Raw genomic sequence first — 115,343 nt, 5'->3', positions numbered from 1 at the left:
GGATGATGGTTATCAAGAAGATCCAACAGTCAATCGATTAGAGAAGATGGTTGCAGAACTTTTAGGGAAAGAAGACTCTCTCTTCGTATCAAGTGGTACCCAAGGAAATTTAATTTCAATTTTAGTTAACTCTAAGCATGGAGACGAAATAATAGTAGAAAGTAAATCGCATCTTAATTGTTCGGAGAGAGAGGGTGTTGAATCACTAGCAAGGGTTAACGTAGTAGCATTAGCAGGGTGTCGTGGTGCGATTCCATTGCAAATCTTGAAGCAAATTCCACATGAAAAGACCTCCATTATTTCAATTGAGAACACCCATGCTAGATCAGCAGGTTCAGTCGTTTCAACTTCTTATTTAAAAGAATTATATACTTTTGCCCAAAATAAAGGTATTACAGTCCATATGGATGGAGCAAGGCTTTTTAATGCAGCAGTTGCACTTCAGCAAGACATAAAACAGTTTACCCAATATACAGATACCGTATCGATTTGTTTATCAAAAGGATTAGCAACTCCAGCTGGGTCAATTTTGGCTGGGACAGAAGCCTTTATTGAAGAAGCTAGGAAGTGGCGCAGAAATCTTGGAGGCAGAATGAGGCAGATTGGATATTTAGCAGCTACTGGGATATATGCGTTAGAAAATATGGTGAATCGACTAAACAGGGATCACGACTTAGCAAAATTTTTAGGAAGGGAAATCGAAAAGATAAATGGACTTCAACTAGAATACCCAGTTGAAACAAATATTGTATTGGTAAACTGTAAGGCGTTACAATTGGATGATCATACATGTATCCAATTTCTAAAAGATAACGGCATTCTTGTGAAATTAGAAGAGGAATCTGTTATTCGTTTCGTTGTCCATAAGGATATAAAAACAGAAGACATAGAGTACACACTTGAGAGATTGCAAATCATTATTTCATAGAATAATTGTAAATGATTACCTAATTTCTGGTTGTAAATTCAGAATATTATGTTAAGATTGTATAAAATGAACACGCTTACATAAATGTAAGGAGAATCCAACTATGTTGAAAAAAGTTACTCTGCAAACAAAAATTTTAACATTAGTTTTAACATTAATCTTATTTATTACATTATTACTAACAAGTATAAATGCGATTATTGAAATGGAACAAACAGAAGAAAATATAGGAAATCGTGCCTTACATGTTGCAACGGCTGTCTCCTTTATGCCATCTATTAGAGAAGCGTTTGAATTAGAAGATCCGTCAATCTTTATTCAGCCCTTTATGGAGAGTTTAAAAAAAGAAATTGGAGCGGAATTTATCGTTATAGGTAATAAAGATAGCATACGCTACTCTCACCCAGACCCTAATAAAATAGGAAAAAAGATGGTTGGTGGAGATAATGATTTAGCATTAATAAATGGATCTTATTATATGTCAAAAGCCGTTGGTACATTAGGTCCATCGTTACGAGGAAAGGCCCCGATATTTAACGAAAGTGGGGAAATTATAGGAATTGTTTCAGTTGGATTTATGATGGACGATGTAAAAACCATTATATTTAATCGAATTATTAAAATTAGTGGGCTTGCTTTATTTGTCATCTTAATAGGGGCTATAGGTAGTGTTCTATTAGCGAGAAGTATTAGAAAGGATACATTAGGATTAGAGCCACAGCAGATTGCTGCTCTTTATCGAGAACGTAGTGCAGTATTACACTCGATAAGAGATGGGATTGTGGCGATAGATCAGTCAGGACATATTACAACGATGAATGAAAATGCGAAAAAAGTTATTGGTATAGAAGAGGACGTTAGGTATAAGAAAATTGAAGAGATTTTACCCACACTAAAAATGTATGACGTTTTAAAGACTGGAAAAATTGAACGTGACATGGAAATGGTTGTTGGTAATCGAGTCGCTATCGTGAACAAAACTCCGATCATTGAAAATGATACAGTAGTTGGCGTAGTTGCGACATTCAGAGATAAAACAGAAATTCAGGAAATGTTAAATACTTTGTCGGAGGTTAGACAATATTCTGAAGATTTAAGAGCTCAAACTCATGAGTATAAAAATAAGTTGTACGTGTTATCTGGATTGCTGCAGCTTGGTAACTATAAAGAAGCTATTGAGTTAATTCAATTAGAGTCTAGCTTGTATCATGATCAAACTAAAGTATTATTAGAGGATATTCATAATCATACCGTTCAAGCGATTTTGCTAGGGAAAATAGGAAAAGCTTCGGAAAAGAAGGTTACCTTGCATATTGATGAAAATACTTCCATTCAGGAAATTCCGAAGCATATTGATATGGCAAAATTAATTACGATTTTAGGAAACCTATTAGATAACGCAATAGAGGCAGTAGGTGATGTCGAGGAAAAAAAAGTATCCTTTTTTGCGACAGATGAAGGCCATGACATTATTTTTGAAGTCGCTGATAGTGGTCGAGGGATAAAAGAACAGGATTTACCTTATATATTCAAAAGAGGATATTCTACAAAAAAGGAGAAGGAAAGGGGCTATGGTTTATCTCTTGTTAAAGAAGTGGTGGAAGATCTTCGTGGGACTGTTGAAGTGGTAAATCAAAAAGATGGAGGAGCAATCTTTACTGTATATATTCCAAAGAAAATCATGCAGGAGCGTATAGCTTAATTTATCGAAGGGGGATTAGGATGTTAAGGGTAGCGATAGCAGAGGATGATTTTCGAGTCGCAGATATTCATGAAAAGTTTTTGCAGAAAATTAGTAAAGTAAAACTAGTTGGGAAAGTTCAAAATGGGCGTGAAACAATTAAACTTGTAAAAAGTAGACAAATTGATTTAATTTTATTGGATATCTATATGCCTGATATGATGGGAACTGAGCTAATCGATAAAATTAAGAAGTATAACCCATCTGTTGGAATTATTATGATTTCTGCGGCAAATGAAAAGCCGATAATCGAAGCAACTATTCAGCAAGGCGTATTTGATTACATTATTAAACCAGTTAAAATAGAGCGCTTTATAGCTGCAATTGAACGCTTTAAGAATGCAAAAAGCCAATTGGAAGAATCTCAAGTAATCGAACAAACTTTTTTAGATCAGTATTTTGGTTATGTAGATTCAAAACAAAAGCTTGGTCAAAAAGAAACACCAAAAGGAATCGATCCACTGACGTTAGAGAAAGTAAAGATGATTATAAATAAATGCAATAAAGGGATGACTGCAGAAGAAATTGGAGAAAGAATGGGAGCTTCAAGAACTACAGCAAGGCGTTATTTAGAGTATTTAATCTCAATTGAAGAAGGTAAAGCAGAACTTGAATATGGTGATGTAGGAAGACCAGAGAGAAAATACTATTTGTATAAAAACTAATTAATATTGGAACTACGATTATTCTATTTTTAGTGCCTTTCATAATAATGAAAAGGCTTTTTTGTATGTTTGCTATTAAATACTTAGCTAATGTTAAATCATGAATAGTAAAGAGTCATCATATGAAAATGCGTGAACTAAATGAACAAAAAAGACTAAAAAATTTTAATAATCGTTATTTTGTAAACGGTTACAATATTGAATATTTTAATTAGAATGAAAATTAAATCGTTAGTCAAATGACTATTGATAATAGATTTACAAATTATAAGGGGGAAACAGAGAATGAAATGGAAAGGCTTTTTATCAGTTTTTGTATTAATGATGACAATGCTAGTTGTTGCAGCATGTTCGAATGAAACTGGAGGAAGTGGAACATCAGACGACTCGAGTTCATCAGGTTCTGGGGATATTGCTTCTTTTGAGCCAAAAGAAGCAATAGAAATTGTTGCTCCAGCTGGTGCTGGAGGTGGCTGGGATACAACTGCACGTATGGCAGCCCAATGGTTTAATGAAACAGGGATTATTTCCCAAAAAATTGGTGTAGTAAATAGACCTGGTGGTGGTGGAGCAGTTGCGTGGGCAGAGAATCACAAAAGAGAAGGAAGTCCGTACCATTTGTTTGTAGCATCGCCTCCATTATTACTAGTACCTCTAAATGGTCAATCTGATTTTGGTCATGAAGATTTTACACCACTCTCAAACATGATTGCTGATTACGCAGCATTTGCAGTTGCAGCAGACGCTCCTTGGGAAAATTTAAATGAGTTATTTGAAGATATGAAAGCAGATCCTTCTAGTATTACCGTAATTGGCGCATCTTCTCCAGGAAGTATGGATCATATCCAATTCATTAAAATTGCCAAGGCAGCTGGAGTTGATGTAACTAAAGTTAAATATGTTTCTGATCAAGAAGGTGGAGCCTTAACAGCTTTATTAAATGGTAGTGTCGATGTATTCTCAACTGGAGTTGCAGAAACAGTGGAGCAAGTAAAAGCTGGAAACATTAAAGTACTAGGGATTACTTCAGAAGAACGTTTAGAAGGGGAAGTATTAGAAGACTTTGCCACGGCAAAAGAACAAGGAATTGATGAAACATTTATTAACTGGCGTGGTTTCTTTGGTCCCCCAGGAATGGATCAAGCAGCCATTGATTACTATGAAGCCAAATTCAAAGAATTAAGTGATTCTCCAGAGTGGGATGAAGTACGTGCACAATATGGTTGGAATGAGTTGTATATGGGAGCTGATGAATATAAAGAGTTCCTAGACAATGAAAAGGAAGTAATGCAAGAGCTTCTAACTGAATTAGGAATTGGAAACTAATTATTTACAGAGTTGAGGAGTCAATACAGGTATCCATTGACTTCTCCCTCATATGTAAAAGGTTAATAGTTTGATTTATTTTTATGGAGGGGACCTCTATGTTAAAAACGATCAATCAGCGGATTGCTCTTATTTTATTTTTGTTAGCTGCAGGTTATTTAATCGTAAGCTACCAACTTCCATCCTTTCCTTACACACCTGTTGATGCAGATGTAATTCCGAAAGGACTAGGTTGGCTGTTAATTGTGTTATCTGTGGCACTTTATTTTTCTAAAGACTCTGAAACCGAAGAGCAAAAGTCGAGGCGTAATATTCCTAAGAAAGAATTACTCATGATTTCTGCCGTATTTTTAATGGTGTTTGGTTATATTGCTTTATTTGAAATAATGGGCTTTATTGTTATGACGGTTCTATTTATTTACTTTTGTACCTGGTTTTTGGGTTATAAAAAACATGTGATTAATGTTATTGTATCTATTTGTTTTTCATTATTTATGTATGCGATTTTTGTTTATTTATTAGGGATCAAATTACCTCAAGGAATTATACCAATATAAAGGAGGGTAGCATGTATGGGAGCTTTTGAAGGAATTATGACCGGATTTTCAGTAGCTTTTAGTTTAGAAGGGATATTATTTGTATTAATTGGTGTTTTTGTCGGAACATTTATCGGAATGTTACCGGGGTTAGGACCAATTAGTGCAATAGCAGTAATGATTCCACTTACATATGGAATGGAGCCTGCTCCTGCAATAGTCATGATGGCTGGAGTTTATTACGGGGCTGTATTTGGTGGTTCCACATCTTCTATTCTATTAAATGCACCTGGCATCTCTGGAACAGTAGCAACATCATTTGACGGATATCCAATGGCACAACAAGGAAAAGCTGGTAAAGCACTAGCAATAGCTGCGATTGCTTCTTTTACAGGAGGTACAGTAAGTGTCATTTTACTTATGATTATGGCACCTGCATTAGCAAGTGTAGCCATTGCCTTTGGGCCCCCAGCATATTTTGCCCTTATGTTCTTAGGGTTAACAGCTATATCAAGTTTATCTGAAGGTTCGACCATAAAAGCCCTTATTTCAGCATTAGTAGGATTTATGGTGGTAACGATTGGGATTGACCCACAAACAGGTACCCAACGTTTTACGTTTGGAAATATCAATTTATTGGAAGGAATTGATTTTTTAGTTATTGCATTAGGATTATTTGCGGTGGCAGAAGTATGTTCGTTAATCATAAATCGGAATGATAAGTCCTTAGGTAAAACACAAAATATTGGAAGTTTAAGACTAACAAAAAGTGACTTTAAAGAAATGAGGGGCCCACTTGGAAGACATTCCATTTTGGGGTTTATTATTGGAATCTTACCTGGAGCTGGAGCGACAATTTCCTCTTTTATAAGTTATATTGCAGAGAAACGACTTTCAAAAAATCCTGATGAGTTTGGAAAAGGATCGATTAAAGGCCTTACAGCCCCAGAAGCATCCAATAACGCTGCAACAAGTGGTGCTTTTGTGCCGCTGTTAAGTCTTGGTATTCCGGGTTCTGGTACGACAGCAGTTCTATTAGGGGCACTGTTAGTATTAGGAATTCAGCCTGGTCCGTTATTAATGACAGAAAATCCAGAAATTTTCTGGGGAGTTATTGCAAGCATGTATGTAGGGAATATTTTTCTATTAGTCTTAAATTTACCGTTAATCCCTTATATCGCTAAAGTTTTGAAAATACCTCGCCCAATGTTAATTTCATTGGTCCTTATGTTTAGCTTAATTGGGGTTTATTCAATTAGCTTTAACACCTTTGATCTATACTTGTTACTTATCTTTGGTGTTCTTGGCTTTTTGATGCGACTCTTTGCATTTCCTGCTCCACCCTTTATTCTCGCTTTTATTCTAGGGGGGATGATGGAGCAGTACTTTAGACAATCATTAACCATTTCAAATGGGGATTTAATGATTTTTCTAAAAAATCCACTTTCTGTATCATTGCTAATTGTATCTTTATTATCCTTTGCTATACCGATTTTGAGACAAAGAATCAGCCGAAAGAAAGTAAATGCAGACAAATCTACAAGCATGTAAGACGGAGAAGCTCCAACAATATCGTTATTTAAAGGATATTGTTATTGTATTCGGTATTATAGGAGGTTATTTTCTATCTAAAGATGCTTTGTCTCACCTATTTACGAATGACCAATTACTAACATTAGCATTGTTAATCTTTGCCGTTTATTTATGGACACTTGCCCCGATTCCAACGGGAATTTCTAGCTTTTTAGTCATTGGAGGGATGTTGGCATTAGGGTTAGTTTCTACAGTAGAGGAAGCGGTAGTTGGATTTCTTTCATCTGCTCTCTATTTCATTCTCGTACTATCTTTAATCAGTAAAGCATTAGCAAAAGTAGGCATGGATAATGCAGTAGCAAGATTGTTGATTAAGTTGAGCAAGGGTGGTGCTCACTATATCATCATTGGGCTCCCCATTTTTATTGTATTACTTCCTATTTTCTTACCATCTGCTGTTGCTAGATTCCAAATTTTTTTACCTTTAGTTAATAGATTGAATGAGTACTATGGATTCGGAGAGAAGAGTATTTTCAAGAAATATTGTATGTATGTGATTGGAATGCTGAATCAAAATGCAACGATGATAATTTTTACTGGTGGAGGCTTCTCGGTATTAGCGTACCAGCTAATACAGGATTTTAATGTAGCCAATCTTAGTTGGTTAGGCTGGTTTTTACGAATTGGGCCACCTCTATGGTTGGCAATGGTGATTGTTGCAGTATCTGTTTGGTTTTTTTTAAGGATGACAACCCCGAAAGAGGATTGGCTCTTAAAAAAGGATATCAATTTGCAATTGGAAGATGAGAGAAATGAGTCTATACCACCACGCTTTTGGGTTGTGACAGGAACTTTTTTACTCATGATTTTAACATGGATCTTTACGGATCACGATCGGATTCCACTTGTTCTACCGCCAATGTTATTAGTTGTTTTTTATGCACTACCAAAATTGAATTTAATCAATAATGAAACATTACGGAAATATGATTGGGAGAATTTTTTACTACTAGGTTCATCTTTTTCATTGGCGCTATTAATAGAGACGAACGGAACTGCTAAGGTTCTTGCATCACAATTAATGAGATTGATCCCAGGTGATGCGAATGTTCTTTTTAATATTTTTCTGATTGCATTACTGGTATTTTTATTACGATTCTTATTTACTTTGCCATCCTCTGCAATGGTCGTCATTTTTCCCATTGCTGTGTCTTATGCAGAATTAATGGGGGTAGCACCATTAGGATTAGCGTTCTTAGTTGTGATGATTATTGGTGGAATGATGGTGTTACCTATTCATTCACCAACCACTTTCTACGCTTATGAGACAGGAGTTTTCAGCAAAAAAGAGCAATATTCAATCGGAGCTTTATCCAGTATTGTCACATTGATTGTGGCTGTGCTCGCTGCAACATTTTACTGGTAAAACAAGGAGGAATATAATATGGAAAATGTATTGGAAAACAAGACACAAAAAGCAGATGAAGTATTAATCAGAATTGCTGATTATGCCTTGACTGGAGAGATAACAAGTGAGGACGCTATTGAGACAGCGCGCTACGTATTATTAGATACACTAGGTTGTGGATTTCTAGCGTTAAGATATCCTGAATGCACAAAACATTTAGGACCGATTGTTCCTGGGACAGTTGTACCGAATGGAAGTCGAGTTCCAGGTACACAATTTGAATTAGACCCTGTTCAGGCAGCCTTTAACATTGGAACGATTATTCGTTGGCTCGATTACAATGATACATGGTTAGCAGCAGAATGGGGCCATCCATCAGATAATCTTGGTGGTATTTTAGCAACAGCGGATTATTTAAGTAGAAAATATGTAGCCGAAGGAAGAGAGCCTTTAACGATGGATGAAGTGTTAGTAGCCATGGTTAAAGCTCATGAAATCCAAGGGGTGTTAGCTCTAGAAAATAGTCTGAATCGAGAAGGGTTGGACCATGTCTTATATGTCAAAGTAGCTACCACAGCAGTAGTGGCGGCAATGCTAGGAGGCTCAAGAGAGCAAGTGATAAATGCGATTTCTAACGCTTGGATTGATAATTCAAGCCTCCGTACATATCGTCACTTTCCAAATACAGGGTCTCGTAAATCTTGGGCAGCTGGGGATGCAACAAGTAGAGGTGTAAGGTTAGCATTAATGGCTGTTAATGGAGAGATGGGATATAAAACAGCCCTTTCCGCAAAAGACTGGGGTTTCCAAGATGTTCTTTTTGGTGGTAAGGAATTAAAGTTAGCGAGACCGTTTGGTTCCTATGTCATGGAAAACATCCTGTTCAAGATCTCTTATCCAGCAGAATTTCATGCACAAACGGCGGCGGAATGTGCTGTTGAACTGTATCCAGATGTCCATCAACGAATAGATGACATTGATAAAATTATGATTACAACTCATGAGTCAGCGATTCGTATTATTGATAAAAAAGGTCCTCTGCATAACCCCGCAGACCGTGATCATTGTATTCAATATATTACGGCAATTGGCCTTATTTACGGAGATATTACAGCCGATCATTATGAGGATGAGGCTGCATCAGATCCTAGAATCGATGCTCTTCGGGATAAAATGGTAGTAGTGGAAGAAGAGCGTTATACAAAGGAATATTTAGATCCAGAAAAACGCTCTATTGCTAATGCGGTACAGGTATTCTTTAAGGATGGTACAGCAACAGAGCAGATTGCTTATGAGTATCCATTAGGACATCGCTTCCGAAGAGATGAAGGGATTCCGAAATTATTAGAAAAATTCACTTTCAATCTGGAGACTCGTTTTCCGAAACAACAAGCAAAAAGAATTTACACTTTGTGTGAAGATAGCAACAAGTTAAAACAAACAAATGTTCATGACTTTGTTCAGTTAATGATGATCTAATCGAAGGATTGAAGGAGGGATTTGAATGAGTTGGTTAACAGAAAAGCAGTCCTCCCAAGAGGAACTTGCACAACAATTTCGTGAAAAAATGGGGGCACCAACTATTTTAAAAATTCCTGGTGTACACGATGGTATGGCAGCACTAATGGCTAAAAAAGTAGGATTTGATGCTTTATATCTATCAGGAGCAGCGTATACAGCAAGCCGTGGTTTGCCTGATATAGGTATTGTAAGTTCAGATGAAGTGGCAGCTCGTGCAACGGAAATTATTAGGGCGGCGAATTTACCCCTATTGGTTGATATTGATACTGGATTCGGTGGAGTATTAAATGTAGCTCGTACTGCAAAGGAAATGGTGGAAGCTAGGGTAGCGGCCGTACAAATAGAAGATCAAGAACTACCAAAAAAATGTGGTCACTTAAATGGTAAAAAATTAGTTTCAACAGAAGAAATGTCTCAAAAAATTATAACAATAAAGGAAGTTGCTCCATCGTTAGTTATTGTAGCTCGTACAGACGCATACGGTGTAGAAGGATTAGAACAAGCAATTAAGCGAGCAAAGGCATATGAAGAAGCAGGAGCAGATGCTATTTTTCCAGAGGCATTATCGACGGATCTGGAATTTCAACGTTTAAAGGAAGAAATCACGATTCCGTTACTTGCTAACATGACAGAATTCGGAAAAACTCCATATTACTCTGCTGATGAGTTTAACTCATTCGGTTATAGCATGGTTATTTATCCAGTGACTTCTTTACGAGTAGCAGCAAAAGCGTATGAGCGAGTTTTTGAGGAGATTTATCATAAAGGTACCCAAAAAGATCGGCTAGAAGATATGCAAACACGCAAAGATCTTTATGATACGATTGATTATTACAATTATGAAGAACTAGATAAAAAAATTGCGAAAACCGTATTGTGAAATAATGGGACACTCCGTGAAAAGAGTGTCCGCTTTTTTACGATTTGAATAAGTTTTCTAAGTATTGCCGAGCGGATACTTCGTTTTTTAAATTTATTTCAGCACGAATCTTATCATTGTGTTCTTTTTCTCTACCTTTTTCTAATACATGAAGGGCTTTTTTCTGTGGAATGACGATAACCCCATCTGCATCGCCAATGATGTAATCACCAGGGGATATGGTAACTCCTCCACAGGAAATAGGAACATTGATTTCACCATTGCCATTTTTATGACTAGCAGAAACTGTTGTACCTTTACAAAAAACAGGAAAATGTAAATTCTTCATGCCAAGGATATCACGAATAACCCCGTCAACAATTATGCCAGCAAGCCCTATTTTTTGTGCTAGGCCAATCACAAAATCGCCAGCAATCGCTCGGTATGTATCTCCTTTGGCATCAATTACAAGGACATCTCCGGGACGCGCCTCTTTAATGGCCTTTAAGACGATTTCATTGTCACCTACAGGAATTTTTACGGTAAAAGCTTTACCAACCACCTTGTATTCCTCTCTTAATGGTTTAATTTGAGCATCTAGATTATTCATTCCATTCATCGCATCGAAAAAGGCAAGTAGTGGGGAGTTCATTGAACTGTTGTATCAAATTTTTCATTTTGTATCCCTCCAGAGTGAATTTAACGTATGGCTAGGGGAAGACGGTTTAGCAAATAGGATAATTCTAATGTAGTATTTTTTCACACCAATGAAAAATAGAAAAATATTATCGTCAAAGATAGGTAAAAGTTATAGCAGGGGAGTAGGATGATGGAAAATCGAGATTGGATTATTTTACGGGATCTCTACGAAAAGAGAAATATTACAAAAACGGCAGAAAGTTTGTTCATTTCACAACCTGCTCTCACGAATCGACTCCATCATATTGAAAATGAGTTTCAAGTAAAAATTGTGAATAGAGGTCGAAGAGGAGTGCAATTTACTCCAGAAGGAGAATACTTAGCAAAGTATGCAATCGAAATGCTCCATAAATATCAGCAAACAAAAGAAGCTGTACAACATATGAAAAACCAAGTAGCTGGTACATTACGGCTAGGTGTATCTAACTTTTTTACGAAATATCAATTACCATCATTGCTTGAGAAGTTTAGAACGAGGTACCCTGAAATCGAGTATGAGATTGAAACAGGCTGGAGTAAAGATATGTATCAGGCTCTATATAATCAGGCTGTTCATATTGCATTTATACGAGGAGACTATGGTTTTATAGGAGAAAAAGAGCTTCTCTTTGAAGAGGAAATATTTGTAGTCTCCAAGGAGAAAATGGATTTGTCTAAGCTACCAGAAATGCCGAGAATTGACTATGAAACGGACGTATTATTGAAAGAGCAAGTAGATCAATGGTGGAGAGTAAATTATAAAGAGCCTCCAAACCGATTTATGACAGTAAACCAAGTGGATACTTGTAAAGAAATGGTGGTGAGTGGTCTCGGTTATGGTATTTTGCCGAGTATGATGATAGAGGAAGCAAAAGGTTTACATAAAGAGGTTCTCACAGCTGAGGATGGATCTCCAATGGTTCGAAAAACGTGGATGTACTACCATCCACAATCTTTGAAGACTACTGCTGTAAAAGCTTTTGTTGAATTTGTGAAAGAGGAGTATAGGTAAGAGGCTGGGTCAAAAAGTCGGTCTGGTTTGGAGTGTATAAATTTCATTGACTTGAGGATAAAGTGTTCGTATAAACAGTTGGCGTATCGGGTTGAAAAAATAACAGGAAAAATTCCCGTTAATGAGCAAGCATCATGAAAATGAGCCGACATAACAGGAAAAATTCCTGCTATTCCCTCAAAAAATGCCAAAATAAACGATTTTGCCCTCCATAAGCGGAAAATCTTCCGTTATTTCCCCTAAAACGGACTCCATCGAGGAGATAACAGGAAAAATTCCGCTTAAGGGTGAGAGGTGGTTGGAGCAAATAGGATCTTATTAGTAGAAATTTAGATTAACCTCAGTTCTGCCTATCCACCACTCAGTCTCACTTTTCGGGGCATAAAATGAAGGCCCTATTAAAGACAGTATCCGTATGAGGTGGTTGGCTTGGCAGCGAATTTGGACGAAAAAAACATGGACGAATTAAACCTTTCACTTCTGGTTGAGCATGAAATCGGTTGATTGTGCGGTAGCTTGGTTCATACAAAAATAAAGAAAGGTGAATTTGAATACCTTCAAATTCACCTTTCTTATGTCTCAGCCTCTTTTTTAATGCGAAATCTGCGTAACATAACTTTTTATTATGGATAAGTATCCATTTTTACTATTTTTCTTATATCTGGAACTCATTTACGATAAAAGTAAAGTTGCTCAAGGAGGTTTTTTCTATGTCACAATATACAATTCCGTGTGCTGTTTACCGTGGTGGTACAAGTAGAGGACTCTTTTTTCATGAACGGGATTTACCTAGCTCATTTAGAGAGCAAAGTCATATTTTTTTAAATGGGATAGATGCTTATAACCCATCTCAAGTGGATGGTCTGGGAAGTGGTACTTCACATACGAGTAAAGTAGTGGTGATTGGAGCTTCAGATATTGAAGGGGTAGATGTTAATTATACTTTTTATCAAATTGGAATAGGGAAGGAAATTGTAGATGGAAAAGGGACCTGTGGCAATTTAATGGCAGCAGCAGGGGCATTTGCTGTCGATGAAGGGTATGTGGAGATTCCAGAAGATAAAGTGGAGGTAAAAGTGACCATTTACAACACGAATATTAATCGAATTTTAAACATTACAGTACCAATCAAAAAAGAAAAGCAAGGGTATCAGGAAATTATGCAATGCCTGGACTTGTACGAGCGGGGGCAAAATACAAGGTGAGGATTATGAATCCAGGAGGAGGAAAGACGGGGAAAACTCTTCCAATTGGACGCCGTATTGTCATAGAAACAAAACAAAATGCGTATGAATCGACCTTTATTGATGTCGTTAATCCACTAATCTATGTGTCTAGTAAAGATTTAGGACTATTAGGAACAGAATTGAATGAAGAACTAACGGAGCGGAAGGAGCTATTAGAAGAGTTAGAGGAAATTCGTTGCCACGGGGCAGTTGCAGCAGGAATGGTCGGCTCCATAGAAGAGGCGAAAAGTACACAAGCCATACCGAAAATTGCCCTTGTCTCCGAACCACAGGACTATAAAACCTCTATAGGAAAACAAATTAAAAAATACGAGGTGGATGTCGTCGCTAAAATGCTTTCAATGGGAAAATTTCATCGTACGTTTGCAGGAAGTGGTCTATATAACTTAGCAGCGGCTGTAAAAATATCTGACACAGTTCCGAATGTTAACTCCACTGTCAGTCGAGAAAAGAACACGATACGAATCGGCCATCCAGAAGGAATAGTAGAGGTTCAGGTGGCATTATCAGAGGATGGTGAAGAAGTTCAATATGTTGGACTAGAAAGAACAGCTAGAAGGATTATCAAAGGTGACTTGTATGTGCCGACTTTTAAAGGAGGGGAGTAATGTGGAATCAAGCTTTCATACGGAATCTACCTTTAAACTCAATGATAAAATGTACCGATTTTATCGGTTAAAGGCTCTTGAAGAAGCAGGTCTTGGCGAGGTATCTAAATGGCCATTTTCTATAAAAGTACTAATGGAATCAATGGTGAGGCAGTTTGATGGTAAGTATATTGAGCGAAAACATATTGAAAATCTAGCCAAATGGGGTACAAAAGATATCGATGAAACGATTGAAATTCCTTTTAAACCATCCAGAACGGTGTTGCAGGATTTTACTGGGGTACCGGTAGTCGTTGATTTAGCATCATTACGAACGGCGATGGTAGAAATGGGGGGGAATCCAGAAGAAATAAATCCAGAGATTCCAGTAGATTTAGTTATCGATCACGCAGAACAGGTGGAAAAGTTCGGTTCTAAAGAAGCGTTATCATATAATGTAAATCAAGGCTTCCAGACAAACATAGAGCGCTATCGCTTTTTTAAATGGGCAACAGGTGCGTTTAAACGTTTTCGAGCAGTGCCCCCATCAACAGGAATCATCCATCAAGTGAATTTGGAAAATTTAGCGTCTGTCGTTCATGAAGTTCAAGGTGAAGATGGGCAATACGTGGCATATCCGGATACGGTCTTTGGGACAGATTCACACACTCCCATGATCAATGGGCTTGGTGTTGTCGGTTGGGGTGTTGGAGGAATTGAAGCTGAAGCTGCTATGCTGGGGCAACCATCTTATTTACCTATTCCTGAAGTGATTGGTGTCCGATTAAAAGGAGAGCTTTCAGTTGGAACAACAAGTACCGATTTAGCACTTTATATGACGAATTTACTTCGAAAGAAAAAAGTGGTGGGAAAGTTTGTAGAGTTTATGGGTGAGGGGGTTAAAAATCTTTCATTAGCTGATCGAGCAACCGTTTCGAATATGTCTCCAGAGAACGGGGCGACGATCACCCTTTTTCCAATTGATGAGGAGACCATAAGCTATCTTCGATTATCGGGTCGTAGTGAAGAGCATGTTCAATTAGTTGAGGAATACAGCAAAAGAAACGGACTCTTTTATTCTAGTGAAAATGAGGATGCTCATTATACGGAGATGATAGAAGTCGATTTATCTCAGGTTGAAACGAGTTTAGCTGGCCCTAAACGACCACAGGATTTGATTCAATTATCCAAGGTGAAAAGTAATTTCATACATGCGATAACAAATGAAGCAGGCCATCATGGATATGGATTAAGTAGTCATGAAATGAATAAGGAAGTGGAAATCTCCCATCCGAATGGAAAAACATCGACTCTTAAAACAGGATCCATCGTTATAGCTGCCATCACAAGCTGTACTAATACATCCAATCCCACGGTTATGATTGGAGCAGGATTATTAGCAAAAAAAGCAGTTGAGCTGGGATTGAAAGTTCCTTCGTACGTGAAAACGAGCTTAGCCCCAGGTTCTCAGGTTGTCACGAAGTACTTGAAGGATAGTGAATTACTCCCATATTTAGAGAAGCTAGGCTTCTATTTAGTTGGCTATGGCTGTACAACATGCGTGGGAAATTCTGGGCCTTTACCTATCGAAGTTTCCCATGCGATTGAAGAAAATAATTTGATTGTCTCAGGCGTACTGTCGGGCAATCGGAATTTTGAAGGCAGAATCCATCCTTTAGTAAAAGCGAATTATCTAGCTTCTCCCCCCTTAGTGATTGCCTATGCAATAGCTGGAGAGATTACAATAGATATGAAGGAAGAGCCACTTGGAAAAGATCGTAACGGTCGGGATGTGTACTTAAACGATATTTGGCCAACAGATGAGGAAATAAGAGCAGTCATTCGTCATGTAGTTACTCCCTCGTTATTTAAGCAACAAAATGAGCTTCTTTTTCATAGTAATACAAACTGGAATGAATTAAAGACAGTGAACGGATTACTGTATGAATGGAGTGAGCATTCCACCTATTTACAAAATCCCCCTTTCTTTGAAAACATGTCATTGGAGCCTAAAGAGATACAACCACTAAGTCATTTGCGATCTTTAGTAAAGCTAGGTGATTCTATTACAACGGATCATATTTCTCCTGCAGGTGGTGTGATTCCAATAAATAGTGTAGCTGGTCAATATTTAAAGGAAAAGGGAGTGAATTCTCAGGAGTTAAGTTCCTATGGAGCAAGAAGAGGAAATCACCATGTGATGATCAGAGGAGGATTCTCAAATATCCGATTACGGAATCAATTAACTGCGGATAAAGAAGGGAATTGGACTGTGTATTTTCCTACTGGTAAAGAGATGACCATCTATGATGCAGCCATGAAATATAAAGAAGATGGAATAGGTTTAGTCGTAATTGCTGGTGGAGATTATGGAATGGGCTCATCCCGTGACTGGGCTGCCAAAGCAACTCATTTGCTAGGCGTTAAGGCAGTGATGACAGAAGGCTTCGAGCGCATTCATCGTAGTAATCTAGCATTAATGGGTGTGCTTCCATTGCAGTTTAAAAATGGTGAAAATGCTGATATATTAGGGTTAACAGGAAAAGAACAATTCCATATTGCCCTTCATAATAATGTGAAACCAAATCAACTTGTTGAGGTAACAGCTATAACAGAAGATAATAGTAGCTTTAAATTCGAGGTAATTGTTCGTTTTGATAGTGAAGCAGAAATTGAATATTATCGAAACGGTGGAGTTTTACAAACCGTTTTAATGCAGAAGTTGGGGAAGATAAAAACATAAATATTCGATTAGTAAAAGTCAAAAGTTTTTTACGACTGTGATAATTCAATATTTGATAGAAAGTTAGGTAAAAGAAGGTTAATGGAAATGGAATTTACCGAAGAAACACATTCATTGATTCTGAACTTTTACAAAATAAGATGCGATGTTGAAGGAATAACAATAATGTATATTGAAGTATCTACATCTTAGTTAAACTACACTATAAATGCAAAAACGCTTGGATACATATCCAAGCGTTTTTGCATAAAGTGCTAGAATGGTAAATGCTATTTGTGATATTAATTGGTGTTTTCTTCACGATAAGGGAACTATTGAAATGGAGGATAAACCGTTTTTTGTGAAATGATTAAAATTTTTGAAGGGAAATTAGCAGTTGAGGTCGTATTGAGAGATTATTGAATGATTTAAATGGGATAGGGATATACATGAGTCACCTCTTAATATTTGAGGAATGGACTTGAGAAAAAATTGGTCCATGATTATTTTAAAGGAGGATGCAAAATGAAAACAATCAATTTAGCAGTTGTTCCAGGAGATGGTGTTGGGAAGGAGATCATGCCTGAGGCTGTAGAGGTGTTGACAGCTATTGCAGAAGTACACGGGGGTCTTAAATTCAAATATGAATGGTATCCATATAGCTGTGAGTATTACATAGAGCATGGAAAAATGATGGATGATGATGGGTTAGAAAAACTGGGGAACCATGATGCGATCTTTTTAGGCGCAGTAGGGAATCCAAAACTAGTTGCTGATCACGTATCTCTATGGGGATTATTGCTTCCGATTCGTCGTGAATTTGAGCAGGTTATTAATATTCGGCCAGCTAAATTTATTCAAGGGGTAACCTCACCATTAGCGGAACCAAGTGAGTTTGATTTTATTGTCGTTCGGGAAAATAGTGAAGGTGAGTATAGTGAAATTGGTGGTAGGATTCATAAAGGTGAAGATGAAATGGCCATTCAAAATGCAATTTTTACCCGCAAAGGGACGGAAAGAGTGATGGATTATGCATTCCAATATGCGATGCAGAGGAAAAGACATCTTACGAGTGCAACGAAGTCGAATGGTATTTTTCATTCGATGCCATTTTGGGATGAAGTATTCAAATCGATGGCAGAACGCTATCCGGAAGTAGAAACACAATCGATTCATATTGACGCTCTTTCCGCCTTTTTTGTGACAAGACCTCAAACATTTGATGTAGTGGTGGCTAGTAATCTATTTGGCGATATTTTAACCGATTTAGGAGCGGCTGTTATGGGAAGCATCGGCATTGCACCAGCAGCCAACATTAATTTGAATGGTAAATATCCTTCGATGTTTGAACCAGTGCATGGCTCTGCGCCTGATATTTTTGGTAAAGGAATCGCAAACCCAATTGGACAAATCTGGACCGGAAAAATGATGTTGGATCATTTCGGGGAACAAGAGCTAGCAACAAAACTACTTAACATAATTGAAGAAGTTGTAGCGGATGGATATAAAACACCTGATATTGGTGGAACACCAACGACGAAGGAAGTATCGAATGAAATTTTAAAAAGAATTAAGATGCTTTAAGGGTAGGACGGCATCTCATCAAAATGAGAAGGTGACTTAGTTGGGAGTTCCAAAGGTTCACATAAATGAAACAGCAAGGGAAAAGGGAATCGTACGTTTCTTATTTTCGAAAAAAGCAATGGGTTTTCTACTCGCCATATTACTATTTGTTGGCATGTATGTCGGCTTACCTGAAAGCTTTCATCAGTCAGCAAGATTAATGATCGGTATTGTTTCTAGCGCCATTGTATTATGGGCACTGGAACCCATTCCATTAGGGTTAACTTCGATATTGACGATTATTTTTATGCTCATTTTCAATGTTGTTCCAACCGATGTCGTATATAGTGGTTTTGCTTCACCGGCTGTTTTTTTAATCATCGCTGGAATGATGTTAGCTAGGGCTGTTAATGAAACACCGTTAGCGAAAAGGATCACGTATTTTGTTTTGGCAAGATGGGGCGGGAATGCGAAAGGTTTATTAGCTAGTATTCTCGTAATCCCGCAAATTCAAGCTTTTTTTATCCCTGCCGTTGCTGTTCGGACCGCATTGATCTTACCGATTGTTGTAAATGTTCTTGATATGATTAAGGCAAAGCCAGAAAGTGATTTACGGAAAATGATTATGCTTGGAGTCGCTTTTGGCAGCACCGTGAGTGGAACGGCTGTGATGACTGCGGCAATCGGAAATATTCTCGCAGTTGAGCTACTCAATGAATTTACAGGGATTACGATTACTTATTTTCAATGGTTCCTTTATGCATTGCCAATTTGGTTAATCTTAATTCCTGCTGTTTGGATTTTACTTATGAAGCTTTTCCCTTTAAAGAAAGAGGAAGCTGATTTCCCAGAAGTACAGAAACAAATGAAGGAAAGGGCAAAAGATTTTGGCAAGATGGATAGCAGAGAAAAAAGATGCCTCATCATCCTCGTTTTTATTGTTGGATTATGGATGACGGAGCCTTTGCATGGACTTCATCCAAGCATTCCAGCACTGATTGGAGTTGCTCTGATGGCATTGCCGGCAATAGGCTGTGCCTCTTGGAGTAATGTTGTAAAGATTAACTTTGATACAGTGTTAATGTTAGGAGCAACCTTATCGATTGGCTATGCCTTAAATGAATCAGGAGCGACTTTATTACTTGGGGAAAGCTTAAGTGCGGGCTGGATTATTTCGTTGATGGCTAATCCTATCATTGCGGTGATTTTTATCCTTTGTATTACGCAAATTTTTCATTTGGCTATGTCCAATGTGTCAACAGCTGTCGTTGCACTCGTTCCGATTTATATTGGTTTAGCAAATCAAGCGGGGACAGATCCACTAGTGATTGTCTTTAGTGCGGCACTTGCATGTTTGCATGGCTATATTTTAGTTGTAGAAGCAATGCCAAATGTACTTGTCCACAGTACAGGACAAATTAAGCAACAAACCTTTTTATTACCAGGATTCTATATGACGGTCATTATGACAGCAGTGACAGTTATCGTGGCGTTAACCTGGTGGCAATGGCTAGGCCTCTTATAAAATAAAGTTCTAGGGAGAGAAATAAATGGAAATTGTTGAGATAAGAGAAATGGCAGTACCGAGTTTACCTGATGTCCCTGGAGTAGGTTTTGAGGGGAAAGCCGATTTGATTAAATTGCCGCGAACATTAGCAGACTAAATAGTGCCCAGCTGAGGTTTTTCCTTAGCTGGGTTTTCTTATATTATAGCTATTATGAGATAATGTATTTAAAACTTCATGAAAATGTAATAGATCATCCATATCTATAAAGGGTAAAATAAAAAGTGGAATATTTTTAAAATATAAAACGAATGTAGAATTGTTTTCATAAGATTACAACACGGGGAATGAAATATGAATAACATCGCAAACAATACATCAAAAAAATAATAAAACGATATAGTAAGATAACCTTTATGTTCTTAACCATGGTGTTATTATTGAGTTCGTTTTCAAATAATAAAACGTTCGCTGCTGAATTAGTGGAAGAGCCTTCGATTATGAGTGAAGCAGCAATATTAATAGAAGAAAGTAGTGGGAGAGTCTTATTTGGTAAAAATTCAGATGAGATTATGTATCCAGCTAGTTTAACGAAAGTCGCTACTGCGATATATGCAATCGAGCATGGGAACTTGGATGCTATTGTGACAACGAGTGAAAAAGCTAGAAATGTCGATGGAACGAGAGTGTATTTAGAAGTGGGAGAGCAAGTTACACTTAAGAAGCTTATTCAAGGGTTGCTCATTAATTCAGGAAACGATGCTGGAGTAGCAATTGCTGAATATATGCATGGCACGGAGGAAGAATTTGCCCGTAGATTAACGGAGTATTTAAAAGAGATTGGATTGACGGACACAAATTTTATGAACCCTCATGGATTATTTGATCCAGAACATACGACTACGGCGAGAGACCTAGCCCGCCTTACACAATATGCAATGCAAAACGAAGTATTTCGTGAAATTTTTGGTACGACAGAGTTAAAATGGGATGGCGAAGGCTGGGATACAACGATTTATACGCATCATCGCTTAATGCTAGATCCCCCATATGAAGGGATCACAGGTGGGAAAAATGGTTATGTCAATCAATCAGGTCAGACCTTAATTACAACGGCAAAAAGAGGGGACATGTCTGTTATAGCCGTCGTTTTAAAGGGAGCAACACAGAGAGAAATCTATAATGACACAGTGACGTTACTTGATTATGCCTTTGCTCATTTTCATTTTGCATCTATTCCTAAGGGAAAAGAGTTTCCATTGGGTGAGCGGATATTTATCACAAAAGAAAAGCATTTATTTCCAATCTCCGATGGGGAAGAGTTTAAAGAAGAAGTGACTAGCGACGGTCTTTTAAAAATTGAGAACCAGAATGAGGAAGAGATTGCTCGATATCCAATGACTGAATTAGACATCCCTGAAATCCAAACGACAACGGTACAAGAATCTAATCTAGTCGTAAAAAAGGAAGAATCGAATAAATTAAACGCCTTCATGATTATTTCCATCATGATGATTCTTGCTGTCATTGCATTCCTGAAAAACCGGAATCGCAGGCGTCGCCGAATGAGGAAGTTTTGACGACTATTAATTGTTTCATATAGGTGGATTCTTTTAATGAGTACAAGTGAGAATATAAAAGAACGTTATAACCGCATTACAGGGATATATGAAATGATGGATAAAATGATTAAAGAGATGGAGGGTATCTACTCCTGAAGCATAAGGGATGGACTCTGCTAAATTAGCAGAACTTTTTAGTCAAATGGATGAATGGTATCCAACGATTAGTTATATAGAAAAAAGGAGTCAAAGTGGAAAATAATGCTTGGATTTCTTGTATGTTTTAGGTTACTTTTTTTTCTCAAAAAGTATAAAGTGGGAATCATAAAATGGTTAAAATGCAGTAGGGGCTTCCTATTGTCTAGTCAATCTCTCTATCTCTGTTTCTACTTTGAAAACTCTTTTATTTAAAACTTCGATTTTATCATCAACATGGTTTACAATTTTATCTGTGTATAAATCTAAACTTTCAACAAGGTTCTTTTGTAACTTTTCTAGCCCAACTTCTAGTCTGTCCTGTCCTTGTTTCAAATCATTAACGTCCACTTTCAATTCATTAACATCAACCCGTATCTCATTAACGTCTCCTTTCACTTCACTTATGTCTACTCGCATTTCTTTCAGTTCATTTAAAATTTGATTTAAAATTTCTTCCACAGATTTCTCTCCTTTCTTCTTGTTCTTAACAATTATTATACCATCCATTTATTATCTATTAAATAAGGTTGTAAAAAGTTCATATTATAGGAATGGTAGGAGCGTTTGAATGGACAATTATTTTTAATAACGCTTATTTGTTTAGATGAGAAATGTTAAAATAATTCTAAGTTTTAATTGGAGGATTATGGTAATATAGAGGCAGAGCCGTGAAAAAATTCCACTTAAAAAAGGAGGGAATACAATTGGAATTTAAAATTGGAGATGGAGTGACTCTTGCGTTACCCCCATTACATATTACGATTATCGGACTGATTATTCTTTTCTTTTTAATAAGATGGGGAAAGCAATTAGATACAGGGCGTTATAAAGTTTTCTTTTATTTTTTGATTAGTGCTTATGCCGCTCCAATTTATTCTCAGAGTACAAAAAATGGGGAATTTCAACTGTGGATCCCATTGGGATTTTTGGTTGTTTTTTTGTATTTATACCGCAGTAAAAGCTATCACCCATCTAAAATGAAAGCAAGTTTATTAGGACTTTCCATCGCGATCTATCAGATCATTGTCCATTATATTAGTTAGTTTATTAGATCGTTCCTAAATTCTTTTGCTAAAAGAAAGTGAAAAAAACGATTACGATTAAATTATACAACTGAGAGTAGGGAAGAGTGGATTGAGCGTAATCATTTAATGTTCAGGACGTCTTTGATTGGACTGCCTAATTTTAAAATTACCTTTCTTTTAATTTTTGTGTTGAAATAATTAGCTATTATTCTGAACTAGACGATTAATATGAGATGGAAGATAAGAGAATTCCTGACTGAAAACCATTCGTATAACCTTATAAGGGCAATTATTTTAAAATAGGATTCAATCATTCTTCAAAAGAAGGAGATACTACCATTGAAAAAAGTATTTAAAATCCTAATTATTGTATTCATTTTCCTTACCTTGTTCGGTGTATATGCTGTACATAAGGTGAAAACAGTATTTAATGACTTTGCCACCGACTTAGTGAACGAAAGGACATTGAATCCCATTAATATGGAACTACTTAGCGAAAATTTTAAGGGGATGGAGATTAAGTTTGAAAAAGAAGATCGGGCTTCAGTGGAAACGATTAAAACGATTTATCCAAAAGTAAAAGAAGAGTTAGACAAGTTATATGGAAGTAATTCTGATAAATTGACTGTTATTGTGTATACAAATGAAGAGGACATTCAAGATGCTTCAAGTTCTGAGAAATTAAGCGGGTATTACCTTCCGTTTAATGATTCAATGCATCTCATGAGTGAAAAATTATTGCCTGGCTATAAATTTGAGGAGCTATTCGATCATGAGTATGCTCATTATAGAACGGATCGCTTTTTAGAAGAACATGGAATCTCTGTTGAAAGTGTACCCACTTGGTTTAATGAAGGGATTTCTGAACTAATACAATACAGGAATACGGATGTTAATATTGATTTAGTAGAAAAAATCGCTTTTGAAGATCTAATTACAAATACTTCTTTTCATAAAGAAAGAGATGGGCAAGCTGACCCGTATCTCCAAAGTTATTTTGCTGTAAAAGAACTTGTTGATCAATTCGGAATGGCAGTTGTTCCTGAAATTTTAGTAGCTTTAAAGGATATGGATTTAGAGCAAGCTCTTAGTCAAATAGTAGGGATGAATAGCGAAAAATTATTGAGTAGTTATATAGAAAAAAGAGACGTCATTACCGAGTTATTGAATCAAGCTGAGGAGTACCAAGTTAACGAAGATTATATGATGGCTCAGCATATTTATGAAGAGGTACTTCGGCTAGAGCCAAATAATCTTTCTGTCAGTAGAACTATGCCGCATATATTGGTAAAGCAATCTAAACTGTCAGAAACAATGACGATGTTAAAAAGTAAGGAAGAATTAGAAGTGTATGATCTTCAAATGTTGGCTGAAATTTTACTACTAAGTGACCTGAAAGAATCTCTAAAATATACGGAAATGTCCGAAGAAAGGATAAGAAAGAACATTTCAGATAGTACATTTACATCCCCTTTTGGTGATGCGATTCGGCAAAATATTTCTGATCCAGTTAGTGCTTATCTCGAAATAATAAATAAAGACTTAATCATGTACGAAGAAATAGTAGTCCAATTAAAGGTAAAATTAAAGGAAATGTATCCAGACGATCCACGTGTTCAAAATTTGTAAAGTGAAGTTGGTGGTGATTCTATGGAAGTTTGGGATATATATGACAAAGATAGGGACAAAACTGGCAAATCTCACGTACGGGGGAATCCACTAGCAATGGATGAATATCAAATTGTTGGCCATGGGTGTATAGAGAGGAGTTTAAATAACGCTGAGAAGACCGAGGAGAGTAACGATGTTCAGAAATACGAATTATTTAAAAATGGGAAATGAGAAACAAAAGAGGGCCTTTGCGGCAATTGAATCTTTAGGGATTATGAAACAACTATCTGAGTATAATCCTACACTTTGTGGGACGTTGCCCATCGAAATGGATATTGAAGGTTCGGATTTAGATATGATCATGGAAGTATATGATTTAAAACGATTTGAAGAAGAGTTAAATATATTTTATCGTGAGAACGAAAATTATAGAATAAAACAACTTATAATAAGAGAGCAGCCAGTCGTAAAAGCAAATTTTATTTTTGAAGGATTTGAATTTGAACTGTTTGGGCAACCGCGGCCGATAGAAAGCCAGTATGCGTATCTTCATATGTTAATAGAAGATGCCGTTATCAAGGAGTTTCCGGAAGTGAAGGCAAAAGTCATATCCCTTAAGCAACAAGGCTTCAAGACTGAACCAGCTTTCTGCCAAGTGCTAGAATTAGAAGGAAAAGATCCTTATGAGAGTCTTTTAACCTTTGGTAGAAATATGGGGTATATTTAACGTTAAAGATCGGATCCAGTGTGGTATTTTTACACATAGGTCTATCTGAAAACAAGCAATTAACTTTGTAAATTATGTAAAATACATACGAAAACCAATAACGATTAAAAGCACTGAGAGCATTTGAATAACCATCTTATTTGGAATTCGTTGGGACAAACGAACACCAATTTGTGCTCCTATGATTACACCAATACCACCCCATAGGACTGTCAGCCAATCGATATTGCTATAAAATATTTGTGAAATGACTCCAATCGTTGAATAAAGAGAAAGTGAAAAAATAGAAGTGGCTGTTGCATAATGTGCTGTGACTTTAAACAAATAGATGAGAATTGGAACGAGAAGCCAGCCACCACCGATCCCAAGATAGCTAGATAGTACTCCCATGAGGAAACCAAGTGGAAGCAATCCTTTTATTGGTAGATGTGGGTTTTCAATGGACATTTTTCCCGCCGTATTCTGCTCCTTGCTAACAGAAGTAGTGCTTTTCTTTGGAAAGATTTTAAACGGCGAATTTTTCGCAAATAAAAAAATACCGAGTGCAACAAGTACAGTTGCGAAAATAACATAGAAATAACTAGATGAATATAATTGGAGCAACCAAATTCCTAGCATAGAGCCTGGAAATGCACCGATCCCTATGATAATTCCTGTTCGATAATTAATTTTTTGTTGTTTGGCATATCCGAGTACTCCGGATAAGGCGTTAATAAACACAATGACAATCCCTGAGGCAGACGCCACAATAGGGTCCATATGAAATAATAGAAGCAGTGCTGGTACGAATATAAATCCTCCACCTGCACCAACAATGGTTCCATAACCGCCAGCAATCATTCCTACAGAAAGAAGTAGCAATCCAGTTGTTATTTCCATCAGTGACTCCCTTCTATATTGGTATTTTTGGCCTTCAATTTTACCAGTATCTCTTCTGTGACTACTATTGAGTTAAAAGAGCCTTATCTTTAAATTACCAGAAGTAATAAGATCTGCATATTAAGATTATTTTATAGCCTATAAACAAATGGAATACCCGCCATTCAAAACGTGAATATTTTATACAATAAGAGAAGTTGACGACATAAGCAATTGAGTCGTTTCAACAATGTAAGTAAGACTTTCTGTGGAAATAAATGATGAATTTTGAGTAAGTGCACAAAAAATGAATGTAAATAAAAAGGTGGAACTGCAAACATGAATCTTGAGAATTTAAAGATGTTTTGCTGTGTCGTAGAAGAAGGTAGTATCAGTAAAGCAGCAAGAAAAGGTTTTGTAACACAGCCAGCGGTAACACGACAAATTCATCAATTAGAAGAGTTGTATGGGACATTGCTATTTGAAAGAACAGAGGGGAAATTAGTACTGACTGAAGCAGGTAAAGTGCTCTACCCTTTTGCGAAGGAAATGGTTGAATACTTAAAAAGATCACATGAGGCATTACAGGAAATAAAAGGGGAGCGAGAGATTTCACTACATGTAGGTGCTAGTCAGACGATAGGTGAATATCTATTACCGGGTTTACTGGGGAGTTTCGGAAAACGTCATACCGATCTTAAATTTAATTTAACGATTGCTAACACACCAACCATTTTAGAAAAATTAACCAACAATGAAATTGATATTGCTTTGGTAGAAGGTACAGTGAAAAATTCAGATTTTATGATTGAAAAGTTTGCTGAAGATGAATTGATTCTAATCGCTCCTTTTAATCACCACTGGAAAAAGAGAAAAATGATTGATATTGAGGAACTACTCAATGAGAAAATAATTTTGAGAGAAGAAAACTCAGGAACTCGTTTAATCGTAGAAGAGGCCTTAAGAAAAATGGCTATTCTGGATCAAATTGAAGTTTCGATGGAACTCGGCAGTATGCAGTCTATTAAAAGTGCTGTAGAGGCTGAACTAGGGATTAGCATTCTCCCTAAGCTAACAGTATTAAATGAATTAAAATATGGAACGCTGTGCGAAATTAAAATTTCGAACTTCCAAATAAAAAGAGAGTTGTGGTTAGTGCAAAAAGAGCATCGCTTTCAAAAAACAGGGGTAAGATCTTTTATTAATTTTATTCGAATGAATAAGGAAGAACGTGGTTGTTAGCTTGAATATGTTCAATGAAGTAGAGCGATATTCAGAATTTAATGGAACAAAAGATTTACCCTCAGAATTTGCGAAATACAAAGTAAAGTATGAAGAGGCACCTGTTTATTTAGGAGATGTAAAAAAATGAGGGACTAGAAGCGAACTTTGTTCAATCATAATCGAGTGTTGTGAGGAATTAGCAGCAGTAGAGTGTACCCAATCAAGCAATTTGACTAATGTATTGTAAAAAAACGTAAGGAATAAGTTGGAATTTTGTTCACAGAGATTTTATTAAGCTGTAAATGTATCACTAAACGCCATTAACATCCCTTTACTAGAATACAGTTGAATACATATTCTAGATAGGAGATGGGAAAGGTGAACAAAAAATTACTAGTAGGTGCAGGGGTTGCGTTCACGTTATTGTTTAATCCATTTAGCCAAGCGTCAGCGGGAGAACTATCAGTAGGAGAAAGAAAGCAGATGGATAATGTAGCGCACCGTGGTGCTTCCGGTTACGCACCAGAGAACACAATTGCTGCTTTTGATTTAGCGGTTGACATGAAAGCAGATTATATTGAAATCGATGTGCAAAGAAGTAAAGATGGTGAACTCGTATTAATCCATGATACAACAGTGAATCGTACTACAAACGGAACTGGAAATGTCAGGGATTTAACCTTTGAACAGCTCCGTAGCCTTGATGCAGGAAGCTGGTTTGGGGAAGAATTTGCTGGAGAACGACTCCCAACATTTGAAGAAATTCTTGATCGTTACCGCGGAAAAGTAGGAATTTTAATTGAATTAAAGGCACCTGAGCTTTACCCTGGTATTGAAAAACAAGTGGCACAAGCATTAAAAGAGCGTAACATGGATAAACCGAAAAATAATAAAATCATTATCCAATCCTTTAACTTCGAATCTATGAAAATTTCGAATGAGCTGCTACCTCGAGTTCCAATCGGTGTGTTAACATCTAATCGTGCCCATACTACGGCAGAGGCTTTGGAAGAGTTTTCAACGTATGCTGATTGGTTTAATCCGAGCTATGGAATCGTAACGGAAGAGCTAGTGAACCAGGTTCATTCACTTGGGATGAAAATGGGCTCATGGACAGCACGTAGTCAAGAAGCGGTGGATTTCCTTTTTGAAATGGGAGTTGACGCTATTATTACGGACTATCCAGATTATGTAGACCCAAGAAAATAGCTCTTAGTAGAGATTTCTGAAAAACTTAAAAAGCAAGAAGAGAAAAGCGACTGCTATTCTCCTCTTGCTTTTTTGTTGTTTCAATTATGATCTGGATACATTTTTCGGACAGGATTGAGAGAGTAGTAGTGAGTTTTGTCCGAATCCGGTTCATATTCGGACAGGAAAGAGGAGAGAGTAGTAGGGATTGTCCGAATCCGGTTCCTATTCGGACAGGAAAGAGGAGAAAGTAGTAGGGATTGTCCGAATCGCGCACATATTCGGACAGGAAAGAGGAGAGAGTAGTAGGGATTGTCCGAATCCGCTTCCTATTCGGACAGGAAAGAGGAGAAAGTAGTAGGGATTGTCCGAATCGCGCACATATTCGGACAGGAAAGAGGAGAGAGTAGTGAAGTTTGTCCGAATCTGGTTCATATTCGGACAGGAAAGAGGAGAGAGTCCGAATCGCACGCATATTCGGACACCAATGAGGAGTGAGCAGAGACAAGCTGTCCAAATTACGCTACAGTGCAGACAGAGCTTTCTTTTAATTTGCTGTATTCTGGGAAAAGAGCACAGCAATAATATAACGGTCATTTTGACTAGCGCCGCTGTAAAATATATAGTAGAAAATAGGGATTCTAGTAGTGAATTTTCAAAGAAAATGTTAAACGACAAAGGGGTTTGAAACATATTTATGGGAGGGAAAGCATGGAGATTTTTGAAAAATATTTAGCGGGTATCGACCATCCTGAGCAAAGGGAACGGACAGAGGAAATTTTGACATGGATAATGGAAAAATTTCCGAATTTAAAACCTGAATTCAAGTGGAATACGCCGATGTTTTCTGATCATGGTACATACATCATTGGTCTATCAATAGCGAAACATCATCTAAGCATTTCACCAGAAGAAGCGGGTATCGAACAATTTGCAGATGATATTAAACAAGCTGGTTACAGTGCGACAAAAGGCTTGTTTCGAATTCCTTGGAATGAACCAGTCAATTATGATCTATTAGAGAAAATGATTGCGTTTAATATTGAGGATAAAGCTGATTTTACAAAGTTTTGGCGTTAAATAGAAAAAAGAGTGGTGTTTAATTATGACGATTCGTAATCCAAAGGTCGAAGATTTTTTGAATAATGCGACACAGTGGAAAGAAGAATTTGTGAAATTGAGAGAGATGTCCCTTGATAGTGGACTGACAGAGGATTTTAAGTGGATGCATCCTTGTTACACACTAGATGGTAAGAATATTTTTTTATTTCATGGATTTAAGGAGTATTGTGCGATACTTTTTCACAAAGGTGCTCTATTAAAAGATAAGCATGGAATCCTGATCCAACAAACTGAGAATGTGCAGGCTGCACGCCAGCTCCGTTTTACCAATCTACAAGAAATCATTGATTTGGAGCCTGTTATAAAAGAATATATGAAAGAGGCGATTGACGTTGAAAAGGCTGGATTGGAAGTAACCTTAAAAGTGAAAAGCGAATATAGCGTACCAGAAGAATTAGAGAAAAAATTCGCTGAAATGCCTAAATTAAAGGAAGCTTTTGAAGGGTTAACACCTGGAAGGCAAAAAGGATATCTTCACCATTTTGCCCAAGCGAAGCAGTCAAAAACGCGGGAGACAAGAATTGAAAAATCGCTGGAACGTATTCTCATGGGAAAAGGGTTAAAGGATTGTATTTGTGGATTATCTAAAAGAATGCCTAACTGTGACGGCTCTCATAAAAATGCTTAATAAAATACCTTTTGGCCTTGGCTGAAAGGTATTTTTAAAAGGAATTTCAGGAAAAAAACCGAATAGTTATAACATGAATCCATTTAGGGGGAATAAAATGACAGATTCAATTTATGATCAGTTGAATAAATGGGATGTGGATGATGAGTTTTTTCTGCGAATCATTGAAAAAGTAAATCCTGAGACGATCGGAGATCTTGGATGTGGTACGGGGAGGTTAACGATTCCTTTAGGAGAGAAAGGATATAGAATGTCTGGTTATGATCCTGATGGGGGAGCGATTCGGGAAGCAATAAAGAAAGACATCAACGAATTCATTGATTGGCATATTGGAACAGCGAAGGATATGCCAACGGAAGTTTATGATATGGTGATCATGACGGCACATGTTGCCCAAGAGATGATTGGTGATGAAGAGTGGCAGTCTACTTTACATGATGTATATAGAACATTAAAAAAGGACGGGTACGTAACATTCGATTCGAGAAATCCTATGAAAAAAGGGTGGGAGGACTGGACATATGAAAAGACGAGGAAGCTAATTTCTGTTCCTAAATCGGATTCGCAGGCAGAGCATTGGCACGAATTTCAAAGCATCAGCAACGGGATTGTGACTTTCAAAACAAGTTTAAAAGAAGTGAAGACTAACCAGATAATTGCTGAGGAATACAGTCAGCTAAGTTTTAGAACCCGTGCCATGCTCGAAAATCAACTAAAGAAAGCTGGCTTTGGACATATCGAAGTGTTTGGGGACTGGGAATTTTCCAATGCAACCGATATGAGTAAAGAATTTATCGTCCTTGCGAAGAAATAGCTCAATATGTATTTTAACTTTCGAGTGCAACTGTCAACGTAAATGAAACAATTGTAGTCGATTTTTTTGTGGTTATCGATTAATAATGGTCGAGGAGGGAGTGAGTTGGGCGATAAAAAAGGTAGAGAAACATGGAAACTATGGGATGCGATATTTTCATCAGGACTACTGTCATTTTTCAAAGATAGTCAAGAGGCAAGCTCTAATGAGAAGAAATTCAAACAAATGATCGGTCAACTCGTGTTTGCGTTTATCGTTGCTGGAATTGTTTTTATGATAGCGTTTTGGATCGTTTGATAAAAAGGAGGAAAACGAAATGAGTGAGAAATTTAGTATTTTTGGCAAGTTTCTAATTAAAGATGGCGAACGTGACACGATGGTTCAGCTCTTGCTAGAAGCAGCAGAATCGATGAAGGATTTGGAGGATTGCGAGGTTTACATTGTGAGTACAGCAGAAAACGAGCCAGATGCGGTCTACGTGTATGAAGTGTGGAGTGAAGAAAATGCCCATCAAGCTTCATTAACACTTGAAGCGACACAGACATTAATCAAACGTGCGAAACCAATCATTGTTGGTATGGAGAGAATTAGTACACTGCAAGCAATAGGTGGGAAGGGTATAAATTAAATTATGTAAAGATCAATAAATTTAGGGGCTGATTCACTTTGGATCATCTGTTAAGAAGGAAGTTATAGAGAAGATTTCATAAAGAAATGACGACAAAGATTGAATTCCAAGCCACAAATTGATATAGTAATTTCAAATATGTATTCAATGATGTGATCAAGTAAATAAGGATTGTGAACCAGAAAATATAGCCCCGGCTGAAAGCTATATCACCCCTCCTTATTGAAACCTACCACGGAGATGTTAGCCAAACTAACCGAGTCGTTTCGTTAAAAACGTTTAGAGGACATAAATTGATTATGTCGAACTAAGGTGGTACCACGTCTACAAGCGTAAAGACGTCCTTATATAGGACTCTTTATGCTTTTTTTTACGCTGTTTTTGTAATGATTGTTATTTGTAAATGTCCAAAAGTCGATATTAACGCCTAGTACTAGGTTCAGAGTCACACACTATTTTGCAAGGCACTTTTCGCTAAGAGATGCTTGTTTTTCCTAGGGGAAATAGTGTATTTCTATACCAAGAGTGTTTACAAAACAACAATGTATGCGAAAAGAGCTTTATTTTAGGTCATATTAATTTTTTCAGGAGGAAGAAAGATGTCTCAACAAACAAAAGATTTTTCAAAATGGTACATCGATACCATCCAAAAAGCAGATTTAATGGATTATACGCCAGTGCGTGGTTGTATTGCCTTTAAGCCAGATGGCTATGAATTATGGGAACATATCCAAGCGGAAATGGACAAACGTTTTAAAGAAACAGGTCATCGTAATGCCTACTTCCCAATGTTAATTCCAGAATCTTTTTTCCAAAAAGAGAAAGATCATATTGAAGGCTTTTCTCCAGAACTTCCTTGGGTAACAGAGGCAGCAGGGGAGAAATTAGAAGAGCGCTTAGCGCTGCGTCCAACTTCTGAAACGATGATTGGTCACCTCTATTCTGATTGGATTAAAAGCTATCGAGATTTACCCGTTTTAATCAATCAATGGGCCAATGTGTTCCGTTGGGAGAAGAAAACATTGCCATTCATCCGTACTTCTGAGTTTTTATGGCAAGAAGGGCATACCGCTCATGTCGATGAGGAAGATGCACGTAAAGAAACGATGCAAATGTTAAACATCTATAAGGAAGTTGTAGAAGGATTGCTTGCGATTCCGGTTTATGATGGGCAAAAGACACCATCTGAACGCTTTGCTGGAGCGGTTGATACATACTCCATTGAAGCGATGATGCAAGACGGAAAAGCTGTCCAAGCGGGAACATCTCATTATTTAGGGACAAAATTTGCTGAAGCATTTGATATAAAATATTTAACGAAAGAGAATAAACACACGCATGTTCATACTACGTCTTGGGGTACATCGACTCGCTTGATTGGTTCTGTGATCATGGTTCATGGCGATGAGCAAGGACTTGTGTTACCACCAAAAATCGCTCCAACACAAGTTGTATTAATTCCAGTTGGTCCTTGGAAAAAGAATCCTGCGATTATGGAGAAGTTAGACGAGATTTTTGCAGTGTTAAAAGGAAAAGGAATTCGCGTGCGTCTTGATGATAGCGACCAATCACCAGGATTTAAGTTTAATGAGTGGGAATTAAAAGGGGTACCTGTCCGCATTGAACTTGGACCACGTGATTTAGAAAATAATCAAGTCTTAATGAAAGCACGTGATGAGGCAGACAAAGTATCTGTTGCGTTAGAATCAGTTGTCGAAGCGATTGAAAAAGAACTTGAAACGATGCAAACACGCCTATTCGAAAAAGCAAAAGCTTTCCGTGCTGAGAATTCACACACTCATATCGATACGATGGAGCAGTTAGAACAGCATTTAACAGAATCTGAACAAAATGAAACCATTCCTGGCTGGGTTCTTGCTGGCTGGTGTGGAGATGATGCTTGTGAGGAGAAAGTAAAAGAACAAACTAAATTCACAACGCGTAACATTCCATTCAACCCACCAACAACGAAGAAGACATGCATTTGCTGTGGTGAAAAAGCGAAACACACTGTTTGGTTTGCTCGTGCATATTAATCATTAAACGAAAGTCAACTTCTATTAACTGAGGAGTTGGCTTTTTTGTATGGGGACATCATTCTTTCAACCGCTAATTGCAAAGATAATTGTGGGTGCGAAAGCGAATAAAAATGGAAACATAACGATCCTTGATATGGGGTGTGGTGAAGGTTCACATTTATCTAGTATTTGCAATCTAGTTGCTTTGAATGAAGTTATTGGAGTAGGAGTGGATATCTCAAAAGAAGGGATTCAGGTCGCTTCAAAAAACAGTTCTGATCATATTTGGCTTGTTTCAGATCTTGCCCATACTCCTTTAAAAAAAGAAAAAATAGATGTTATTCTCAATATTTTATCTCCATCAAATTATGCAGAATTTAATAGATTATTAAAACCTGATGGACTAGTGGTAAAAGTGGTACCTCAAAGTAAGTATTTAAAAGAAATCAGACAATATTTTTATCATGAAACAAAAAAACAATCTTACTCGAATCAAGAGACAGTGGAAAGGTTTTGTGATCGTTTTCGATTGGTGAATTGTTCGAGGTTGAGTTATAAAGTAACCTTGAATAAATCAACGCTCCACTCATTGGTTCAAATGACCCCTCTAACGTGGGGAATAGCAGATGAGCGGATACAATCTTTTTTAGAAAAAGAGTCTACTGCTATGACGATTGACTTAGACATATTAATCGGTAAAAAATAGATAAAGCTAAAAAAACTTTAAGGTGATAAATGGCCTTAAAGTTTTTTTATGAAAAGTGTTCAGAAACTGGAAAATGTATGAGTGTTTTTCTCGTGCGATCAATGTTACACTAACGAGGTAATTATTCAAATCTACTAAAGAAATCCTAACAAAAAGATAAGGAAAATATAAATATGACCTTAATTAGTATTGATAGTAGGAGTTTAATGATGCCAACTGAAAATGATTCAACATATCTTTCTTTTTCAAGAGAAGAGTGGGCTAGCTTGCACCCTAGTTCTCCGCTCCATTTATCTCAATCAGAAATTAAGAAAATGCAAGGCGTAATTGGAAATTTGACAAACGAAGAGATTTGTCAAATTTATTTGCCGCTCGTCAAGTATCTGTCTGTCAATATTGAAGCTGCACAGCACTCACATGAGTTAAAGAGCCATTTCTTAAAAGAGGACAGAAAGACACCGCCATTTATAATTGGGGTAGCGGGAAGTGTGGCGGTCGGTAAAAGTACGACCTCTAGAATCCTCCAATCTTTACTTTTAGATTTACCAGGCCAACCAAAGGTTGATTTGATTACGACGGATGGATTTTTATTTCCCAATGATGTATTAAAAGAAAAAGGTTTAGCAGATAGAAAAGGATTTCCAGAGAGTTATGATTTAAAGAGTTTAATTGAATTTTTAACAGAAGTGAAGTCAGGAAATCGATGTGCCCGTGCGCCAATCTATTCTCATTTGCATTATGATATAATCCCAAATCAGTACCATGAAGTTTGCCAGCCAGACATTGTGATTATAGAGGGAATTAATGTATTGCAAACACCGAAGCAGGTTGGCGACAGCATTCCAAGTCGATTTGTCTCTGATTTCTTTGATATTTCCATTTATGTTGATGCGGAGGAAGAACATATTTTCCAATGGTATCTAGAAAGATTTAAAGTATTGAAGAAAACGGCCTTCACGAATCCCGAATCATATTTTAAACGCTATGCCGACCTATCGGAGAGTGAAACAGAGCGGACAGCAACAGATATTTGGACAAGAATCAATAAAGTAAATCTTGAAAAAAATATTCTCCCAACTAAATTCCGTGCCGATCTTATCATTGAAAAAAGCTTTAATCATGAGGTAGAGAATATTAGAGTGAGGAAAAATTAGTTCTGTAAATGAGAGAGTGGTATAGTGATGGAACAGCTGCAATTTGACCCTTCGTGGGAAAGAGCATTAGCAATCGGAGATCGATATTTGATTGAAAGTATTTTTCGCGAAACAAGGGCTCTGAATAGCTCTGACATTGTATGTGCTCCTATTCGAGAAGCTCTTAATCATAAAGTAGAACTACTTATTACCGTGTTGGTTCATAATTATATGGACCAACCGCTTACATTTAATAACACAAGGGTGCGATACAGCGTTGAGGGGGATTATGTGGCAGAACATTTCTTTACCATCCCTCAAATGGTGATTCCGGGTCAGGTGAGTATGCCTTGGACGTTTATTTTTCCAAAGGAGAGTCATTTACATCGATCCTCTTTTGAGCACGGACATTTAGAAATTTATAAAGTTTCATGAAAAGGATCCCGATTTATACGAACGAAGTAGAATAAGGCAATTATCATTTCGGAAGAATAGTTATAGTTTTTTTGGCTGTTATTTGAATAGAGGTGTTTGTCTATGAATCTAGCTTTTAAATCTGATTGTGAACAATGTTTTGGATTATGTTGTGTAGCTTTGCCCTATGCGATCTCTGCAGATTTTCCAATCAATAAGGATGGTGGAGTGCCCTGTCGTCATTTATCGACGGACCACCTTTGTCATATCCATCATGAATTAAAGCACAAAGGTTTTAATGGGTGTGTTTCATATGAATGCTTTGGAGCTGGACAATATGTGTCGCAAAAAATGTATGATGGACAAGATTGGAGAAATAACCCAGAGCTTAGCAAGGAAATGTTTACCGTGTTCCCTCTTACCCAACAACTCCATGAAATGTTATGGTATCTGGATCAAGCACTATGTTTGAAGGAAGTGGAGTCTCTCTACTCCGAATTACAGAATATGTATGATGAAACGGTTGAACTCACGAGAAAATCGCCAGAGGAAATTCTCCAATTGGATATGCAATCTCATAGAAGTAAAGTGAATAGGTTATTAGTAGAAGCAAGTCAAATATACCGTAAAATAAGTCGCAAACAGGAAAAGAAAAGTTTAGAATATATCGGAGCAAACTTATCAGGAAGAGATTTCAAAGGTAGTAGTTTTCGAGGCATGCTGATGATTTCCGCAAATTTATGTCATGCTGATTTAAGAAAAGTAGATTTTATTGGAGCCGATTTACGAGATGCTGATCTGAGTCATGCAAATCTTGATGGAGCGCTTTTCCTCACACAATCACAACTCAACTCAGCTAAAGGAAACGTCCATACAAAGATTCCTGAATTTTTAGAAAGACCAAAGCATTGGTGATAGGAAATGCAACGAGGAGGGAAAATGAATGGAAAAAGAGGCAAAGGTAATAGCCGTTAGTGTTAGTGGCAAACACACATTTAGTAAGGAAAATAAAGAGAGGATAAACTTGGTTACGGGGTTAGGAATTGAAGGAGATGCTCATTTTGGTTCTACAGTCAAACACCGTTCAAGAGTGTTGAAGGATCCAAATCAACCAAACTTAAGACAAGTACATTTAATCCACCAAGAGTTGTTTGAAGAGTTGAAAGATCGTTTTCATCTAACGCCTGGTCAAATGGGTGAAAATATAACGACTGCTGGACTTGACCTTCTCAGGTTATCTGAGGGTACACTTCTATATCTTGGTGAAACCGCAGTGGTTAAAGTAACGGGATTGCGCAATCCTTGTGCTCAAATCGATCATTTTCAACCTGGGCTTTTAAAAGCAGTTTTAGACAAGGACGAGAGTGGGGATGTAATAAGAAAAGCAGGGATCATGGGAATTGTTTGCGAGAGCGGAATCGTAAAGCCAGGTGATGCCATTCGAGTTGTTCCACCTTCAGGGCCATTTAAGAAACTGAAGCGTGTTTAAAAAACCCACACTTTCGAATAGTCAGTGTGGGAATCGGATCAAATATACTGATAATACAATCCAAGCTGCGTATCATACCATAATAGCATGCCATGTTTGCGTTTTGGAATTCGTGTTTGGACCCCCCATTCAGGGTACTGTTTGATCATCTGTACTTGAGCACCTGTAGCAAAAGCAATAAATGAAATATAATGTTCTTTTGTCATGGGGTGTTCACTCGAAATATACCATTCTTGATCAACTTCTGAAACGGACATTTTTTCATCATCTGATGCCTTTTTTGCCACTAACGGTTCAAGCTTTTTTCCACAACAGGAAACGCTCATATTTCCAGTTGCCAATACGATATTTTGACAAGTTGTACAAACAAAATAATACGACTTCTTCATATTTCCTCCAATGAATTCATTTGCTGATAATTCTCCATCTAAGATATTTTCTATATTCACTCCCAAGAGAGCAGACAGGCTTGGTAATAGTGAGATATCAGGACATCCGAGTCCACGCTCCCATTTGGAGATGGTTCTGTCTGATATATTCATGTGATCGGCTAATTGTTTTTGTGTTAAGCCTTTTTCTTTTCGCAAAGATAAAATTAACTCTCCAATTTTACGATTGTCCATGCTTTTTCCTCCTCTAATCTATTGCCATCATAAGATGAGATAGGAAGATAAGCAACAAACGATCCGTAGAGTATGATTTAGAATTGAAAAAAGATATGTATATGTAATGGTTCGTGCTCGTTACCGTAGCTGTTCTGCTTTTGGCTTTCTTGATTGGGGACGGACAATCCATCATGCAAGAATATGAGGGGAGTCATTAAGGATACTGGTCGGTTTCTTTAAGGGGGTTAAAAAATGTATCAGAACGAAGAAAGTGGTATCTTAATGGTACCACTATAAAATATTCAGGGGCAATTTTCATGAAAAAATTCGAAAATCAAATAACTACTACGATGAATATGGGATTGAAATCAATGATTAGCATGCTAAAGGATGCTGTTAAGGGGAGAGCGAGTCGCAGACCTTCAGTTACGCTTGCTATAGAGCAGTTTAAAGTAAATGAAGTGAATGCGAATAGTCCACGAATTACATGGTTTGGTCATTCCGCTTTTTACCTTGAAATAGAAGGCAAGAAGATCTTATTCGACCCGATGTTTAATTTACGACCATCACCTGTACCATGGGTCGGTACAAAGAGATATACGGGTAACTTATTGGATATGCTCGATGATTATCCTCAGCTTGACGCAGTGATGATTTCACACGACCATTATGACCATTTGGATGATCAATCGATTCAACGCTTAAAAGATAAAGCCTCTCGATTCATCGTTCCTCTAGGAGTTCGCAAACATTTAATAAAATGGGGAGTGGCCGCTGATAAGATTTCTGAGCATGACTGGTGGGAGGAAATTCAGTTCAACGATCTAACTCTAGCTTGTACTCCTGCAAGGCATTTTTCAGGAAGAGGGTTACATGATCGTAACACGACTTTGTGGTGTTCATGGGTCATTCTAGGTCAAGAATGCAAGGTTTTTTACAGTGGAGACAGTGGCTATGGACCGCATTTTAAAGACATTGGAAAAAAGTATGGTCCGTTTAATGTAACCTTAATGGAATGTGGACAGTATGACGAACGATGGTCAGCGATTCATATGAAACCAGAGGAAACGGTACAAGCGCACCTTGATGTAAAAGGAGACATTTTACTACCTGTGCATTGGGGAGGATTTACTTTGGCTTATCATTCCTGGACGGATCCAGTTGAAAGAGCCATGGAAGCTGCATTGAAGAACGAAGTGCGCATGTTGACACCCAAAATCGGAGAAACTGTTTTGGTTGATTCAAAGGACTTTCCATCCAATCTATGGTGGAGACATCTATAAGGAGAATCTTGATGAGGCAAATAACAGCAAAGGAACTAGAAGCAGAAGAGGTAAAAAATAGTAAAATCGCTAGTGCAATAAATATTCCTTTAGGATTATTAGAATTTCGATTGCATGAATTAGAAAAACCAAAGGAATTTGTTATCGTGTACCACTCAGGAGGTAGAAGTGGGCGTGCGTCTCAATTTTTAGAATCACGTGGATTTCAGGTGATGAATATGGTCGGTGGAATGTTAGCATGGGAAGGTGAAGTAGAATAATTTTTTTCTGTAGTATTTTTGATCGTTACCATTATATTAAACGTTCTAACATTGATATTATTTCGAAGAAAAGCAATGTAGATAAAAACAAGTGTGTGAAGAAAGCCTTTTTTCAATCTGAAACTTCCGCCCTTTAGAGCCGTAGTAAATAAACATATAAAATGAAAAGGGTGGATTTGAGATGATAAAGCAAGAAGAGCTGGAGCGGACATTTAAAAGCTATATTAAGAGCCCTTATGTTTTGGGGTTAGTCATGATGCATTTAATATACACTACACTCGTAACATTAGTGGTCTTTTCGTTTGTACTTTTTATTATTTTTTTCTTCTTCTCTTTAGTCAAGTGTACATTGGATGGCGTGCTTGGAAACAAGGGTGGGAATATGAGAAATATCTAGGTTGATGAATTTTTTTTTGTTTTTAACTTAGGTATTTCTCTTCTAATGCCATTTTTCTTCGTCTATTTTGGGACTCTTTACTTTTGGGCAGGCCTTATTTTTTATTTGTCATACGTAATATTTCTTTTTTCAAAAGCAAAAGTGATTGCGGATGGAATGTATAAACCAAGTGAATCGAAAATTTGGAAAATATACCTTGTTTCTATTGTTATTATTGGTTTTATTGGTATCCCAGGATATTACATGCCGAGTAGTGGATTGTTCTTGGATTTAATGAGTGAAGAAGTGAAAGATATCTATTATCTGGTGGTGCTTTATTTAATGGGGCTTGTTCTTACATTTTTGTTGCCGATCCTGCTTTATCCGAAAAAAACGGCGGTGGAAGAACAGCCACAAGGTCGAAAAAAATTATCAAGAGCAAATCGAAAAGCTCTCAAAAAAAGAGACAGAGTTCAGGTAAGAAAGTAAGAATATCGAGGGATTAGAGTGTGTGAGGGAGGAAACCTAGTGAAGGATGCCCTCATAGAGTGTTCATGAGGACAAAGTCGAGAGGAAAACCAGTGAACGTGAACGTTGTCCTCATAGAGTGTCCCTATGAGGACAACGCAAAAAATCAAGAACGCTCTTTTAATGATCGCTGTTCTGGGCTTGATTGTCGTTTTTCGTAAATGTTCGAATGCCGTGTGCTACACATTATTTTGTACACCACTATTCGCTACTTGTTTTTCTGAGGAAATGATGCTCACATTCATAAAGAAACAACCTTTGTAAAAAAGAGTTTCACTTATTCACCGTTTCCTCCTGGCTTTCATAAACTTCAATTTCCGTCCCGGGATAATAGTGCTCAATAATTTCTTTATAGCTTTTCCCTTTGTCAGCCATTATGCTGGCTCCCCACTGACTCATGCCAACTCCATGACCGTTTCCTTTCCCACTAACCTTATAAGAATCTGGTGTTCCCTCAAAAGAGCTGATTAAATAGCTTTTAAAATGAACTCCGCTGATGATAGGTCTGATTTTCTTTAATTCAACATTGTCTAGTGAAAGCTTCTCAAATAAAACTGTTCCATCAAATAGTCTTCTCATAAATTCAAGATGGAAAGAACCTTCGACCGAGCGAGAGGACTCGTTTTTACCCTTTTCGATTGAAAAATGGGGAATGCTCAATATTTTAATATCCCCGATATATCCATTGTTCTGGAGCCAATTTTTCATAGAATCTGTAATTTTCTTATCTTTTTCCTCTAATTTATCCCACCAATTAGACTGCTCCCAATTCACTTCATCTAAATCAATTTGCGTTTTATTCAAGGTGAAGCTCCATGGCTGAATCGGATCAAACGGATCGGATTTGATGGGAAAATAAGGAGTCGGCTCACCGCCCCAAACATTTTTATTGCTTTCTGTCATCCCACCATTACTGGCCGAATAGAAGGTACTAATCGGTTTATTCTTAAACGTGATAATTTCGCCTTTCGTATCGATGACAGCTTGATTCGTTTTCGCAAAATCACTATATCCTCCATAGACTTGATATTGAATGGTATCATCAAGCGTAGAATCTTTATGCATAATCGTATATGTTCGAGCGGCCAATGTTTGTGCTTTTAGCGCTTCAATATCCCAAGTGGGGAAAACTTCAAACGGGACAACCCCCTTTAAGTAATCTTCTAAAAGAAGTTGGTTCACAGGGCGAATATTGTTTTTTTCCTCGATATGGAATTCGACTGCCCCCATATAAGGTCTATCATTAATATAAACTAAATGCTCTTCATCATATGATTTAGGGTATAAAATAAAAGGTTTATCGACTTTGATTTTTGATTTGCCTTGTTTAAGTACCAGTTTCTTCCCTTTTACTAAAAGTGTGTATTCATTCCCTTCTTTAAGATTCAAGGCTGGATCTAATGTTAAATACTCCCCCTTTAATCGTAATGATAGTTCAGAAGTATTTCCTATGTAATTCCTCAATTTCACTGTAATTAACTCATCAGCAAAAACATCATTAGCAAAACATAAAAATAAAATGGTCAAAATGATCGGCTTGAGAATTTTCATATCGTTAGTATTGATGATGTGGTTTTTGATTATGCATGATGAAGCTGTTTGGTGATGTCCACAAGCAGGTTTCACATTTTTCGTGTGATTTTTCCATACGTTACTTCATAAATTCTAAAGTATGAGGTAAAAATTGGGTGGTGAAAAATGATGTTATCCACGCTGAAAATATTAGAAAGCATACAAGATGAGAACGAGAAATGCATTCTTGCCACAATTATCCAAATCGAAGGTTCTGCTTACTTACGAGAAGGCACGTTCATGATTATAAAAGAAAATGGGGAGAAAGTAGGAATGCTGTCTGCTGGCTGTTTGGAGGAAGATTTGCTTTTAAGATGTAGAGAAATTTTCCAAACAGAAATCCCTCAAACTGTCATCTATGATACGAGTGCCATTGATGATGTAGGATGGGGCCAAGGAATGGGCTGTAATGGGGTAATCCGAATTCTTGTAGAACCAATAACCCAATCATTGCATACTAGCTTACTCAGTGTAAAAGAAGCGTTAGTACAAGGTTATGCGGTCTATCATGAAAAAGAATTTAGTGAGGATTTTACCGTGAAAAAAAGTGCTTTTGAAATCATAGATGAGGACCTTGTCACAAGCTCTTTGCCCACTTTTTATAGAACCGATGAAGGATATCGGTTTACTTATTACTTTACACCACCACCGATTTTATGCGTATTTGGGGCAGGAGAGGATGCGATAACCTTAGTTGATCTCGCTTCAAAAATTGGATTTATTGTGAAGCTATGCGATTGGAGATCAGGGCTTTGCAATGAAGAATGCTTCCCTAATGCGCACGAGTACTATATTGGTTCTCCTTCTCACATAGTCGATTTACTACGCATCTCTCAAAGTCATTTCATCGTGATTATGAGTCATCATTTTTCCAAAGATCAAGAATTTTTACATGCTGTTTTAAATTTTTCGCCAGCGTACATAGGGATTCTAGGTTCGAAAGAAAGAACGAGACGGCTTCTGCCTGATCCGATCAATCGAGACCACATCCATTATCCAATTGGATTACCGATTGGAGCACAAGGCCCAGAAGAGATCGCGGTCAGCATTATGGCTGAAATCATTCAAACCTATAGGATGAACCATGGAAAATAATCATTATATCGTCGGAATTTATCTAGCAGCAGGTTTGATAAAGAGCAACTATACTATGTCGCATCAAGCTATCAAAATATAATAAGACCACCACTTCTCATTGGAAAAGTGCTTTTTTCATTCGTTGACCAATTGAGTGGTGATCGAGGATTAAAGCATATTCTCACAAACGATCCACAAATAATCGGAAAAAGCGTACCGTTTGAAGATGAAAAGCTATTTATCGATATTGATACAAGAGAAGAATATAGAGAAATAACCGATAAATTAACATGAAAGAGGGCCATTCCATGCATATTATCGGAAAAGGAGTTATGCGCAAGGATTCCCTTGAAAAAGTAACGGGGCATGCAACATATACAGCTGACTTTGAAACAAAAGAGATGCTCTACGGACGATTGGTGACAAGTCCATATGCACATGCAAATATTAAACAACTTGATACATCCATTGCCGAAAAAATAAAGGGAATTCGTGCGATAATTACAGGGGAAAGTTTACCGCTCACAGGCGAGGAATTAAGGGATCGCTACCCGATTGCAAAGGAGCGGGTTCGGTATTATGGAGAAGTGGTCGCCGTAGTGGTCGCTGATACCCCTTATTTGGCAAAACAAGGTGCAGAAGCAATCAAAGTTGAGTATGAATTGCTCCCGGTAGTAAATTCACCATCTGAAGCATTAAAAAAAGATGCTGCGTTATTACATCCTAACCTTGAAAACTATGAAAAGTTTAATATGGTCTACCCTGTGCCGGGGACAAATATTGCTTGCAAAACGCAAATTCGCAAAGGAAACTGGGAAAGGGGATGGCAAGAAAGTGATGTAATCGTTGAAGAGAAGTTTGCCTTTAGACCTTCTGACCATGTCGCCATGGAAACACGTGCAACCTTTGCTCAAATACATCCTGATGGAATGGTTGAATTAACTGCATCCTCTCAAGCTCCTTTTATGATTAAAAGATTAATAGCGGATTATTTTGGTGTTGATTTAGGAAGTATTATCGTGAACACCCCATTAGTTGGAGGGGGATTTGGGGGAAAAGCGTCAGTGCAGCTTGAACTACTCGCTTATCTGGCGACAAAAGCGGTAAATGGAAGATTGGTGAAAATCATCAATACACGAGAGGAAGATATGGTGACCTCTCCTGGTCATATCGGATTGGAAGCGAAGGTGAAGTTAGGTTCGACAAGGGAAGGGAAGCTCAAAGTAGCAGAAATTCTCCTTTTATGGGATGGAGGAGCTTATTCTGATAAAGCGATTGATTTAAGCCGGGCAGGAGCAGTTGATTGCACAGGGCCATATCATATTGAAAATATTTGGTGTGACTCCTTGTGTATGTATACGAACCATCCCTTTCCTGCTCCGTTCCGAGGATTTAGTCATTCGGAAGTTCATTTTGCCTTTGAACGAACGATGGATGTGCTGGCGCAGAAACTTTATATGGATAAGCTTGAACTGAGAGCACGCAATGCGATTCTGCCAGGACACACCACTCCGACACAAGTCGTTTTAAACTCTAGTACGGTGGGGAATTTACCCGAATGTATAAACAAATTGAAAGAATTGATCAAATGGGAAGAGGGGCAAGTCATTGAACTTGGAGATAACAAAGTAAGAGCAAAAGGAATTAGTTGTGTATGGAAGACATCAACGATTGATCCAGACGCTAGTTCAGGAGTCGTTCTAACATTTAATAAAGATGGAACGATTAATGTAATGTCCGGAGTCGTGGAGATTGGGATGGGAACGAAGACAGTGCTGGCGCAAATGCTTGCAGAAAAACTAAAAATGGATATAGATGATATCCACGTGCAAATGGGTGTGAACACGCAAAGCACGCCAGAGCATTGGAAAACCGTGGCAAGCCGAGGAACATTTATGGCAGGTCGAGCACTTTTAACGGCAGCCGAGGATGTTATCAAACAATTGAAAGAGTTGGCTTCCTTTCTATTGCGAGTATCAAAGGAAGATTTAGAAGTTGGTTACGGGAAAGTGTATGTCAGGGATGATCCTACGCAATTTATTCCTGTTAAAGATATTGCTTATGGATACTCATTTCCTGAAGGACCATCGATTGGCGGACAAATCATTGGTCGTGGAACGTATATTCTTCGAGGGATGACCCATTTAGACAAAGAGACGGGTGCGGGAAGACCTGGTCCTGAGTGGACGGTTGGCGCACAAGGGGTAGAAATCGAGTTAAATACAAGAGACTACACATATCGAGTCTTAAAGGCGGTTGCGGTTATTGATGTAGGAAAAGTACTTAATGAAAAAACAGCAATGGGGCAGGTAAAGGGTTCGATGAGTATGGGCTTATCCTTTGCGGCAAGAGAAACGTTTCGCTTTGATGAAGAAGGAAGGGTGTTAAATCCTCAACTACGAACCTATCGGCCTATCAGATTTGGCGAGCATCCCAAATATGAAGTCGCTTTTGTGGAAACCCCGCAAATTGATGCCCCATTTGGAGCAAGAGGTGCCGGAGAACATGCCCTAATTGGAATGCCAGCTGCTCTCGGAAATAGTCTTTCAACCGCACTCTCAGTGAACATTAATTACTTACCGATGATCCCTGAAGTGTTGTGGAAGATGAAAGAAAGTGGGAAGTGACCTTGTTACCATTTAATATTGATTACTATAAACCAAAGTCGATTGAAGAGGCAGTAGAGCTTTTCGCTTTGTTAAAAAGGGATCATAAACGCGCCCTGTATTATTCGGGAGGTACTGAAATTCTAACGCTTGGTCGTCTAAATCTCCTCCATTTTGATGCCGTGATTGATATAAAATCAGTAAAAGAATGTCTTGTTTTCGATTTTTATCAGAATAGACTAGTTTCTGGAGCAGCACTTCCTCTTACCTTAATTGAAGAGAAAAATTTATTTCCTTTACTCAGCGCAGTCGCAAAGGGAGTAGCCGACCACACAGCACGAAATAAAATTACTCTTGGTGGAAATATATGCGGCCAAATTTTTTACCGAGAAGCGATCTTACCTTTTTTACTTTGTGATAGTGATGTTGTCATTGCGGGTGAGAATGGAATAGAAAAGCTTCCTATTCATAGTATTTTTAATGGAGCACTTCAACTTGCAGAGGGACAGTTTGTCATTCAATTATTAACAGAGCAAGCCTATATATCCATGCCTTTTGTCAGTTTGAAAAAAAGGCAGCAATGGGAAACAGGTTATCCGTTATTAACGGTGTCCTCCATAAAAGTAGAGAACCGTCTGCGCTTTGCTTTTAGTGGAGTATGTCCATATCCATTTCGTTCAAAAGAAATGGAGGATGCATTAAATCAAACCAATATGTCCTTAGAGAATCGAATTCAACAAGCTCTTGAATCTCTTCCAGACCATGTATTGGATGATATTGAAGGGTCAAGAGAGTACCGTTTATTTGTGTTAAAAAATACGTTGGAAGATATCATCCTAGAGTTGGAGGGGAAAAAGTGACGAAAAAAATAACTGTCCCATTAAATGTGAATGGAGAGCTTAAGGAAGTCACGATTCGTCCCGCTGACATCTTACTCGATGCCCTGCGAGGTGAACTTTCTTTAACAGGGGCAAAGCCAGGATGTTTAAACGGAGATTGTGGATCATGCTCTGTACTCATTGATGGAACCGTTTATAAGTCATGTATTATGTTAGCAGTTGAAGCTGTAGATTGTGAAATTATAACGATAGAAGGATTAGCTCACACGCCGGTGCAGCAATCGTTTATCGAGCATTTTGCTTTCCAATGCGGATATTGTACGCCGGGATTTATTATGAATATACAATCCCTTCTTGAGAAACATCCGAATCCCTCCTACGAAACGATAAAAGAATGGCTTTCCTCTAATATTTGCCGGTGCACATCCTACGAAGAAATCGAAGAAGCTGTTTTTGCTGCAGTGGAAAAAAACAAGGGTAGATCAACATGATGGTCTATCCTTGTACCTATATGCTAGAGGTGAATTTCCATGTTGTAGGAGTGTCGTTGGAACGAACATGATGTCAGCAAGTGGTTCACAGACATCCGGTTTCCATAAGCAAGATTCTTCGTCAGTACCTTCTACGATTGGTCTTTCAGCAAAGTTTGCCCCAATTACTCCATTGGGTGTAATAGTAGCAAAGGTTCCCCATTACGATGTCATCCGATAAGGAAGGACGATAAAATGTTTGCCGAGTATGGAAATGTCGTGAGAAGGGACAAAGGTGCAAGTTCTATTTCCTACAGTTACTATATTAAAATCGAAGTATGCTACTTGAGTGAGTGTAAATTGGAGGACTTTAGTGCTTTATAAAAAAGAAATTAATAAAAAATTGCTTGATTTGTAACAATATTTCCTTTTAGCGTTCACAAATAATTCTCTTAATTTTGCTATATTGAATTTAAATAAACAGAAAGGAGGAGAGAAAGTGTGGAAGAACTAATTCTTGCAAGGATTCAATTTGCATCTACGACTCTTTTTCATTTTATTTTTGTGCCGCTTTCTATTGGTTTAGCATTTATCATCGCAGTCATGCAAACTATGTATGTTGTAAAGAAAAAGGAAATCTACAAAAGCATGGTTCAATTTTGGGGGAAATTCTTCCTTATAAATTTTGCTGTTGGGGTAGTAACAGGAATTATTCAAGAATTTCAATTTGGGATGAATTGGTCAAGCTATTCTAGGTTTGTAGGGGACGTATTTGGTGCTCCGCTAGCAATTGAAGCACTTCTAGCATTTTTCGTTGAGTCGACTTTTATAGGTCTGTGGATATTCGGATGGGATAAGCTACCTAAAAAACTTCATTTAGCATGTATTTGGCTAGTTTCCATAGGAACGGCCATTTCAGCGTTATGGATATTAGTGGCCAATTCTTTTATGCAAAATCCACTTGGCTTTGCGATCCAAAATGGAAGAGCAGAGATGAATGACTTCTTTGCTGTGTTAACGAATCCGAAGGTGCTTGTAGCCTATCCTCATACAATATTCGCAAGTCTAGCAACAGCCTCATTTTTTGTACTTGGGATAAGTGCGTGGAAGCTAATAAAGAAAAAAGATGTTGAGTTTTTCAAGAAATCTATGACAATACCAATGATTATCGGAATTATATCTACTATGGGGATTGCTATATCAGGACATTCACAAGCTACATATTTAATAGAGGCACAGCCTATGAAAATGGCAGCAGCAGAAGGAGTTTGGGAAGACACAGCGGATCCAGCACCTTGGACGGTCGTTGCTAATATTGATACGGAATCAAAGGAAACATCAATGAGATTAGAAATTCCATATTTACTTAGCTTTTTGGCGTATGGTGAATTTGATGGGGCAGTAGAGGGCATGAATACACTCCAGAGTGAGTATGTTCAAGAGTTTGGCGAGGGGAATTATATTCCACCAGTCAAAACCACTTTCTGGAGTTTTAGAATTATGGTTGCAGCAGGAGGATTAATGATTTTCCTTACACTTATTGGTTTAATAAAAGGGTGGCGCAGAAATCTGGAAACAAGCACTGGTTACTTAAAATGGATGGTTCCAGCAATCTCGTTCCCATTCATAGCGAATTTCTCGGGTTGGATTATGTCCGAAATGGGACGCCAACCATGGATTGTCAACGGCTTAATGACAACAGCTGATGGGATATCACCCAATGTTTCAGCGGGGAGTATTTTGTTTTCATTAATTGCTTTTTCTTTTATTTACACACTACTTGCCATTGCGATGGTTTATCTATTTATTAAGACTATTAAAAATGGTCCTTACGTTGCTTCGAGTGAGGGAAATATCGACACCGATCCGTTTTTAAAAGGAGGGAAAAGACGTGGAGCTTAGTGAACTTTGGTTTCTCCTTGTGGGAATTCTCTTTGTTGGATTTGTGTTTTTAGAAGGCTTTGACTTTGGTGTTGGAATAGGGACGAAAATTTTAGCGAAGGATGACCTAGAAAAGAGAATTTTAATCAATACCATCGGCCCATTCTGGGATGCTAATGAAGTATGGTTAATCACTGCTGGTGGTGCGATGTTTGCCGCCTTTCCACATTGGTATGCCACCTTATTTAGCGGTTATTATCTCCCATTTGTTGTGCTCCTTCTTGCTTTAATTGCACGTGGTGTGGCTTTTGAATTTAGAGGGAAATCTACGTCAGCTGGCTGGATAAAGACATGGGATTGGGCGATATTTTTAGGAAGCTTATTACCACCGTTTTTACTTGGAGTTCTCTTTTCCAGTCTTATTAAAGGACTACCGATAGATGAGAACATGAATATGACAGTAGGATTTACAGATGTCGTTAATATTTATACAGTTGTGGGTGGAATTGCTTTTGTTTTGCTCGTAATCTTACATGGAATGATGTTTATAGGATTGAAAACGGAAGGAGACTTGCGTGAGCGGGCGAATCAATTAGCGCAAAAGGTATATTTTGCAACAGGGATTGTCGTTATCCTTTTTATAACACTTACGTATATGTATACGGACGCTTTTGTAGATAGAGGGTCCATTTTATTGCCACTTTATATCGTTGCAATTGGTTTATATTTAGCTCTGTATCCTTTACTTAAGAGGAAAAAAGAGGGTTACAGCTTTGCTGCAACTGGTTTGATTTTGGTATTAGTTACTGCATCGTTCTTTATAGCTCTCTTCCCTAATGTGTTAATTAGCTCAACGGATGCGGCAAATAACTTAACGGTCTATAATGCTGCTTCAGGTCAATACTCGTTGAAAGTCATGACAATTGTGGCTGGAACGATGGTACCGATTGTTCTAGGCTATACGATCTGGAGCTATTATGTATTCAGAAGAAGAGTTTCCCATAAGGAGCATTTAGAATACTAATGAAAGTAATGAACAAGCAAATTACGCTCTTATTAGGAATGCTTACGATTGCCCAAGGAGTCTCCATTATTCTGCAGGCAATATACTTATCAGCAGTTATAACAAAGTTTTTTAAAGGGGCAGCAATTAATGCTGTCCTTCCTTCACTTTGTGGCTTTGCTGGTTTCTTTATCCTTAGATATTTTCTTCAATGGTGGAAGGACAGGATTTCCTATCGTTATGCTGAAAGAATCTCTATAGAATATCAGAGGAAACTAATTGAAAAAATATTTGCATTAGGGCCTAGGAAAATTGGAAAATATGGTTCTGGCAGTCTTATTACTTTATGTATTGATGGAATAGCCAATTTCCGCACATATATTGAACTTTTTATCCCTCGAGTAATATCGGTGGGATGTATTTCTTTGCTTATTTTAATCTATATTTTTTATATTGATCTTCTTTCAGGTATCGTTCTTTTGCTAACAATGCCGATTATGATCGTGTTTTTAATTTTAATTGGATTACTTGCGCAAAAGAAAATTGACGAGCAAGTGAACTCTTTCAATCTTCTATCCAATCATTTTGTCGATTCCTTGAGAGGGCTTGTAACACTGAAATTTCTTGGTGAAAGTAAATCGCATGTTCATGCTATTGAGACCGTTAGTGAGGCATATCGAGCAGCAACAATTCGAACTTTGCGCTTAGCTTTTTTGTCTACATTTGCTTTGGATTTCTTTTCAAGTTTATCTGTTGCGGTAGTAGCAGTAGAGTTAGGACTTCGTCTAATTGATGGGAAAATTGGATTAGAGTCAGCTTTAATGATTCTTATTCTAGCACCAGAATATTTTATGCCCATTCGTTCCTTTGGAAATGATTATCACGCAACCATGAATGGCAAAGAGGCAGGAGAGAATATAATAGGAATCCTAAATGAAGTAGATGAAGCAAAGAAGTTAAATGAAAATAAGCTTCCACTATGGAATGATCATAGTCATTTAGCGATTACCGGTTTAGCTAGAATGATTGAGGACGAAGAAAGAACGATTTTAAAAAATATAAATTTCCAAATAAAAGGTTTTCAAAAAATTGGTATTGTTGGCCACTCTGGTGCAGGTAAGTCTACACTTATTGATATATTGGCAGGTCTTTCAAAAGCAAATGAAGGGACCATTTTTTATAATGATCAAGAAATAAGTAGCTTTTCAATCGATAGCTGGCAATCACAGGTGACATATGTACCGCAGCATCCTTATATTTTTTCTGGTTCTGTTCGTGACAATATTGGTTGGTATGCACCCAATTCCTCAGAACTAGAAATCGAAAAAGCAATTAAAAGGGCAGGGCTTTCAGAATTAGTTGATAGTCTTCCTAATGGCCTAGAAGAAATGATTGGACAGGCTGGTCGGAATTTAAGTGGAGGAGAGGAACAGAGAGTTGCGTTGGCACGTTCTTTGCTTCAGCAGAGGCCGATCATGCTCTTTGATGAACCCACTGCCCATTTAGATATTGAAACAGAGTATGATTTAAAGAGATTGATCATGCCTCTTTTAGAAAACAAGCTGGTTTTTTTTGCCACCCATCGCCTGCATTGGATGAAGGAAATGGACATTATTTTGATGCTTGAAGATGGTAAGTTGGTGGAGTCAGGATCGCATGAAGAACTGTATCACAAAAAAGGTTCCTACTATCATTTGATTAAGGCATTAAAGGGAGAGGAGAAGCATGAAGTACTTCCAAGTATATGTTAAGCCTTACCTTAAACAGTATTCCCATTGGATTGCATTGGCGATATTATTTGGTGTTATGACAGTGGTAGGGAGTTCCATGCTCACCTTCACCTCTGGATACTTGATCTCAAGTGCCGCCCTTCAACCTTATAATATTCTCATGCTTTATGTTCCAATTGTTTTAGTTCGAACCTTTGGGATTTCTCAAGCTGTTACAAGATATATCGAGAGGCTAATAGGCCATAATACTGTACTGAGAATATTAAGCATCATGCGAGTAAGCCTATATCGTGTAATTGAACCGCAAGCCTTATTTATTCGGTCCCGTTTTCAAGCCGGAGACCTATTAGGGACCTTGGCAGATGATATTGAACATTTACAGGATGTCTTTATTCGCACAATATTTCCGGTAATAGTGGCTTTATTCTTATTTGCTAGTTCTGTTGTGGCACTTTCCTTATTTGATTGGAAATTTGCCCTTTGGATCGGTTTTTGTTTAAGCTTTGTAGTGTTTGTTTATCCACTGCTCTCCTTATTTTTAATGAAAAATAATCAGTTAAAGCTTAAAGAAAGTAAAAGTAACCTATACACAACGCTGACAGATACGATATTTGGATTAACAGACTGGCTAATTAGAGGGGGACAAGAGCAGTTTTTGGAGAAATTTGCGAAAGAAAGTGAGCAGATGGCTCAGGTGGAAAGAAAGATGTCCTATTGGAATCAATCGCGAGAATTACATCTGCGAATTCTTTCATGCATGATTCTAATAATGGTTGGCATTTGGGCAGGATTGGCAGTTGATGCAGGGGAGATTGCCTCTACCTATATTGCTGCCTTCACACTCGTAACACTGCCAATTATTGAAGGATTAATTCCTGTTTCACGAGCAGTGGAAAAAATTCCGACATATCAAGAGTCATTAAAGAGAATTGAAATGATTGAGAGCAATGGGTTTGAGGAGAAATATAGTAATGTATCTTTAGGAAAAGAAGCGGATATTTTCGTTAATGGACTTAAGTATCGATACAGAGGATCTATAGAGGATACGATAAAAGGTATTGACCTATCTATTTCTCCAGGAGCAAAGGTAGCTCTTTTAGGAAAAAGTGGTGCAGGGAAATCTACATTATTACAAATTCTATTAGGCGAACTTATCCCTACCAAAGGTCAGGTTTTGATCAATGGCTTTGCTCCAAGTGATTATGGAGAAGATATCTATCAAATGATTAGCGTGTTGAACCAGAAACCTTATCTATTTGCTACAACTGTAGAAAATAATATTTGTTTGGGAAATGAGGATGCAACTGAAGAAGAAATTGAAAGAGTCATCCGTCAAGTGAAACTCGATCAATACATTCATTCCTTACCGAAAGGATTAGCCACTCAAATGGGAGAAACGGGAGCTCTTTTCTCTGGGGGCGAGAGACAACGTATTGCACTAGCACGGATATTATTGAAGGATACTCCAATTGTCATTTTGGATGAGCCTACCGTTGGTTTAGATCCACGAATCGAAGCAGATCTAATCGAAACCATTTTTACTACATTGAAAGATAAAACCGTTATATGGGTAACCCACCACCTTTTGGGCATGGAAAAAATAGATCAGATACTCTTTATGGAAAAAGGAAAGATCGCTTTAGAAGGAAACCATCAACTGCTAATGAAAACAAGCGAACGTTACCGAAGCCTTTATGAATTGGATAAAGGGTAAAGGAAAGAGGAAACCAGTTTAAATAGAAAAAAATTTGAATAGAATTAAGATAAGTAGATGAAGAAAATGGTGTTTTTACAGAGCGGGATAAATTAGATTTCGCAGCGGTGGACAACTTTTTAATTTAGTACATCTACGTCCAGCTTCAGCGCTCGTCACCTATTATAATTCAGGTACCATCCCTATGGTCAAGTCAATCTTGATTCATTAACGCTCATTGGATTTCCTTCATTGAAAGAACAGGCCATTCGAGTTATGTACAGCGCTTGTAATATGCTTGCGCTCTTGCTCCCCCTAACTGACTTAATTGTACCTTGCTTAATTCTCTAAATATCGATATAAGGTTGACTTGCTTATCCCCGTTGCATCCTTGATTTGCGCTAAAGTATAGTTTTTACTTTGATACATTTTAATGGCCCGCTGAACATTTTCGTCTGGTTTTCTTGGTCTTCCTGTATTGACACCCTTATCCTTCGCATCAGATAGTCCTTGTTTCGTCTTTTCGCTTATCAAATCACTTTGAAATTCGACGAGATGTTTGACCGTTTCATAGAAATGAAGGTGACGCTTTCTACTTGTATCAATTCCTTCTTTGAGAGACAAAAAATAAGCATCTTTGGAGTTCAACATTTCTAGTAACTCAACTAGGTGACGAGAGGAGTCTGCGAAAGAAGATAGTTTTGTAACCATAACTTTATCGTCTTTATTAAGGTTATCCATTAAGTTTTTGAGTTGCGCCCTTTTCTTGGGAGAAGAGTGTTCTTCAGAAACGATGCGACTACTACCGTTCTCAATTAATTTTTTCTGCTGTTCTTCACAGTTTGGGTCTTCATGGGAAGGTCTCATATATCCGATTAGCATTGTTAAAATCTCCTAGTATCACAACATTTTAAACATTATACCATAGATATTCTTCCTGAAAGGGTTCCATTTTGGGAAGATGGGTGATAAACTTTCAAAGTGAGTTTTTGATTTTTATCATATTTATTATATTTATGTTGTTTTTATCAGTTTACGATATTTTTGGAGGTTTTTACAAAGTGGTTGCAAAGATAAAAAAAGAATGGTGTTTTAATATAAAAGGGGATATCCTTTCTGGAATAGTTGTGGCATTAGCACTCATACCAGAAGCAATTGCTTTTTCGATAATTGCTGGGGTAGATCCGATGGTGGGGCTGTATGCCTCTTTTACAATGGCGGTTGTAATTGCTTTTGCAGGCGGAAGACCTGGGATGATCTCAGCTGCAACGGGTGCGATGGCTTTATTGATGGTTCCTTTGGTTAGGGATTACGGGTTAGAATATTTATTCGCTGCTACACTCTTAACGGGAGTTATCCAAATTTTATTTGGGGTATTTAAAGTAGCAAGGGTAATGAAATTTATCCCAAGAGCGGTCATGATTGGTTTTGTAAATGCATTAGCAATTTTAATTTTTATGGCACAAGTTCCACATTTTATTGGAATTTCGAATTTAACATATGTGTTTGTGGCGATTACTCTAATGATTGTTTATATCGTACCAAGATTTTTTAAGGCTATTCCAGCTCCATTGATTGCGATTATTGTCCTAACAGCAGTTACCCTTTTTTCAGGAGTAGAATTAAGAACGGTTGGCGATTTAGGAACGATCACGCAAACATTGCCGACATTCTTAATCCCGAATGTTCCATTTACATTTGAAACATTGGCGATTATTTTTCCTTATGCGATTTCATTAGCGATCGTCGGTCTATTAGAAAGCCTGTTAACGGCATCAATTGTTGATGATATGACTGGAACTGAAAGCAATAAAAATCAAGAAGCAAGAGGGCAAGGGATCGCCAACATTGTCACTGGTTTCTTTGGTGGCATGGCAGGATGCGCAATGATTGGTCAATCTGTTATTAATGTGAAATCAGGGGGAAGAGGAAGATTGTCCACTTTGATTGCAGGGGTATTTTTGATGTTTTTGATTATCGTGCTGGGCGACTTAGTTGTTCAGATCCCAATGCCTGTCCTCGTAGGAATTATGATTATGGTATCGATCGGAACATTTGATTGGAGTTCATTTATGTATTTACGTAAAGCTCCAAAAACGGATGCGGTAGTCATGCTAGCAACTGTTTCGATTGTAGTTGCCACCCATGATTTATCAAAAGGAGTTATTGCAGGCGTCATTTTAAGTGCGATTTTCTTTGTAGCAAAAATTTCTTCGATAAAAGTTACAAAGCGTAGCGAAGGGGAGCAAATAATCTTTGATGTGGAAGGGCAGCTTTTCTTCGCATCTGTGGATGGGTTTGTAGATGCATTTGACTTTACATCAGAAAACCAAAAAATCGTTATTGACTTCTCTACTGCTCATGTCTGGGATGACTCAGCAGTAGGTGCGATTGATAAGGTAGTCATGAAATGTCGAGAAAATCAAAATGCCGTAATCATTAAAAATCTAAATGCAGCAAGCAAAAAGCTGGTAGATAAGTTAGCGATATTTAATGACTCAAATGCAAAACTATCTTCACATTGATGTTAATCAAGATTAGGAGTGAGTATGGTGTACAAAAAAGTCTTATTAGCGGTAGATGGTTCTGAACACTCAGTGAGAGCGGCAAATGAAGCTGTTAAAATCTCATCTTTAGGAAATGATAGCCAAGTAGAGTTAGTCTATGTGGCGGATTTCGGGAAATCCAAAAGTGAGGTCTTGCACGCACAAGGACAAGAGGAATTGGATTTTGCGAGAAGAAATCGGTTGCTGCCAGTCGAAGAATTAATGAAAAGCAATCAGCTCACATATACGGTTAAAATATTGCATGGAGAACCAGGACCAGCTCTTGTTGAATATGCCAATAAAGAAAAGGTAGAGTTATTGGTGATTGGAAGTAGAGGATTGAACACTTTGCAAGAAATGGTCCTTGGAAGTGTCAGCCATAAAGTCGTAAAGAGGGCAAATTGTCCGGTTTTGGTGGTTAAATAAATTTGATATCATAATATAAATTTTGGAAAAACTAAAGCGGGTCATTGGGGATCCGCTTTAGTTTTTCAATTGGTTAATATTTAACAAATTCAATAATTGTTTCGACATATACGTGGATGAATGTGCGTAGTCCGTTTTTATCCAGTCCAATATTAAGCCAAGTACTCCTTGAGCATGGTAGGTAACGTATAAATCAATATTCACTTCACTATTGATGTTATACATATTCAAAAGTTCTTTTTTAAAGGCAACAGAAAATTGATCAATAAACATTTCTTGAATATTGGGTATTGCTTCGGAAGTTTTCCATAGGTTATAAAAATCTTTCTTTTTGTAAATGTGATCAAAAATGATAATGTCTTTAGACGTAACATTCTCAACACCTTTTTGAAAACAATCAAAAAAAGAGGTAATGAGTCCTTTAACCATACTCTCATTAAGTTCTTCAACTAATTCCTCTTTATATTTATAGTGAAAATAAAAAGTGCTCCTATTGTAATCTGCCCTCTCTACAATATCAGTTACCGAAATATCTTTGTATTCCTTCTCATAAAGAATGTCAATAAATGCTCTCTTCAGCATTCTCTTTGTTCTTCGAACTCTTCGGTCCTCCCGATTTTCATCTGAAAGCATTATTTCACTCTCCTTTATGTTATCAATTCATTTTGATAAAAAAAGAACACACTGCTATTGCTACTTGTAACAACTCATGTTCAAAAAGAAATCCATTTTATAAGATTATATACCAGATTTCTAAAAAGTTTTAATGTTTCCGACAATATTAACAAATTTGTTGGTTTTTCAGACATTATGAAAAATTTTAATGATTGCTGAAAAATTTGTCTAATCATAAGATGAAGTTAAGATAAGCTTATCTGAATTTAGAAGTTTTATTTTGTTCTATGATCTTGAACATAAACATTTTTTAAATCAACTTGGAGGTTAATGATGTTCAAATCTTCAAAGGTTAAAAACGTATTCAAAAAAAGTCAAAAATTTGAAAACGCAATCAAAGCGCCGATTGCTGGTGAAGTATTTCCTTTAAGTAAAGTGAACGATCCTGTTTTTTCGACAGAAATGATGGGAAAAGGTATAGCTATTTTACCTACAAAAGGAATGGTATTTTCTCCTGTTAATGGAAAAGTGGTTTCTGTGTTTGAGACCAAACACGCTATTACATTAATCTCGGATGGCGGAGCAGAAATCTTGATCCATGTTGGTCTAGATACAGTGAATTTGAAGGGGCAATACTTTCATTCATTAATTTCTTCTGGAGAAAAAGTAAAAACAGGGGACCTACTGCTTGAATTTGACATGGATAGTATCGAAAAACAAGGCTATGATCTTATTTCTCCGGTTATTATTTGTAACTCCTCTTCTTTTAAGGAAGTGGTGGGTCTTACAGACAAAGTGGTGCAAGAATTAGAAACCGTAATTGAACTTATTACTGAATAAATCGTTCAATTTAAATAGGGGGACATGGTTTATGAAAGATTTTCCGGCAACTTTTTTATGGGGAGGGGCCATTGCTGCAAACCAATCTGAGGGAGCATACAACGTTGATGGTAAGGGATTGTCCATTCAAGATGTGACGCCTAAAGGTTTTATGGGCCCAATTACAGAAGAGCCTACTCCAGATAATATGAAACTAGTAGGGATTGATTTTTATCATAGGTATAAAGAAGATATAAAATTACTAGCAGAAATGGGATTTAAAGCATTTCGTATTTCCATTGCGTGGTCAAGAATTTTTCCAAATGGAGATGAACTTGAACCTAATGAACTAGGATTACAGTTCTACGATAAGGTATTCGATGAGTGTGAAAAATATGGAATTGAGCCAATTGTGACTATTTCTCATTATGAAACACCGCTACATTTGTCAAAAACATATGATGGTTGGTTAAATCGAAAGTTAATAGACTTTTATATTCGATATGTAAAGACCCTTTTCACTAGATATAAAGACAAAGTGAAATATTGGTTAACATTCAATGAAATAAATTCAATTCTATACGAGCCATTTTGTAGTGGAGGAATTTATACTGATAAAGATAAATTAACAAAGCAAGACTTATACCAAGCGATTCATCATGAATTTGTCGCCAGTGCAATGGCTGTTAAATTAGGGCGTGAGATGATGCCTAATGCTAAAATTGGTTGTATGATCTTGGCGGTACCGATATATTCTCTGTCTCCTAAACCGGATGATGTTATTGCAACGATGCAAAAGCAAAGAGAAATTATGTTTTTTGCTGATGTACATGCAAGAGGAGAATACCCTGGCTATATGAAACGTTATTTTAAGGAGCAAAATATTCAAATTAAAATGGAGCCAGAAGATAAGGAGATTTTAACACACACGGTAGATTTTATTTCACTTAGCTATTATATGAGTTTGTGTGAAACAGCGGACACAAACAAGAAGGCTAATAGCAAAGGAAATATTTTGGGTGGGATAGCAAACCCATATTTAAGAGCAAATGAATGGGGATGGCAGATAGATCCTCAAGGACTCAGATATATTTTAAATGAATTATATGATCGATACAGACTACCATTATTCATTGTTGAAAACGGGGTTGGGGCAAGAGACATTTTAGTGGAAGACGATGAAGGAAATAAAACGGTCATTGATGATTATCGTATCGAGTATTTAAAAGACCATCTCATCCAGGTGGGAGAAGCGATCGAAGATGGTGTGGAGGTTATCGGTTATACTGCGTGGGGCTGTATAGATATCGTTAGTGCCTCTACGGCAGAATTAAGAAAAAGATATGGTTTCATCTATGTGGATCGTCATGATGATGGAACTGGTACATTAGAACGTTACAAAAAGAAGAGTTTCTATTGGTATAAGGGCGTTATTGAATCAAATGGAAGAACGTTAGGGAATGAAATGTAAGCGTTTTTTGATGTGGGTTTTTCTAAGCATGTAAAATGTCCGGAGGAGGATATATGAATGAATTATAAAAATGTAGCTGATGAAGTTCTATCTTCATTAGGTGGAAAGGCAAATATAAAGTCATTAACACACTGTGCAACTAGATTAAGATTTTCCTTATATGAAAGCGGTAAATTGGATAAAGATGCAATCGAAAAAAATCCCCATTTTTTAGGACTTGTTGATAAAAACGGCAATTATCAGTTAATTATTGGTACTGAAGTGTCACATGTGTACAGAGCTATTACGGATTTAATAGGTGAGTTTAATTCTGAGAAGGAACGTTCAAATGCAGAGGGAACAGTAGAAGAAAAGGGAAGTTTACTTGATCGTTTCTTAGCAACTATCTCTGCAATCTTTACTCCATATATTCCAGTATTAGCTACTTCAGGTATTTTGATTGGATTAGTTGCTATAGCAGAGAATTTTGGATGGATCTCTCAAGATAGCACTACTTATATTACGCTTAATGCTGTAGGGAATGCTCTGTTATATTTCTTTCCAATATTACTAGCATTTACTGCAGCTAGTCGCTTCGGAGCAAATCCTTATATTGGGGCTACCATTGGAGCGGCATTAATGCATCCTGATTTAAGTGCCATTTTAGTTTCAGGGGAAAAATTAAGTTTAATCGGAATACCATTTACGGCGATGAACTTTGCCAATACAGTTATTCCTATTATCGTAGCAATGTGGGCTTTTAGTTATATAGAGAAATTTCTTAAGAAGTATTTGGCAAAGCCGTTACAATTCATGCTTGTTCCTTTGATATCTATTATCTTAATGGTTCCTCTCTCTTTAGTAGTATTTGGACCTATTGGTAACATACTTGCTCAAGCAATTGCTAATGGATATCAATTTTTTGTTGATGGAAATGTCTTCATTTTAAGTCTGGTGTCCGGAGCATTTTTTATATTTGTTATTATGTTTGGATTACACTGGATTATTTTACCGATACAATTACAAATACTTTCTGAACAAGGTTTTGAATATTCATTAGCCGCTGGGGGAATGGGAGGCTATGCCCTATTAGGAATCACTTTAGCGGTCCTATTATTTAATAAGGATAAGAAGATTAAGGAAGTTGCTGGATCTGCAGCGTTTGTAAATATGATATCAGGTATTACTGAACCAGGATTATATGGTATTTGTATGAAGAATAAGCGTTATTTCTTAGCTTTGATATTAGGTGGTGCCGCAGGCGGAATCGTATGTGGGATCTTTCAAGTATATGTTAAAGCTTTTGCATTTGGGGGTATTCTTGGTTTGCCAGCGTTTGCAGCAGCAACAGAAGTTTTTCCGTTTTATATGCTTAGTGTTTTCTCCTCAATTGCTGTTGGTTTCATTGTTACATTCTTAATGGAAAAAGGAAAATTCTTAAAAAATAAGACTGTTTAAACGGTAATTTATGTATTATCCATTTGTCCATATTAGTAGTTAAACATGTAACTATTAATATGGACTTTAAAAAGAAAATGTATAGTGTTTCATATAATGTCTTTTTTTCTACTTCCCCGGGGATACAAAAGAAAATAAATTAAGCAAATTGGAAGGTGAAAAAAAGTGAAGTTTCCTCATTTATTTAAACCGTTGAAAATAAAAAATGTAGTATTTACTAATAGAATCATAGCAACTCCTGCTGGTGCTTATAATGATAAAGCCATTGGCGGAGCCGGAGTCATTATTGCTGGGAGTGCAAATGTGAGTAGAAAAAGAGCGAGTTATTCACACCCAGATGACCCGTATATATTTGATAAATATGAACGAGAAAAAACAAAAGAACGAGTGATTGTCGCTAAACAAGCTGGAGCAAAAGCGTCATTGGAATTAATTCATGCTGGTCAGTATGCTCGTGTAGATGATTATGCTTTAGGACCAGTAAGCTTTACGAGAAGTGATGGAACAAAGGTAAAAGCAATGGATGAAAAAGACATGAGCGAAGTTGCCAATGACTGGGAAGAAACTGCAAAGAATGCAAAGGAGATGGGCTTTGATCTTGTCATGCTACACTTCGGACACGGCTGGCTTCCAGCAGAATTTTTGTCTCCGTTATTTAACAAAAGAGAAGATCAATATGGTGGTAGTTTGGAAAATCGAATGAGATTTCCCAAAATGATAATTGAACGTGTTCGGGAGGCTGTTGGTCCTGATTTTATTATAGATATGCGCATCAGCGCTTCGGAATGTGTTGAAGGATCAATCCAATTTGAAGATGTCTTAAAATTTATAAAAGAAATCGAAGATAAAATTGATATGGTTCACATATCTGCAGGGTTAGATATTGATCATGAAGGCAATGTTCATGCAGTTCCTACAATTTTTAAAGAGCATATGCCAAATGTGGATTGGGCTGCAGAGGTGAAAAGGAATGTGAAGATTCCTGTAACTGTTGTCGGTGCGATTATGAGTCCAGCTGAAGCAGAGAATATTATTGCGGAAGGCAAAGCAGATTTTGTTGCATTAGGAAGACCTTTAATTGCAGATCCATACTGGCCACAAAAGGCAAAAGAAGGTCGGGATGAAGACATTGTTCCATGTTTAAGATGTCAGTATTGCTATCATATTTCAACAGACAGGAAAAATGTAGGTTGTTCAGTTAATCCTCGATATAGAAGGCAACACTTGGTTCCATTAGAATTGGATCATGCTAAGAATAAAAAGAAGGTGGTCGTGATTGGTGGAGGCCCAGCAGGAATGAAATCTGCCATAGTCGCAGCAGAACGCGGTCATGAAGTGGTGCTTATTGAAAAATCAGGAGAACTGGGTGGCGCATTAATTTATGCAAAATATGAAGAGTTAAAAATAGATTTATACAATTACATGAAATATTTAGTTACACAAATTAAAAAATCTACTGTTTCAGTACAATTAAACAGTGAAGCGACTCCTGAATTAATAGCGAAACTAAATCCTGATGCTATTATAATTGCTGTTGGAGCAAATCCCTTTACACCACCAATAAAAGGCGTTGAGCAATCACATGTTTTACAAGCATTAGATGTGTACGGACAAATTGAAAAGCTTGGACAAGAGGTTGTAATAGTTGGCGGAGGTTCTACAGGATGTGAACTGGGCATTGAATTAGCACGAAGTGGTAGAAAAGTAACGATTTTAGAAGGATCTGATAAATATGCGGCTAACGGAAATCTCCTTTATCGGATTGGCTTGAGACAAACAATGGAAAAAGAAAAATCTTTGAATTGGGAGTTGAATTCCTTTTGCAAGGAAATTAAAGCAGATGGGGTTACGTATATACAAAATGGACAAGAAAAGTTTATTCCTGCCCAATCTATAATTTTATCAACAGGAATGAGAGTCAATTCTAGTCTTGTAGAATCATTTTACGGTATTGTACCAGATACATTTGTCATCGGAGATGCCTATAAAGTAAGGAATGTTATGGACGCAACAAGAGAAGGTTATTTTATAGCGAAAAATCTGTGAGCAAGCACTCTTTAGAGTAGTGGTAGCACAATGTAAATTTAACTAACTTTTTCAATTTTCCCGGGAATGATTGTTTTACGTAAATTGAATAGGAAGTGGAAGGTGGAAAAAGTGAAATTTCCCAATTTATTTAAACCACTAAAAGTAAAAAATCTAGTATTTCATAATCGTATAATTGCAACTCCGGCAGGTCCTTACCATGATAAAGCAATAGGCGGGGCAGGAACCATTATTACTGGTAGTGTCAACGCAAGTCGAAAGAGAGCAAGTTATTCCAAACCAGATGAACCCTATGCTTTTGACAAGTATCAACGTGAGGCAACAAGAGAACGTGTTATTATTGCCCATCAAGCAGGTGCTAAAGCATCACTAGAAATTATTCATTCTGGTCAATATGCACGTGTTGATGATTACGCGATAGGACCAGTGAGTTTTACAAGAGAAGATGGTACCGAAGTCAGAGCAATGGATGAACAAATGATGGATGAAGTCGCAAATGATTGGGCCGAAACAGCTAAAAACGCAAAGGAATTTGGTTTTGATCTAGTGATGCTTCATTTTGGCCATGGTTGGCTACCTGCGGAATTTCTATCACCACTATTCAATAAAAGAACAGATGAATACGGAGGAAGCTTTGAAAATAGAGTAAAATTCCCTAAGATGATTATTGATAGAGTGAGAGAAGCTGTTGGTCCAGACTTTGTAGTCGATATGCGAATAAGTGCCTACGAATGTGTGGATGGCTCAATCGAATTCGGTGAAGTACTTCAATTTATTAAGTTAGTCGAAGATAAACTTGATATGGTTCATATTTCCGCAGGTCTCGATATTAATCATGAAGGAAATGTCCACATGGCTCCTACGATATTTAAGGGGCATATGCCTAATGTGGAATGGGCAGCTGAAGTTAAAAGAAATGTTAGCATACCTGTAACAGTTGTCGGAGCCATTATGAGCCCAGATGAAGCAGAGTCGGTGATTGCTGAAGGAAAAGCAGACTTTGTTGCTTTAGGGAGACCTTTAATTGCTGATCCTTTTTGGCCACAAAAGGCAAAAGAGGGGCGTGATGAGGATATTGTTCCTTGCTTGAGATGTCAATATTGCTATCATATTTCAACAGATAGAAAGAATGTTGGTTGTTCTGTTAATCCACGGTATTCAAGAACTCATTTAGTTCCATTAGAATTAGATAAAGCAAAACAGAAAAAGAAAGTCGTGATTGTCGGTGGTGGACCAGCTGGATTAAAAGCGGCGCTCGTTGCTGATGAAAGAGGTCATGATGTAGTACTTCTTGAAAAAAAGAAGGAACTTGGTGGAGCTCTATGGTATGCGAAGTTTGAGGAAATAAAAATTGACTTATATAAGTATTTAACCTATTTAATTACTCAAATTAATAAATCGAATGTTACGGTTAAGCTATCTACCGAGGCCACACCAGAATTAATAAAAGCTTTGTCGCCTGATGCAATCATTATTGCGGTAGGGGCGGAACCATTCTCTCCCCCTATTAAAGGGATTGATCAACCGCATGTTGTGCAAGCATTGGATGTCTACGAACGGTTAGATCAAATTAGTCAAGATGTGGTACTGATCGGCGGTGGTTCTACAGGGTGTGAATTAGGCATCGAATTAGCCCATAAAGGGAGAAATGTTTCTATCTTACAAGGTAGTAGTGAGTATGCGCCAAATGGAAATATGCTCTATCGAATTGGTCTACGACAAACAATGGAAAAAGAGAAAACGCTAAAATTACATCTAAACTCATTTTGTAAGGAAATCACCAATGATGGAGTAATTTATGTACAGGACGGAAAAGAAAGCTTTATTCCTGCAACGACTGTGATATTGTCTACAGGTTTTAGACCGAAAGAAAACTTAGTTCAAGCATTATATGGACTAGTTCCAGATACCTTTGTGATCGGTGATGCAAAACAAGTTAGAAACGTGATGGACGCTACTAGAGAAGCGTATTTTATAGCAGCGAATTTATAAAAATTTAAAGGGACATCTCCATTGTGGGGATGTTCCTATTTTTGAACGAAATTTTAGAACACGCTAAATGCACGAAATAATTACCGAACTCTTCTAAACAAAACAATCCCTAAAACAATCTCCATCATTCCGATGCCAAAAAAGATAGGTTGCAAAATACTTATTAAACCAATCCAGTATACTTGGACTCCGATCCAAATCATCATGATCATTCCAAGAACAATTGTAACGGTGCAGGTTAAGGGGTGACGTTTCAATGCTATAATGCTTCCTATTAAACTTCCAACCCCATTGATCGTGAACAAAACGATTCCAGGAATGAAGAAGTCCTCAAACGGTGAGTTCCTCAAAAGATCGACAGACATGCCAATATTGTGGCCGTCTGGTTCAAGTATAAACCCGATGCCTGCAGAAATGGCACCGATGGCGACGATTAATAACAAGCTTCCAATCCAATAGAAAAGTGTTCTCTCTTTATTCATCATTCACATCTTCTTTCACTTATATAATGGATGTTAAAGAATAAATGAAGTAGTGCTCTCTACTAATAAGTATATGATTTTTAGAATTAAATACATGGAGAGAAATTGAACAATTTATAGCGGTTATTTCATCATTTTACTCAAACATTCAAATAACTATTTGACTATTCAGTTTAACTTTCATACACTAATAATCAAATAGGTATTTGAATAAGAGGTGGGCATAATGAAACAAGATGTATGTGAAGTGACATGTGTTGATGAGCTTAAAGTGAATCGAGTGAAAGAATCGATTTCTAAACATCATACGCTGTCGGTGTCTCAAATGTTTAAAGCATTGGCGGATGATACAAGATTGAAAATAGCATTTGCCTTAAGTGAAGAGGATGAACTTTGTGTATGTGATGTTTCCAATATTGTAGGCTGCACAACTGCTACAGCTTCACATCACTTGCGATTGCTCCGTAATATGGGCTTAGCAAAGTATCGGAAAGAAGGAAAATTAGTTTTTTATTCATTGGATGATGATCATGTGAGACAACTCATTCAATTGGCCTTCACGCATGAAAAGGAGGGGAAAATACTTGGAGAAAACAACTAGACAAACTATGGACAAACAAGTATATCGTGTTCAAGGTTTTTCCTGAGCGAGCTGTGCCAATACGTTTGAAAAAAACGTAAAGCACCTGGATGGTGTTATGGATGCTAATGTAAATTTCGGTGCCTCCAAGCTCACTTTCTATGGGAATGCGACCATAGATGAACTTGAAAAAGCAGGGGCGTTTGAGAACTTAAAACTGACTCCGGAAAAAGCAAGATTTGAGGAAAAGAAAGAACCTTTTTTTGAAAAACATGCTTCGGTCCTAATCTCAGCCCTTTTCCTTCTAATGGGATGGGCGATGGGACATCAATATGGCGAAGAATATATCGTAAGCACGATTGCATACGGAGCATCCATTTTCATTGGTGGATACCGATTATTTTATACAGGGCTGAAAAATTTACTGCAACTCATTTTTGATATGAAAACACTAATGACGATTGCTGTAATAGGGGCAGCGATCATCGGTGAGTGGGGCGAAGGAGCTACCGTTGTTATTCTTTTTGCCATAAGTGAGGCCCTTGAAAAATACTCAATGGACAAGGCACGGCAATCGATTCGCTCATTAATGGAGATTGCCCCAAAGGAAGCGCTCATCCGCCGTGGTAATCAGGACATGAGCGTTGCCGTTGAAGAGATCCAAATCGGAGATATCATGATCGTGAAACCAGGACAAAAAATTGCCATGGATGGAGTGGTCGTTAAAGGAACATCAGCAGTCAATCAAGCTGCTATTACGGGAGAGTCAGTACCTGTAACAAAGACGAATGATGATGAAGTATTTGCTGGCACGTTAAATGAAGAGGGACTTTTAGAAGTAAAGGTGACGAAGCATGTTGATGATACAACGATTGCCAAAATCATTCACCTCGTCGAAGAAGCACAGGCAGAACGAGCTCCTTCTCAAGCGTTTGTAGATCGATTTGCAAAGTATTACACGCCGTTCATCATGTTAGTTGCTCTTGCTGTCGCCGCCATTCCGCCACTTTTCGGGGGAGAGTGGAGCACCTGGATTTACCAAGGATTGGCAGTATTAGTAGTAGGTTGTCCTTGTGCTCTTGTAGTATCGACGCCTGTTTCCATTGTGACAGCGATAGGGAATGCCGCACGGAATGGGGTGTTGATCAAAGGAGGGATTCATTTAGAGGAAATGGGTTCTATTAAAGCGATTGCCTTTGATAAGACAGGTACTCTTACAAGAGGAGTTCCTGCAGTAACCGATTTTCTGCCTTTACGAGATGGAGATAGATTATTTACCATCATTGCGGCCTTGGAAAAACGTTCTCAACACCCTTTAGCTTCTGCCATTTTGAAAAAAGCAAAAGAGGAAAAGCGTGATTATGAGAATTTTGAAGTTCATGACTTTACTTCTATTACTGGCAAAGGGGTAAAGGGTATTATGAACGGTGAGACTTACTATGTAGGAAGTCCTCACTTTTTGGAAGATATTCATGGCTTTTCAAAAGAAGTAAAAGATAAAATCGCTTCACTACAAAATCAAGGAAAAACGGTAATGGTAGCTGGTTCCGAAAAAGCGGTGTTGGCGTTAATCGCTGTGGCAGATGAAGTAAGGGATAACAGTCGCAACGTTATCGAGAAGCTTCATGCTCTCGGACTCAAAAAAACGATTATGTTAACGGGAGATAATGAAGGTACAGCGAAAGCGATTGGAAATTCAACAGGAGTGTCTGATATTAAAGCAGAGCTTTTGCCACAGGATAAGTTATCTTTTATCAAAGAGTTGCAAAAGAAATATACACGCGTGGCCATGGTGGGAGACGGGATCAATGATGCACCAGCTTTAGCTGCTTCAAACGTAGGGATCGCTATGGGTGGTGTAGGAACGGATACCGCATTAGAAACTGCGGATGTCGCTCTGATGGGTGACGATCTTGATAAGCTTCCGTTCACTGTAAAGCTAAGTAGAAAAACACTAGCGATTATCAAGCAAAATATTACTTTTTCGCTAGGAATCAAACTGATTGCCTTACTTCTAGTCATTCCAGGTTGGCTAACACTGTGGATTGCCATCTTTGCCGATATGGGAGCCACCTTACTTGTCACTCTGAATAGTCTAAGACTCCTTTTAGTGAAGGACGAAAAGTGAGATTGTTTGACTGGAATGTTTCTTATACCCCTTCAAAAGAAACGGGCATTTATCTAACATTCCAGTCACTATCAAAAAAAGATAAAGCGTAAGGGTGTTATGATAACATCTTCAGTGGATTAAGAGCAAATTAGCACTCATAAAAGAATCATGGGACCAACTTCGGATGGTTGCAGAGTGAAATTAGTCATGAGACCAACCTTAGGTGGATCCAGAGCAAATCGGTCTTCATGATACAAAAATTACACGGCATTAGCTTCATTTATTATTTGATTCTTTCTTGGAGTTTCAAAAGTAATTTTGAAGGTTGTGCCTTCATTCAATTGACTGTCGACCTGTATCCTTCCTTTGTGATTTTGAATGATTTTGTAGCTCACCATAAGTCCTAAGCCATTGCCATTTTGTTTGGTCGTGAAAAAGGGTTCTCCTAGTTTTTTTATCTGCTCTAGTTTCATTCCAATTCCTTGATCGATAATGATGACGGATATTTCGTCTTCGGTTTTGACTATCGAAGTACATATCGTTCCACCGTTCGGCATCGCCTCAATTGAATTTTTGATTAAATTCAAAAATACTTGTTTAAGTTGATTCCTTTCCCCTGGGATACAAAGTTCCTCTTCTGCGAAGTGGTTTTCAATATGCACATTTTTTAGGTTTGCTTCAGGTTCTAGAAATTTAATGACACTTGATAAAATCTGATGAAGATTACATTCACTGAAATGAATTTGATGGGGCTTTGCAAAGACCATAAATTCATTGACGATGAAATTAATTCGATCAATTTCATCTAGGATTGTATCTGCAAAGTAGGAATCAATCCCATTTTCATTTAGTAGCTGTACAAAGCCCCTGATCGTCGTTAATGGATTTCTTATTTCATGGGCAATCCCTGCTGCCAACTCTCCAATCATCGCAAGTTTCTCTGTTTTACGTAGTGTCTCTTCTGTGTTTCTTTTCTCCGTAATATCATATTGAATCGAAATATGTTTATAACGCTCACCATTTGCATCAACAAATGGGATGATGGTGGTATCCAGCCAATGCTTTGTCCCGTCTTTTGCTTGATTGAGAATTTCTCCTCTCCATATCTCTCCGTTTTGGATCGTAGCCCATATGTCATTAAAAAAAGAGGTAGGGTGATGATTAGAAGAGTAGATCTCATGTTTTTTTCCTAGTAATTCTTCTTTTGTATATTGATATAACTGACAAAATTTATCGTTTGCATATAAAATTCGATCTTCACGATCGGTAATCGCAAAAAGAGTCACTTCATTTAAGACACTCTCTAACTCTGCCAATTCTCTTAATGTCATTTTCAAGTTTTCCTTTGATTCATTTAATTCTAGTCTCATGAAAGACATTTCTTCATTATAAATATGGATAAGAGAATTTAAGATTTGCTGGTGTAAATCTTCAATGATCTTAGTTACATCGAAATAGCTATTTATCGTAATGTTTGAATTCCGAAGTTCTTGTTCAAGTAAATCAAGAATCGTTAGCCGAATTAAATTCATGAATTGAATGGACTGGTCAAGAGAGCCACTCGATTTAATGAGAGTATGACCAAAAAAATCTACAAGGGCTAAGAAGTCATTTTTATGCTGGTCCTTTTGACTAATAACCAATTCCCCTAATTGTCTAATGATCATTTCTGCTGTGCTCCAAGAGATGCTTGATTCATCAAGTGAACAGCTTGATTTCCACATTTGAATCTCTGGTCTTTGAAAGATTTCACTACTACTATTTTTTATCTTTGCACCAATATATTCAATTTGTCTGTTCATCTTATCCCTCGTTATAAGTATTTTTACCTATTAATTTTGACACTTTTTGATAAATTCCTTTTTTTCTAATAATTTAATAGGGATTAAAGTAAAAACAAATTGGAAATGGGCTCTAGGACGTGTCCTACTTCCTATATAATAAAGATGGAAGTCTTTTAATAGAGAGGTGCTAGTAATGGAAAATGTAAATAAAACAGTAGTAGCCGTAAAGGGTGTTATCGTCCATGAAGGTCGGGCATTGATCGTCAAACGCTCAGACCATGATGAGGTTGGTGCTGGAACTTGGGAATGTGCTGGAGGGAAAATTGAATTCGGGGAAAATTTAGAATCTGCATTGGTCCGAGAAATTGAAGAAGAAGTTGGTATCGATGTTGCGGTAGAAAAAATTTTGTTTGCAACAAGTTTTAATACGGATCCAACAAGGCAAGTCGTCATTCTTACCTATCTGTGCAGACCTAATCATATAAAGGTTGCACTTTCTGAAGAGCATGTTGACTATAAATGGGCAACAAAAGAGCAATTGAAAGCACTATTGACTCCTGATATTTTGCAAGATTTTGAAAGGCAACAGGTTTTTTCTTTGCTAGATTAACTATGTCTGCATATATGAAAGGAAGATATTGAATTCAAGGTGTCTTTTTCTAATTATATTATTTTTACTAATTATCCGTTAGCAGGAATTTATCGTATATGAAATAACTGAAGATTAATTGAAAAAGAAGGATTGCTACCAGAGCAATCCTTCTTTTACCTATTCTAAATTAGCGTGTTTGCCGTACATTTTATTCGTATCTAGACCATTTTTCTCCATGAACCTTAAGATGAGAGAGTCAAAAAACAATAATAATGTTTGTTCAAATAGCGATCCCATTGGTTGAATCGTTGAGTATACACCATCAGATTGATCTTTAGGGGATCCTGGCATTGCAATTGTATAATCGGCTAATTGACCAATCGTCGATGATGGAAAAATAGTGACAGCCGCAATCGTGCCACCGATTGCTTTTGCTTTCTCTGCGATGGCAACAAGACTTTTTGTTTCACCGGAACCTGTCGCAAGAATTAAGATGTCCCCTTTTTCAAAGTTTGGTGTAACTGTTTCACCGATGATGTAAGCATCAATGCCCATATGCATCATTCGCATTACAAAGGATTTAGCCATGAAACCAGATCTTCCTGCCCCAGCAACGAAGACTTTGTTCGACTCCAAAATGTCATTTACTAATTTTTCAGCATCATCATCAGAAATAAAGTCAATTGAACGATTTAATTCCTTCAGTATTTCTGCTAAATATTGAGTAGTCTTCATAGGGATATTACCCTTGCTTAATCATTTCTTGCATTTTTGCTGCAGCCGCTTTTTTATCAGCTTGGCCCGTAATCCCGCCGCCAACAATGATTAAATCAGGTTGAACTTTAATTACTTCTGCAAGTGTTTCAAGCTTAATCCCACCAGCAATGGCCGTTTTCGCATTTTTAACAACACTTTTAATCGTTTGTAAATCTTCAAAAGAATTTTTTCCTACTGCTTGAAGATCATAGCCCGTGTGAACACAAATGTAGTCAACACCTAATGCATCTACTTCTTTTGCACGACCAGCTAAATCCTTAACAGCAATCATATCAACAAGGATTTTTTTACCTTGTTTTCTAGCTTCTTCTACTGCACCTTTAATAGACATATCTTCTGAAGCACCAAGTATCGTGACAATATCAGCACCTGCTTCAGAAGCTTTCATTACTTCATATCCTGCTGCATCCATAATTTTCAGGTCAGCTAAGACTTTTAAATTAGGAAAGGCATCTTTCACCGCTTTAACTGCGTGAAGTCCTTCATTTATAACAACAGGCGTACCAATTTCAACGATATCGATATGCTCTTCTACTTCCTTCACCAATTCAAGTGCTTCTGGAATGTTTACTAAATCTAGAGCTAATTGTAATTCCATTGATGTTCCTCCTCGTAATAGTTTATTGTGCAGAATAATAAAGGTGTTTTAAAAAAAGAGGAACCTAAATATCCTGAACAAATGCTAGTATATTATGTATGTTTATAAATTTGAAGTACGCACTTTTAATTTACATAGTGACGAAAAGTATACTATGGGCTATAATGGGGGCTGGAGGTGGAGCTTATGTCACGAATGCAAGATAAAGTATTTAATTGTGAAAAAGAATTAACTCTTTCAGTAATTGGTGGTAAATGGAAGATGTTAATATTATGGCATCTTGGCAAAGAAGGGACGAAGCGGTTCGGTGAATTAAAATCCCTAATGCCAGGAATTACTCAAAGAATGCTAGTTAACCAATTACGTGAATTGGAAGAAGACTTAATCATTGAACGTAAGGTGTACCCAGTTGTTCCTCCGAAAGTGGAATATTCATTAACGGATCAAGGAAGAACTTTAATGCCAATATTGGATGCTATGTATAAATGGGGTAAGGATTATATGGAGACAGTTGTAGAAAATCCTGATTTAAAAAAGAAATCTGCGAAATAGATAGTAGCTTTCATAGCCAGTAAGAGCTTGCTCTTACTGATTTTTTGTTGTCCAGCAGGAAATTATAAATTCTCGCTCAACTTGTGGATCAATGTTCATATAAACGGTAGGAGTATCGATATGAAACAATAACAGGAAAAATTCCGCTTAATGAGCAACCATCATGAAAAAGAGTCGAAATAACAGGAGAAATTCCTGCTATTCACTGAAAAAATGTCAAAATAAACGCTTTTGCCCACCATAAGCGGAAAATCTTCCGTTATTTCTCCTAAAAGGGGCTTCATCGAGGAGTTAACAGGAAAAATTCCGCTTAAGGGTGAGAGATGGTTGGAGAAAATGAGACAAACCGGAAGCTTCCTACATTTTGTAGGAGCTTTTTTTGCATGGAAAATGAATCAACTTTTTCGTTTCTTCATTTGATTCATACTAAGTATATGTTTAGACACTATCTTACTTTTTATATAGTAATTAAATTAAAAGTGCGTACTTTTATTTTATGTTTGTAACTTTTATACTTGCATCTGCTAGGTGAAATCAGGGATTTGGGAGAAAGGCATTTTATTCCTAAATGAAAAAATAAAGGAAATAGGAAAGTAGGGAAAATAGGGAGGAATGAAGCTTGGACGCAATGACTCTTGTTTTGTTCGGTGCTACAGGTGATTTAGCTAAAAGGAAAATTTATCCTGCTCTATATAATTTGTATGAGCAAGAGAATCTTCCAAGTGCCATTTCAATTGTTGGTACTGGAAGAGATCATTTAACAGATCAAGATTTTCAGAACATTGTAGAAGATGCGGTTATAACCTATTCGCGGCAGGCTAAAAAGGGACATATTCATATAACAAAATTTTTTGAGAAGTTTCGCTATGTCCGTTTGGACGCAACAAAAGAAGCTGATTTTGATAGACTTCTTGAAAGAGTGGTGCAACGAGAAGAAGAAATGGCTATTCCACAAAATCGTATGTTTTACTTGTCTGTGGCACCACAGTATTTTGATGTCATTGCCTTAAATATCGCATCAAGTGGATTAGGCGTAACAAATGGGTGGAGAAAATTAATCATTGAAAAACCATTTGGGCATGATCTTACATCTGCAAGAGTTTTGAATGAAAGTCTGAGACAGTTTTTTGCAGAAGAAGAAATTTATCGTATTGATCATTATCTAGGAAAATCGATGGTGCAGAACCTTCAAACTCTTGGTTTTGTGAATCCTGTTTTGAAGGCGATTTGGAATCGTAATTATATTGCGAATGTTCAAATTACCGCTAGCGAAACGATAGGAGTAGAGAGCAGAGCGGATTATTATGATCAAGTTGGTGCCATCCGAGATATGTTTCAAAACCATATGTTGCAATTGTTAATGATGACTGCAATGCAGTTACCAAAAAGAATGCATCCTGAAGAAGTCCGTAAAGAAAAGAGAAAAGTTATGGAGGTCCTTCGTCCATTAAAAAAGGAAAGGGTCAAAAATGATGTGATTCGTGGACAATATGGACATGGAGACTTGGATGGTACAAAGATTTCTGGATACGTAGATGAACGAGGGGTAGCGCAAAATTCCATGTGTGACACTTTCATAGCAGCACGATTATGGATTGATGATGAAAATTGGAAAGGGGTTCCATTCTATTTGCGTACTGGAAAGAGGATGAAGGAAAAATCAACTCGGATTGTGATCGAGTTTAAGAATCTTTTAAAGGAAGTATATAGAGATACAGAGCCTAATCTATTAGTGCTTGAAATAAATCCGAACGAAAGTGTAATGTTCCAATTTAATAGAAAAAACCATTTGGGGAATGAAAAGTACGAATCTTTTCAAACGGATTTCTCTGCAAAAATGGAGTCAATTCCAGAAGCATATGAATTATTAATTTTAGATGCAATGAAGGGTGATTCAACTTTTTTTGCCCATTGGAAAGAAGTTGAGCTAGCTTGGGAATGGATCCAACCTGTGTTAGATGCATTTGCGGAAAATAAGGTTCCTCTTCACCACTATAGAGCAGGATCCGTTGGTCCAGAAGCGTCCAATCAATTATTAATGGAAGACGAGTTTAAATGGTGGTAGCTGAAAAGACAACCATATGATAGAAAAGATTACTAGGAGGAAAATGTGATGCAAGTAGGATTAATTGGTTTAGGAAAAATGGGAGCAAACTTAGGGGAAAATTTAATAGACAGCGACCATAAAGTCATTGCATATGATTTAAATAAGGATGCGCGAAAAGAAATGAATCAATACGGTGCTAGAGGTGCAGATACTTTAAAAGAGCTAGTAGAATCCTTGGATACTCCTAGAGTGCTATGGTTGATGGTTCCGCATCAAGTTGTAGATTCTGTACTTGATGAAATGTCACCATTATTGGAAAAAGGAGATATCGTAATAGAAGCTGGAAATTCTCATTATAAAGAGTCCATTCGTCGTTATAATCAATTAAAGGAATTTGGCGTTTCCTTTCTAGATACCGGAACTTCTGGTGGTATGAAAGGAGCTCGTACCGGTGCATGTTATATGGTTGGTGGAGATCCTGAAGCATGGGAGAGTGTGGAGCCATTATTTAAAGATACCTCTGTTGAAAATGGGTATTTTTATGCAGGAAAAGCCGGGAGTGGACATTTCTTAAAAATGATTCATAATGGGATTGAATACGGAATGATGGCTGCGATAGGAGAAGGATTTGAGCTGTTAGAAAAAAGTGAGTTCCAATTTGACTATGAAAAGGTGTCGAGAGTTTGGAATAATGGTTCTGTCATCCGTTCGTGGCTCATGGAATTAACAGAATTGGCGTTTTCAAAAGATGCTAAATTAACTGAAATAAAAGGGATTATGCATTCATCAGGTGAAGGGAAATGGACGGTTGAAGAGGCTCTAAATTTGCAGGCAGCAACACCTGTAATTGCGATGTCTTTATTAATGAGATACCGCTCTTTGGACGATGATACGTTTACAGGGAAAGTAGTAGCGGCATTACGGAATGAGTTTGGCGGACATGCTATCGAGAAAAACTAGTACCAGATATTAATATCAAGTGATAAAATAATGCTATTGGATTAACTTTTCTAACCATGAAAGGAGTGATCACATTGTATTATTTTGCTGCCAATGTTATAAAAGTCTTTTTACGTATGTTTGGAAAAATAACGGTTTATAATAAACAGGTTTTGCCTAATCAAGGACCTTATGTGATTGCCTGTACCCATACTGGATGGGTAGATATATTTTATCTTGGCATTACGCTGTTGCCTTCGAACATTCATTATATGGCAAAAAAACAACTATTTGAGATTAAAGGGCTTGCTTGGTTACTAAAAAAGTTAAATGCTTTTCCGGTGGATCGAGATAATCCAGGACCAAGTGTGCTAAAAATCCCTAATCGATTATTATCCAAAGGTGAAATTGTAGGGATTTTTCCAAGTGGAACGAGGACGAACGAACAGATCGCTTTAAAGCAGGGAGCCATTACGATTGCCCAACGTTCAGAAGTTCCAATAATTCCGGTTGTCTACATGGGGCCCAATAATTTAAAAGAACTTTTTACACGGAAGAAAGCCTTCCTCATTTTTGGAGAGCCGATTTACATTACAGCAAAGGATAAAGAGGCAAGAACATATTATACTGGAGTTTTAGAACAGACCCTCAAACAATTAGAAGAAGAAATTCGTTAAAAACTAGGCGAAGATTACTAACCTGAAGAGAAGGGTTTCCTAAATGGAGACGCTTCTTTTTTTATAGTGTGCTAGACTTTACTTAAGTGAATTTAAAAAAGGAATGGTGTGAATGAATCGAAAAGTAGAGCTATTCTCAGTCGAAGGAATGACAATTGAATATTCGATGATAGGAAAAGGAGAGCCGGTGCTTATTTTCCATGGTGGTCATTCCAATTGTCTAGAAGAATTTGGTTATAAGACATTAATCGAAAATGATTTTTTGATTATTACACCTTCAAGGGCCGGATATGGAAGGACATCAAAAGAAATAGGTGAAAACTTAACGATAGCATGTCAATATTATCGTAAATTAATTGATGATCTTGGATTTGAGCAAGTCCATGTGATTGCAATTTCAGCTGGAGGACCAACTGGAATTCGATTTGCTTCGTTGTTTCCTGAAAAAGTGAAGAGTTTAACTTTAGAAAGTGCTGTTACAAAGGAATGGCTCACTCCGAAAGATATGGAATACAAGGCAGCTCATATCATATTTAGACCGAGAGTGGAGGCTTTCACATGGAAAATGCTAAGTACATTTAGCACTTTGTTTCCAAAGGCCATGTTTAAGATGATGGCCTCACAGTTTAGTTCGCTCTCAAAACAAGAACTACATAAGAGAGTAGATATTGGAGATGTCACTGAATTTAAAAACATGAATAGCCGCCAACGTTCAGGAAATGGTTTCCTTGTCGATATAAACCAGTCGAAAGAAATAACGGAGCAAGATTTTAAGGCAATTTTGAGTCCAACATTAATCATGCATAGCAAAAATGATGGATTTATATCATTAGATCACCCTCAATATGCGCTAACAAAAATTGTGGATTCACACTTACATCTAGTTGATTCGTGGGGACATTTAATTTGGATTGGGAAGCTAGCTCAGGAAACAGATGAAAAATTGATTTCATTTCTACGCTCAAATTCTATTTAGTAGAGTTAAGAATTTTTGAGAAAAACATGCAACCTATAAAATTTACTATCGTCTAATAGTGGAGGTGATTTTATGTTGCTCAGCCTTATGGGGCTAACTGTAGTGATTCATTTGATTGACACTCTAGCTTACTCTGTCCGATTAAATTCAGTGAAAAGTGGTAAATACGCATTGTCATTATCGTTATTTAATATATTTGTTTTAGTATCGAGAACAGCTAATATGCTCCAAGCCCCATTGATTGGGATGCTCATAGGAATAAGTATTGCAAATCAAACCGATCCGATAAAAGATATTAGGCTGGTCGTCGCATCTGCGACCATGGGTACGTTATTAGGAATTGTTTTGATACCGACTTTTTTAAAATTGTTTGCCAAAGCAGTGGATCGATTAGAAGTAAAAGGCTCAGTTCCTTCGATTGTCGTTGAAGCGCTAAGCATTTCGAATATAAAGAGAATAGTAAAAAATACGACAAGGCCAAATAAAAGAATGTTTTATCGTTTGCGCTATCGAGAAATTCCCAAGCGGTTATTATTGTTAAATACATTGATCACATCCATTTATACGATCGGCGTCATTTCTGCCTATTATGCAGCTTTCTTTGTAGCGGAAGATTTTCGTTTATCTGCTTCTGCTTCATCAGGAATGATTAACGGGGTCGCAACAATATTGCTTACTTTATTAGTGGATCCTCGAGCAGCCATTATCACCGATCAAGCAATAAGGAATAAACGCCCATATGGAGATGTCAAAGCTCTTGTGGTCTTGTTAATTGGAACCAAACTACTTGGCACGATAGTAGGACAAATCCTTATTTATCCAGCTGCGATAATCATCGCTAGTTTTTATAATTAAAAATGCTCAGCTTTGGATACATATGGAGGGAGTCTTTATTCTTTTATCCCGATTACTCGAATCCTTTTGTAATCAGCGATCCAATGATCCTCATTGAAAAGGAGCTCCTTCAATTGCATTTCAACTTTTGTGATCATCTCTTCCTTTTTATCCACAGGAATCCCCTCGAATAGCTGGTTCGCAAACATATGAATCCAATTCTTAAGTCCGTTTTCGCCCTCGAGCTTAGTTGGTCGATCGAAGTGTTGGGCGTAGGTTACTCGAAATCCGACTGTTTCCATGAGGGTGGAGTACTCGCTGATACTCGGGAAAAACCAAGGATTATGTTCAGCTTGAAATTCAAATCCTGATTCTTCGATTTGTTGAATAATTGCGTTTGTGATGATCTGGACATTTCCTTTTCCACCAAATTCAGCAACAAATCGCCCCTCTCTTTTAAGGCTATTATAAATGCACTGTAATGCTTGGCTAGGAGGCTTAATCCAATGAAGAGTGGCATTGGAGAAGACGGCATTAAATTCTTGCTGAAATTCCATGGATCGTGCATCTTGAACAGAAAATTCGATCAGAGGATACTTCGTTTTTGCTTGCTTAATCATCTTTTCCGAGCGATCCACACCAATAACATCGACCCCGATCTCATCTAATTGCTGTGCAAGGTCTCCCGTACCGCAGCCAAGGTCAAGGATCTTTTCACCTGCCGTCGGTTCTAATAATTCAATCAAGTTTTTTCCATATTTTGAAACAAATGAATGTTTTTGATCGTATAAATTAGTATTCCAATCCAAATGAAGCACTCCTTTTATTTTAATATGGCAGATCATTCAGTTTAATGGGTGTAACCTGTTTATGCTCCCAATCTTTTCGAATTAGGGCATAACAAATAGAGTCTGCAACACTTCCATCATCGTTTTCCCAAGCATCACGTAAATAACCTTCTTTTACAAACCCGCACTTATGTAGCGTTTTGCGCATCGCTAAGTTATCGCTACGGGTGTAGGCTTCCAGCCGGATCTTTTTATCTTGTAAATTAAAAACATAGTTAATCAACCAATGCATCGCAATTGTTGCATATCCATTTCCTCGAACCTTAGCATCAATACGAATATCAAAAGAAAGAATCGTATCATCCATATCGTGAACGATCAGAAGGCCAATTTTCTTGCTATCTTTTTCAATCCAGAATGTTTCTTTATTGGTGGAGTACCAGCCTTTATGGAATCTGCTTTCAATTTCATCAATGGAAGGGTGCGGATTTGAGTGGTATATCCAATGATTGCTCGTCATAAAGGACACCAAATCGTCAAGTTCGAAATTCAAGTTTTTAAAGGTAAGGTCACTCATCATAACACTCCTATTAATCTCATAAACTATATTCGAAATTTTTTGTTTTTTGGTGAAGTATACCATATATAATCTATTAAATACGTAAAAGAGGAAGATAAATGAAAAAACTTACTATTATCATGGATACAATGAACCAGCCATTTTGTTCAGGAGTGATTATTACAAAGGGAGATAAGGTCCTTGTCTCATTAAATATTGATGGATTGCTTGGGAAAGGGAGCGACGATATCTGAGTTGAAAAATAACGGTATCGAAATTGTCCATCTTAGAAACAAAGAAGAGGGTAAAAAACTCTGGGTCCCTACTGATGAGTCATTATCAATGGTTTGTAAACTATTATTAGAGTACGGATATAATTAATGAAGAGGTGATCTATTTGGAATATCAAAATCATGAGTCAAGGCATGTATTTCTAGCAATCAGTGTTGTGCTCCTGCTAACTTGTCCACTTTTTCTTCCTGTCATTCCCCAAACGGTAACAAACATTATGCATCATAAGTCCGAAATATGGCATGTCTTCACACCAAATGAAAGCTATATGGCCTTTGCAATCGGATTTTTCTTGCTCTTCTTATCATCTTTGACTCTCTTCTTTCTAGACATTAAAAAAATGTCGATTTTCATAAGTGTTCTTCTTGTGTTGATTAGTATAGGTTGTTTTATGATGGCAGCATTACCGTATAAAACGCTAGGAGATGAGGGGATTTCATTCAAAGAATTCATGTCAACGGATGTTTATACCTATTCGTGGGAAGAAGTTGAAAAAATAAATAGAATTGATATGGAGGACAAGGGATTTTATGACTATGAATTCTTGTTTACTGATGGGAATAAAATGTCTATAAGTTATAATGGCTATTTTCGAGAGATACTAGGTAAATTAGGTAATCAAATTGCTGTGATGAAGATAGAGGTAGTGACGGTTAACGAATAGAATCTTTCACTGATGAAATTTGTTGAATAACTCAGGTAAAACAAGAGGGTAACTAAATTTGGAGTTACCCCACTAAAAATGGTTAATCTTTCTCTTGACGTTTTCTTATTTGCTCTAAATGAAAAGGAGATTCTGGTTCTTCATCGACAACACTAAATGGATTGCCATCTAGGTCAAAGAAATCAAAGCCCTTCATTCCGCCAAAATCTTCTATTTCGGTTGTGGAAACCCCGTTTTGGGTCAGATGTTGATAAGCTTCTTCGATATTTTGAACGAGAAAATTATAATAAATATTTTTTCTTTTGCCCTTGATAACAAATTCCGAAGGTTGGGTCGTTTCAACCTTCACTAATGCTAACTGAGTAGAACTTTCCGAAAAATAGAAGCCTACTCCATCTTCCCAACTGTCAATTTTCTTCACACCAAGATTTTTTTCATACCAGTCACTAGCGTTATCCAGATCTGTAACGGGGATAAAGATACTTCCAACTCTAAACAAAGAAAAACTCCTTTCAAATACTAAAGTTTAGTAGAATGATGTTATTAGAATATTAAGTGAAATCATTATAACATGAAAAATACTTGAAAAAGAACGGTTTTATATTGGAGGGCTTACCTTGAAACAAGAAGAAGCGGTAGCTGCTATAACGAAAAGTCTTATTGCAGATGAACGGGTACTTGCAATTTTTCTTAAAGGGTCAATGGGAAGAGGAGAGTATGATGAGTATTCTGATGTAGATCTCTACTGTATGGTTGAGGAGGAACAACAAGAGTTTTTTCTACTGGACCGTTTAAAGCATTTAGCAGCTTATCGGCCCATAAAATTCTACGATGATTTTTTCATTATTGCACCACAAATGATTACAGTTTATGATGACCTTCTGCATGTAGATTTGTTTACTGTTACTGAAAAGAATTTCATAGAAAAGGATTATTTTAAAGTGGTGTATGATCCAACGGGAATCCTTAAAAAATTTGAGGCCACTCAAAATCTTCGACTGTCTAATAAGGAATTTGATGACTGTACATATGATATGGCATGGTTTCTTTTTCAATATTATAAAGCTGATCGAAGAAAAAATGATATATGGGCTGTTGAGATGCTCCATCAGGTTTTGAATAATTTTGCGAAAGTATTACTTCATCACTATCAGCCAGAGCGAGCACAATTGGGGTTAAAAGCGTTACACTCACATTTACTAAAAGAACAACTTGTAAGTATGAAAGATATCTTCAATTGCAATACACCGAAATGCCACGCCAGAGCAGTTAAGTTTATGATTAAGGATCTACAAAAAGAGATGATATGGATTGATTCTATGTTGGAAAAGGACTCTCAATCAGGTCGATTTCTCAATATGATGATCAATATCTTGGATTAGGGGTGAGAGTGTTAATGGAAACTTATTTAGATAAAATCACTAACCATTTATATGCCTTTTTGCTTTGGGATGATTCTTGGAATGCGTTTAATAATAGTTATTTATTAGTAGAGAGAAATGAGATTATTCTCATTGATTCTGGGAAAGCAGAGCATTTTCATTTTCTTGAACAAGCTTTGAAAAGTATTGGAATAAATAAAGGAGAGATATCCAAGTATTTATTGACTCATGGACATAAAGACCATATTGGTGGAATCTCATTTCTTAATCATTTAAAAGGGTTTATCCATCATAATGACATCGAACTAGTCCCAGATGAAATGAAAGAGCGATTTAATTCAGATTTATCTGGGGGAAATATGGAATATATCCTTCTAAGACATCATACAAAGGGCTCAGTTGCATATTATGATAAGCAACATATGGCTTTATTTTGTGGGGATCATATTTCCTTTTTTGGAGAAAAGCTGAATGAGAATCAGGTTGTTGACGAAGGAAATAAAGTACGAGAAAAATTCAAGCAATTTGTATATGATTGGTCTCAAAAGGAAGAAATGCGAAAACAATATGATTTTGAGTCTTTCATCATAGGGTTAAAAAAAATGCAGCAATTTGATATTGAATACTTATGTACAGGACATGGAGTAGTTCTGAAAGGGAATATTAATTCATATTTAGATGAACTGATAACAATAGAATCATAGTAAATGGAGATAGAATCATGATTTTACATATAATGAATAAAACAGATTGGTCAAAAGCACAAGAAGGAACAGTGTATAGTCCATCGAGTTTGAATACTGATGGATTTATCCATTGTTCAACGAAAGAGCAGGTGTTAGGCGTTGCGAATTTTCTATTTCAGGGACAGGAAGGTTTAGTGCTGTTATGTATAGACTCAAAAAGGGTCAAAGCAGAAGTAATATATGAGGATTTGTACGAATCAGGGAAGTTGTTCCCGCATATTTACGGACCGTTAAATATAGATGCTGTAGAAAGAGTAATTGATTTTCCAGCGAATAAAGACGGAGATTTTGAGATTCCTATGGAGCTTGAATGAATGGTGGTGGCACTTAATGAAGTTTTATCGTTTTAGAGAAGAAGACGGTAAAAAAATATCAGCATATCAATCTAATTTTATGATGTCCCGTATTATGAAAACGGAAGAAGCAACCAATATCGGTTGTATATATTTAAAAGAAAATGGTGTGATCGGCTACCATCAAGCTGTAACTCCTCAACTCCTTATCATTGTTCAAGGGGAGGGAGAGGTACGAGGGGATAGCGATGACTACTTTCAGGTTAAACTGGGAGATGCAGTATTCTGGGAAAAGGATGAATGGCATGAAACGAAAAGTGAAAAAGGTTTAACGGCGATAGTGATCGAGTGTGAATCGCTAAATCCCGCATTATTTATGCCTAGAGCAGCAAAGGAGAAAAAAATGACAGTAACTAATGCAGAAGAATATCATGATCCCATTTTATATGATAAGGAAAATGAATCACATGCACCTGAGATTCCATTCTTATTAAAATGGGCCTCGAAATCGAACGGTCCAATCATTGATTTGGCTTGTGGAACCGGGAGGATCACTATCCCATTAGCGAAAAATGGCTATGAGTTAGTAGGTGTCGACATTCATAACGGAATGTTAGAGGAAGCTTTAAAGAAAGCGGGGAACCTCAAGGTACCGATAAAATGGGTGGAGCAGGATTGCGCAAAATTAGAGCTTGATTTAAAAAGTTCCTTGCTGTATTCAGTTGGAAACTCATTTCAACATTTTCTAACAAACGAAGCACAAGATGGCTTTCTTTCATCCGTAAATAAGCATTTAGAAATGAGTGGAATTTTCATTTTTGGGACAAGGTTCCCAAGTGCCGAAGAATTATTGCAACCTAATACAGAAGAATATTGGCGAACCTATATTGATAGTGATTCACTCCAAAAAGTTGATATGTACACCATTAGTCAATATGATTCGCTAAATCAAATTCAACATTACACAACCATTCGCAAATATCGCAATAAAGACGGAAAAATAGTGGATGAAAAAAGAACAAATATTAGCTTGAGATATGTTTTTCCTAAGGAAATGGAGAGACTGTTAATCGCCCATGGCTTTGAAATTGTACACGTGTTTTCGGATTGGAAAGAAACTCCCATTAGTCAAAATAGTTATGAAATGGTTTATGTATGCCGTAAAGCGAAATCGATTTTAGGGGGAATCAACAATGGTCATAAGAGAGATTAAACTTAGTGATGTTGTGATTGCCCATAATGAAGTAGCGCTAAGCTTATATAAGAAAATGGGTTTTGAAATTGAAGGGGTAAAACGAGACTCCTTGTATGTAGATGGAGAATTTGTTGATGAATACTAAATGTCCAAGCTTTTATGATAGTGAACGGCATTTCGCCAATCAGCGCGTTTAAAGGAGTATAGTATGGAATGGTAAGGGGGAAGATATCTAACTGACATAGGAGGGGAAATGATGGAAAATATCTCAAACATTGTGCATATCGGAGAATTAATTGCTGTTTCTAAGGTTTTTCAACTGAACCCTTACCAAATGATAACATCGATAGAGAATGGTTTAGTGGAAGTTTTTGAAACGAAGGAAGCCTTTATAACAAAATACGGGGACAAAGAAACGTATGATGAATTAGAAGATTGGTGTGAGTTAAACAATGGGAAGATTTTTACTAAACCCAAGTAGGAAGTAGACAGTGATAAATTTTTACAATTGCCTTTTGATTGGATGGGAAGATCTTTTGTCATCCAACCTTCGATTGCCCCTTCACACTTCGCTCTTTTAAGGAGAAACACAACACATCAAGTAGATAAATTTAGAGGAGAGAGCGGATTTGTTCCGACCATGAATAGAATACCTAGGAAACATCTTATTTAATTCTCCAGCCTCGCTCCTCGACCTTTTCTTAAGAAAAATCCTTTTTATACTGTTGGGCCATGTAAATCCCACTAGCTAAAATGGCTAACGCATATTTAAACAAGAAAAAAACGTTCCACATATAGTCTTTCGGAAAAATGATGTCACAAAGAATAATCACCAAGAGCATACAGTAACTGCTTTTCAAGAAGATTTTATTTGTCCGTTCGTCGTCTTTCCCAATCTTCTTATAAAATACATAAGCAAAAATCACACTACCTATGAGCAGTAAAAACCCAACTCCAATGAGAATATTCCAATTTCCTGGTGATTGTTCAGCCCAGTTCTTTAAAGAATGAAAAATGGCGTCATGGATATTTGAGAGAAACTTAATTTCCATTGTGTTCATCTCCTTTCACATAATTAAAAATATCGTTTACATCAACATTAAAAAAATCAGCAATTCGAAAAGCTAGTAGGAGAGTGGGGACATAATTTCCTTTTTCCATGACGAAGATGGTTTGTTTGGAAACGCCAACTTTCTCTGCTAATTCTTGCTGAGACATTCTCGCAAGTACACGATATTCATAAACCTTATTTGATATCGAATCACCAAAATCTTTCTTCATGATTATCACCTCTTAAGTGGAATTATAAACTCTATTTTTACAAAAGTAAAGTAAACTTATACAAAAGTGCGTAATATATTTATTTTATCTAATATTACTTTGGTTTATGGGGAATGAGGTAGTATCGGCAACTACATATACGCAATAAAGGATATCCAATTCCCAATCTAGAAATAGAACTGTATACGAAATTACTTCAGGAGAATAGTAATGGAAAACATTATTGAGAGAATCATTCAGGAGTTAGAACAAGCTGAGTTGCAAAAGTATTGGCCTGGTTTTGAAAAGGTTGCTTATGCTGTATACAATGAAACAGAAGTAACTATTTTTAACCATCCTAAATTTAAACATCAAGAAAAGCTGAAAAGGGATGCACATTTTAATGCTTGTACCTTAATTATGTATGAGGACTACCCAACTGCGATAGTTGATCTACAATTTTTCGAAAAGTTTGAGGACTTGTATTCAATCCTTGTTCATGAATTATTTCATGGTTATCAATATTTAAAAGGAGAGAAGCGATTTCCTGACGAAATGAAAGGAGTTACATATCCTGTATCAGGAGAAAATGTGGAGTTGCGAAATCTTGAGAGGTTGAATCTCTTTCATGCTTTAGTAGAAAAAGACCCCGCTAAGAAGAAAGAATATCTCCAAGCATTCGTCTCTCTTAGGGAACAAAGAGCGATAGCTATCGATGAACACTTAACCTATGAGAATTTAATAGAAACAGTTGAAGGACCAGCTTGGTATGTGGAAATGAGGGCATACTATGAAAAGAGTGGACTCGAATTTTCCACGATCTTACGTAAATATGGTGAACCGTTAAAGGATCCTTATCAATCAACGATTAAAGTTCGTATGAGTTGCTACAGTTCTGGATTGTTTATGTGTGTATTACTTGATGAGCTTTCTCCAAAATGGAAGGAGACGTTTTTTAATGCGAAAAAAACAATCTACGATTATATAAAGGAATGCAGCGATATTGACATAACACAATCATATAGATTGATTGAAATCAGTTCTGAGACGAAGAAGATAGTCGATTCTGTCATAAAAAATAAAGAGGAAAAATTTACGGCATTTAATGAACAAGAAGGAATTCATCTGACTATTGTTGGAAAAATCATCGCTACGGCTTTTGATCCGATGAATATCGTGATGTTAGATCGTAAAGTATTACATCAAAACTTCTTGAAAATTAGAATTCATGACGAAGAATACCTTTTACAACAACCCGTCGTGACAAAAGGGGAAGGGCTCCGACAGATGAGAGAACTTCATCTTCGATTAAGGAGCGAGCTGGTAATTCGAAAATCCTCCCTCTTTATCGATGGCATTGGTGAAATAAAAGGGAAGGTTGAGAAAAAGGGGGAGCATTTTTACTTAAATATTCGCTGATTTCGCAATGAATGTGGTTATTTTTCGTAAATGTCCAAGAGCTGACATTTACACGCTAATAGGGTTCGTATTCACACATTATTTTTGCGCAGCACTTTTTGCTGCGATTAAACTTCTATTTGAGGAAAAAACTGAATTTTTTTAGGCGATTTACAACTCAAAAACGACAATATTTGCGAAAAGAGCTTAACGATTTGAGGGTTGACTGTCCCCTTAGGGATTAGCTTATGATTCTCATGAGGTGAAGAAAATGCTGATAAATGAAGTATGTAAAAAATGCTCTCTAACGAAAAAAGCGATTGAGTATTATGAAAAGCAGGGGCTTGTACATCCAAAAATAGAAGAGAATGGCTATCGGAATTATAGTGTTGAAGATGTCACGATTCTACAAGAAATCGCAGTGCTCCGAAGTCTAGGGCTTGGTATTCCTGAAATTAAAGACATATTATCAAGTAACAACAAGTCGTTCGCGTTATCTAAATATCAATATGTAATGGAATTAAAGAAACAAAGGATAGTGGAACAGCAGAAAGCACTTGAGATGTTAAGGGAAGATGCTCAAGTTGAGCATGTTCGTGACTATATTAAGGAGCATATTCTCCCGTCGTTAACGATCAAGGAAAAACTTGTCCAATCCTTTCCTGGGGGATATGGAGTTTATTTGTCCATTCACTTTGGAACCTTTTTAAATGAAAAAATAAATAGTGATGAGAAGAAGAACGCCTATTGTAAAATTGTTGAGTACCTAGATAACTTAGAAGTGAGTGAGGAAGTTGAGAAATATTTGGAAGGTTCCCTCGCTTTATTCAAACACGAGGATATAGAAACGATGGATAAGACTATGTTAGACGCAGTTGAACATATTGAAGAATATATGGAAACAAATAAACAAAGCATTGAGGACTATATTCAATTTCGTCATTCTGAAGACTATAAGAAAACAGATGCTTATAAATGGCAGCAACTGCTTTTAGAATTTCAGAAGCAGAGTGGTTACGCAGAAATATTTATCGCCAATTTGAAAATCTTGAGCGACTCTTATCGCCACTATTTTAATAAATTGGAAAAAGCTAATGAGAAATTCAAGGAAATATTCCGTGAAAGAGGAGTTGAATCGTAATAAATATTCGATTTGCAGTTTCTCATGATATTAAGCAATTAGTCCAGATGAGATGGGACTTCACTATTGAGTTTGATGAAAGCAAGAAAAACGAGTCTTTCTCTGACTTTGAAAAAGAATGCCACTTATTTTTGGAAAAGGCGTTACAGAGCGAACGTTGGATCATTTGGGTAGCGGAGGAAAATGGCGCAATCGTATCCCACATTTATATTGAGTTAATCGATAAAGTACCTCGTCCTGGGAGAACTACCTATCCCTTTGCTTATATGACGAACGTTTACACGGTTCCAGCTCATCGAGGAACAGGAATTGGAAGCAGGATGCTAAATAAAATTAACAAGTGGATCGAAGACAATCATTATGAATTTGTGATCGTGTGGCCAAGTGAGGAGGCCATTTCCTTTTATAAGAAAAATGGCTATGTTCATAGCAAGGAGCCGATGGAATATGTTCCATCTTGAAAAGGATGTGTTGATAATGAAAGTTTCTTTAATCGCAGCATTCGATCAAAATAGAGTACGATTACTATTTTCATGTATATGAAAAGAAAGCTGATTTTTTCTCATAATGGACTTGACTTTAAAACTGTATTAACCATATAATACATATATATCAGGTGTATTATATGGTTAATACAAGATGGAAAATGTTTTTTTACCCCTTGTGTATGAACCGAATAATACGGATATTTTTTTACACACTATGTATTAATCGCTTGATACAAGTTCATTTTTGCTCACACTGTATGAACCAATTAATACACGAATTTTTTTGCTCATCCTGTATTAAGGTGTTGATACAATGATTTATCGAAATACACTAAGTTTTTTTAGGAGTTGGATCTATGAATATTAAGTTTAACAACCGGGATCCTGTTTATGTGCAAGTCATTCGGCATTTTAAAGAGCAAATGGCTACAGGGTTATTTGAACCAGGTCAAGAGATTCCTTCAAGGAGGGAATTGGCCAATCAATTGAAAATTAATCCAAATACGGCGCAGCGGGCGTATAAAGAAATGGAGGAGCAGGGCTTGATTTTTACTGAAGGAAACTTACCTAGTCGAATGACAACAGATGAGAAGACATTTCAAATGGTGCGCAATGAATTGATTTTAGAAGCGGTCGATGCTTTTGTCGATGCTGTTCGAACGATTAAGGTACCGTTAGATGAGGTTCTACCTATAGTAGAGCAAAAATATAAAAATGAAAGCTATGAATAAGGGGGGAATGACTGTGATTGAGTTAAAAAATGTAACAAAAAAATTTGGGAAGAAAAAAGTCCTAAAAGGGGTTTCCTTTACAGCTGAAAAAGGAAAGATTACTTGTTTAATTGGGATCAACGGAGTGGGTAAAACAACGATAATGAAAGCGATTATGAATCTTACCCCAATTGACGGTGGTGAAATTCTCATAAATGGTGAAAAAATTCATAAAGGAAGTTATGAGAAAGTAACCTTCATTCCTGATGCAATTACGATGTTGCCAAGTATGAGAATTCGTGAAGCTTTCACATTCATGGCTGATTTCTACGACAGCTGGAATCAAGAGAGAGCGAGTGAACTATTAACATTTTTTAAATTAAAGGAAGAAGAGCGAATTTCTGAATTATCAAAGGGAAACACAGCGAAAGTGAATTTAATTCTTGGACTAGCTTTAGATGTCGATTACGTTCTCATGGATGAACCTTTTTCAGGCATTGATATATTCAGCCGTGAGCAAATTGCTGATGTGTTTACAAGTCATTTAATTGAAGATCGCGGCGTTATCATTACCACGCACGAAATTAATGATATTGAACATTTAATTGATAAGGTTGTATTACTAGATGATGGTGTGATATTGAGAGAATTCGATACAGAGGAAGTTAGAGAGAATGAAGGAAAATCTGTAGTCGATGTGATGAGAGAGGTGTATAAAGCATGAATCGTTACTTAAAACTAGTGAACTTTGAGTTTGAACGTTTTGTTAAATTTTATCTTGTCTTAATAGGAGTTACGATTCTTTCGCAAATCGTGGGGCTCATCATTACATCGAAAAGTTATATGAGTCGGGCAAATGAAGAAATCTACGTAAATTTAATGCCACAAAGCGATTTCCTTGATCAGTATGGAATGATGTCTTTTTATAATTTTTCGCAAACGGGATGGTTTATCGGACCGATTGCCCTTTGTATTGTGGCATTAGTCATCTATGTTTTCTTTATTTGGTATCGCGATTGGTTTGGCAAAAATACCTTTAGCTATCGTTTATTCATGTTACCGACAGAGCGAATCAATATTTACTTTGCAAAAGCAACGACAATTTTACTGTTTGTGTTAGGTCTTGTTGCCTTACAAATTTTATTATTTCCTATTGAAAGCCAAGTGTTAAAATGGATAGTTCCACCTGAATTTCGAATGGATATGTCTGTATTAGAAATTACCGGAAATCTATATTTCCTATATTTATTGTTCCCGAAAACATTGATTGAATTTGTACTATTCTATGGAACTGGAATGGTCGCCGTATTTGTGATGTTTACAGCGATTCTATTTGAACGCTCGTATCGTCTAAAAGGAATTTTGTTCGCTATTCTGTATGTAGGTATTTCTTTTTTAGTTACGATGGGGCCGTTATTAATTGATACCTTTATCCTAGATAATTACTTCTATCCAATGGAGTTATTCTTACTAGAGGTTGGGGCAGTATTAATCGTTCTAGTTGCAGCGTTATGGATCGGAAATAAGCTCATCAAGCATAAAATTAGAGTTTAAGGGAGTGAGATAAATGAAACGATATTGGAAAATCAGCCTGCTTTCAATTGCAATGGTAATCGTCCTTGGCACTTTTTATCTGCAATCTGGATTAGCAGCAAAAGACAATGTCAAAATAGAGTTTAAAAAAATCAGTGGTGATGAAGCTGAATTGAATGACTTAGTTTTATTTGGTGATTATCGAATTGGGGATATGACTCAATCTTTTAGACAAGTTTCAACTAAAGAAACGCTCATTTTAAATAATCGCTCATTTCTTGAAGAAGTGCTTAACAACAACTATTTACCTGTTTTCGAGAAATTGATTGATGAGCACCGAAGTTTTATGCGTGGAAAAGATATTTATGGGAATTCTTTTTTTGAAAATGAAAATCTCTTAGCTTATGCTGGGATGAAAAGGGATTTTAACTATAGCTCCATTGATTATACGTTAGATGTGGATATTTTAGATAAGAAAACAAATGACACAAATTCGTTTCAATATAAAGTACCAAACGCTAATGAATATGGTTGGTACGATGTTGAGGATGTTCAAATATTCGATGGGATTTTATCGGTCATAGTGCGCTCGAGTCTTACAACTGGAGGAGAAGAAGCGTCTCTATACACTTTTGATATGGAAACGCAAAAGTTAGTCAACAATGAAAAGATTGTTTCGACTTCTACCGTTGAAAACGGATGGTCCGGTTTGATTTTAAATGATAATCAATCTTCCATTCAACCTGAAGAATATATATTAATCGAAATAGAGTCAGAATCCTATGAAAATGAACAGAGTTTTCCTTCTGGGGTAAAAGAAACATTCGTCTATAACAAGGAAACGAATGTGTTGAAGGAAGTAAAAATGCCTGAAGAATTAGCTGATGCTATATATTCCAGCACGATAAAAGATGGAAGATTATATTTCTCCAATGTGACGGAAAAAGGATTTGAAGTACATCAATATGATATTGAAAAAGAACAATGGGAAGCTGTAGAAAAATTTGATAAACCAGATATGAAAAATGGTTATGAAACGACTTATACGACTTTAATGAATGGAAAACTTTATTCCACTTATTTAACGGATAGCGGACATATCTTGTTTATCGGAGATGTTACCACTGGTGAAACCTTATATGAAGGCAAAATTATAGTAGATCATCCTGATTATACAAAGGAGAGCCTCTATATTCATTATATTGAGTAGATGCTGTTATTAAAATGGTCGAGAAAAAGTTAGCTGTTGGACTCTTTTTCTCGATCAATAATAAGATAGGTTTTGGTGATAAAGATGAGAGAGAGTCTTAATGAACTTCAATTTGAAGAAATAGTGAATACGTATCGTCCTGAGTTGAAAAAATTGGCGTGGAGATATGTGATGGATCCGTATCTTGTGGAAGATATTGTGCAAGAGGTATTCATAAAATGTTACATCCATCAAGGGCAATTAGAAGATATTAGTTCGCTCAAAGGGTGGTTATATACGATCACGAAAAACCAGTGCATGGATCATTTAAGAACGAGTTATCATCAACGAGTGATCCCGACCTCCGAATTCTTTATTGCCAACGACCAGACACCTGAATCTGAAGTGATGAACCTACAAACGGGAGAGGAAGTTCAACAGCAGATGAATCGTCTCCCTGACAAATACCAAGAAATCTTATATTTATCCTACATCAAGGATTTGAAAATGAAAGAGATTCAACAATACTTAAATATCAATATCTCTACCGTGAAAACAAGACTCTTTCGGGCGAAACGTTTGCTAAAAGCAACGATGAACTAGAATCCCATGGCAAATGCTGTGGGATTTTAAATAAACAAACCTTATAAAATTAAGTAAATAACAAAAAACAGGATATAAACTGTATCTACGACTGTTAGAAACAGGCGAATTTTCGATTTTTTAAGCTTAGCTAAAGTATTATTAAATAAACGATCATATAAGTCTGCAACAACTAAAACACATGAAATAATCAGAACAACAACGTTCCCTGTAATGAATAGGGCAAGCAAATATATTAACCATCTGCGAAAAAAGTTAAATATTAAAACGAAAAACATCCAAGAAATTCCATGGGGATTTACAAGTAATTCAACATCGGACGAAAGATCCTTGAGTCCTTCTTTAATATTATTGTAGTCTCTTATATAGTCGATATTTAGTATCAGTAAAATGAAACAGTAGATGATGATATAAATTTCTTCATGATTATTAATTCCCACAACAATAAACACGCCTTTACGACATGGTATACATGAACTACTTCAACGAAAAAGGGTGGTTCTCCTTCTCAAATGAAAATTTAACTAGATTATGCGCGATTTTGTTTCTCTTTTTTGTAAGCGAGCGGTGTCATGTTCATCGACTTTCTGAATTTATCGATGAAATAGCTTGTGCTATTATACCCTACTTGATAGGCAACATCCGTAACATTGGCTTCGGATTGTTGCAGTAAAAGTAGGCTTTTTTGAATTCGATAATCTGTTACATAATTCAAAGCGGTTTTCTTTAAAAAACGTTTGAAATATCGGCAGCATTCAGAACGACTTAGTCCACCTGCACGTGCAATATCATCTAACCCTATTTTTTCGGCATAATGGGAATGAATCCAAACTAACATTTGCTTCATTCGTTGATTTTTTAATCGTTCTTTCTCTTCGTATTCCAATTGGATTCCGTTGATAATCAGATTCTTCCAAATGAACGTCATATGAACGCTAATGTCGATTTCATAGTATGGTGGCTGCTGATTGATTAACTGATTGATTTTCATCATAGAGCTAAAGATATTTCTCACCCATTGATCACTCGAAACTAAATGTAAATAAGGTATATTTGTTGCCTGAATATAAGGATTAACAAAGTTTGTAAAAAGTTCTTGTGATAAAACGAATTCTGAAGAAACATTTAAACAAATATAGGTACAATCCGAATGGTCCTTGTCTGTTGCCATATGGAGACAACCTTTATTGATAAAAAGTCCTTCACCTTCTTGAACAGTCATTTTCTCTTCATTCACTTGAAAAATGGCTTCACCTTTTATAACGTGAATAAACTGTAATTCATCATGCCAATGCAGTGGGATATAACCATTTATATTTTGATTAATTGTTGTTTCATAACATGCTATTGGTAACACAACGGTACGGTGTTCGGTTAGTTCTCTTAGATTTTGGTCAATTCTAAAATCTCTTATTTGCACATGACCACCTCAATATCGTTATATTTTTTTATTCCATTTTAGTATTATTTCAGCCTTTGTTCACTTATTATATGAGATATTGTAACACTATTTTTATATTTAAGGTGGAGAGCTCATGATGAGTAGATACAAGGGAATCATTCTTGTTATAACAGGAGCATTATTTTGGGGAATTGGAGGAACAGTTTCCAAAAAGTTATTTCAAGAGTTTGCAATAGATGTCAATTGGTTAGTGACTACTAGGTTGCTTATTGCGGGTGTTTTACTCTTAACAGTCCAGTTTTTTCGAAAAGATCGTGCTCAAATAATAGGAGTTTGGAAAACTAGAAGGGTAGCTATTCAACTAATGATTTTTGGGTTACTCGGAATGCTTGCGGTACAATACACCTATATGGCCTCTATTAAACATGGAAATGCAGCGGTAGCGACATTGCTTCAATATTTGGCACCTGTCATGATCATCGTTTATTTGCTTTTTCGGAGGCAAGCTATCCTTACAAGAAAAGATCTGCTGACAGTTTCACTGGCATTAATTGGCTGCTTTTTCTTATTAACCAATGGGTCAATTACTCAATTATCGGTACCAGCACCAGCGATCATTTGGGGTGTTTTATCTGGAGGTGCGCTAGCATTTTATACTTTATATGCCGTGCCTTTATTAAAACAATACGATTCCCTTGTCATTGTGGGTTGGGCGATGATCATTGGTAGTCTAGCACTAAGTTTTGTTCATCCACCTTGGCAAATGGACTTTCAATCCTTAACAGTGGAAGCGTATTTCTACTTACTATTCGTGATTATCTTTGGGACGATGCTTGCTTTTTGGTTTTATATAGAAAGCTTACAAAGTCTCGCAGCTAAAGAATCGAGCCTTTTGGGAAGTACAGAGCCAATAGCCGCTGTTCTCTCATCTGTTTTTTGGCTAAAAGAACCTTTTGGAGCGTTTCAATGGCTCGGCACCATATGTATTATGATTATGATTGTTGTGCTAGCTTTAAGTAAAAATACATCAAATGAAACAGAACTTTCACAGAGTGAAGAGCCCCTTAAAATTAGCTAGTTTTAAGGGGAATTAGCCGTACTTTTCGTCTTGAAAATACTATCCCATTTGCTCAATGCTTTTTTGTACAACTTCGACCATATCATCTTCAGCACCGAGACTAAAGTTGAAAATGATCCCGCTCCCACCACCAGCGCCGATTGCTGAAACAAAAATTTTATCGTTAGTTCCAACTACGGTAAGGCTTAAACTGGCTCTGTTTCCATTTCTCATAAAGTATTTATCATAAACTCGAACAGCAATTTTCGTATCTTCAATCGTGTAGTTACTTTCATCAACTAAATTCATCGAGAGGGCACTATTGCTAATATCGTATTGTAGTTGATTTACAACTTCCTCGTACTGTCCGATAATGGTCGTTTCATATTTTGCCATAAAAAGTAGCTCCTCCTTCATAAGGCAACTGATTGGGTGGCTAACTATTTGTTCAATTCGATCACAAATTCAAAGCCTGTTGGTATATTGAATGGAATTTTACATTGTTTAAAGACTAATTTATAGTCAACGAGGTCATCGGGTAAGGCAGGTGATATGATGTATGTAAATGATTCATGCCCACCAGAGCCTCCACCTCCTTCGTTTCTACAATCATAATCTACTTCCTTACCAACAATTTCAAGGTCAAAAAGGTTGGGGTCACGAAACCTCCTGGACATTTCGTCATCTTCAGGATCGTCTCTATCAATCGTAAAATGAACGACACTAGCATTTTTAAATTGACGGATAAATGTTACTGTATAAAATTTATGATCTTTTTCAAACGATTTTAATATCGGGATATTTTTTAGAAATCCTGTTGGTTCTACAACAGGTCTATACCACTCTTCGTTCAAAAAATGTGAAAAGACACTAACTAGAAATTCTTCATACAAATCATATTTTTTAGACCAATTAGAAAGAAGCTGTTTTGTTGGAAGACTAGGAGTATTACTTGATAGATCTTTTCGTTGTTTGATTAAATCACAAATTTGTTCATCTATTGTTTCAAGTTTTTCATCGTAATGTTCTGTTGGGCGTTCATAAGGCAACTGATTCATTTTTTCTCCTCCAAAGTGAAAGTATTGACCTGATTTTAGCATAAAATGGAAACGTAAGGTAGCGATTCTCTTTAACTCCCTCTACATAATCTTCAAATCTCATCTATAGTAGAAGGATTATCTATTTTTGTATGGAATACATACGGAAGAACGATGTTAAACTAATTTTTTTTAGATGGGAGAGTAAGATGAAAACTAAATTAATAGAAAAAATAAAGAGAGTTCAAAGTGAACATGAGTTTTCTGGTTCCATTTTAGTTAAGGACACTCAAGAAACCTTAATGGAAGTAAGCTTTGGCTTTGCCAATCGCTCTGAACACATTAAAAATAACGATTCTACAAAATATGGAATTGCATCTGGATGCAAGATCTTTACTGCTGTTGGAATTTGTCAATTAGTAGAGAGAGGAAAACTAGCATTCGATACTAGGTTAAAAGAATGTCTTGATATCGACTTCCCTCATTTTGATAAAGAAATAACGATTCATCATCTGTTAACACATACATCTGGAATCCCTGATTACTTTGACGAAGAAGAGATGGAAGACTTTGAAGAATTGTGGGATGAAAATCCGATGTATAAAATAAGAAGGTTACAAGACTTTCTGCCATTATTTCAACATAAGCCGATGAAATTAAAAATGGGAGAAAGGTTCCACTATAATAATGCTGGTTATATTTTACTAGGATTGATTATTGAACAGGCGAGTGGACAATCTTTTACTGAATACGTTCAAGAGAATATTTTTAAACAGGCAAATATGAAGAAATCAGGATTCTTTGAGTTCGATGCTCTACCTTCAAATACGTCACATGGTTATATTGATTTTCCTGATGGCACATGGAAGACCAATATTTATTCACTCCCTGCAAAAGGTGGTTCGGATGGTGGTGCGTATGTGACCGTGAAGGATATGGGGGAGTTTTGGAATTCGCTTATGAACGGACAGCTTATAAGCAACGCATCTGTGGAATTAATGCTCATTCCTCATGTTCATGATGAAGAAGATGCCTATTATGGCTATGGAGTATGGATAGAAAAAAGAGATTCCACTATCCATAAATATCATGTAATGGGCTATGACCCTGGTGTATGTTTTCATTCTGCTTTTTATCCGAATCATGAAACAACGGTTGTTATTTGTTCCAATAAATCAGAGGGAGCATACGGAATAATGAAAGAAATTGAAATGGGATTATTAGAGCAATAAATAAGATTTTTGGCATCTTAAAAAATGGATGAAAGATTGGAGAGATCCTATAGCGGGAATGGGGATTTCCCATATCATCGATACTACTAATGATTTCATACAGTTTGAGTTAGATGAAATTGAATAAAAGATTATGTACAAATGACGGATTACTCGAATCTTCTTTTTAGCATTGTTCTAACTTCCTATGCTATTCTATTTTTGTTTAAAGATTCGAAGCTTGCCAAAAGGAGGAATAGATAAAATGGATTACATAAGAGTTACAAGCATAGATGATCCGCTGTTTACACAAATGCACCAATTAATGCAAAATATTTTTCCACCAGAAGAGGTATTGGAATTTGACCTTTGGAAGGAGCCTTTAGAGGATTCAGGGATTAGAGTATTTGTGGCGGTTCATGAAGGACAAGTGGTTGGAGCAACGGAATATCGTTATTATGAAGATTTCAATGTAGCGATGACTGATTTTACCATTATCGGTCAAGCTGGGCTTGGAATCGGACCATTTTTAGCGAATAAAAGAGCGGCCGATTTAAAGGCGTTAGCAGAAGAAAATGGAAAAGAGCTTTTTGGCATGTTTGCGGAAATTTATGATCCATATCGAGTCGACGACTATGAATTTGGTGGCGTTAAGCCAATGGATCCGTATGTTCGCCGTGAAGTGTTGTCTCATTTAGGCTATCGTCGCTTAGACTTTCCATATGTTCATCCATCGTGGAATAATGATGGTGAAGCAGTAGAAGGATTAGATCTCTCCTTTTTAACACTGGACCCTGAAGTACAGGCAATCGATGCTAAACTAGTGGTGAAATTTTTGAAAAGATATTATACCGTCCTACCAAACAAGCCAAAGAAATGGTTAGATATGATTGCTAGTATAGAATCAAAGGAAACAATTGCATTAAAATCATTTTAAACGGAAAATGGCTTACCGAAAATTCATCCCTGAATAACGTAAAGAGCAATAGACAGAAATTCCGCTTAAGGATTGTACATTTCACCTGCGACCATTTTTTCTTTTTCTGATTGCATGGTCGTAACTCCTCTGTTATTTAATTTGAAAAATAAATCTTGCAGAATATTGAAAAATATTATACTCTGTTGTTAATTTTAAACAGAGGTGGTTTCCAATGAATGATTTTTTCACCTTTCTATTATTATCATTATTTGTCGTCATGAGTCCAGGTATAGATACGGCACTTATTACAAAAAGAACGATTTCTGATGGCCGAAAAGATGGTTACCGAATCGCACTTGGAATTACAACAGGTTCTTTGGTGCATACATTAGCGGCTGCATTCGGTTTATCGGCAATACTCATGCAGTCGGCTCTAGCGTTTGAAATTGTGAAGTATGTAGGAGCAATTTATCTTATTTATCTTGGAGCTACTTCCTTTATTAAAAAGGATAAAGGAACGGATTCTAGTTTAGAGAAGAATACGAAGAAAGCACCATTTACGCAAGGGCTATTGTCGAATGTTCTGAATCCAAAGGTGGCGATGTTTTTCATCACGTTTTTACCCCAATTTGTAAATGGGGCAAATAATGTGACAACTCAGCTTATTATAATGGGAGTGATATATACAGTATTATCGATTACTTGGTTTTTTGTTTATGTATTTTTCATCAACTATTTACGTGAGTGGTTAATGTCAGCAAAAGTTCAACGAGTAATGGATAAAACAACAGGACTAATCCTTATTGGCTTTGGATTAAAATTGGCGCTGGAGAAGAAATAATCATATATGATGGGCGTCTTTGGCCCCATCATATCCACTTTCGCTCTTTCATATGATGGAATAGAAAGGTGTGAGGTGGATGAGTAGAGTAGCGACCGAATATTCGTATTTGAATTATCCAGATGATATGCTCCATTTAATACGAAATGGTTTAAATAAAGGAACAACTCCAAAAAGAATTTTGATTGCAGGTGCTGGGATGGCTGGGCTTGTGGCAGCTTCTCTGCTAAAACAAGCTGGCCATCATGTAACAGTGGTTGAAGGGAATGCTCGAGTTGGAGGGCGAATTTATACTGTTCGCAAGCCTTTTAGTAATGGAAACTATTTGGAATTTGGAGCGATGAGAATCCCTGATAACCATCTATTAGTTTTAGAATATATTCGTCGTTGCAAGCTGAAAACAAATAACTTCATCAATGCCACTCCAAATGATTTGATATACGTGAATAATGTGCTAACGACAAGTTCCAATTATGAACAAAATCCTGATGTATTGAATTTTCCTCTCAGCGGTTGGGAACAAGGGAAGACGGCAACTGAACTATTTTTAGCTGCCGTTCAGCCCTTTTTAGATCGCTATCAAAATAGCACGACAGAGGAACAGGAAGAATTGATGAAACAATTTGATGACTATTCGATGGAAGCTTATTTGAGGGATAACCCTTATGGCCCTTCTTTGTCATTGAATGCGATTCGATTAATTAGCATTATGCTTGGAATGGAAGGTTTTCGTGAACTCTCATTTGTTGGGATTGTGACGGATATTATATATCCGATTTTTAACGAGGATGCCCAATTTTTTGAGATAGATGGTGGGAATGACCGCTTGCCTTATTCGTTTTTAACTGAATTACGAAATGACATTTATGTGAATGAGAAGATTTCTAAGATCATTCAAGATGAGCAGGGCGTCCTTTTTCAAACGACCAATCAAATAACAGGACAGGTACATACATTTAGAGGAGATTATGCGATTATTACGATTCCTTTTTCAGCTTTGGAATTGATAGAAATTGAGCCTTTTGATTCGATTAGCTTTAATAAGCGGCAAGCGATTCGAGAGATACTTAGTATATCTTCGGTGAAAATCGGCCTGGAATTTAAGCAGCCCTTTTGGGAGAGGTACCACTTAGGGAACGCAATTTCAGATTTACCGACACGATTCAGTTATATTCCAAGTCACGCTATTGGTCGGCCTGGACCAGCGGTGATGTTGGCAAGCTATAGTTGGGGACATGATGCTGCTTTGTGGAATAGTCTGTCTAACCAAGAAGTCATTCAATATGCTTTAAAGAACCTTGCCAAAATATATGGTTCCATCGTCTATCAGGAGTTTTTAAAAGGGGTCACATTTAATTGGGGAAGAAACCCTTTTTCCGCAGGTTGTTTCACCCTTTATGCACCAGGTCAGAAAACAGATTTAGGTGATATTATTTATCAGCCTGAGGGAAGATTGCATTTTGCAGGAGAACATACGTCTACTTTCCATGGGTGGGTAGAAGGAGCGGTAGAATCAGGAATTCGAGCAGCCTATGAGGTAAACGGGAGATAGATTCATAAGGCTCTTTTCGCAAATTTTAAGTGAAAAATTATCCTATAGGAATGCGAAAAATGCCGTTGTTATTTTTAAATTAGTAGTCGAATCTGGATATTAAAGGGGAAAACCAGCACCTAGTTTTTTACGAAAATACGTCAAACAAGACGACACGAAAAGGGAGGTTGACAATAAGGAAAGAATCATTTATTATTATCTTGAATTAAAGATAAATTAATTTGAGATAATTGGATTGGTTTATTTTTTTGTTTATATATCTCGAAATCGAGATATTTTCCATAAGTAAGATAATCGATCGCAGATAAAACTAGCAATAAGATAGAAAGAGGAGTGATTTACATGGGAAAACAAACAACAGGAATTCACCATATTACAGCAATCGTCGGACATCCACAGGAAAATGTTGATTTTTATGCTGGAGTATTGGGATTACGTTTAGTGAAAAGAACGGTCAATTTTGATGACCCAGGAACATATCACCTCTACTTTGGGGATGAAGGTGGTAAACCTGGAACGATCATTACCTTTTTCCCTTGGGTAGGAGCCCGACAAGGTGTTATCGGGGATGGACAGGTAGGCGTAACTTCATATGTTGTTCCAAAGGGAGCTCTTGAATTTTGGCAAAAGAGACTTGAGAAATTTGATATTCCTTTCAAGACGATGGAGAGATTCGGTGAGCAATTTATAGAGTTTGACGATCCTCATGGTCTTCACTTAGAAATCGTGGAACGCGAGGCAGGAGAAAAAAACACATGGAGTATTGGGGATATCACAGAGGATGTTGCTATTAAAGGTTTTGGTGGAGCAACATTATTGTCCACTCAACCGAAAAAAACTGGAGAATTGCTAGAACATGTGATGGGACTAGAATTTGTCGGTCAAGAAGGAGAGATTGCTCGCTATCAATCATCTGGAGAAATCGGGAATATCATTGATTTAAAAATAACAGCAACAAGACGTGGACAAATGGGTGTAGGAACGGTTCATCACATTGCGTGGCGTGCAATCGACGATGCTGATCAATTAGAGTGGCAAAAGCATGTTGCTACAAATGGATACGGTGTGACGCCTGTCCAGGATCGCAACTACTTTAATGCCATTTACTTTAGAGAGCATGGAGAAATCTTATTTGAGATTGCTACAGATCCTCCTGGATTTGCTCATGATGAATCTTTGGAAACGATGGGAGAAAAATTAATGTTGCCTGCGCAGTATGAACAGTACAGAGAGCAATTAAATCGAAGGCTTACCCCAATTGAAGTAAGAGAATTAGATTAAGATTCGTTTAAACTTAAAAAAAAGGACTGATACGCTTGCGATCCATTGATCCTTCCCAATATTCGGAAAGAGAAAACTATAAGTTCTTAATCGGGAGTGTTATTCCAAGACCAATCGCCTTTGTCACGACACTATCTGAGGAGGGTGTTTTAAACGGTGCTCCTTTTAGCTTTTTTAATATTGTCTCTTCCAATCCGCCCATGATTTCACTGGCGATTCAACAGAAAGCAGATGGACGTAAGGATACTGCTAAAAATATCCTGAAAATGAAAGAGTTTGTTGTACATGTGGTGGACGAGTCAAATGTCGAAAAAGTGAACGACACAGCAGCAAGCCTTCCGTCTCATGAAAGTGAAATTGCTCTTGCGTCTTTTACCCCAGTCGATAGTGTTAAGGTGGCAGTTCCGGGTGTGAAGGAAGCGAAAGTCAGATTGGAATGCACGTTAGAGCGTGCACTTGAATTAGGAGAAGGCACTGATTTTATCATCGGCAAGGTTGTACGCTATCATGTGGCAAATGGGATTTTTGAAGATGGAAAAATTGACCCAAGAGGACTCGCAGCGGTTAGTCGTTTAGCGGGAACAAATTACTCAAAAATAGGGGAGATCTTTTCACTGGAACGACCTAAATAGGAGAGGGGTGGAGAGCTTGCTAAAATCAATCGGAATCCATCACATAACGGCTATGGTTAATGATGCGCAAAGAAACATCGATTTTTACACAAATGTACTTGGTTTAAGACTAGTGAAAAGAACGGTTAACTTTGATCGACCTGAAGTCTATCATCTCTACTTTGGCGATAACAGTGGGCATCCAGGTACGATCATCACATTTTTTCCGTGGGAGAAACAATTAAAGGGACGGATTGGCACTGGTCAAGTTGGTGTAACAAGTTATGCGATTCCAAATCAATCGATGAGCGTTTGGAAAGACCGTCTTCAACAATTTGGCTTAGAATTTAAAAGGACTTCTCGCTTTGGAGAAGCCATCCTAGCATTCAGGGATTCTGATGGATTGGAGTTAGAACTCATTGAACGTCAAATTAAATCGAGTAATCATGAAATTATCGGATTTGCAGGTGCCACTTTGTTTTCAGCACAGCCTAATAAAACAGCGGAAATATTAGAGAGTTTGTTCGGAATGGAATGTGTTGGGGAAGAAGATGGATTTTTACGATTTAAAGGAGAAGCACTAGTTGGTAACACGATAGACATTAAGCTCACTCCATCAGTTAGGGGATTGATGGGAGCTGGAACGTTCCATCATATAGCCTTGAGAGCAAACGATGAAAAAGAGTTAAACGAATGGCGAGAACTTCTTTTGGACAAAGGCTATAATCCAACAGAAGTCCGAGATCGCAATTACTTTAAATCTATCTATTTCCATGACGAAGGAGGAATTCTTTTTGAAATCGCAACCGATTCTCCAGGTTTTACGGTGGATGAATCGATTGAGCAACTAGGTGAAGGTCTAATGTTGCCACAGTGGTTAGAGGCAAAAAGGGAAGCGTTAGAAAAGCAGTTGCCAAAGGTGGAAGTACGTAGAGTGGAGGGAAATCAATCATGAAGCATATTTTTAATCAAGGAACAGATATGACAAAACCAACCTTGCTTTTATTACATGGAACAGGGGGAAATGAGTTAGATTTGCTGCCGCTCGCTGGACGAATTGATGATGAAGCCTCGGTATTAAGCGTCCGTGGAAATGTTCTTGAAAATGGAATGCCGAGATTTTTTAGACGATTAGCGGAAGGAATTTTCGATGAAGAGGATTTAATTTTTCGCACGAAGGAATTAAATCAGTTTCTCGATGATGCTGCAAAGGAATATGGATTTGATCGAGACAATGTGGTGGCTGTCGGCTATTCCAATGGGGCCAATATTGCGGCAAGTCTTTTATTTCACTACGAGAATGCGTTAAAGGCAGCTATTCTCCACCATCCAATGGTTCCACGTAGAGGAGTGGAACTTCCTGTTTTAACAGGTAAGTCTGTCTTCATTGCAGCAGGTACGAATGATCCAATTTGTTCACCGGAAGAATCAGAAGAATTAAAATCACTATTGGAAAATGCTCATGCAAAGGTAGAGCTTCATTGGAAAAGTCGAGGCCATCAATTAACGCTTGATGAGGTTGTTGCTGCGGCGAAATGGTATCAAAAGATTCATGCATAGGAACATAGAAAGTAACAGAAACTAGGTGGTGGTTGTATATGGGCATTTTGTCGAAACTATTTGGAAATTCAACGAAAAAGGAGTCTAAATCAATGTCAAATGTAAAATTAGCGGTCATTTACTACAGCATGGGTGGAACAAACTATCAATTATCAAAATGGGCTGAAGAAGGAGCAAAAGAAGTAGGCGCTGAAGTAAAGGTTTTAAAGGTACCTGAGCTTGCTCCTGAATCTGCTATCGAAGGGAATCCAGCATGGAAAGCTCATGTGGAAGCAACGAAGGATGTGCCAGAAGTGTCACTAGATGATTTGGAGTGGGCAGATGCAATTATTTTTAGTGTCCCAACTCGTTTCGGTAATATGCCGTCCCAAATGAAACAATTTTTAGATACGACAGGTGGATTATGGTTCAATGGCAAGCTTGTTAATAAAGTGGTCAGTGCAATGTCATCTGCACAAAATTCTCATGGTGGCCAAGAAGCTACGATTCTTTCACTTTATACAACGATGTATCATTGGGGAGCGATTGTCGCAACTCCAGGATATAGCGATCCGGTCATTTTCTCATCTGGTGGTAATCCGTACGGAACAAGCGTAACAGTTGACCAAAATGGAAAAATGGTTGAAGACGTGGAAAATACGGTGAAGTATCAAGCAAAACGAACCGTACAAGTAGCTGAATGGGTGAAAAAGGGAAATCAATAAAAATAATTAGCTGAGAACGCCAGAGGACCGATTCCACTTTACTTGATGAAAGTTGATTCATGAGGCCACAGTCTGATGTGCTTTTGTGCAAAAAGGGCTTCATGAGGACAATCTCAGGTGTGCAAAAGAGAAAGTTTGTCCTCATAAGGGGTTCATGAGGACAACCTCAAAAATGCAAAAGAGAAAGATTGTCTCATGAGGACAAACTCAGATTGCTCTTTAGTATGCTCTGTTCTCATTAAAAGATATTTTCAGACAAAAATAAGAAAAAGCAAGTGAACGATCCTCACTTGCTTTATTTAATGGGCTTATTCTGAAAGTACCTTGTTATGTTTGCGCTACTTTTTTATCGCGGGTTTTGACAAAGTAAAAGGCTGATATCCATGCGGTGATCGGAATGATCAAGGTCACTCCTGTCCCAGCGCAAAGAATGGTGATCATTTCAGCACTGAATATTTTTGAATTGACGATTTCTCCGAGAGAATAGGCAAGGTCCTTAAACCAAATGAGCAAAGCTAAATAGCCGCCAAAGAAGGCGAAGAAGAGTGTATTGGCACTCGTACCAAGAATATCTCTACCAATGCTCATACCAAACTTAAATAAATCTTTACGGCTGATGTTTGGATGATGATAAAAAGCTTCGTACATTGGAGAAGAAATGGCGATTGCTGCATCCGTTATCGCTCCGATTGTACTCATTATCATTACCGCAGTGGCAAGCTTGATAAAATCAATTCCGATATAAAGGGAAAAGATGCCTAACTCCTCTATCTCTTCCTCCCCAAAACCCTGTATCATCGCTTTGTCTGTGAGGATGACAATGAAAGAAAGTAAGATGACAATTGTAATCAATGTCGATAGAAAGGCGGTTTTGGTTTTACTATTCATTTCGTTTATATAAAATAAATTAATACAACTAATAATTGCACAGGCAATGACGGTAATGACAATGGGATTTAAGTTTGGATCATTCATAAATAAAACAGCAAGGAGAACAACAACAAAGTTAAGAAAGATCGCAAAGAAAGAACGTGCCCCTTTTTTCCCTCCAATAATCGTCATCAAGAAAAACAATATCATTCCAAGTAATACTAATACATTCATAATTTCGCCCTCTTTCGGTTAACAAAAAGCATCGTAACATAGAGACCAATGGGGATCGTGACGACAATGCCAATTCCGCCAGCTAAAGCGCGAGCTAGCTCTAAAGAAAGGTTCATGGAAAGAGTAAAACCTAAAGGAGAAGCATTTTTAAAATAAAGGATAAGCATCGGAATCGAACCGCTAATATACGCGAAGAACAAAATATTGGTCATCGTGCCCATGATATCTTTGCCAATCTCCATTCCCGATTTTTTCAATGCTTTATTCGAGATGTTATGGTCCTTTTCATATAATCCGAAGATCGAAGAAGACATAGTGATGGCTACATCCATAACAGCACCTAATGAACCAATAAATAAGCCGGCTAAAAAAACGAGCTTATATGGCCGGGTAATAAATTGAATTTCCTCATAACGTAATCCTTGTTCATTCGTTACCCACATAACAGCATAGGTGATTAGCAATGAAGAAAAGGTCCCTAATAGAGTAGCGATGATCGCCGCATAGGTTTTTTCATTTAAACCGTTGACAAGTAATAACGAAATGACGGTGAATAAGATGATACTAATGCTGCAGATGACTAACAAATGGATCCCAGATGATTGAAGATACAAATCTAAAGCATAGGAAAGTAAAACGGCGTTCACTACTAAGCTAATAATTGAAAAGAGACCTTGTTTTTTTCCAACGAACAATAAGGTGAAAATAAAGGCCCAAGCAACAATAAGTAAATATTTATCCCTTTTGACATCTTGAATGGTAGCGGATAAATCGGATTGCGCATCAGCTGTTTGATCAATCATCACAAATAATTCATTGCCAACTTTATATTCTTGATCGTAAGCACCTGAAAAGGAAAACTCATTTTCGATATGGATTTCCTGCCCCTTATAGTCACCATTCATTACCTTTGCCACGAGGTGTTGGGTCGTGAGGATATCTTTATTGTCATACATATCGACGTTTTCACTTGATTCTTCGACACTGACAGAAGTCACTTTAGCAATCGTCCGCTCGTACAATCCATAGTTAAACTGTACAAAGAGAAAAGATGCAATAAAAAGAGTAAATAAAAGACTATACAGAAAAATACTTCGCTTCTTATCGGTTATTTTCGTTGTTAATATGTTCAAGAGAGGAACCTCCCAGTAGTCTTCATGAATGGTCTAAGAATAGCAAGAATGATTTTACATCGTCAAGAAATTGTGTAAAAACACTTGCGTTTTGCAACTAAATAATTATAATGAAATCAAGAGGTGGAAAAAATGGAAAATTTACGTGAAATCTTTCAAGTGATGACAAGACGCTTTGGGTTCTTAAATAAAAATTGTTGCAGTGTTGGAGGAAGTGCGGTGTCACTCGTTCAAAGTCATATTTTGTATGAGATTGACCGTCAGCATGAGCCATCGATGCAACAAATTGCAGACACATTAGGGATGGATATTACGACTTTTAGCCGCCAGGTACAGTCATTAGTGAAGATGAATTTAGTAAAGAAAACTCCGGCTCCTGGGGATAAACGAATTCAGATTCTGTCCTTGACAACGGAAGGAACATACGTGGAAACAACGATTGATGAACAAATGAATCTTTTTCTCAATGAAGTATTTTCCCACATGAATGATTTCGAAAAGGAAACGGTTATTCGCTCTATTAAGCTCTTAAACGAGGCGATGGCAAAGTCAAGTATGTGCTGTGGGAATTGGCAGGGGTGAAATACCCTAATATAAAAAAATACTTGTAAAATGCAAATAATGACACAAAATACTTGCGAAATACAAATAAAAGGAGTCTCTTAATATGCTGGGACAAATTTGGATGGATTTTCTTGCAATTGCTTTTGAACTCACGATTCTTTTTATTGGGATTTCTTTTCTTGTTAGTTTACTGCAAGGGCTCATTCCATATGAAAAATTGAATCATTATTTATCTGGCAAAAACACCTTTATTGGCGTCATCGCGGCGATTATTTTTGCCTTCATTACTCCGTTCTGCTCCTGCTCGACGATACCTGTTGTCGTTAACTTATTAAATAAGCATGTTCGCTTTGGTGTTGTAATGGTTTTTCTATTTGCATCACCGGTGTTGGACCCGATTATTATTACGTTGATGACGGCTCTTTTAGGATGGAAGGTGGCACTTGTTTATACGCTTGTCACAACCGCATTATCGATCATCATTGGCTTAACTTTAGAGAAGCTTGGTTTTGAAAAAGCAGTTAAAAGAGTGAAGATGACGGGATATAAAGAGCCAGAGGTGAAATTTAGCTTTCGCTTCGCATGGGAAGAAACCGTAAATCTGATGAAAACCGTTTATCCCTTTCTATTAATTGGTGCTGGAATTGGGGCGATTATTCATGGAGCGGTGCCAACCGAATGGATTACAACCTATCTCGGAGGGGATAAATGGTGGCTTGTTCCAATCGCTGCGATCGTTGGAATTCCACTTTATATTCGTCTTTCAACGATGATTCCTTTGTCGCAAATTTTAATTGCAAAAGGGATGGCTTTTCCACCTGTAATGGCTCTAATGATCGCTTCGACAGGTGCTAGTTTACCAGAAGTGGCATTACTGAATTCAATTTTTCAAAAAAGATTGGTAACTGCCTTTGTTGTTTCAGTTGTCTTTATGGCGTCCACTTCAGGCTTTCTATTTTATCTCATTTAAAGGAGGTGAGAAAAAATGGCATGGTTCAAGCGTAAAGCAGATACTGCTTGTTGTGATGTAAAAATAGAAGAAGTGGTGGATAGTTCTTGCTGTGAAACGAGTGAAGAGGTAGGTTCCTGCTGTGATGTGAAAATTGAAGAGGAAAAGGAATCGTAAGGTGAATGTGAGTGGAGCCATTTTTTTAGATGGAAAATGGTTCCTTTTTTCATATATTCATCTTATGATTAAAAGAAGAACAAATAGGGGGAGTGGGACTGTGATCATTAGAGAGGCCATTTTTAAAGATATCGAATCGATTCGAACGATTTATAACGAAGGAATCGAAGATAGAATCGCGACATTAGAAATAGACGAAAAAGATCCTTCCTACATGAAAGAATGGTTTATCAAGCATGAGGGTCGATACAAAATTATCGTGGCAGAAGTAGGCGGAGAAGTTGTTGGATGGGCTGCCTTAAATCCTTATAACAATCGATGTGCTTATTCTGGAGTAGCTGATCTATCGGTGTATATTTCCCGGAATCACAGAGGAAAAGGAATCGGGACGAAACTATTAAAAGCGATCGATAATGCTGCAAAAACAAGCGGGTTCCACAAAATTGTCTTATTTACTTTTCCATTTAACGAAATGGGCCAGAAGCTATATGTTAAGAACGGATATCGTGAGGTAGGAACCTTTAAAAATCAGGGTGTTCTTGACGGGAAATTCGTCGATGTCATGGCGATGGAGAAGTTGCTTTAAACATTAGGTCATCCTTATGTTTTTGGGAAAAACCGTAAGCTATGGGCAATCATAAATTGTGCAGCATAATAGGTGGCCATGATGAAAATATCAGAATGAGGTACGTGTGATACGAACATATTCCAGGACAAGAAAGAATCAGAAATGACGAATAAAATACTTCCTAGTATCGCCCAAACATTTCGTGTTAAGAATGCCATCCAACACATGAACAATATGACGAGAATATAAATTAAAACAGGTAGTGCTAAGCCCGAAGTTTGCTCTCCAATTACTGCGTCTAGTACATAGTATCCCATCACTACCCCATAAACGCCAAGTGGTAAGATCACCATTAATGCAAGGGATGATAAACGGCGAAAACGGAAAAAGCCAGCGATATAAATCAGGTGTCCGATTAAAAATGCAAGTAGGCCGAGAATGAACGATCTGCTGATTAGTCCGTCTCCAAGCATACAGAAAAATAACCCCCACCAAATTATCCAAAGTGTTTGTGATTGATGCAGACGTATTTGTTGATAGGCATAGACAAGGATGAGCCACATCGGAATCAATTTGCAAAATATTTTCAATGCTTCCAGATCGTTCGGAATGAAAAAAATATAAATTACGCTCGTTAACAATATGAAAATCGGTAGCATGTATCTTTGCAATGTATTCATCCTCTCAAACTAGTTAACTACTTACATTGTAACTTGTGTTCAGAGTAATTGAAAACCTTTTCATGAAAAAAGGTGCTGCCTAAACAGCCCCTTAGTTCACTTTATTTTCATAACGGGAATCCAAATCTCACTTTTAACAGATGGTGAAGTTAGATCCTGATCTTTAATGGACAAGATTTCGGGTCCTTCAGCAATTTGATAGCCAGAAGATGGAAACCACTCAGCGTATATTCTTCCCCAGGTTTCTTGTAAGGTAATAGGAAAGGGACCTGCTGATTCAAAGACAGCCCAAGTTAATGCTGGAACTTCTAGTTTTGAAAATCCTTTAGAGGATTCTTCTGTTGTTGCCACTCCTATATATTGATCAAGTTCACCTTTTTCTTCCATTCTTCCATCTGAAAAGTTTGTGGATGCTTGAATCATTCCTTTTGGCTCAATATTTGAAAGTCTCATTAATTGCTCTATTTTTTCCATTGTTAGAGATTGCCACATTTTTGTGATTTCTGGATTTTCCCCTTCAAAAATAATTGGAACTCTTTTCACGATTCCAATCAGATGGAAGGCTTCCTTTTCTTCCAATCGATAGTTCATTTCATTTCCCCCTTTAATAGATAGTTGAAAGGTCATAGGTGGATAAGCTTTTAACCTTTGGTCATGGTTTCTTGCTTCTGACGGTGTTATCCCATGAATATGTTGGAAAGCTCTGGAGAAAGAGTCTGGTGATTGATAGCCATACTTCAGCGCCACATCAATTATTTTGAGGTGCCGATTTTGCAGTTCTAATGCTGCCAAACTAAGTCGTCTTCGGCGAACGTACTCTGATAACGTAACGCCAGCAAGAAAAGAAAACATTCTTTTAAAATGATATTCCGAACAGTGTGCGATTTTTGCAACTACCTTATAATCAATATCGTTCGTTAGGTTTTCCTCTATATAATTCATGGCGTCATTCATGTTCTTAAGTAAATCCATCGTATGACCTCCTTTGCTACTAGCATAGCAGGATTAGACTATTTTGATCCGATAATTTGTGCACGATTTTGTAGGATGAAAGTGAACTTTGTTTTCGAGGGAAGGAGTGAAATATGCTTCGAAACAGAGTAAAAGAATGAAAGAAAAACGCTCGAAATGAGCGTTTTTCCATAACTGCCATCAAAATTTTTCAACTTGCTCATAGTTTTTATTAATATCAGGCTTTTCGGAAGACCATATTAATAGTACGATACCAAATATTAAAAGAAAAATTCCTATCCATGAAGTGGCACTTAGATACTCTCCTAACACGAGTACTCCTAATATCGCTGCGGTTAATGGTTCGGCTAACGCAAGTGTAACTGAGGTAGATGGAGAAATGTGACTAACTCCTTTGGCAAAAAGGAAATATGCAATTCCAGTGGCCATTATTCCAAGATGAAGACTTGCGCCTATCCCATTAACACTCATAATCCAAGACAAATCATAAATAAATAATATCGGTGATAAAATAATGGCGCTAAGTGTAAAAACAACCGCTACTACTGAAAGAGATGAATATTGAACAACCAACTCTCTACTCACAATTGTATAAGTTGCAAACGATAAACCAGCACCCAAAGCCATCAATATTCCAACTGGCTCTACTTGCACTGATTCCTTATTAAAAAAAAGCATTAGACAGCCTAAGATTGACAAAATAGTTGAAGACCACCAAAGGGCATTTTGACGTTTATTTAAAAAAAGCCATTCAATGACTCCGGATAGTATTGGAGCAGTTCCAATTGCTATCACTGTTCCAATGGCAACCCCTGTTATCGTAACTGCGGAGAAAAACAATGGTTGATAGACTGCCATACTTATTGCAGCTAGTAAAGTTGTCTTGACTGGCCAATTCTTTAAACTAAATTTTCTTGTTAGCAGAACAAGACATAATAAAAATAGACCACCTACGGCTAATCGAGTAGCGCCAATAGCAATCGAGTAGCGCCAATAGCAATCGGGTGTGCGGTTTCCGGCGCAAGTGCCTGAGTTGTTCCGGTGGTTCCCCAAAGGATGGCAGCTAGTATTACTAAATAAGGAGCTAGTTTGCCCTTCATTTTGCTCACCTCAATAAAAAATAAAAGGAATATTAAACTTATAATAGGGAACCTACTGAAAGATCTCTTTACTAAGTTTAATGCACCTTTTATCCTTTCTTAAGCATCCTATATTTTTGTGGAGATATTTTCGTACAGCTCACAAACCATCTTGTAAAGGATGAAGAATTCTCAAATCCTAATTCCTCACTCACTTTTGACATCGCCCAGTCTGTTGTCATTAATAGATGTTTAGCCTCTTTTAAACGGAGTTCAGATATATAAGCTTTTGGGCTTTTCCCAGTTATTTTCTTAAACCATGTTGAATAATATACTGGATGGTAATGCTCTATTTTTGCTAAAGTTTCTAATCTAATAGCCTCCTCCTTATAATGTTTATGAATGTATTCAATAGAAGGAGGATCAGTAGTTTGGAGTTTGTTGGTGACGTATTTGGTTAAATGAACCAAAGAAGACATGTAATCACGACTAGTAGCCTCTTCTAACAGCAAATTACGGATAGAAGTCCATTGTTTATCCATGCGTATATACATATCGCTTGTAGCCTCTGGTAAATACTGAGTTGGAATATCTAAGATTAAAAATTCATTCCTGTCCATAGAACGGTAATTATGTTCCAATTTGGGAGGAATATAGAAACAATAGTCAGAGGTAAGATTAAATTCATGCTCCTTCGTTTGGATATCTAAAGATCCTTTTAAAGGAAAGAGAAATTGTCCAAACTCATGTTGATGAGATATAAACTCTCTAAAATAGGATCTTTTTTCGCAAGTTATATGATTGATCGTTTCCATTTTCTCCCCCCAGTAATTATACCTTCAATTGTATTATAATTCTGAAAAAATATGAGGGATTTTGAATATATAACTATTTTTTTAAAGCTATTAACAATCCGCTCGGTAGCGAAATATTATAATAGCTGGCATTTTCAAAGTAATCTTCAATTTTAAACAGGTTTTAAAGGTGGAACTAATATCCGAAAGTGTCTCCTTCTTTCAAATTTAAGGTCTGTTTGTTAATTGATACGGTAGTGTTATCTTTGGGAATCGTATTACCACTTGAATCTCTTTAGTTCCCCACATTTTTCTGCTGCATTTTTTCCCTTTTGTGAATCATGTGATTGGTTCCCCATTCATGCATTGCGTTTAAAATCGGTTCTAGACTTCTTCCGTATTCCGTAATCGAATATTCGACTTTTGGTGGCACCTGTGGGTATACTTTTCGTTCGATAATATCTTCCTCTTCTAAGTCCCGTAATTGGTTGGTTAGCATTTTCTGAGTGATTCCCGGAACACTTCGTTTCAATTCACTAAATCTTTGAGTACCATTCTTTAATAAGTGCAATAATATGAGGGGTTTCCATTTTCCAACTAAAATCCCCAAAGCATCGTCGACACGGCATAATTCTGGTTCAATTTTCATGTTGCATTCCTCCTTATAGTATCCTTTTGTATACTATACCACTTCAAAGTGCGTACTTCATTAATAGATTGTTATGAGTAATAATAGGATGGAATAAGAAAAACGAGTAGGAAGGTTTGATCATATGGAAAAGTATCGGATTGATCCAAGCAAAGGGTTAGAATTTGGGATTTATACGTTAGCGGACCATCTCACAAATCCCCATACAGGGAAACGAATTTCTGCCCAGCAAAGGGTTCGTGAAATCATTGAATTAGCGAAACTTGCTGATGAAGCGGGAATTGATTTTTTTAGTGTCGGAGAAAGTCACCAAGAATATTTTGTCGCACAGGCCCATTCCGTCATATTATCAGCTATAGCGCAAGCGACGAAAAACATCAAAATCGGAAGTTCCTCTTCGATTATTAGTACATCTGATCCGGTTCGAGTATACGAAGATTTTGCGACCATTGATTTGATTTCAAATGGCCGTGCCGAAATTGTGGCTGGACGTGCCTCTCGTATAGGCCTTTATGAGTTACTTGGATATAATGTGCGAGATTACGAAGCTCTTTTTGAAGAGAAATTTGATCTATTATTAAAAATAAACGAAGAAGAAGTGGTCAATTGGAGCGGACAATTCAGACCGGCATTGAAGAACGCAAAAGTATTACCACGTCCAAAAAATGGTTCTCTACCGATTTGGCGAGCGGTTGGAGGAACTCCAGCAAGTGCGATGAAAGCGGGATACGCAGGAGTACCGATGACATTAGCGGCATTAGGAGGTCCAGCAAGTATTTTTAAGAGAACGATCGATGCATATCGTGAAGTAGCGGAGAATAATGGCTTTGACCCAGCTACATTGCCGGTGGCAACAACGGGCTTTTTCTTTGCTGCTGAAACAACTCAAGAAGCGATGAGAGAGATGTATCCATATATCAACGAAGGAATGAAACTAACGAATGGAAATGGTTTTCCGAAGCAAGCATTCGCCCAAGCTCCTGATAAGCGCAATGTTATTAATGTGGGAAGTCCACAAGAAATTATTGAAAAAATTCTTTATCAATATGAACTCTTTGGTCATCAGCGTTATCTTGCCCAAATGGACTTCGGTGGCGTACCGTTTGATAAATTAGCGAAAAATGTGGAAATTATCGCAACAGACATTTTACCAGCCATTCGCAAATATACAGCAAAAAAATAGGGGGACTCGAGATGAAAATAGTAGGAATTTCCGGTTCGATTGTAGGTTCAAAAACAAGAACAGCGATGAATTATATATCTGAAGAAATCACAGCAAAATATCCGGAAGTAGATTTCTCGATTATCGATTTAGCAGAGTATGATCTGCAATTTAGTGATGGCAGAAATTATTTGGAGTATGAGGGTGACACGGGTTTTGTCACAACGGAAATTATGGAAGCTGATGCGATTATAATTGGAACTCCGATTTTTCAAGCATCGATTCCAGGTACATTAAAGAATCTTTTTGATCTATTACCTGTTCAAGCGTTTCGAGATAAAGTAGTGGGCATGTTTGTGACTGCGGGTTCAGCTAAGCATTATTTAGTAGCGGAGCAACAGTTAAAGCCGATTCTGTCTTACATGAAAGCACAAATCGTTCAGACGTATGTCTTTATTGAGGAAAAAGATTTTCATCGTAAGGAAATTGTCAATGACGATGTGATTTTTCGAATGGAACGATTACTCGAGGATACTGTAGTACTGACGGAAACGTATCAAAGCATTCGTCAAGCAAAAGAGGACGCATACGACTTTTAATAAAACTGTTTTCGTAATGATGGTGGTTTTTGCGTAAATGTCCTCATTTTTTTCTCTGAAAAGGCTGACATTTACCCCTCAAATGAGGTTTTAGAACACTCATTATTTTTGCGCAGCACTTTTCGCTCCCAAAATCAGGCTTTTTGTTTCGTATTGCTTTCCAAAAGCCTTTAATAAAGCTGTCTGCATATCGGTTGCTTGATTTTGAAAATCGTGGTTTAATTTTTTTATATGTATTTTTTATACTTTTAGGTTTAAAAAGACTTTGAGCATTGTGGTGTGACAGTCAAAGCATCCGGGCATGCTAATGACGTTCAAAGGAGAAGAAAGATGACAGTAATGGAAGGAATCCTTAGTATACAAAGAATCAAAGGATCAGATATTATGCTTTTAAATGATATCCCTCTCGTAAAAGCAGTATCTCCTTTTAATGATAAAGAGATTACACTTACGATCGAGAGCGAATCAGCCCCGGCCCAAACATTCTCAGGTGTAGCGGAAGTTTTTTACTTTGCAGGACACCAGCAATACCATAGAGGGATAAAATACGTCAGTGATTTTTTCATTGACGATGTGGATATAGTGGATTGGTTGGAAAGACTAGAGGGTAAATACGTTACACTAACCATTTTAGGTTAAAAGGAGGTTAGTAGCTATGGGCATTGTCGTTGTGGAAATATGTGATGGTAGCCTTATTAATGAATTACCCATTGAAGAGATATTGGAAGAAGAATACCCCGAAGTGGCGGTGCTTGAAAGTAGCTGCTTATCTTTCTGTGGGATGTGTGCAAAAAGACCGTATGCCATCGTCAATGGAAAGAGAATCTTTGCGAAAACAGCGGAAGAATGCTTAGAACTCATTAAAAAGCAAATTGAAATTGAACTGGCTATATATGCTTAAAACAATATTTGTGCTTGAGACCAGTTTGGAGTTTTGGAGTGGGTCTATTTGGACAGGAGCAGTGTGGATTGCGGGACTGGAGTCCGAATCAAGAGTCGATTCGGACAAGAGAGGCGTGAAATGCGTGTCCGGAGTCCGAATAAAAGGCTGATTCGGACAAGAAAGCCAAGATCCCCCGGAAGTGAGTCCGAATAAAGC

Annotated in this window: 124 protein-coding genes, 2 pseudogenes and 1 other annotated feature (1 of these 127 only partly in view); of the genes and pseudogenes, 99 read left to right on the top strand and 27 right to left on the bottom strand. The window is 37.2% G+C overall.

Features of this window, described 5'->3' with window-relative positions; all coding sequences use genetic code 11:
• The 9 genes from BMSHG_RS20655 to prpB all read left to right on the top strand — a co-directional run.
• Positions 1 to 928: the 3' portion of a threonine aldolase family protein gene (locus tag BMSHG_RS20655; RefSeq protein ID WP_019156381.1), read on the top strand. It extends 77 nt beyond the left edge of the window; only the last 928 of its 1,005 coding nucleotides appear in the window; its start codon lies off the left edge, out of view; its stop codon occupies positions 926 to 928.
• Between the two features lie 103 nt (positions 929 to 1,031).
• The gene (locus BMSHG_RS20650) at positions 1,032 to 2,630 is read left to right on the top strand and encodes an ATP-binding protein (RefSeq protein ID WP_019156380.1); all 1,599 of its coding nucleotides are present in this window, start codon (positions 1,032 to 1,034) and stop codon (positions 2,628 to 2,630) included.
• Positions 2,631 to 2,650: 20 nt separating this feature from the next.
• A complete protein-coding gene (locus BMSHG_RS20645) occupies positions 2,651 to 3,334 on the top strand; it encodes a response regulator (RefSeq protein ID WP_019156379.1) in 684 nt (227 codons plus the stop codon).
• A 285-nt stretch (positions 3,335 to 3,619) separates the two neighbouring features.
• Positions 3,620 to 4,660, top strand: a complete 1,041-nt coding sequence (locus BMSHG_RS20640) for a tripartite tricarboxylate transporter substrate binding protein (protein ID WP_019156378.1) — start codon at positions 3,620 to 3,622, stop codon at positions 4,658 to 4,660.
• Positions 4,661 to 4,758: 98 nt separating this feature from the next.
• Positions 4,759 to 5,217, top strand: a complete 459-nt coding sequence (locus BMSHG_RS20635; RefSeq protein ID WP_019156377.1) for a tripartite tricarboxylate transporter TctB family protein — start codon at positions 4,759 to 4,761, stop codon at positions 5,215 to 5,217.
• Positions 5,218 to 5,232: 15 nt separating this feature from the next.
• Positions 5,233 to 6,747: a tripartite tricarboxylate transporter permease gene (locus BMSHG_RS20630; RefSeq protein WP_019156376.1), complete on the top strand. Its 1,515-nt coding sequence runs from the start codon at positions 5,233 to 5,235 to the stop codon at positions 6,745 to 6,747.
• Positions 6,722 to 8,155: an SLC13 family permease gene (locus BMSHG_RS20625; protein ID WP_019156375.1), complete on the top strand. Its 1,434-nt coding sequence runs from the start codon at positions 6,722 to 6,724 to the stop codon at positions 8,153 to 8,155. Before BMSHG_RS20630 ends, BMSHG_RS20625 begins: the two co-directional genes overlap by 26 nt.
• Before the next feature lie 18 nt (positions 8,156 to 8,173).
• Complete coding sequence (locus BMSHG_RS20620) at positions 8,174 to 9,616, top strand: bifunctional 2-methylcitrate dehydratase/aconitate hydratase (RefSeq protein WP_019156374.1); 1,443 nt, start codon at positions 8,174 to 8,176, stop codon at positions 9,614 to 9,616.
• Positions 9,617 to 9,641: 25 nt separating this feature from the next.
• Entirely contained in the window at positions 9,642 to 10,538 is an 897-nt protein-coding gene (gene prpB, locus BMSHG_RS20615) for a methylisocitrate lyase (protein ID WP_019156373.1), read from the top strand.
• 37 nt (positions 10,539 to 10,575) lie between these two features.
• Here the strand turns inward: prpB and BMSHG_RS20610 are convergent, their stop codons facing one another.
• Entirely contained in the window at positions 10,576 to 11,169 is a 594-nt protein-coding gene (locus BMSHG_RS20610; protein WP_019156372.1) for an RraA family protein, read from the bottom strand.
• A 177-nt stretch (positions 11,170 to 11,346) separates the two neighbouring features.
• Between BMSHG_RS20610 and BMSHG_RS20605 the strand changes: the two genes are divergently transcribed.
• From BMSHG_RS20605 to BMSHG_RS20570, 8 genes are all read left to right on the top strand, one after another.
• Positions 11,347 to 12,207 (top strand): LysR family transcriptional regulator, encoded by an 861-nt coding sequence (locus tag BMSHG_RS20605; RefSeq protein ID WP_019156371.1) that lies wholly within the window; start codon positions 11,347 to 11,349, stop codon positions 12,205 to 12,207.
• 710 nt (positions 12,208 to 12,917) lie between these two features.
• The gene (locus BMSHG_RS29345) at positions 12,918 to 13,412 is read left to right on the top strand and encodes a PrpF domain-containing protein (protein WP_026073561.1); all 495 of its coding nucleotides are present in this window, start codon (positions 12,918 to 12,920) and stop codon (positions 13,410 to 13,412) included.
• On the top strand, positions 13,373 to 14,062 hold the full coding sequence (locus BMSHG_RS29340) for a PrpF domain-containing protein (RefSeq protein ID WP_213083607.1): 690 nt from the start codon (positions 13,373 to 13,375) through the stop codon (positions 14,060 to 14,062). Before BMSHG_RS29345 ends, BMSHG_RS29340 begins: the two co-directional genes overlap by 40 nt.
• A 1-nt stretch (position 14,063) precedes the next feature.
• Complete coding sequence (gene acnA / locus BMSHG_RS20590) at positions 14,064 to 16,784, top strand: aconitate hydratase AcnA (RefSeq protein ID WP_019156370.1); 2,721 nt, start codon at positions 14,064 to 14,066, stop codon at positions 16,782 to 16,784.
• A gap of 48 nt (positions 16,785 to 16,832) precedes the next feature.
• A complete protein-coding gene (locus BMSHG_RS29545; protein WP_455342374.1) occupies positions 16,833 to 16,976 on the top strand; it encodes a hypothetical protein in 144 nt (47 codons plus the stop codon).
• A 312-nt stretch (positions 16,977 to 17,288) separates the two neighbouring features.
• Positions 17,289 to 18,347 carry a tartrate dehydrogenase gene (locus tag BMSHG_RS20585; protein WP_019156369.1) on the top strand — a complete coding sequence of 353 codons (1,059 nt, stop codon included), beginning with the start codon at positions 17,289 to 17,291 and terminating at the stop codon, positions 18,345 to 18,347.
• Positions 18,348 to 18,387: 40 nt separating this feature from the next.
• On the top strand, positions 18,388 to 19,851 hold the full coding sequence (locus BMSHG_RS20580; RefSeq protein ID WP_019156368.1) for an SLC13 family permease: 1,464 nt from the start codon (positions 18,388 to 18,390) through the stop codon (positions 19,849 to 19,851).
• A gap of 420 nt (positions 19,852 to 20,271) precedes the next feature.
• Positions 20,272 to 21,411, top strand: a complete 1,140-nt coding sequence (locus tag BMSHG_RS20570; RefSeq protein ID WP_019156366.1) for a D-alanyl-D-alanine carboxypeptidase family protein — start codon at positions 20,272 to 20,274, stop codon at positions 21,409 to 21,411.
• 336 nt (positions 21,412 to 21,747) lie between these two features.
• Here the strand turns inward: BMSHG_RS20570 and BMSHG_RS20555 are convergent, their stop codons facing one another.
• A complete protein-coding gene (locus BMSHG_RS20555) occupies positions 21,748 to 22,050 on the bottom strand; it encodes a hypothetical protein (protein WP_019156363.1) in 303 nt (100 codons plus the stop codon).
• A gap of 245 nt (positions 22,051 to 22,295) precedes the next feature.
• Here BMSHG_RS20555 and BMSHG_RS20550 point away from each other — a divergent pair, with 245 nt between their 5' ends.
• From BMSHG_RS20550 to BMSHG_RS20535, 5 genes and pseudogenes are all read left to right on the top strand, one after another.
• Positions 22,296 to 22,634, top strand: a complete 339-nt coding sequence (locus BMSHG_RS20550; protein WP_019156362.1) for a hypothetical protein — start codon at positions 22,296 to 22,298, stop codon at positions 22,632 to 22,634.
• A gap of 57 nt (positions 22,635 to 22,691) precedes the next feature.
• A pseudogene (locus BMSHG_RS29480) lies at positions 22,692 to 22,814 on the top strand (DUF5316 family protein); the annotation flags it as partial.
• Between the two features lie 141 nt (positions 22,815 to 22,955).
• On the top strand, positions 22,956 to 24,245 hold the full coding sequence (locus tag BMSHG_RS20545; protein ID WP_019156361.1) for a tetratricopeptide repeat protein: 1,290 nt from the start codon (positions 22,956 to 22,958) through the stop codon (positions 24,243 to 24,245).
• Positions 24,246 to 24,266: 21 nt separating this feature from the next.
• Positions 24,267 to 24,458 carry an NUDIX hydrolase gene (locus BMSHG_RS28495; RefSeq protein WP_019156360.1) on the top strand — a complete coding sequence of 64 codons (192 nt, stop codon included), beginning with the start codon at positions 24,267 to 24,269 and terminating at the stop codon, positions 24,456 to 24,458.
• A complete protein-coding gene (locus BMSHG_RS20535) occupies positions 24,421 to 24,954 on the top strand; it encodes a DUF4269 domain-containing protein (RefSeq protein WP_019156359.1) in 534 nt (177 codons plus the stop codon). The genes BMSHG_RS28495 and BMSHG_RS20535 overlap by 38 nt, the downstream gene beginning before the upstream one ends.
• A 72-nt stretch (positions 24,955 to 25,026) precedes the next feature.
• Here BMSHG_RS20535 and BMSHG_RS20530 read toward each other — a convergent pair whose 3' ends face one another.
• Positions 25,027 to 25,833, bottom strand: a complete 807-nt coding sequence (locus BMSHG_RS20530) for a sulfite exporter TauE/SafE family protein (protein WP_019156358.1) — start codon at positions 25,831 to 25,833, stop codon at positions 25,027 to 25,029.
• A gap of 318 nt (positions 25,834 to 26,151) precedes the next feature.
• Here BMSHG_RS20530 and BMSHG_RS20525 point away from each other — a divergent pair, with 318 nt between their 5' ends.
• The 14 genes from BMSHG_RS20525 to BMSHG_RS20455 all read left to right on the top strand — a co-directional run bounded on the left by BMSHG_RS20525 (position 26,152) and on the right by BMSHG_RS20455 (position 37,176).
• The gene (locus BMSHG_RS20525) at positions 26,152 to 27,054 is read left to right on the top strand and encodes a LysR family transcriptional regulator (protein ID WP_019156357.1); all 903 of its coding nucleotides are present in this window, start codon (positions 26,152 to 26,154) and stop codon (positions 27,052 to 27,054) included.
• 1 nt (position 27,055) lies between these two features.
• On the top strand, positions 27,056 to 27,184 hold the full coding sequence (locus tag BMSHG_RS29335) for a hypothetical protein (protein ID WP_262362303.1): 129 nt from the start codon (positions 27,056 to 27,058) through the stop codon (positions 27,182 to 27,184).
• A 230-nt stretch (positions 27,185 to 27,414) separates the two neighbouring features.
• On the top strand, positions 27,415 to 28,245 hold the full coding sequence (locus BMSHG_RS20515; RefSeq protein ID WP_019156355.1) for a glycerophosphodiester phosphodiesterase: 831 nt from the start codon (positions 27,415 to 27,417) through the stop codon (positions 28,243 to 28,245).
• A 690-nt stretch (positions 28,246 to 28,935) separates the two neighbouring features.
• Complete coding sequence (locus BMSHG_RS20505; RefSeq protein ID WP_019156353.1) at positions 28,936 to 29,304, top strand: iron chaperone; 369 nt, start codon at positions 28,936 to 28,938, stop codon at positions 29,302 to 29,304.
• A gap of 25 nt (positions 29,305 to 29,329) precedes the next feature.
• The gene (locus tag BMSHG_RS26610) at positions 29,330 to 29,974 is read left to right on the top strand and encodes a YdeI/OmpD-associated family protein (protein ID WP_019156352.1); all 645 of its coding nucleotides are present in this window, start codon (positions 29,330 to 29,332) and stop codon (positions 29,972 to 29,974) included.
• Between the two features lie 97 nt (positions 29,975 to 30,071).
• Positions 30,072 to 30,788, top strand: coding sequence for a class I SAM-dependent methyltransferase (locus BMSHG_RS27220; protein ID WP_019156351.1), 717 nt, complete (start codon positions 30,072 to 30,074; stop codon positions 30,786 to 30,788).
• 105 nt (positions 30,789 to 30,893) lie between these two features.
• The gene (locus tag BMSHG_RS20490) at positions 30,894 to 31,085 is read left to right on the top strand and encodes a hypothetical protein (protein WP_019156350.1); all 192 of its coding nucleotides are present in this window, start codon (positions 30,894 to 30,896) and stop codon (positions 31,083 to 31,085) included.
• Between the two features lie 19 nt (positions 31,086 to 31,104).
• Positions 31,105 to 31,416: a putative quinol monooxygenase gene (locus BMSHG_RS20485; RefSeq protein WP_019156349.1), complete on the top strand. Its 312-nt coding sequence runs from the start codon at positions 31,105 to 31,107 to the stop codon at positions 31,414 to 31,416.
• 138 nt (positions 31,417 to 31,554) lie between these two features.
• Positions 31,555 to 31,765: a binding site (T-box leader), on the top strand.
• Positions 31,766 to 32,015: 250 nt separating this feature from the next.
• On the top strand, positions 32,016 to 33,452 hold the full coding sequence (gene proS, locus BMSHG_RS20480) for a proline--tRNA ligase (protein ID WP_019156348.1): 1,437 nt from the start codon (positions 32,016 to 32,018) through the stop codon (positions 33,450 to 33,452).
• A gap of 49 nt (positions 33,453 to 33,501) precedes the next feature.
• Positions 33,502 to 34,140, top strand: coding sequence for a methyltransferase domain-containing protein (locus BMSHG_RS20475; RefSeq protein WP_019156347.1), 639 nt, complete (start codon positions 33,502 to 33,504; stop codon positions 34,138 to 34,140).
• Between the two features lie 173 nt (positions 34,141 to 34,313).
• Entirely contained in the window at positions 34,314 to 35,294 is a 981-nt protein-coding gene (gene coaA / locus BMSHG_RS20470) for a type I pantothenate kinase (protein WP_235776424.1), read from the top strand.
• A 27-nt stretch (positions 35,295 to 35,321) separates the two neighbouring features.
• Positions 35,322 to 35,708, top strand: a complete 387-nt coding sequence (locus BMSHG_RS20465) for an SLAP domain-containing protein (protein ID WP_019156345.1) — start codon at positions 35,322 to 35,324, stop codon at positions 35,706 to 35,708.
• A gap of 102 nt (positions 35,709 to 35,810) precedes the next feature.
• Entirely contained in the window at positions 35,811 to 36,602 is a 792-nt protein-coding gene (locus BMSHG_RS20460; protein WP_019156344.1) for a pentapeptide repeat-containing protein, read from the top strand.
• A 28-nt stretch (positions 36,603 to 36,630) separates the two neighbouring features.
• Entirely contained in the window at positions 36,631 to 37,176 is a 546-nt protein-coding gene (locus BMSHG_RS20455) for an MOSC domain-containing protein (protein ID WP_019156343.1), read from the top strand.
• Positions 37,177 to 37,214: 38 nt separating this feature from the next.
• Here BMSHG_RS20455 and BMSHG_RS20450 read toward each other — a convergent pair whose 3' ends face one another.
• Positions 37,215 to 37,799, bottom strand: coding sequence for a helix-turn-helix domain-containing protein (locus tag BMSHG_RS20450; protein ID WP_019156342.1), 585 nt, complete (start codon positions 37,797 to 37,799; stop codon positions 37,215 to 37,217).
• 299 nt (positions 37,800 to 38,098) lie between these two features.
• Here BMSHG_RS20450 and BMSHG_RS20445 point away from each other — a divergent pair, with 299 nt between their 5' ends.
• The 4 genes from BMSHG_RS20445 (at position 38,099) to BMSHG_RS20430 (ending at position 40,189) form a co-directional block, all read left to right on the top strand.
• Positions 38,099 to 39,064: an MBL fold metallo-hydrolase gene (locus tag BMSHG_RS20445; protein ID WP_019156341.1), complete on the top strand. Its 966-nt coding sequence runs from the start codon at positions 38,099 to 38,101 to the stop codon at positions 39,062 to 39,064.
• Positions 39,065 to 39,075: 11 nt separating this feature from the next.
• On the top strand, positions 39,076 to 39,324 hold the full coding sequence (locus BMSHG_RS20440; protein WP_019156340.1) for a rhodanese-like domain-containing protein: 249 nt from the start codon (positions 39,076 to 39,078) through the stop codon (positions 39,322 to 39,324).
• A 181-nt stretch (positions 39,325 to 39,505) separates the two neighbouring features.
• Positions 39,506 to 39,721, top strand: coding sequence for a hypothetical protein (locus BMSHG_RS20435; RefSeq protein WP_019156339.1), 216 nt, complete (start codon positions 39,506 to 39,508; stop codon positions 39,719 to 39,721).
• A gap of 105 nt (positions 39,722 to 39,826) precedes the next feature.
• Complete coding sequence (locus BMSHG_RS20430) at positions 39,827 to 40,189, top strand: hypothetical protein (RefSeq protein WP_148347004.1); 363 nt, start codon at positions 39,827 to 39,829, stop codon at positions 40,187 to 40,189.
• 312 nt (positions 40,190 to 40,501) lie between these two features.
• On the opposite strand, the gene BMSHG_RS20425 is transcribed toward BMSHG_RS20430, so the two are convergent.
• Positions 40,502 to 41,698 carry a SpoIID/LytB domain-containing protein gene (locus tag BMSHG_RS20425; RefSeq protein ID WP_187371860.1) on the bottom strand — a complete coding sequence of 399 codons (1,197 nt, stop codon included), beginning with the start codon at positions 41,696 to 41,698 and terminating at the stop codon, positions 40,502 to 40,504.
• A gap of 228 nt (positions 41,699 to 41,926) precedes the next feature.
• Between BMSHG_RS20425 and BMSHG_RS20420 the strand changes: the two genes are divergently transcribed.
• From BMSHG_RS20420 to cydC, 9 genes are all read left to right on the top strand, one after another.
• Positions 41,927 to 42,895: an XdhC family protein gene (locus tag BMSHG_RS20420; protein WP_019156336.1), complete on the top strand. Its 969-nt coding sequence runs from the start codon at positions 41,927 to 41,929 to the stop codon at positions 42,893 to 42,895.
• A 108-nt stretch (positions 42,896 to 43,003) separates the two neighbouring features.
• The gene (locus BMSHG_RS28315; RefSeq protein ID WP_019156335.1) at positions 43,004 to 43,171 is read left to right on the top strand and encodes a glycosyltransferase family protein; all 168 of its coding nucleotides are present in this window, start codon (positions 43,004 to 43,006) and stop codon (positions 43,169 to 43,171) included.
• Between the two features lie 14 nt (positions 43,172 to 43,185).
• Entirely contained in the window at positions 43,186 to 45,504 is a 2,319-nt protein-coding gene (locus BMSHG_RS20410) for a xanthine dehydrogenase family protein molybdopterin-binding subunit (protein WP_019156334.1), read from the top strand.
• A gap of 2 nt (positions 45,505 to 45,506) precedes the next feature.
• The gene (locus BMSHG_RS20405) at positions 45,507 to 46,343 is read left to right on the top strand and encodes an FAD binding domain-containing protein (protein WP_019156333.1); all 837 of its coding nucleotides are present in this window, start codon (positions 45,507 to 45,509) and stop codon (positions 46,341 to 46,343) included.
• The gene (locus tag BMSHG_RS20400) at positions 46,340 to 46,813 is read left to right on the top strand and encodes a (2Fe-2S)-binding protein (RefSeq protein WP_019156332.1); all 474 of its coding nucleotides are present in this window, start codon (positions 46,340 to 46,342) and stop codon (positions 46,811 to 46,813) included. Before BMSHG_RS20405 ends, BMSHG_RS20400 begins: the two co-directional genes overlap by 4 nt.
• Positions 46,814 to 47,293: 480 nt before the next feature.
• The gene (locus BMSHG_RS20395; protein WP_019156331.1) at positions 47,294 to 48,694 is read left to right on the top strand and encodes a cytochrome ubiquinol oxidase subunit I; all 1,401 of its coding nucleotides are present in this window, start codon (positions 47,294 to 47,296) and stop codon (positions 48,692 to 48,694) included.
• The gene (gene cydB / locus BMSHG_RS20390) at positions 48,684 to 49,697 is read left to right on the top strand and encodes a cytochrome d ubiquinol oxidase subunit II (protein ID WP_019156330.1); all 1,014 of its coding nucleotides are present in this window, start codon (positions 48,684 to 48,686) and stop codon (positions 49,695 to 49,697) included. Before BMSHG_RS20395 ends, cydB begins: the two co-directional genes overlap by 11 nt.
• Positions 49,697 to 51,427 (top strand): thiol reductant ABC exporter subunit CydD, encoded by a 1,731-nt coding sequence (cydD, locus tag BMSHG_RS20385; RefSeq protein ID WP_019156329.1) that lies wholly within the window; start codon positions 49,697 to 49,699, stop codon positions 51,425 to 51,427. Before cydB ends, cydD begins: the two co-directional genes overlap by 1 nt.
• Positions 51,402 to 53,120 (top strand): thiol reductant ABC exporter subunit CydC, encoded by a 1,719-nt coding sequence (gene cydC / locus BMSHG_RS20380; protein ID WP_019156328.1) that lies wholly within the window; start codon positions 51,402 to 51,404, stop codon positions 53,118 to 53,120. Before cydD ends, cydC begins: the two co-directional genes overlap by 26 nt.
• Before the next feature lie 318 nt (positions 53,121 to 53,438).
• Here the strand turns inward: cydC and BMSHG_RS20375 are convergent, their stop codons facing one another.
• A complete protein-coding gene (locus BMSHG_RS20375; protein ID WP_019156327.1) occupies positions 53,439 to 53,981 on the bottom strand; it encodes a recombinase family protein in 543 nt (180 codons plus the stop codon).
• Positions 53,982 to 54,160: 179 nt separating this feature from the next.
• Between BMSHG_RS20375 and BMSHG_RS20370 the strand changes: the two genes are divergently transcribed.
• Both BMSHG_RS20370 and BMSHG_RS20365 read left to right on the top strand, forming a co-directional pair.
• Positions 54,161 to 55,624 (top strand): SulP family inorganic anion transporter, encoded by a 1,464-nt coding sequence (locus BMSHG_RS20370; protein ID WP_019156326.1) that lies wholly within the window; start codon positions 54,161 to 54,163, stop codon positions 55,622 to 55,624.
• A 27-nt stretch (positions 55,625 to 55,651) separates the two neighbouring features.
• Positions 55,652 to 56,071 carry a universal stress protein gene (locus tag BMSHG_RS20365; protein WP_019156325.1) on the top strand — a complete coding sequence of 140 codons (420 nt, stop codon included), beginning with the start codon at positions 55,652 to 55,654 and terminating at the stop codon, positions 56,069 to 56,071.
• Between the two features lie 57 nt (positions 56,072 to 56,128).
• Here the strand turns inward: BMSHG_RS20365 and BMSHG_RS20360 are convergent, their stop codons facing one another.
• The gene (locus BMSHG_RS20360; RefSeq protein ID WP_019156324.1) at positions 56,129 to 56,704 is read right to left on the bottom strand and encodes a TetR/AcrR family transcriptional regulator; all 576 of its coding nucleotides are present in this window, start codon (positions 56,702 to 56,704) and stop codon (positions 56,129 to 56,131) included.
• A gap of 315 nt (positions 56,705 to 57,019) precedes the next feature.
• Between BMSHG_RS20360 and BMSHG_RS20355 the strand changes: the two genes are divergently transcribed.
• The 5 genes from BMSHG_RS20355 (at position 57,020) to BMSHG_RS20335 (ending at position 64,451) form a co-directional block, all read left to right on the top strand.
• Positions 57,020 to 57,526 carry a PTS sugar transporter subunit IIA gene (locus BMSHG_RS20355; protein WP_019156323.1) on the top strand — a complete coding sequence of 169 codons (507 nt, stop codon included), beginning with the start codon at positions 57,020 to 57,022 and terminating at the stop codon, positions 57,524 to 57,526.
• A gap of 31 nt (positions 57,527 to 57,557) precedes the next feature.
• The gene (locus BMSHG_RS20350; protein ID WP_019156322.1) at positions 57,558 to 58,976 is read left to right on the top strand and encodes a glycoside hydrolase family 1 protein; all 1,419 of its coding nucleotides are present in this window, start codon (positions 57,558 to 57,560) and stop codon (positions 58,974 to 58,976) included.
• 57 nt (positions 58,977 to 59,033) lie between these two features.
• Positions 59,034 to 60,413 (top strand): PTS transporter subunit EIIC, encoded by a 1,380-nt coding sequence (locus BMSHG_RS20345; RefSeq protein ID WP_019156321.1) that lies wholly within the window; start codon positions 59,034 to 59,036, stop codon positions 60,411 to 60,413.
• A gap of 165 nt (positions 60,414 to 60,578) precedes the next feature.
• Positions 60,579 to 62,459 carry an oxidoreductase gene (locus BMSHG_RS20340; RefSeq protein ID WP_019156320.1) on the top strand — a complete coding sequence of 627 codons (1,881 nt, stop codon included), beginning with the start codon at positions 60,579 to 60,581 and terminating at the stop codon, positions 62,457 to 62,459.
• Positions 62,460 to 62,570: 111 nt separating this feature from the next.
• A complete protein-coding gene (locus tag BMSHG_RS20335; protein ID WP_148347001.1) occupies positions 62,571 to 64,451 on the top strand; it encodes an oxidoreductase in 1,881 nt (626 codons plus the stop codon).
• 80 nt (positions 64,452 to 64,531) lie between these two features.
• Here the strand turns inward: BMSHG_RS20335 and BMSHG_RS20330 are convergent, their stop codons facing one another.
• On the bottom strand, positions 64,532 to 64,936 hold the full coding sequence (locus tag BMSHG_RS20330; protein ID WP_148347000.1) for a hypothetical protein: 405 nt from the start codon (positions 64,934 to 64,936) through the stop codon (positions 64,532 to 64,534).
• Between the two features lie 223 nt (positions 64,937 to 65,159).
• Between BMSHG_RS20330 and BMSHG_RS20325 the strand changes: the two genes are divergently transcribed.
• Positions 65,160 to 65,534 carry an ArsR/SmtB family transcription factor gene (locus BMSHG_RS20325; protein WP_019156317.1) on the top strand — a complete coding sequence of 125 codons (375 nt, stop codon included), beginning with the start codon at positions 65,160 to 65,162 and terminating at the stop codon, positions 65,532 to 65,534.
• 7 nt (positions 65,535 to 65,541) lie between these two features.
• Complete coding sequence (locus BMSHG_RS20320) at positions 65,542 to 67,641, top strand: heavy metal translocating P-type ATPase (RefSeq protein ID WP_087946647.1); 2,100 nt, start codon at positions 65,542 to 65,544, stop codon at positions 67,639 to 67,641.
• A 242-nt stretch (positions 67,642 to 67,883) separates the two neighbouring features.
• Here the strand turns inward: BMSHG_RS20320 and BMSHG_RS20315 are convergent, their stop codons facing one another.
• Positions 67,884 to 69,425, bottom strand: coding sequence for an ATP-binding protein (locus tag BMSHG_RS20315; protein WP_019156315.1), 1,542 nt, complete (start codon positions 69,423 to 69,425; stop codon positions 67,884 to 67,886).
• Positions 69,426 to 69,600: 175 nt separating this feature from the next.
• Here BMSHG_RS20315 and BMSHG_RS20310 point away from each other — a divergent pair, with 175 nt between their 5' ends.
• The gene (locus BMSHG_RS20310) at positions 69,601 to 70,017 is read left to right on the top strand and encodes an NUDIX hydrolase (RefSeq protein ID WP_019156314.1); all 417 of its coding nucleotides are present in this window, start codon (positions 69,601 to 69,603) and stop codon (positions 70,015 to 70,017) included.
• A gap of 159 nt (positions 70,018 to 70,176) precedes the next feature.
• Here BMSHG_RS20310 and hxlB read toward each other — a convergent pair whose 3' ends face one another.
• A complete protein-coding gene (hxlB, locus tag BMSHG_RS20305) occupies positions 70,177 to 70,734 on the bottom strand; it encodes a 6-phospho-3-hexuloisomerase (protein WP_019156313.1) in 558 nt (185 codons plus the stop codon).
• Positions 70,735 to 70,741: 7 nt separating this feature from the next.
• Positions 70,742 to 71,374 (bottom strand): 3-hexulose-6-phosphate synthase, encoded by a 633-nt coding sequence (gene hxlA, locus BMSHG_RS20300; protein WP_019156312.1) that lies wholly within the window; start codon positions 71,372 to 71,374, stop codon positions 70,742 to 70,744.
• Positions 71,375 to 71,560: 186 nt separating this feature from the next.
• On the opposite strand from hxlA, the gene BMSHG_RS20295 reads away from it, so the two are divergent.
• The 6 genes from BMSHG_RS20295 (at position 71,561) to BMSHG_RS20270 (ending at position 77,420) form a co-directional block, all read left to right on the top strand.
• Positions 71,561 to 71,926 carry a winged helix-turn-helix transcriptional regulator gene (locus BMSHG_RS20295; protein WP_019156311.1) on the top strand — a complete coding sequence of 122 codons (366 nt, stop codon included), beginning with the start codon at positions 71,561 to 71,563 and terminating at the stop codon, positions 71,924 to 71,926.
• A 619-nt stretch (positions 71,927 to 72,545) separates the two neighbouring features.
• Positions 72,546 to 73,991, top strand: coding sequence for a glucose-6-phosphate dehydrogenase (gene zwf, locus BMSHG_RS20290; protein ID WP_019156310.1), 1,446 nt, complete (start codon positions 72,546 to 72,548; stop codon positions 73,989 to 73,991).
• A 48-nt stretch (positions 73,992 to 74,039) separates the two neighbouring features.
• Positions 74,040 to 74,933, top strand: coding sequence for a phosphogluconate dehydrogenase (NAD(+)-dependent, decarboxylating) (gnd, locus tag BMSHG_RS20285; RefSeq protein ID WP_019156309.1), 894 nt, complete (start codon positions 74,040 to 74,042; stop codon positions 74,931 to 74,933).
• Positions 74,934 to 75,007: 74 nt separating this feature from the next.
• Positions 75,008 to 75,589 (top strand): lysophospholipid acyltransferase family protein, encoded by a 582-nt coding sequence (locus BMSHG_RS20280; RefSeq protein WP_019156308.1) that lies wholly within the window; start codon positions 75,008 to 75,010, stop codon positions 75,587 to 75,589.
• Positions 75,590 to 75,701: 112 nt separating this feature from the next.
• Positions 75,702 to 76,565 (top strand): alpha/beta fold hydrolase, encoded by an 864-nt coding sequence (locus BMSHG_RS20275; protein WP_019156307.1) that lies wholly within the window; start codon positions 75,702 to 75,704, stop codon positions 76,563 to 76,565.
• Between the two features lie 72 nt (positions 76,566 to 76,637).
• On the top strand, positions 76,638 to 77,420 hold the full coding sequence (locus BMSHG_RS20270; protein WP_019156306.1) for a lipid II flippase Amj family protein: 783 nt from the start codon (positions 76,638 to 76,640) through the stop codon (positions 77,418 to 77,420).
• Between the two features lie 35 nt (positions 77,421 to 77,455).
• Here the strand turns inward: BMSHG_RS20270 and BMSHG_RS20265 are convergent, their stop codons facing one another.
• Both BMSHG_RS20265 and BMSHG_RS20260 read right to left on the bottom strand, forming a co-directional pair.
• A complete protein-coding gene (locus BMSHG_RS20265; RefSeq protein ID WP_051030958.1) occupies positions 77,456 to 78,244 on the bottom strand; it encodes a class I SAM-dependent methyltransferase in 789 nt (262 codons plus the stop codon).
• Positions 78,228 to 78,764 carry a GNAT family N-acetyltransferase gene (locus tag BMSHG_RS20260; RefSeq protein WP_019156304.1) on the bottom strand — a complete coding sequence of 179 codons (537 nt, stop codon included), beginning with the start codon at positions 78,762 to 78,764 and terminating at the stop codon, positions 78,228 to 78,230. The genes BMSHG_RS20265 and BMSHG_RS20260 overlap by 17 nt, the downstream gene beginning before the upstream one ends.
• A gap of 101 nt (positions 78,765 to 78,865) precedes the next feature.
• Here BMSHG_RS20260 and BMSHG_RS29330 point away from each other — a divergent pair, with 101 nt between their 5' ends.
• Together BMSHG_RS29330 and BMSHG_RS20250 are read left to right on the top strand one after the other, a co-directional pair.
• Entirely contained in the window at positions 78,866 to 79,000 is a 135-nt protein-coding gene (locus tag BMSHG_RS29330; protein WP_019156303.1) for a hypothetical protein, read from the top strand.
• Positions 79,001 to 79,143: 143 nt separating this feature from the next.
• Positions 79,144 to 79,701, top strand: a complete 558-nt coding sequence (locus BMSHG_RS20250) for a hypothetical protein (RefSeq protein ID WP_019156302.1) — start codon at positions 79,144 to 79,146, stop codon at positions 79,699 to 79,701.
• Between the two features lie 82 nt (positions 79,702 to 79,783).
• Here BMSHG_RS20250 and BMSHG_RS20245 read toward each other — a convergent pair whose 3' ends face one another.
• Positions 79,784 to 80,200 carry a VOC family protein gene (locus tag BMSHG_RS20245; RefSeq protein WP_019156301.1) on the bottom strand — a complete coding sequence of 139 codons (417 nt, stop codon included), beginning with the start codon at positions 80,198 to 80,200 and terminating at the stop codon, positions 79,784 to 79,786.
• Positions 80,201 to 80,318: 118 nt separating this feature from the next.
• Here BMSHG_RS20245 and BMSHG_RS20240 point away from each other — a divergent pair, with 118 nt between their 5' ends.
• The 6 genes and pseudogenes from BMSHG_RS20240 to BMSHG_RS20215 all read left to right on the top strand — a co-directional run bounded on the left by BMSHG_RS20240 (position 80,319) and on the right by BMSHG_RS20215 (position 83,798).
• Complete coding sequence (locus tag BMSHG_RS20240) at positions 80,319 to 81,083, top strand: nucleotidyltransferase domain-containing protein (RefSeq protein ID WP_019156300.1); 765 nt, start codon at positions 80,319 to 80,321, stop codon at positions 81,081 to 81,083.
• Positions 81,084 to 81,097: 14 nt separating this feature from the next.
• On the top strand, positions 81,098 to 81,787 hold the full coding sequence (locus BMSHG_RS20235) for an MBL fold metallo-hydrolase (RefSeq protein WP_019156299.1): 690 nt from the start codon (positions 81,098 to 81,100) through the stop codon (positions 81,785 to 81,787).
• A 17-nt stretch (positions 81,788 to 81,804) separates the two neighbouring features.
• Positions 81,805 to 82,143 (top strand): DUF952 domain-containing protein, encoded by a 339-nt coding sequence (locus tag BMSHG_RS20230; RefSeq protein ID WP_019156298.1) that lies wholly within the window; start codon positions 81,805 to 81,807, stop codon positions 82,141 to 82,143.
• Between the two features lie 382 nt (positions 82,144 to 82,525).
• Positions 82,526 to 83,335 (top strand): class I SAM-dependent methyltransferase, encoded by an 810-nt coding sequence (locus BMSHG_RS26595; protein WP_051030965.1) that lies wholly within the window; start codon positions 82,526 to 82,528, stop codon positions 83,333 to 83,335.
• A 25-nt stretch (positions 83,336 to 83,360) separates the two neighbouring features.
• Positions 83,361 to 83,462: pseudogene (locus BMSHG_RS27815) on the top strand (GNAT family N-acetyltransferase); the annotation flags it as partial.
• A 111-nt stretch (positions 83,463 to 83,573) separates the two neighbouring features.
• On the top strand, positions 83,574 to 83,798 hold the full coding sequence (locus tag BMSHG_RS20215; RefSeq protein ID WP_019156295.1) for a hypothetical protein: 225 nt from the start codon (positions 83,574 to 83,576) through the stop codon (positions 83,796 to 83,798).
• Positions 83,799 to 84,018: 220 nt separating this feature from the next.
• Here the strand turns inward: BMSHG_RS20215 and BMSHG_RS20210 are convergent, their stop codons facing one another.
• Complete coding sequence (locus BMSHG_RS20210) at positions 84,019 to 84,369, bottom strand: hypothetical protein (RefSeq protein ID WP_019156294.1); 351 nt, start codon at positions 84,367 to 84,369, stop codon at positions 84,019 to 84,021.
• The gene (locus BMSHG_RS20205; protein ID WP_019156293.1) at positions 84,359 to 84,598 is read right to left on the bottom strand and encodes a helix-turn-helix transcriptional regulator; all 240 of its coding nucleotides are present in this window, start codon (positions 84,596 to 84,598) and stop codon (positions 84,359 to 84,361) included. The genes BMSHG_RS20210 and BMSHG_RS20205 overlap by 11 nt, the downstream gene beginning before the upstream one ends.
• Positions 84,599 to 84,808: 210 nt before the next feature.
• On the opposite strand from BMSHG_RS20205, the gene BMSHG_RS20200 reads away from it, so the two are divergent.
• The 8 genes from BMSHG_RS20200 (at position 84,809) to BMSHG_RS20160 (ending at position 91,639) form a co-directional block, all read left to right on the top strand.
• Positions 84,809 to 85,996 (top strand): hypothetical protein, encoded by a 1,188-nt coding sequence (locus tag BMSHG_RS20200; protein WP_019156292.1) that lies wholly within the window; start codon positions 84,809 to 84,811, stop codon positions 85,994 to 85,996.
• Positions 85,997 to 86,246: 250 nt separating this feature from the next.
• Complete coding sequence (locus BMSHG_RS20190; protein WP_019156290.1) at positions 86,247 to 87,116, top strand: MerR family transcriptional regulator; 870 nt, start codon at positions 86,247 to 86,249, stop codon at positions 87,114 to 87,116.
• Between the two features lie 47 nt (positions 87,117 to 87,163).
• A complete protein-coding gene (locus BMSHG_RS20185) occupies positions 87,164 to 87,577 on the top strand; it encodes a GNAT family N-acetyltransferase (RefSeq protein WP_019156289.1) in 414 nt (137 codons plus the stop codon).
• Positions 87,578 to 87,960: 383 nt separating this feature from the next.
• The gene (locus BMSHG_RS20180) at positions 87,961 to 88,335 is read left to right on the top strand and encodes a GntR family transcriptional regulator (protein ID WP_019156288.1); all 375 of its coding nucleotides are present in this window, start codon (positions 87,961 to 87,963) and stop codon (positions 88,333 to 88,335) included.
• A 13-nt stretch (positions 88,336 to 88,348) separates the two neighbouring features.
• Positions 88,349 to 89,038 carry an ATP-binding cassette domain-containing protein gene (locus BMSHG_RS20175; protein WP_019156287.1) on the top strand — a complete coding sequence of 230 codons (690 nt, stop codon included), beginning with the start codon at positions 88,349 to 88,351 and terminating at the stop codon, positions 89,036 to 89,038.
• A complete protein-coding gene (locus tag BMSHG_RS20170; RefSeq protein WP_019156286.1) occupies positions 89,035 to 89,868 on the top strand; it encodes a hypothetical protein in 834 nt (277 codons plus the stop codon). Before BMSHG_RS20175 ends, BMSHG_RS20170 begins: the two co-directional genes overlap by 4 nt.
• 13 nt (positions 89,869 to 89,881) lie before the next feature.
• A complete protein-coding gene (locus BMSHG_RS20165) occupies positions 89,882 to 91,057 on the top strand; it encodes a hypothetical protein (protein WP_019156285.1) in 1,176 nt (391 codons plus the stop codon).
• Between the two features lie 84 nt (positions 91,058 to 91,141).
• A complete protein-coding gene (locus BMSHG_RS20160) occupies positions 91,142 to 91,639 on the top strand; it encodes an RNA polymerase sigma factor (RefSeq protein WP_019156284.1) in 498 nt (165 codons plus the stop codon).
• A gap of 41 nt (positions 91,640 to 91,680) precedes the next feature.
• On the opposite strand, the gene BMSHG_RS20155 is transcribed toward BMSHG_RS20160, so the two are convergent.
• Entirely contained in the window at positions 91,681 to 92,091 is a 411-nt protein-coding gene (locus tag BMSHG_RS20155) for a hypothetical protein (protein ID WP_235776423.1), read from the bottom strand.
• A gap of 77 nt (positions 92,092 to 92,168) precedes the next feature.
• The gene (locus BMSHG_RS20150; RefSeq protein WP_019156282.1) at positions 92,169 to 93,059 is read right to left on the bottom strand and encodes an AraC family transcriptional regulator; all 891 of its coding nucleotides are present in this window, start codon (positions 93,057 to 93,059) and stop codon (positions 92,169 to 92,171) included.
• Positions 93,060 to 93,174: 115 nt separating this feature from the next.
• On the opposite strand from BMSHG_RS20150, the gene BMSHG_RS20145 reads away from it, so the two are divergent.
• Positions 93,175 to 94,119: an EamA family transporter gene (locus BMSHG_RS20145; protein WP_019156281.1), complete on the top strand. Its 945-nt coding sequence runs from the start codon at positions 93,175 to 93,177 to the stop codon at positions 94,117 to 94,119.
• A 39-nt stretch (positions 94,120 to 94,158) separates the two neighbouring features.
• On the opposite strand, the gene BMSHG_RS20140 is transcribed toward BMSHG_RS20145, so the two are convergent.
• Positions 94,159 to 94,494: a DUF6054 family protein gene (locus BMSHG_RS20140; protein WP_019156280.1), complete on the bottom strand. Its 336-nt coding sequence runs from the start codon at positions 94,492 to 94,494 to the stop codon at positions 94,159 to 94,161.
• A 44-nt stretch (positions 94,495 to 94,538) separates the two neighbouring features.
• On the bottom strand, positions 94,539 to 95,156 hold the full coding sequence (locus BMSHG_RS20135) for a hypothetical protein (protein ID WP_019156279.1): 618 nt from the start codon (positions 95,154 to 95,156) through the stop codon (positions 94,539 to 94,541).
• A 188-nt stretch (positions 95,157 to 95,344) separates the two neighbouring features.
• Here BMSHG_RS20135 and BMSHG_RS20130 point away from each other — a divergent pair, with 188 nt between their 5' ends.
• The 9 genes from BMSHG_RS20130 (at position 95,345) to wrbA (ending at position 103,814) form a co-directional block, all read left to right on the top strand.
• A complete protein-coding gene (locus BMSHG_RS20130; RefSeq protein ID WP_019156278.1) occupies positions 95,345 to 96,367 on the top strand; it encodes a serine hydrolase domain-containing protein in 1,023 nt (340 codons plus the stop codon).
• A gap of 244 nt (positions 96,368 to 96,611) precedes the next feature.
• Positions 96,612 to 97,283 (top strand): hypothetical protein, encoded by a 672-nt coding sequence (locus BMSHG_RS20125; RefSeq protein WP_019156277.1) that lies wholly within the window; start codon positions 96,612 to 96,614, stop codon positions 97,281 to 97,283.
• Positions 97,284 to 97,497: 214 nt separating this feature from the next.
• Positions 97,498 to 98,106 carry a LysE family translocator gene (locus BMSHG_RS20120; RefSeq protein WP_019156276.1) on the top strand — a complete coding sequence of 203 codons (609 nt, stop codon included), beginning with the start codon at positions 97,498 to 97,500 and terminating at the stop codon, positions 98,104 to 98,106.
• A 79-nt stretch (positions 98,107 to 98,185) separates the two neighbouring features.
• On the top strand, positions 98,186 to 99,658 hold the full coding sequence (locus BMSHG_RS20115) for a flavin monoamine oxidase family protein (RefSeq protein WP_019156275.1): 1,473 nt from the start codon (positions 98,186 to 98,188) through the stop codon (positions 99,656 to 99,658).
• A 342-nt stretch (positions 99,659 to 100,000) separates the two neighbouring features.
• Positions 100,001 to 100,939: a ring-cleaving dioxygenase gene (locus BMSHG_RS20110; protein WP_019156274.1), complete on the top strand. Its 939-nt coding sequence runs from the start codon at positions 100,001 to 100,003 to the stop codon at positions 100,937 to 100,939.
• 35 nt (positions 100,940 to 100,974) lie between these two features.
• Positions 100,975 to 101,571: a flavin reductase family protein gene (locus BMSHG_RS20105; protein ID WP_019156273.1), complete on the top strand. Its 597-nt coding sequence runs from the start codon at positions 100,975 to 100,977 to the stop codon at positions 101,569 to 101,571.
• Between the two features lie 16 nt (positions 101,572 to 101,587).
• A complete protein-coding gene (locus tag BMSHG_RS20100; RefSeq protein WP_019156272.1) occupies positions 101,588 to 102,505 on the top strand; it encodes a ring-cleaving dioxygenase in 918 nt (305 codons plus the stop codon).
• Entirely contained in the window at positions 102,502 to 103,110 is a 609-nt protein-coding gene (locus BMSHG_RS20095; protein WP_019156271.1) for an alpha/beta hydrolase, read from the top strand. The genes BMSHG_RS20100 and BMSHG_RS20095 overlap by 4 nt, the downstream gene beginning before the upstream one ends.
• 38 nt (positions 103,111 to 103,148) lie before the next feature.
• The gene (gene wrbA, locus BMSHG_RS20090; protein ID WP_019156270.1) at positions 103,149 to 103,814 is read left to right on the top strand and encodes an NAD(P)H:quinone oxidoreductase; all 666 of its coding nucleotides are present in this window, start codon (positions 103,149 to 103,151) and stop codon (positions 103,812 to 103,814) included.
• A 327-nt stretch (positions 103,815 to 104,141) separates the two neighbouring features.
• Here wrbA and BMSHG_RS20085 read toward each other — a convergent pair whose 3' ends face one another.
• On the bottom strand, positions 104,142 to 104,918 hold the full coding sequence (locus BMSHG_RS20085) for a YibE/F family protein (protein ID WP_019156269.1): 777 nt from the start codon (positions 104,916 to 104,918) through the stop codon (positions 104,142 to 104,144).
• Positions 104,915 to 106,051, bottom strand: a complete 1,137-nt coding sequence (locus tag BMSHG_RS20080) for a YibE/F family protein (protein ID WP_019156268.1) — start codon at positions 106,049 to 106,051, stop codon at positions 104,915 to 104,917. The genes BMSHG_RS20085 and BMSHG_RS20080 overlap by 4 nt, the downstream gene beginning before the upstream one ends.
• Positions 106,052 to 106,183: 132 nt before the next feature.
• Here BMSHG_RS20080 and BMSHG_RS20075 point away from each other — a divergent pair, with 132 nt between their 5' ends.
• The 4 genes from BMSHG_RS20075 (at position 106,184) to BMSHG_RS20060 (ending at position 108,327) form a co-directional block, all read left to right on the top strand.
• Entirely contained in the window at positions 106,184 to 106,633 is a 450-nt protein-coding gene (locus BMSHG_RS20075) for a MarR family winged helix-turn-helix transcriptional regulator (protein WP_019156267.1), read from the top strand.
• 85 nt (positions 106,634 to 106,718) lie between these two features.
• Positions 106,719 to 107,585, top strand: a complete 867-nt coding sequence (locus BMSHG_RS20070) for a permease (RefSeq protein ID WP_019156266.1) — start codon at positions 106,719 to 106,721, stop codon at positions 107,583 to 107,585.
• Between the two features lie 15 nt (positions 107,586 to 107,600).
• Entirely contained in the window at positions 107,601 to 107,741 is a 141-nt protein-coding gene (locus tag BMSHG_RS28775) for a hypothetical protein (RefSeq protein WP_019156265.1), read from the top strand.
• Positions 107,742 to 107,805: 64 nt separating this feature from the next.
• The gene (locus tag BMSHG_RS20060) at positions 107,806 to 108,327 is read left to right on the top strand and encodes an arsinothricin resistance N-acetyltransferase ArsN1 family A (RefSeq protein WP_051030964.1); all 522 of its coding nucleotides are present in this window, start codon (positions 107,806 to 107,808) and stop codon (positions 108,325 to 108,327) included.
• A gap of 14 nt (positions 108,328 to 108,341) precedes the next feature.
• Here BMSHG_RS20060 and BMSHG_RS20055 read toward each other — a convergent pair whose 3' ends face one another.
• The 5 genes from BMSHG_RS20055 to BMSHG_RS20035 all read right to left on the bottom strand — a co-directional run bounded on the left by BMSHG_RS20055 (position 108,342) and on the right by BMSHG_RS20035 (position 112,483).
• The gene (locus BMSHG_RS20055) at positions 108,342 to 108,989 is read right to left on the bottom strand and encodes a lysoplasmalogenase (protein ID WP_148346998.1); all 648 of its coding nucleotides are present in this window, start codon (positions 108,987 to 108,989) and stop codon (positions 108,342 to 108,344) included.
• A gap of 96 nt (positions 108,990 to 109,085) precedes the next feature.
• Positions 109,086 to 109,961 (bottom strand): AraC family transcriptional regulator, encoded by an 876-nt coding sequence (locus BMSHG_RS20050; RefSeq protein ID WP_019156262.1) that lies wholly within the window; start codon positions 109,959 to 109,961, stop codon positions 109,086 to 109,088.
• A gap of 180 nt (positions 109,962 to 110,141) precedes the next feature.
• On the bottom strand, positions 110,142 to 111,014 hold the full coding sequence (locus BMSHG_RS26590; protein WP_316245679.1) for an EamA family transporter: 873 nt from the start codon (positions 111,012 to 111,014) through the stop codon (positions 110,142 to 110,144).
• A gap of 136 nt (positions 111,015 to 111,150) precedes the next feature.
• Positions 111,151 to 111,855, bottom strand: a complete 705-nt coding sequence (locus tag BMSHG_RS20040; protein WP_019156261.1) for an AraC family transcriptional regulator — start codon at positions 111,853 to 111,855, stop codon at positions 111,151 to 111,153.
• A 274-nt stretch (positions 111,856 to 112,129) separates the two neighbouring features.
• Positions 112,130 to 112,483 carry a winged helix-turn-helix transcriptional regulator gene (locus BMSHG_RS20035; RefSeq protein WP_019156260.1) on the bottom strand — a complete coding sequence of 118 codons (354 nt, stop codon included), beginning with the start codon at positions 112,481 to 112,483 and terminating at the stop codon, positions 112,130 to 112,132.
• Positions 112,484 to 112,607: 124 nt separating this feature from the next.
• Between BMSHG_RS20035 and BMSHG_RS20030 the strand changes: the two genes are divergently transcribed.
• From BMSHG_RS20030 to BMSHG_RS20015, 4 genes are all read left to right on the top strand, one after another.
• Positions 112,608 to 113,666, top strand: a complete 1,059-nt coding sequence (locus BMSHG_RS20030; protein WP_019156259.1) for an LLM class flavin-dependent oxidoreductase — start codon at positions 112,608 to 112,610, stop codon at positions 113,664 to 113,666.
• Positions 113,667 to 113,677: 11 nt separating this feature from the next.
• Positions 113,678 to 114,244 carry an NADPH-dependent FMN reductase gene (locus BMSHG_RS20025; RefSeq protein ID WP_019156258.1) on the top strand — a complete coding sequence of 189 codons (567 nt, stop codon included), beginning with the start codon at positions 113,678 to 113,680 and terminating at the stop codon, positions 114,242 to 114,244.
• Between the two features lie 330 nt (positions 114,245 to 114,574).
• On the top strand, positions 114,575 to 114,883 hold the full coding sequence (locus BMSHG_RS20020) for a hypothetical protein (RefSeq protein ID WP_019156257.1): 309 nt from the start codon (positions 114,575 to 114,577) through the stop codon (positions 114,881 to 114,883).
• Between the two features lie 16 nt (positions 114,884 to 114,899).
• Positions 114,900 to 115,145: a DUF1450 domain-containing protein gene (locus tag BMSHG_RS20015; protein ID WP_019156256.1), complete on the top strand. Its 246-nt coding sequence runs from the start codon at positions 114,900 to 114,902 to the stop codon at positions 115,143 to 115,145.
• Positions 115,146 to 115,343 lie beyond the last annotated feature (198 nt).

This window comes from Robertmurraya massiliosenegalensis JC6 (assembly GCF_000311725.1).
Taxonomy (GTDB): Bacteria; Bacillota; Bacilli; order Bacillales; family Cytobacillaceae; genus Robertmurraya; species Robertmurraya massiliosenegalensis.
Note: the sequence above shows the minus strand (reverse complement) of the source record. Positions and strands in the feature narration are given on the sequence as shown.

Bases quoted from the DNA above. Each gene is read 5' to 3' on its own strand.
- BMSHG_RS20650 (WP_019156380.1), top strand. From the start codon at position 1,032: ATGTTGAAAAAAGTTACTCTGCAAACAAAAATTTTAACATTAGTTTTA.
- BMSHG_RS20645 (WP_019156379.1), top strand. From the start codon at position 2,651: ATGTTAAGGGTAGCGATAGCAGAGGATGATTTTCGAGTCGCAGATATT.
- BMSHG_RS20640 (WP_019156378.1), top strand. From the start codon at position 3,620: ATGAAATGGAAAGGCTTTTTATCAGTTTTTGTATTAATGATGACAATG.
- BMSHG_RS20635 (WP_019156377.1), top strand. From the start codon at position 4,759: ATGTTAAAAACGATCAATCAGCGGATTGCTCTTATTTTATTTTTGTTA.
- BMSHG_RS20630 (WP_019156376.1), top strand. From the start codon at position 5,233: ATGGGAGCTTTTGAAGGAATTATGACCGGATTTTCAGTAGCTTTTAGT.
- BMSHG_RS20625 (WP_019156375.1), top strand. From the start codon at position 6,722: ATGCAGACAAATCTACAAGCATGTAAGACGGAGAAGCTCCAACAATAT.
- BMSHG_RS20620 (WP_019156374.1), top strand. From the start codon at position 8,174: ATGGAAAATGTATTGGAAAACAAGACACAAAAAGCAGATGAAGTATTA.
- prpB (WP_019156373.1), top strand. From the start codon at position 9,642: ATGAGTTGGTTAACAGAAAAGCAGTCCTCCCAAGAGGAACTTGCACAA.
- BMSHG_RS20610 (WP_019156372.1), bottom strand. From the start codon at position 11,169: ATGAACTCCCCACTACTTGCCTTTTTCGATGCGATGAATGGAATGAAT.
- BMSHG_RS20605 (WP_019156371.1), top strand. From the start codon at position 11,347: ATGGAAAATCGAGATTGGATTATTTTACGGGATCTCTACGAAAAGAGA.
- BMSHG_RS29345 (WP_026073561.1), top strand. From the start codon at position 12,918: ATGTCACAATATACAATTCCGTGTGCTGTTTACCGTGGTGGTACAAGT.
- BMSHG_RS29340 (WP_213083607.1), top strand. From the start codon at position 13,373: ATGCCTGGACTTGTACGAGCGGGGGCAAAATACAAGGTGAGGATTATG.
- BMSHG_RS20585 (WP_019156369.1), top strand. From the start codon at position 17,289: ATGAAAACAATCAATTTAGCAGTTGTTCCAGGAGATGGTGTTGGGAAG.
- BMSHG_RS28495 (WP_019156360.1), top strand. From the start codon at position 24,267: ATGGAAGTTTGGGATATATATGACAAAGATAGGGACAAAACTGGCAAA.
- BMSHG_RS20535 (WP_019156359.1), top strand. From the start codon at position 24,421: ATGTTCAGAAATACGAATTATTTAAAAATGGGAAATGAGAAACAAAAG.
- BMSHG_RS20530 (WP_019156358.1), bottom strand. From the start codon at position 25,833: ATGGAAATAACAACTGGATTGCTACTTCTTTCTGTAGGAATGATTGCT.
- BMSHG_RS20525 (WP_019156357.1), top strand. From the start codon at position 26,152: ATGAATCTTGAGAATTTAAAGATGTTTTGCTGTGTCGTAGAAGAAGGT.
- BMSHG_RS20505 (WP_019156353.1), top strand. From the start codon at position 28,936: ATGGAGATTTTTGAAAAATATTTAGCGGGTATCGACCATCCTGAGCAA.
- BMSHG_RS26610 (WP_019156352.1), top strand. From the start codon at position 29,330: ATGACGATTCGTAATCCAAAGGTCGAAGATTTTTTGAATAATGCGACA.
- BMSHG_RS27220 (WP_019156351.1), top strand. From the start codon at position 30,072: ATGACAGATTCAATTTATGATCAGTTGAATAAATGGGATGTGGATGAT.
- BMSHG_RS20485 (WP_019156349.1), top strand. From the start codon at position 31,105: ATGAGTGAGAAATTTAGTATTTTTGGCAAGTTTCTAATTAAAGATGGC.
- proS (WP_019156348.1), top strand. From the start codon at position 32,016: ATGTCTCAACAAACAAAAGATTTTTCAAAATGGTACATCGATACCATC.
- BMSHG_RS20475 (WP_019156347.1), top strand. From the start codon at position 33,502: ATGGGGACATCATTCTTTCAACCGCTAATTGCAAAGATAATTGTGGGT.
- coaA (WP_235776424.1), top strand. From the start codon at position 34,314: ATGACCTTAATTAGTATTGATAGTAGGAGTTTAATGATGCCAACTGAA.
- BMSHG_RS20465 (WP_019156345.1), top strand. From the start codon at position 35,322: ATGGAACAGCTGCAATTTGACCCTTCGTGGGAAAGAGCATTAGCAATC.
- BMSHG_RS20460 (WP_019156344.1), top strand. From the start codon at position 35,811: ATGAATCTAGCTTTTAAATCTGATTGTGAACAATGTTTTGGATTATGT.
- BMSHG_RS20455 (WP_019156343.1), top strand. From the start codon at position 36,631: ATGGAAAAAGAGGCAAAGGTAATAGCCGTTAGTGTTAGTGGCAAACAC.
- BMSHG_RS20450 (WP_019156342.1), bottom strand. From the start codon at position 37,799: ATGGACAATCGTAAAATTGGAGAGTTAATTTTATCTTTGCGAAAAGAA.
- BMSHG_RS20445 (WP_019156341.1), top strand. From the start codon at position 38,099: ATGAAAAAATTCGAAAATCAAATAACTACTACGATGAATATGGGATTG.
- BMSHG_RS20440 (WP_019156340.1), top strand. From the start codon at position 39,076: ATGAGGCAAATAACAGCAAAGGAACTAGAAGCAGAAGAGGTAAAAAAT.
- BMSHG_RS20435 (WP_019156339.1), top strand. From the start codon at position 39,506: ATGATAAAGCAAGAAGAGCTGGAGCGGACATTTAAAAGCTATATTAAG.
- BMSHG_RS20420 (WP_019156336.1), top strand. From the start codon at position 41,927: ATGATGTTATCCACGCTGAAAATATTAGAAAGCATACAAGATGAGAAC.
- BMSHG_RS20410 (WP_019156334.1), top strand. From the start codon at position 43,186: ATGCATATTATCGGAAAAGGAGTTATGCGCAAGGATTCCCTTGAAAAA.
- cydD (WP_019156329.1), top strand. From the start codon at position 49,697: ATGAAAGTAATGAACAAGCAAATTACGCTCTTATTAGGAATGCTTACG.
- cydC (WP_019156328.1), top strand. From the start codon at position 51,402: ATGAAGTACTTCCAAGTATATGTTAAGCCTTACCTTAAACAGTATTCC.
- BMSHG_RS20375 (WP_019156327.1), bottom strand. From the start codon at position 53,981: ATGCTAATCGGATATATGAGACCTTCCCATGAAGACCCAAACTGTGAA.
- BMSHG_RS20360 (WP_019156324.1), bottom strand. From the start codon at position 56,704: ATGCTTTCAGATGAAAATCGGGAGGACCGAAGAGTTCGAAGAACAAAG.
- BMSHG_RS20355 (WP_019156323.1), top strand. From the start codon at position 57,020: ATGTTCAAATCTTCAAAGGTTAAAAACGTATTCAAAAAAAGTCAAAAA.
- BMSHG_RS20350 (WP_019156322.1), top strand. From the start codon at position 57,558: ATGAAAGATTTTCCGGCAACTTTTTTATGGGGAGGGGCCATTGCTGCA.
- BMSHG_RS20345 (WP_019156321.1), top strand. From the start codon at position 59,034: ATGAATTATAAAAATGTAGCTGATGAAGTTCTATCTTCATTAGGTGGA.
- BMSHG_RS20330 (WP_148347000.1), bottom strand. From the start codon at position 64,936: ATGATGAATAAAGAGAGAACACTTTTCTATTGGATTGGAAGCTTGTTA.
- BMSHG_RS20325 (WP_019156317.1), top strand. From the start codon at position 65,160: ATGAAACAAGATGTATGTGAAGTGACATGTGTTGATGAGCTTAAAGTG.
- BMSHG_RS20315 (WP_019156315.1), bottom strand. From the start codon at position 69,425: ATGAACAGACAAATTGAATATATTGGTGCAAAGATAAAAAATAGTAGT.
- BMSHG_RS20310 (WP_019156314.1), top strand. From the start codon at position 69,601: ATGGAAAATGTAAATAAAACAGTAGTAGCCGTAAAGGGTGTTATCGTC.
- hxlB (WP_019156313.1), bottom strand. From the start codon at position 70,734: ATGAAGACTACTCAATATTTAGCAGAAATACTGAAGGAATTAAATCGT.
- hxlA (WP_019156312.1), bottom strand. From the start codon at position 71,374: ATGGAATTACAATTAGCTCTAGATTTAGTAAACATTCCAGAAGCACTT.
- BMSHG_RS20295 (WP_019156311.1), top strand. From the start codon at position 71,561: ATGTCACGAATGCAAGATAAAGTATTTAATTGTGAAAAAGAATTAACT.
- gnd (WP_019156309.1), top strand. From the start codon at position 74,040: ATGCAAGTAGGATTAATTGGTTTAGGAAAAATGGGAGCAAACTTAGGG.
- BMSHG_RS20275 (WP_019156307.1), top strand. From the start codon at position 75,702: ATGAATCGAAAAGTAGAGCTATTCTCAGTCGAAGGAATGACAATTGAA.
- BMSHG_RS20270 (WP_019156306.1), top strand. From the start codon at position 76,638: ATGTTGCTCAGCCTTATGGGGCTAACTGTAGTGATTCATTTGATTGAC.
- BMSHG_RS20265 (WP_051030958.1), bottom strand. From the start codon at position 78,244: ATGATCTGCCATATTAAAATAAAAGGAGTGCTTCATTTGGATTGGAAT.
- BMSHG_RS20260 (WP_019156304.1), bottom strand. From the start codon at position 78,764: ATGAGTGACCTTACCTTTAAAAACTTGAATTTCGAACTTGACGATTTG.
- BMSHG_RS29330 (WP_019156303.1), top strand. From the start codon at position 78,866: ATGAAAAAACTTACTATTATCATGGATACAATGAACCAGCCATTTTGT.
- BMSHG_RS20235 (WP_019156299.1), top strand. From the start codon at position 81,098: ATGGAAACTTATTTAGATAAAATCACTAACCATTTATATGCCTTTTTG.
- BMSHG_RS20230 (WP_019156298.1), top strand. From the start codon at position 81,805: ATGATTTTACATATAATGAATAAAACAGATTGGTCAAAAGCACAAGAA.
- BMSHG_RS26595 (WP_051030965.1), top strand. From the start codon at position 82,526: ATGACAGTAACTAATGCAGAAGAATATCATGATCCCATTTTATATGAT.
- BMSHG_RS20215 (WP_019156295.1), top strand. From the start codon at position 83,574: ATGGAAAATATCTCAAACATTGTGCATATCGGAGAATTAATTGCTGTT.
- BMSHG_RS20210 (WP_019156294.1), bottom strand. From the start codon at position 84,369: ATGGAAATTAAGTTTCTCTCAAATATCCATGACGCCATTTTTCATTCT.
- BMSHG_RS20205 (WP_019156293.1), bottom strand. From the start codon at position 84,598: ATGAAGAAAGATTTTGGTGATTCGATATCAAATAAGGTTTATGAATAT.
- BMSHG_RS20200 (WP_019156292.1), top strand. From the start codon at position 84,809: ATGGAAAACATTATTGAGAGAATCATTCAGGAGTTAGAACAAGCTGAG.
- BMSHG_RS20190 (WP_019156290.1), top strand. From the start codon at position 86,247: ATGCTGATAAATGAAGTATGTAAAAAATGCTCTCTAACGAAAAAAGCG.
- BMSHG_RS20185 (WP_019156289.1), top strand. From the start codon at position 87,164: ATGAGATGGGACTTCACTATTGAGTTTGATGAAAGCAAGAAAAACGAG.
- BMSHG_RS20180 (WP_019156288.1), top strand. From the start codon at position 87,961: ATGAATATTAAGTTTAACAACCGGGATCCTGTTTATGTGCAAGTCATT.
- BMSHG_RS20170 (WP_019156286.1), top strand. From the start codon at position 89,035: ATGAATCGTTACTTAAAACTAGTGAACTTTGAGTTTGAACGTTTTGTT.
- BMSHG_RS20165 (WP_019156285.1), top strand. From the start codon at position 89,882: ATGAAACGATATTGGAAAATCAGCCTGCTTTCAATTGCAATGGTAATC.
- BMSHG_RS20160 (WP_019156284.1), top strand. From the start codon at position 91,142: ATGAGAGAGAGTCTTAATGAACTTCAATTTGAAGAAATAGTGAATACG.
- BMSHG_RS20145 (WP_019156281.1), top strand. From the start codon at position 93,175: ATGATGAGTAGATACAAGGGAATCATTCTTGTTATAACAGGAGCATTA.
- BMSHG_RS20140 (WP_019156280.1), bottom strand. From the start codon at position 94,494: ATGGCAAAATATGAAACGACCATTATCGGACAGTACGAGGAAGTTGTA.
- BMSHG_RS20135 (WP_019156279.1), bottom strand. From the start codon at position 95,156: ATGAATCAGTTGCCTTATGAACGCCCAACAGAACATTACGATGAAAAA.
- BMSHG_RS20130 (WP_019156278.1), top strand. From the start codon at position 95,345: ATGAAAACTAAATTAATAGAAAAAATAAAGAGAGTTCAAAGTGAACAT.
- BMSHG_RS20125 (WP_019156277.1), top strand. From the start codon at position 96,612: ATGGATTACATAAGAGTTACAAGCATAGATGATCCGCTGTTTACACAA.
- BMSHG_RS20120 (WP_019156276.1), top strand. From the start codon at position 97,498: ATGAATGATTTTTTCACCTTTCTATTATTATCATTATTTGTCGTCATG.
- BMSHG_RS20115 (WP_019156275.1), top strand. From the start codon at position 98,186: ATGAGTAGAGTAGCGACCGAATATTCGTATTTGAATTATCCAGATGAT.
- BMSHG_RS20110 (WP_019156274.1), top strand. From the start codon at position 100,001: ATGGGAAAACAAACAACAGGAATTCACCATATTACAGCAATCGTCGGA.
- BMSHG_RS20095 (WP_019156271.1), top strand. From the start codon at position 102,502: ATGAAGCATATTTTTAATCAAGGAACAGATATGACAAAACCAACCTTG.
- wrbA (WP_019156270.1), top strand. From the start codon at position 103,149: ATGGGCATTTTGTCGAAACTATTTGGAAATTCAACGAAAAAGGAGTCT.
- BMSHG_RS20085 (WP_019156269.1), bottom strand. From the start codon at position 104,918: ATGAATGTATTAGTATTACTTGGAATGATATTGTTTTTCTTGATGACG.
- BMSHG_RS20075 (WP_019156267.1), top strand. From the start codon at position 106,184: ATGGAAAATTTACGTGAAATCTTTCAAGTGATGACAAGACGCTTTGGG.
- BMSHG_RS20070 (WP_019156266.1), top strand. From the start codon at position 106,719: ATGCTGGGACAAATTTGGATGGATTTTCTTGCAATTGCTTTTGAACTC.
- BMSHG_RS28775 (WP_019156265.1), top strand. From the start codon at position 107,601: ATGGCATGGTTCAAGCGTAAAGCAGATACTGCTTGTTGTGATGTAAAA.
- BMSHG_RS20060 (WP_051030964.1), top strand. From the start codon at position 107,806: ATGATTAAAAGAAGAACAAATAGGGGGAGTGGGACTGTGATCATTAGA.
- BMSHG_RS20055 (WP_148346998.1), bottom strand. From the start codon at position 108,989: ATGAATACATTGCAAAGATACATGCTACCGATTTTCATATTGTTAACG.
- BMSHG_RS20050 (WP_019156262.1), bottom strand. From the start codon at position 109,961: ATGGATTTACTTAAGAACATGAATGACGCCATGAATTATATAGAGGAA.
- BMSHG_RS20040 (WP_019156261.1), bottom strand. From the start codon at position 111,855: ATGGAAACGATCAATCATATAACTTGCGAAAAAAGATCCTATTTTAGA.
- BMSHG_RS20035 (WP_019156260.1), bottom strand. From the start codon at position 112,483: ATGAAAATTGAACCAGAATTATGCCGTGTCGACGATGCTTTGGGGATT.
- BMSHG_RS20030 (WP_019156259.1), top strand. From the start codon at position 112,608: ATGGAAAAGTATCGGATTGATCCAAGCAAAGGGTTAGAATTTGGGATT.
- BMSHG_RS20025 (WP_019156258.1), top strand. From the start codon at position 113,678: ATGAAAATAGTAGGAATTTCCGGTTCGATTGTAGGTTCAAAAACAAGA.
- BMSHG_RS20020 (WP_019156257.1), top strand. From the start codon at position 114,575: ATGACAGTAATGGAAGGAATCCTTAGTATACAAAGAATCAAAGGATCA.
- BMSHG_RS20015 (WP_019156256.1), top strand. From the start codon at position 114,900: ATGGGCATTGTCGTTGTGGAAATATGTGATGGTAGCCTTATTAATGAA.